Raw genomic sequence first — 86,284 nt, 5'->3', positions numbered from 1 at the left:
CTAGAGAACAAAGGAGATGGTATCTATCTCGACCACAGCCAGCGCTATCAGGTAACCAATGAGTTTTTGAGTGTCTATAACCGCCTGCTCAAAGGGGAAACAGTCGATTATCAGGGCGAACATATCCGTGTTGAAGGGGCGGAACTGCTGTTCCGTCCAGTGCAACCGGGAGGTCCACAGCTCTATTTTGGGGGGTCTTCTGAACCGGCCATCGACGTCGCCGCTGAGCATGTAGATACCTATCTGACTTGGGGCGAACCCCCAGCCCAGGTGGCGGAAAAACTGGCAGAAGTCAGAGCACGGGCACAGGCGCGCGGTCGTGAGTTAAATTTTGGTATCCGTTTTCATGTGATTGTCCGTGAAACTGAGCAAGAGGCGCGTGATGCCGCAGATAAGCTGATTTCTCATGTGACCGATGAAACCATTGCTGCGGCACAAACTATTTTTTCACGGATGGACTCAACGGGACAGGCGCGGATGCGTGAACTTAATCAGGGTTCTCGTGACAACCTCTACATTTCTCCGAACCTATGGGCCGGAGTGGGACTGGTGCGTGGCGGAGCGGGTACAGCACTGGTGGGTAGCCCAGAGCAAGTAGCTGAGCGGATCCGTGAATATCAGGCATTGGGGATTTCCCAGTTTATCTTGTCCGGTTACCCACATTTGGAAGAGTCACACCGCTTTGCGGAGTTGGTGATGCCATTGCTCAACCTAGATAAACAGTCGGACAATGGCGAGATCCGTTTTAATACCGGACCTTTCGGTGAAAGTATCGGCAATGACTACCGCCCAGGGCAGAAATCCTCTACGGCAACTGCCGAAAAAGCCTAACCCCACCCCATGATATCGCATTAAGCATTGAAAACCCTGCCTGGCCTGTCATGAGGCGGGGTCTCTCACGGGCGCTTTCTGCCGTGATTTTCCTCGAAGCGATGCTGACTTACTGTCCAATGCCACCGTCAGGTGGTTTTTGCAACCGTTGAAAACTGCTATCCTTGGCAGACATTGCCCTGATACTAAGCTAGGGCAATGGTCTGCCCGCAGGATCCGCAGAGGCCAGAAACAGGCACTTTTTGGCCGAGCCTGACCGTTTTCAGTACATCAGTAGCAGAGGAATTGTTATGCGAACACCGCGACGCCGTGTCCGGATTGCCCGTTTTCGAAAGCAGAACCGTAAAAGACATATGCGCCACCGGCAGTCGATCTTCGAATCTGAGTGGCGGCAACAGCGTCAGGTTATGGGCCGGTTACCCAAAGTCGTGGTATTGACCGGTGCCGGTATCTCCGCGGAGTCCGGGATCCGTACTTTTCGTGCCGAAGATGGGTTGTGGGAAGACCATAAGATTGAAGAGGTGGCGACCCCTGAAGGTTTCCGCCGCAATCCACAGCGAGTACAGCAATTCTATAATCAGCGACGTCAGCATCTGGCTTCAGCTGAGGTTGCGCCGAATACGGCTCACCTGGCGCTTGCCCAGCTTGAATCCAAGCTGGGGGACAACCTGCTGCTGGTCACCCAGAATGTTGATAACTTGCACGAACGTGCGGGCAGCCAGCGGGTGCTGCACATGCACGGTGAATTGCTGAAAGTCCGTTGTGAAAATAGCGGGCAGGAAATTAGCTGGAGCGGCGATGTCGGGGAGCTGGACCGCTGTACCTGCTGCCAGTTTCCTTCCCGCCTGCGACCGCATATCGTCTGGTTTGGTGAAATGCCGTTGGGCATGGAAACCATCAACGAGGCGATTGCCGACGCTAACCTGTTTATCGCCATTGGCACTTCAGGGCATGTCTATCCGGCTGCCGGATTCGTCCAAGAAGCCCGTCTTCACGGTGCTCATACCGTAGAGCTAAATCTGGCCCCTAGTGAGGTAAACAGCGAGTTTGCCGAACATCACTACGGCCTTGCCAGTGAAGTGGTCCCCGCCTTTGTCAGTGGTTTATTGGCTTCTCTGGCCCGTTAACCCATCGACCCGGCGCGAGCCGCCGGGTCTTTGCTCTGGTCACGTTTTGTTGGCCGCTGTTACCTTGCTGATTTTCCCCGCTTAATGCCTAGCGACCCCTTAGCACCCAAAAAAATGCCCCCCTAAACGCTGGCATTCAGGGGGGCTAGACTGATAGGGGCGATTACTCGCCAGCTTTCAGTTTCTGATACAGGGTCTCGTAAAGACGGCTGGCATCACCGACATCATCCTGCCACTCACCGGCCTGTAATACACTAGCGGGTGGGTAAAGGGACGGGTCATTAGCCATTGCTGGCGGTAGTAATTTACGGGCTGCTAAATTAGGGGTCGGATAACCGATGGTCTTCGCGACCTGTGCGGCAATATCTGGACGCAGCAGGAAGTTTATCAGTTTAAGGGCTCCGGCTTTGTTTTTAGCGTTGGCAGGGATCGACAGGTTATCCATCCAGAAAATACCGCCTTCCTTCGGCCAAATCATCTGTAAAGGCGTGCCTGCTTGGCGGGCAACATAGGCGGAGCCGTTCCAGATCATGCCCAGATTGACTTCCCCTTCCATAAAAGGATTACCCGGGTTATCCGAGTTAAACGCCAAGACATTCGGCATCAGTTGACGTAACTGCTGATAGGCGGCTTCAATCTGCTTCGGATCTTGAGTATTGCCGGAGTAACCCAGTTTGCGCAGGGCTATCTGGAAGACTTCTCGGGCATCATCAGTCAGTAGCAGGCTTTGTCGGTATTTCGGGTTCCACAGATCCGCCCAACTGGTCACAGTTTTTGGGTCAATGGCATCGGTATTAACCCCAATTGCCGTCGCGCCCCAGATATAAGGGATCGAATAGTCATTATTTGGGTCGAAGGGTTTATTCAGCAGCGCCGGATCAAGATTTTTGAAGTTGGGCAACTGTGACTTATCAATTTTCGCCAGCATCCCCTCTTTACGCATTTTTGCCACGTAGTAGGAAGAAGGCACCACCAGATCGTAGGCACCGTCTTTCCAGGTTTTCAGCTTGGCATACATGCTCTCATTCGACTCATAGGTTGAGTAAATGACTTTGATACCGGTCTCTTTGGTAAACTGCTCCAGCAGCCCGTCGGGCACATACTCGGTCCAGTTGTAGAAATACAGCGTTTTACTGTCATCGGCCTGGGCCGTAGAAAGGCTAAATGCTGTGGTCAGCGCCACCAGAAGTAAGGACAATTTTTTCATTACAGGCTCCGGGGATAATTATTTTTTTTCACGAGTCAGCCATTGGCTGCAGGCAACCATAACCAGCGATAAGCAGAGAAGCAATGTGGCTAAGGCATTCACTTCCGGTGAAACACCGACTTTGACCATCGAATAGATTTTCAATGGCAGGATCTCAAAAGTCGGTCCGGTGACAAACGAGGACACCACCACATCATCCATCGACAGGGTAAAGCTCAGTAGCCAGCCAGCGGCGATAGCCGGTAACGCCAGCGGCACGATGATACGCCGCAGGGTCGTCAGTTCATTGGCTCCCAGGTCTTTGGCCGCTTCTAGCATACGCAGATCGAAGCCCTGTAACCGCGAGAACACGGTGATCACCACAAATGGCAGACAGAAAGTGATGTGGGCGATCAGCAGCGTCCAGAAGCCCAGAGAAATCCCCAGCAGCATAAACAGTACTAGCATGGAAATGGCCATCACAATATCCGGCGACATCATCACCACGAACAGCATGCCATTGACTAGTGGTTTACCGCGGAAACGATAATGGTAGAGTGCGACGGCGGTGAGACTGCCGAGCAGGGTGGCACAGGTGGCGGAGATCACCCCAAGTAATAACGAATGTTGGGCGGCCTGTAGCAGGCTGTCGTTATTCAGCAGAATATGATACCAGCGGGTGGTCCAGCCCTGCCACTCAATACCAAAACGTGACTGGTTAAAGGAATTGATGACAAGAATGCCGATGGGAATGTAAAACCAGGCATAGATCACCGACATAAAGCCATTGCGTAACCAACGAATTAGCATGTCAGCGCCCCCCGTAGAAAATCAGGTGCCGGTTGACGTTGGGCGCAGTGCCCGGATAGTAAGATATTGTTGACCACTCGTGTATTTGCCTCACCTGCCTTGATACAGTGCATCTGTGGAATAAGGCCGCGCATTCTACATGATTTTAGCGCAAAGCACGAATCTGACGCGGTAAGAGCGGCCCCCCTTTGCTGGAGGCTACCGGTCGGTACGCTCACAAGCCCAAGGACAAGCGGCTGAAAACAGAATGACGCCACCGCAGCGGGTCAGGGTCACCTGCTGGAATAACCGCTTCAACTGTTCAGCAAGCTGTGCCTCGGTGGGGCAGAAAGAGCTAAAGCGCCCACGCCGTTTCTGCCTATCCAGTAGCCAGCGACCTGCAAACCGGTGATCTGCTGGGTCGGGACTGATAAGGGTACCATAGATCCCGCCGTGTGAGGTCAAGAGGCGGCTGACATCCGTTAGCAGCCTGATGACGCCCTCATGATCCGTCGGCAACTGATGCAGCACATCAAACAGTGACACGGACTCAAATCGTTGATGTAGTGCAGCCGGTAGCGGCTGACGGAGGTCATGTTCAATCAGCTGATCGATGCGCGCCGGACCAATGGAACGCCGCGCCAGTTGTAGTCGCAGTGGATCAGTATCCAGCAGACTAAGCTGACGGACAGTCATACAGTGCTTTGGATAGAAACCGTTACCGGGGCAGATATCCAGATGGCGGGGGGAGAGATGTTGGCGATAAAAGTTTAAACGGACCGGCAGCGCCGGACAGCGCCAGAAAAAGCGCTGGATAATCTGACGTTGCCACCGGTCACTCAGGCGCAGGGCTAAGGACTGGTAGTGGCTGGGATTGTGCGTGCATGGCATAGGATCACTCCCTGTGATTATGCGACGGAAAGAGGTTTCCGTCCTCCACGCTTAAGCGGGTTGTGGTCAACCCTGGCTACCACAAGCCCGCTTATATTATCAGCGTCAGCGGCCGATCCCTATTATTTTCTTATTCATCACCCGAGCCGAGCGCCAGTAGAGCAGTAGCATCAGGCCCATCAGCATGGTCATAATCACGCTGGTTGCCGCGCCAAATGGCCAGTCACGCAACGTCAGGAACTGGGTTTTGATCACATTACCGATCAGCAGATTTTTTGCACCACCCATCAAGTCAGAGACATAGAACATTCCCATGGCGGGGATAAACACCAGTAACGAACCGGCAATGATACCGGGCATGGTCAGCGGCAAAATAATCCGCATAAAGGTTTGTAAACGACCCGCTCCCAAATCCCGTGCCGCCTCCAAGCAAGGTTTATCCAGCTTTTCTAAACTGGAGTAAAGCGGCATCACCATAAAAGGCAGCAAAATATACACCAATCCGAGGATCACCGCTTGCGGGGTATACATGATCCTCAGTGGATGGTCGATAATGCCCGCCCATAATAATCCACTGTTCAGCCAGCCGCGGACACTGAGGAAGATTTTCAGCGCGTAGATGCGGATCAGCGAGTTCGTCCAGAAGGGCAGGATCAACAAAAACAGCATAATTGGCCGACATCGCGCCGGTAGGCTGCTGAGTCCCCAGGCAAACGGGTAGCCGAGCAAAAGGCAGGCGACGGTGGCAATAAACGCCATATTCAACGAATGCAGCAGCACATCGATATACAGCGGGTCTGTCAGCCGATGATAATTATTCAGGGTAAAGACCGCACGAATAAAGTGATTATCATCGCGCGTCAGAACACTGGCGGCGATGATCAGCAGGTTGGGTGCCAGCACAAATAATACCAGCCAGGCGGTGATCACTCCGACCACCAGGGTCTGGAAGCGGTTACGCATCAGCTTCATAGGGCAGTACAACCTCCCAGTGATCGACCCAGCTTACGGTCACTTTCTGATTTAGTAGATAATCGAAATCGGGATCATCCTCATTGAAGAATTCACTCACGGTAACCGTCTGACCGTCGTCCAACTCCACCACCGACTCCAAGGTACTGCCCTTGTAGTTACGTTCGCGGATGTAGCCGGTCAGCCCTTGAGCACCATCTTCACTGGCCGCTTCGTCAATACGCAAGTCTTCCGGACGGAGCAGCACATGCACGGCATCGCCGACGTTGACCGGGAACGGACACTGTACTTGGTAGTGACGACCGCGGATCATCACTTGGGTATCACCTGTTTCACCGCAGGCGGTGACTACCGCATCAAACAGGTTTATCTCGCCGATAAAGCGAGCCACAAACAGGTTAGCGGGGTCTTCGTAGATGGCCCGCGGGGAACCGTCTTGTTCGATCTTACCGTCGCGCAGTACCACGATACGGTCAGACATGGTCAGCGCTTCTTCTTGGTCGTGGGTGACAAAGATAAAGGTGATCCCCAATTTGCGTTGCAGTGCCTTCAACTCATTTTGCATTTGCTTACGCAACTTGTAGTCCAGTGCCGACAGTGATTCATCGAGCAACAATACCCGTGGACGATTAACCACCGCCCGAGCGATAGCCACCCGTTGCTGTTGCCCGCCAGACAATTGAGAAGGGCGGCGGTCAGCGAAATCCTGTAAACGCACCATCGCTAAGGCTTCATTCACCCGCGGTGTGATCTCGGCGGCTGGGGTCTTCTGCATACGAAGACCAAACGCCACGTTATCAAACACACTCATGTGCGGAAACAGCGCGTAACTCTGGAAGACAGTATTGATATGGCGTTTTTCTGCCGGCAGCTGAGTGATGTCCTCATTATCCAGGGTGAGGGTACCCTGGTCGGCGGTCTCAAGACCGGCGATTAACCGCAGAATGGTGGTTTTACCACAGCCAGAAGGGCCCAGCAGAGTAATAAACTCGCCGTTACCGATGGTCAGGTCGAAGTCAGCGATCACCGACTTACCGTCAAAAGCTTTACTGATGCCAGAAAGCGTAACCAGCGCTTGTTGCGCGCGTGTTTGCGTCATTTTAGTCACTCAGTTGAAATGAGGGCCGAATAGCAACGCCACCGCTGGCGGCGTGCTACAAGTAAGCGCGGGATGATACCTGAATTATCTCTGATTGCCAGAGAAACAGCCGTGCTTTACCGAGTCTTCCGGAATTTCTGCGGTTGCACTCACTGCCGAGTATTTCTGGGATGCTGTGCGTCTCACTGGACAGCTTTATGACCTCGAACAAGATCTGCCCTGCCAGGCAGGGCAATAATGGTCAGGTGTTGACTAAGGAGCGTCAGATGGAACCGTTAACTGAAAGATTTTTAGAGTATCTGCAGATCGGATCGCATAAACAACGGCTAGCTTGTCTCACCGAAGAATTAACGGCGTTGGGATGCACGGCCATTCTCACGGACCAATATGGCAACTTGACCGCGACCCTGAAGGCTAATAACCAAGGTGAAGCACCCATCGTCGGGCTAATTGCCGTCTTGGACAGCAGAGGTGATCGCGGTCCTACACGGCATCCACAGTTGGTAGAAAACTACCGTGGCGGCGACATTGCCCTTGGACGGGGAGAACGGGTGTTGTCGCCGGTAGAAGTGCCGGTGCTGCATCAGTTGCATGGGCATGGACTATTGACCACCGATGGTGAAGTGCCCCTTGGCGTGGATAGCAACGCTGGGCTTGCGGTACTTCTGACCGCCTTGCAGACCCTCATCTCTCGACCCCATGGCCCGTTGCGGCTGGCTTTTCTCAGCGATGTCCAAACCAGAGAAGGTGCCTTTGATCTTCAGGGGTTTGGAGCCGACCTCAGCTATCTATTGCAGGGCAGTGACCAGTGGGGTGTGATGGTCGAAAGTGTTAACGCTGCCGAGGCTCGGATTAAAATCAGCAGCCAGGCGCGGGCGGTGGGTCAAGACATTGCCAAACACAACGCCTGTGAACTGGCTTGGGAATTTCATCAAGCACTGCCGCTAAAACAGAAATCCGGCCTCCTCGATGGGCAGCAGGGGTTCTGGCATCTTCAGTCGATGAAAAGTAGTCAGACTCGTGCCGAACTGCACTATCAGTTGTGTGATGTTGATGACCAAAAATTTGTGCAGCGTCAGCATCTATTGCAACAGATTGCCGACCAGATGCAGCAGCGTTATCCGCAGCGGGTCAGCGTCAACGTCGGATTGAGACAAATCGGCCTTAATATGCGGGATCAATTGGCTGCTCAGCCACTATTGGCCGCATTGGCAGAGGAAGCTTTGCGGCAATGTGGCATCAGCCGACCTTTGGCGGCGCTAAATCCCCAGCCAGCAGAGACAATGTCTCACCTGCAGGGCTTACCTTGTCCACGCCTGTTTACCGGTGCGTTCAATGCTCCGTCTAACGAAGAATTTGTCTCACTACAAGTGATGGCGCAAAGTGTCGAGGTGGTGATTGCCCTAGCGACGTTGGCGATGGGCCAAAGTTCGGTAACCCGGGTGGTGTAAAGGTCAGCTTTAAGGCTGCGTGTGGGGCAAGTAGGGGCAGCTTATACAATGTGCCGCCCAGGTTAGTAGGCGGCAGCACGGTGAGTTACTCTTCGTCGGCGAAGTACCAGTAGCCACTGTTGACCAAACCGGTCAGTTGACTGAGGAACGCGGGGTCTTGCAGGGCATCACCAAAATCATCCGCTGACAGTTCACTGTTATTGGCTAAGGCCAATAAGGCCTGCGGCCAAGCGGAGCTAAAACTTTCGCCATTAATAAACACGGCGTCACCACACTGCAGCACCCGTAGGCCTCCGAGGCGGTTTAGCGGTGCACCTTCACGCAGTGCATCGAGGATTTCCTCCGGCTGATAAGGGGGTTCCGGCGGGGCGACATCCAGTTCGTGGCGTGATTGAGAGATAAATTCACCGAACCACTGATTAAACGATGCCGGTTCTTGGATAAGCGAAAGCATCATGCCGCGAATACGATCGGTCTCTTGGGGCAGGATCTGTGATGGCTGTTGGCGCAATGGCAGGTCCGGATCGGCATAACGATGGGTACCTAGCTCGTTGGCCAGCATATAGTCGGCAAAGCTACTAAGCAGCTCTTTACCGGATGGTGCACGGAACCCCACTGAATAGTTAAGGGTATTTTCCAACGAATATCCTTCATGCGGGAACCCTGGCGGAATATAGAGGATATCGCCAGGCTCCAGCACTTCATCAATGATCGCCTCAAACGGCTCGACCTGTAGCAGATCTGGATGCGGGCAATGCTGTTTTACCGGCAGATTGTTGCCGACCCGCCAGCGACGACGACCACTACCTTGAATAATGAATACATCATACTGATCGAGGTGCGGGCCGACACCGCCGCCCGGCACCGAGAAGGAAACCATTAGGTCATCCATACGCCAGTCTGATAGGGCACGGAATGGCTGCATCAGTGCGGCAGAGGGAGCATGCCAATGGTCAACGGCCTGCACTAGCAACGACCAGTGAGTTTCGCCAAGGTGATCAAAACTCTCGAAGGGTCCGTGGCTGACCTGCCATTTATCCTGTTGCTGACTGACCAGGCGGCTGTCGGTTTCATTCTCCATCGCCAGACCGGCCAGTTCATCCGGGGTGATCGGGTCAGTAAAGCCGAGAAAACCCTGTTTGATCACCAGCGGCTTTTTCTGCCAGTAAGTGGCCAGAAACTCCGGCCAGTTGAGGGAAAGCTGATAGTCCATAGACACCTTCGGTAGTACGCAAATGATGGCGCCAGTATATCAGTCTGTAGCGCCTCACGTCTGAGCAATTTAAAGTTGCTGCTCGCGAAAAATCACTTCCATCCGCGTCCCACCCAAATGGCTGGCACCGATAATGATTTCACCTTGATACCGATCGACGATCTCCCGTGCGACCGCCAGGCCGATCCCCTGGCCGGGGCGCAGGGTATCCGCCCGCTGACCGCGCTGGAAAATCAAATCACGTTTACTGTCGGGGATCCCAGGGCCGTCATCATCAATATACAGATGCAAGGCATGATCCGTTTGCCGCGCGGTGATCTCGATAAACTCTAGGCAATATTTACAGGCGTTATCCAGCACGTTGCCCATCACTTCCATAAAGTCATTCTGATCACCGCAGAAGGTGATCTCCGGTGAAATGTCCAGCCGTAGATCAACCCCTTTCAGGTGGTAAACTTTATTCAGTGCCGAGCAGAGGCTGTCCGACAGTGCCGGTACGGAGTGCAGATCCCGTTGCAGCGGGTTGTGATCCGCCTGCAGACTGGCGCGGTGCAGGTAGTAGCCGATCTGCTGGGAGATACGACTGATCTGCTCCAACATCACCGGTTCAGCCTCCTCAAAACGGGTGGCGGAGGCACCTCGTAATGAGCGCAAGGTACTCTGTAACACCGCCAGCGGGGTTTTCAGGCTATGGGTCAGGTCGGAGAGAGTGTTGTGCGAACGAATACCGCGCTGACGTTCATTATTCAACAACAGGTTAAGGTTTCGCACTAGACTGCGCAGCTCCTGCGGTGGCGTCGGATCGAGACTGTCACGCTGGTTGGTCTCCAACTGGTGTATTTGCGAGGCCAAGTGACCAATCGGTTTCAAGCTCCAACGGGCCGCTAGCCAGAGTAATGGGATCACCAGTAGCAGGTTGGCGGCCAGCACATAGCTAAACCACATCCACACCACATCACTGTGCTGCAATTCCTGCGGGATCGAGTCCACCACGACGATAGTCAGGGCGGGCAGGGTCGGCGTGGCATCATAGCGGCTGACGGCTACCGAGTGGGTAAAGGTATCGTCGCTGTCCAATTCCCTAATTTTACGTTGTGCTTCGCGGTTATTGCCTATCGCCTCTTGGCTGATACGGTTACTGGTGTCTATTTCATAGAAGTCATTTTTCATTAGCCAGCCGGGGCGGATGCGGGAGCGAATTTCTGGCACATCCCGCTGTTGCCACAGCAGACGACCGTGTTCATCGTAGATAAACACCAGCGTCGGGAAGTTGAGCTTGATACGCTCTGGCTCGGCAATAGTTAGTTTGTTGTCCTGCCACTGGGCGAGGGTGAAAAACAGGTTACTTTCGCCACGCAGCACGCGATAGGTGTTGTTATCGAAGCCGATAGCATAGCCGATCACCGCGACACCACCGTATGACAGCGACAGAAACAGCACCAACACCGAAGCGGCTAACAGAAAACGGCCGCGCAGTGACATCGGGCCACGTAAAAATGGGCGGCGTGAATTATCGGCAGTCAAACCGGTAACCCTGACCACGGACCGTGATAATTACTTCTGCATCATATAATTGCTGAATTTTTTTACGCAGACGTCCCATCAGTACATCGATAGTATGACTTTCTCGCAATTCGGCATCCGGATAGAGTTGCAGCATCAGCGACTCTTTACTCACCACTTTACTGGCGTTACGGATCAGGGTTTCGACAATGGTATATTCGAATACTGTCAGCCTGACCGGCTGTTGATTAACCGTTAGTTCTTTGCGCGAAAGATCGACACTGAACGGGCCAATATCGATGGTTTGCGAGGCATGGCCACTATTACGGCGCATCAATGCCTGTAAACGGGCCGCCACTTCTTCAATATGAAAAGGTTTGGTGACATAGTCATCGGCACCGGCCTCCAGCGCCTCGACCTTGGCTTGCCAGCCTTCACGGGCAGTCAGTACTAGGATTGGCTGCTTAACAGCATGGCTACGCCAGCGACGGATCAGGGCCATACCATCTTCTCCCGGTAAGCCGAGATCGATCAGGGCGACATCAGGGTCGTGTTCACTGAGAAAGTAATCGGCCTCACGGGCATCTTCGGCAGCATCAACTTGATGGCCCATATCCCGTAACTGCACCGTTAAATGGTGACGTAATAAGGCATTGTCTTCGATAACCAGCACACGCATAACCCTAACTCCACAGACAGATATTCTGCGGTCAGTATACGTGAAATCAATTCAACGGGGGATGAACACAGGCCGGGATTTCCGACCTGTGGGGAGAAAAATTACTTCAGGTCATCAACCAGTTTAGCCGCGTGGCCGATATAGTTGGCCGGGGTCATGGCTTTCAGGCGGGTTTTTTCTGCTTCAGGCAAATCCAAGCCATCGATAAACTCTTGCATCCCTTTGGCATCGACACGACGGCCACGGGTCAGCTCTTTCAGTTTCTCGTAAGGCTTCTCAATACCGTAACGGCGCATCACCGTTTGTACTGGCTCGGCCAGCACTTCCCAGTTGCGATCGAGTTCCTCCAGCAAACGGTCCGCATTTACTTCCAGCTTGGAGATACCTTTCAGGGTAGACTGATAGGCAATCACGGCATAACCGATACCTACACCTAGGTTACGCAGTACCGTCGAATCGGTCAGGTCACGCTGCCAGCGAGACACCGGCAGTTTAGCGGCCAAGTGTTGCAACACAGCATTAGACAGGCCGAGGTTGCCTTCAGAGTTTTCAAAGTCAATCGGGTTCACTTTGTGCGGCATGGTAGAGGAGCCGATTTCACCGGCAATGGTTTTCTGCTTAAAGTGGTTCAGTGCAACATAACCCCAGATATCTCGGTCAAAGTCGATAAGGATAGTATTGAAACGGGCAACACAGTCGAACAATTCAGCGATATAGTCGTGTGGCTCGATCTGCGTAGTGTACGGGTTCCACTGAATACCCAGTGAAGTCACAAAGGCTTCACTCAGCTGATGCCAATCCACTTCCGGGTAGGCCGACAGGTGAGCGTTATAGTTACCTACGGCACCGTTGATTTTACCTAACACTTCAACCTGTTCCAGTTGACGGATCTGGCGGCGCATACGGTAGGCGACGTTAGCCATCTCTTTACCCATCGTCGACGGGGAGGCTGGCTGACCGTGGGTACGAGACAGTAATGGCAGGTCGCGATACTCCGTTGCCAGGCCTTCGATAGCCTGAGTCAGCTGATTCCAGTAAGGCAGGATCACTTCACGACGTGCAGTTTCCAGCATCAAGGCGTGAGACAGGTTATTGATATCTTCGGAGGTGCAGGCAAAGTGAATAAACTCAGAGACCGCGTGCAGGGCAGGGACAGCAGCCACTTTCTCTTTTAAGAAATATTCAACTGCTTTCACATCATGGTTAGTGGTGCGCTCAATGGTTTTGATGCGTGCGGCATCTTCTTCGCTGAATTCAGCGACGATTTTATCAAGGAAAGCGTTTGCGTCGGCGTCAAATGCAGGAACTTCCTTGATTTCTGCGGTTGATGCCAGTTTTTGTAACCAGCGAACTTCAACCTGTACACGAAATTTCAGTAAACCAAACTCACTGAAAATCGCACGCAGCGGGCTGACTTTGTCCCCGTAACGTCCATCAACAGGGGAAACGGCGGTCAGTGCGGATAATTCCATCAGTGCAACTCCTGAATCATTATAAAAGCAGTAAGGCTGTCGCCGTTAAACACCGGGCGACAAACGGGATAAAATAGTTTTCGCTTCATCGACGATGCGTGAGCGACTGAACATCAGTTGCAGGCGGCTTCCACCGACCTGTTGCCACAGCACGGCCGAGCGGATACCGCATAACAGTGCCGCGCGGACTTTACTCTGCACCTGCGGGTTTTGTAGCACTGCAGAAGAGCCGGTCACTTGGATACGCGGCCCCACAGGGCTGATAACATCAACGTAAATGCCGGCTATTGCCGCGGTAATAGTTTCAGATCCCAGTCCGTAAAACTGTAACTGACGATCTAATTTGGCGATCCGATCGGTCAGTTCTGCCATCGCCTTGCGGTTTTTCGCAAGCTTACGTTCTAACATCAGCAGGCTTAGGGTATAGCGGGTAATATCGGCACCGGCCCCTTGGCGGGATGGGTTATGCAACACTGCAATCAGTGATTCTAGCCCGAAGCGCAGATTCTCTTCCTTTTGGCCAAATACCGCCAGGGTATTCGGTGGATTAAGATCAAGCAGACTGCGCAGCGACACCTCAAACACCGGTTGTGGGCAATGTCCCTGATGGGCCAGTTGTTGAGCCAAATGGGCTGCCTGGCAGACCCCGGCCAGTGCCAGGGTGATATCATAGTTATTTTTAGCCACCGTGATCCCGGTCTCTTAGGCTGTAGGTAAGGGTAGGCGCTGCTCGATCACGCCGCCACCGAGGCAAACTTCACCTTGGTAGAACACCGCTGACTGTCCTGGCGTGACCGCGGCCACTGGCTCGTCAAAGCGTACTTCGATGGTATCTGCAGACAGCGGGATGATCTGACAGGGGATATCCGTCTGGCGATAACGGGTTTTTACCGTACAGCGTAGAGGTTCGGTGATCGGCTGGCGATCCACCCAATCCAGCTGACGGGCGACCAGTCCCACTGACATCAGTCGAGGATGTTCGGCACCTTGAGCGACGATCAGACGATTATTGGCGACGTCTTTATCCACCACATACCAGGGGTTATCGTTGCTGTCTTTAAGCCCACCGATACCCAGACCTTTACGCTGGCCCAAGGTGTGATACATCAGACCCTGATGTTCACCGAGAACCTGGCCGTCAGTGCTTTCGATGATCCCTGGCTGTGCAGGCAGATAGCGGCCAAGGAAATCACGGAATTTGCGCTCACCGATAAAGCAAATACCGGTAGAATCTTTTTTACGGGCGGTGACCAAGTCCAGCTCTTTAGCGATGCGGCGCACTTCCGGTTTTTCCAACTCGCCGACCGGGAACAGACTTTGAGCTATCTGCTGGTGGCTAAGGGCGTACAAGAAATAGCTTTGATCTTTATTGCTGTCCAAGCCGCGCAGCAGCAGGCTTTTGCCGTCTTTATCTTGGCGACGGACATAGTGGCCGGTGGCAATCAGATCCGCACCCAGATCTTCAGCAGCAAATTCCAAAAAGGCTTTAAATTTAATTTCTTTGTTGCACAGAATATCCGGGTTAGGAGTGCGTCCGGCTTTGTACTCTTCGAGAAAATGCTCAAAGACATTATCCCAGTACTCGGCAGCAAAGTTAATTTTATGCAGTTTGATGCCCAGTTTGTCGCAAACGGCTTGTGCGTCAGCCAAATCTTCGGCTGCGGTGCAGTACTCTTCACCGTCATCCTCTTCCCAGTTTTTCATAAACAGGCCTTCGACCTGGTAGCCCTGCTGCATCAGCAGCCAAGCAGAAACGGAAGAATCAACGCCGCCGGACATACCGACGATTACTTTTTTTTGACTTTTGTCAGACATGACCTACTCACACAAGACACATTTAAAGAAAACCGGCGACATATCCTATCACGCTGCCTGGGTTTACGCATCCCCACTGGCGGGCCAATTGAAGGCGTTGACCAGGCTTAGCGGGTAACGCTGGCCCTGCTGCCAACAGCGGACACTTTCGGCGACCAGCGGCGAACGTAGATGGTTCGCGCCTAGCACCTCATCTGGGGATAACCAGTGACAGCCGCTAATATCAGCGTCTAGGGGAGTGGCGAGCGCACAAAAGGAGAGGTCCAGTCCGAACAGAAAGCGAATAAACGGCGTTTTATCTGGGGCTATCCACTGGTGCACTCCGAGAAAATACTCGGGTATTGCCTGAATACCGGTCTCTTCGTACAGCTCTCGTTGGGCCGCCTGAAGCAGCGTTTCTCCGGCCTCCAGATGACCGGCCGGTTGATTAAGGGTCGGTAGGCCGTTCACCCACTCCTCAACCACCAGTAATCTGCCTTCAGCCTGCACCAAGCAGGCGACAGTAATATTCGGATGAAACATAATGGCTCCTTAACGCCCCGTGGCTATGGTTTAGCGGTTGCCTGGCGGTGGCACATCTCGCCATTGACCTTGTGGTAATCCCTCTAACGAATAGTCGCCGATAGCATATCGAATAAGCCGTAGGGTGGGATAACCGATAAACGCTGTCATCCGCCGCACCTGGCGGTTACGACCTTCATACACTGTGATCTTCAGCCAGCAAGTAGGGATAGTTTTACGTTCGCGCACTGGCGGCTGACGTGGCCACAACCAATTTGGTTCTTCGACGTGCTCAACACCCGCCGGCAATGTCGGCCCATCTTTTAATGTGACGCCATCACGCAGCCGTTGCAGATCCTCATCCCTGGGTTCGCCTTCTACTTGGACAAAATAAATTTTAGGCGTGCGTTTACCCGGCTGTGTCAGCTTGGCCTGCAATTTACCGTTATTGGTGAGCAACAGTAGCCCTTCACTGTCACGATCTAAGCGACCGGCAGCATAGACGCCGGGCACAGGAATAAACGCTTTTAAGGTCTGACGCCCCCCCTCATCGGTAAACTGCGGCAACACATCGAACGGCTTATTAAACAGTATCACCCGTGCTGGCCCATTGTTGGCCGGAGAGGTCGCTGGGCGTGAAGAAGGACGTCGAGTTCGGGATCGATTATGCATAACTTTTAACTTTGATGGACTTCACAGAAGTATAACCTGAAGCGGGGCACACCAACAGCGGCCAAAGTGCCGCCTGACGGCGTTCTCTAAAATAATTGTTTACTTTACGAGCACTTACATTTCGTCATTTTATCGACTCGACTTAGCCGCACGGCTAAAATTATTCCGCACACTCCAAATAAAATGCTTATCACCGAAGGAAAATTGCGGTAATACTCTTAGCTTGTGTGTTATCCGAATCAGGCAGACTGCTCGTTTTTTTTTGCAAGCTATTGCAGGCATATTCAAGTAGTATGATCCGGCATCTTACAAATCATTAACATAAAAATCGCTCGAAGGAGAGGTTGATGGAAAGCAAAGTTGTTGTTCCGACGGAAGGTCAAAAGATCACTCTGGATCAGGGAAAACTCGTTGTCCCCAATAACCCGGTGATCCCTTATATTGAGGGTGACGGTATCGGTGTTGATGTATCGCCTGTAATGTTGAAAGTCGTTGATGCTGCCGTAGAAAAGGCCTATCAGGGCAAACGTAAAGTCTCTTGGATGGAAATTTATACCGGTGAAAAATCGGTTGAACTTTACGGGCAAGATGTCTGGTTACCTAAGGAAACCCTGGATCTGATCAAAGAGTATCGCGTCGCCATTAAAGGTCCACTGACGACCCCGGTAGGTGGTGGTATTCGTTCATTGAACGTGGCACTGCGCCAGCAACTAGATTTGTATGTATGCCTGCGTCCGGTACGCTACTACCGTGGCACGCCAAGCCCATTAAAGCGCCCTGAAGATACCGATATGGTGATCTTCCGTGAAAATTCCGAAGATATCTATGCAGGTATCGAGTGGAAAGCCGGCAGTGCCGAAGCGGACAAAGTGATTAACTTTCTGCGTGAAGAGATGGGTGTTAAGAAAATCCGTTTCCCAGAGCAGTGTGGTATCGGTGTCAAACCGTGTTCCGAAGAAGGAACTAAGCGTCTGGTCCGTGCAGCGGTAGAATACACCATTGCCAATGACCGTGACTCTCTGACCCTGGTGCATAAAGGTAACATCATGAAATTCACCGAAGGCGCTTTCAAAGACTGGGGCTATCAGTTAGTGAAAGAAGAGTTCGGTGGTGAGTTGCTGGATGGTGGCCCGTGGATGAGCTTTAAAAACCCGAACACCGGCAAACAGATTATCGTTAAAGATGTCATTGCTGATGCCTTCCTGCAACAGATCCTGCTGCGTCCTGCCGAATACGACGTTATTGCCTGTATGAACCTTAACGGTGACTATATCTCTGATGCCCTGGCAGCACAGGTGGGCGGTATCGGTATTGCTCCGGGCGCAAACATCGGTGACGAATGCGCACTGTTTGAAGCTACCCACGGTACCGCACCAAAATACGCGGGCCAAGACAAAGTCAACCCAGGCTCAGTGATCCTCTCAGCAGAAATGATGCTGCGCCACCTCGGCTGGACCGAAGCCGCTGACTTAATCATTAAGGGAATGGAAGGGGCTATCGCCGCTAAAACCGTGACCTATGACTTCGAACGTCTGATGGACGGCGCTAAACTGCTGAAATCCTCAGAATTCGGTGACGCGATCATCAGCCACATGTAATCCCCCCGCATCGTAATACTTAAGCACGGGTTCAGAGATGGACCCGTGTTTTTTTTGCCTGTCACCCCGTTCCCCAAAAATTCCCCAAAACTGTTTCACTTTATCTTTTTAACTCAATGAAATATATGGGAAATTTAGAACCGCTTTCCCCAAAATTTTTCCAAAAGTATTTAACTGTATTTAACTGTATTTCACTTATAGGGTGAGTAAGGGGCTGATTTTTAGGGGAAGGGGGGTGACACATCGGGTGGAGAGGGGGCTGTAGGAGGGCTGTGTGAGGGATGGGGTTGAGGAGTATTTTTGGGGTGGGGGGGGGCAGGTATGTGATAAGAGGGATACTGAGATTTACATACGATTATCCGCTCTATTCTAACATTAACCCTTGAGGAGAGTTTAGAACCATCATATGATGATTATTATTAATTTTGATATACCCATGGCACTTCAAGTTGCAGGAACTTGAGCCAAAAGCAACATTAAGGGTAACTTTTTTTGAGTACCACCATCCTGCACCTTAAAGTTACTTGGGTACAGTTGTATTCAATGCTAATACTTTATGAATATAAAAGATAAAATCAAAGCCCTCGCTAACTACTCGTGGTGAAGTTCGCTGGGAATACACATATTAAAACACTCTGAGCATTTAGAGGTATTTTAAATTAACTATAATGATTGAGCTGAAGATGAAATTTAAAGTGCTGCCTGCGGGAAGTGCGTCCCCGATTGACAAAGCTAACTGCGCCTATTTAATCACTGACAGTTGGGATGACTGGTTTGAATTCTCCACAATGTATACATTGGTTTATATCAACTCAAATAACGAAAAAAATGTTATCGGCTCTACTAAAATAGGCCAGTTTAATATGACCCGGGGTCAAAGCAGGCCAAGTATTCCAGAAGATTTCGAAAAGCTCGATGAGAATTTCTTCTCCGTAGGTCAAGATGACAGTTTTTATGAAGTGTTGAATGACCTTGGGGGGAATATTAGAAATGAAATATTATCATCTCTTAATGACATTGCTCTCAATGAAGATATCTATGAAAAAGCAATTAATGAACGAGTGACTAGCATTTCTCTTCTTCGAACTGTCAGTTATACATCAATCAAGGGTCAGTTCCGTCGACTTGCAAAAGGTGGTGCTCGGCTATCAAAATACTCATTTTCATATAAGTCACCGGTGATGAAGGGCACAGTCTCTGACAGAATTGATTTAAGCTTTGAAGTTGTGCCAGAAAGTAACCCTCCAACAAACATTCATGTGCTAATTGGAAGAAATGGTGTTGGGAAAACGCATTTAATGAATAATATGATCAGTTCATTGATTGATGAAACTTCTACCCCATCAAAAGTTGGTGAGTTTTCATCAAAAGATCAACTGGCTGGTGAGCTTTTCTCTAACGTAGTATCAGTTACTTTTAGTGCTTTTGATGAAACAGAACCATTACCAGAGAAAAAAAATAAATCAACTGGAATTCAGTTTTCATATGTAGGTCTTAAAAGAGTAAAAAAAGGTGATGAGAAAAACCTTCCACCCAAAAGCCCTATAATATTAAAAAATGAATTTGTAAAAAGTATGCTTTCTTGTAAGGCTGGAGGGAGGGTTGAACGCTGGAAAAGAGCAGTGGATAAACTGGAGTCGGATCCAGTATTTTCTGATGTTAATGTGGCCTCAATATTAAATAAGCAAGACGAAGATGAGTTTAAATATATAGCTGGAGAAATATTTAAAAATTTGAGTTCAGGGCATAAGATTGTATTGCTAACCATCACTAGGCTTGTTGAGACAATGGAAGAAAGAAGTTTAGTTTTTTTAGATGAACCAGAGGCGCATCTCCACCCACCATTGTTGTCAGCTTTTATAAGGTCTCTCTCTGACTTGTTAACCAATAGGAATGCAGTTTCTATAATAGCTACTCATTCTCCTGTTGTTCTTCAAGAAGTCCCTCGAAGTTGTACTTGGAAGTTATGGCGTAGTGGCTATCTTTCTAAAGTGGAGAGGTTAGAAATAGAGTCATTTGGTGAGAATGTGGGAATACTCACTAGGGAGATTTTTGGACTAGAAAATACTGACTCTGGGTTCCATAATCTTCTTAACGAGGCTGTAAATAAGCTTGATAATTATGATTCAGCAGTAGACAATTTCAAGGGACAACTCGGGGTTGAAGCCAAGGGTATTTTACGAGCTTTATTTTCAATTAAGAGAAATCAATCATGAAAAAGCTTTCAAAGCCAAATGATAGTGCGTTAGACGTATTTACAGCCTGCATTGATAGAATTCGTGATGATAATTTGAAAATGAGACTTATAGCTTGCTCTCAAGAAATACAAGATTCCGCTGTTGAATTTGACTTGAAAGCATCAAATGCACAACTACATACAATTTTCCCCAAAGACAATGTTGCTACTATGGTAACAGTTAACGAAATGAAGTCTGTGTATACAAATAGAATGGCTAAAAAATTAGCGCCGGGGCGTATCTACTATGACAGATTAATGTCACTTCCAGATCATGGTAGGTGTCCCCTTTGTTCTCAAAGAGTGGTCTCAACATTAGATCATCACTTGCCAAAAGCACATTTCCCATCCTTAGCCGTTTCTCCTTTCAATCTTATTCCCGCATGTCAAGACTGTAATAAAACTAAGAACGAAGGAATTCCGACGTGCTCTGAAGAGGAAACTTTACATCCATATTACGATGATGTAGAGCAGTTTGTCTGGGTGAAAGCAAAAATAAGGGAGTCCATTCCTGTAGCGATTGAGTTTTATGTAGATCCACCTAATACTTGCCCGCCAGTCCTTACCGAACGCATGAAGTATCACTTCAAAGCGTTTAGATTAGGTGCTCTTTATGCTTCACATGCTGCTGAAGAGCTAGCAAGCATTGAATATATTGCAAAGATAGTTCACGATAAAAGTGGAAGTGATGAGCTAAAAAATTATTTGTCAGAGACTGCAGCTGGAAAGAAATCTGTAAGCTTAAATTCTTGGCAATCTGCACTGTATAGTTGCCTCTCAGAGAATAACTGGTTCTGTGAAATAAGGTTTACATTGTAAAAAGGCTTCCAGATAATATCTGCGAATAATTACACGTTGGGATTCTAAATAGCTGCGCCGAATAGTAGATTACTTTGAGAGAACTCAGCCTGGATTCTGCGATCTGATCAATCGGCAAACTAACCCCTCAGTGTCAGCATAGTTGTCACCCCCTCTGAAAAATCAATCTGAGGGCATGGAGTGACACATGAAACGTATTTCACCGGAGCGTAAGGCTGCAACACTGGCAAAACTGTTACCGCCTTACAATATGGCCGTGGCAGCCGTTGCACAGATGGAAGGAATATCGGAAGCCACCCTGTATAACTGGCGTAATCAGGCTAAATCAGAGGGGAAACCGGTGCCCGGTGCAGAGAAAACAACAGACCAATGGTCAGCAGAAGCACGCTTTGCCGTGATAGTCGAAACCGCCACGCTTTCCGAGGCTGAAGTGGCAGAATACTGCCGTAAAAAAGGCCTGTATCCGGAACAGCTGGTTCAGTGGCGGCAGGGATTTTTACAGACGGAGAATCCCGGTGATAAAGCGGCACTGAAACAGAGCCTGAAAGAAAATAAGCAGCTGAAGAAAGAACTGCTCCGCAAAGAAAAGGCCCTGGCGGAGGCGGCAGCCATACTGGTACTGCGAAAAAAGCTTACGGATTACTACGGGGAAACCGGCGGGGAAGACTGACGCCGTACAATGAGCGGCAACAGTTTATTGTGTGGATTAATGAAGCTGTCAGCTCAGGTGCCCGGCTTGTTATTGCCTGCCGGGAAGTCAGCATCAGTCTGCGTACCTGGCGCCGCTGGCAGAAAACACCACGTGACGGCAGACCTGAAGCCCTCAGGCCGGTACCGTTTAACCGGTTATCCTCTGAGGAAGAAAGCCGGATACGGGCTGTCTGCCATCAGCCGGAATATGCCAGCCTGCCGCCGTCACAAATCGTGCCACGGCTGGCGGATAAAGGCATTTATCTGGCCAGTGAATCCACATTTTACCGTGTGCTGCGGCGGTCAGGCGAAGTGCACTGCCGGGGGCGTCAGGCACGTCAGCAAAAGGCCGCCGTCCCGACAACCTATACGGCCAGCGGGCCCTGTCAGGTCTGGTCATGGGATATCACCTGGTTACCGTCGGTGGTGCGCGGACGCTGGTATTACCTGTATATGATAACCGACCTGTACAGCCGGAAAATCACGGGTTATGAAGTGCATGAGACAGAAAGCGGTGAACAGGCTGCCGCTTTAATGCAGCGCAGTGTCATGCGTGAAGGCTACTGGCGGCATCCGCTGGTACTGCATGCAGATAACGGCGCAGCGATGAAATCACAGACGCTGCAGATGAAACTGCACGAACTGAATATCACGCCGTCTCACAGCCGTCCGCGGGTCAGTAACGATAATGCGTATGCAGAATCACTGTTCCGGACGCTGAAGTATGTGCCGCAGTGGCCGTCATCAGGGTTCAGAACACTGTCGGATGCCCGTCAGTGGGTGGAAAAATTTACCCGGTGGTATAACGAAACACACCGTCACAGCGGAATAGGCTATGTGACGCCGGCAGAACGACATCGCGGAGAAGACCACAGGCTCCTGAAACAACGGGATGAACTGTACCGTCAGGCACAGAAAATACATCCTGAACGGTGGTCAGGTAAAACGAGAAACTGGCAGCCGGAAGGTCCGGTAACGTTGAACCCGGAACGGGAAAAACAGGCAGCTTAAATTAACCGGGGGTGACAACTACCTTGACACTTACCGTGCTCAACGAAGAACTGGTCGATCACACTCAATAGGCATGTCACATTATCTAATGATTGTTAAATCATGCCTTGCGCTCAAAACGAAAAAAAACTAAGATAAAATCTGCTTAACGCAACAGGGTATCTAAATAGTATGGAAGATGTACAAAAGCAAATTGACAGTGTTCTAACTAACGCTTTTCGCAGGGAGTTCTGGCTTGATCTTCAAGAGGAAACATCTGCAATCTATCTAGCGGCACAGAATGTTGTTACTGGTGATTCTTTGAAGCTTGAGCGTCCAGAAATTGTACGTTTAAGGCCACAGGTGCGGCACTACAGTCTTAATAGTGCCTTTCGTCGAGCGGCCAGAAGTGCTGGCTATGAATGGATGGATGCTGAGACTAAACCAAAAGGTGAAAACTATGTGATCGTTAGCTCCAAGGGCGTTCGTATTAGTCGAATTGGACTTAATCATGATGAACAAAAAATTAAATCGGCTAAACATCGTTCACTGATTGCCGCATTAAATCAGGATTATGAAGGTTATACTCCTGATATTTTTGAACATAAAGAGGCAAGTAATGGCATTGACACGTTAGGAAGCTTAGGCGTATTGGTGCTGAATATTAATCCTCCCTTATCGTCTGATCAGGATAGAATGTTAGACTTAAGGGTTGTAGTCCCTTTTAGTAATTTAAATGGATACCACTATAATAAATCAATTAGTGAGATCCTCGAGTTATACGCTATTGAAAGGGAATCTGTTGTTCCAGATATTGCGATTCCGGTACTCAAGAAACGCCTTAAGGAACAAGAAGGTTAATTTGGTGATTATATGAGAGTGGGTATTTCTGGCTTCCAATCTGAGAGATTAACTCAAATTCGTGAAGCAAGAGGTCTTTCAAAAATCAACCTCGGTCGCTTGGTTGATCGATCTCCTTCGACTGTAACAAAATGGGAGAATGGGAGTCACTCTCCTGATGCTGAAGTACTAGCCTTGCTAGGACAGGTTTTAAATTGTCCAGTCAGTTGGTTTACAAAACCTGCGGGCAAAAAAGAGAATAATCCAGTGTTCTTCCGTACTCTCGCAAGTACTGCCAAAGATTTATGCTCATCTTCAGAACGTTATATGGAATGGCTACAGGAAGGGTGTTGTTTTTTGCAGGAATTTCTGGACCTGCCTACTGTAAATATTCCATTTTTGGAAATTGATGATTATCGCGCTATCGATGATGAACTGATTGAAATCATGGCTGCGAAGTGTCGCGAAATTTGGGGGTTAGGTATTTCCCCGGTGAAAGATTTGCTTCTGACAATTGAAAACTCAGGTGTTATTTGTTCTCAATTTGAACAAGGAAGCGTTGTGATGGATGGTTATTCCCAATGGAATAAAGAAGAACGCCGACCATACATAATACTAGCAACTGATAAAGGAAATTATTATAGAAGTCGTTTTGATGCAGCTCATGAACTCGGGCATATCGTACTGCATCGCTACGTCAAACGACTTGATCTCATTAATTTCAAACCTATAGAGGAACAGGCAAATAAATTTGCAGCTAGTTTTATGTTACCTGAGGAATCCTTTTCGGTTGAATTGCAACCCTATCCTACGTTGGAGAACTTCGTTTCTCTGAAAGGACGTTGGGGAATGTCTGCGCAAGCAATGATACATAGAGCTAAGTCTCTAGAGTTGATTTCTCCTCTAGAATATCAACGACTTTATAAAAGCGTTTCGGCGAGAGGCTGGAGAAAAGGTGAGCCACTTGATGATTTAAGAAAGCCTGAGACTGTTAGGTTGTTACCTCGTTGTGTGAAGTTGCTATTAGATGAGAATGTTTTCACTAAAGCGGGTTTTCTTGAAGAGTTGAGTATGTCCAGAACAGATGTAGAGGATATTTTCTCACTGCCAAAAAGCTACTTAAGTGAATCGATGGTAATGGATATGGTAACCAAGGTCAGACTTAAGAATCAACAAAATAAAAGTGATGAAAATAGTTCTGTTGATAAGGTAGTAAATATTTTTAGTTATAAGAAACAAAATGATTGATTCTTTCGGCCACATAATATCAATGTGGCCATTTTTTGATAGACTAAAAATAGTATGAAATTCACCCACCCACATGTGTCGAGATACATTTTTATAGCTGCTTATGAGGTATGCCCCAATAGTTTTAGGCAAACTCATCATCTTATACATCATTATGATATCTGCATGACAGGCCTCGAATTTCGTAGGATATTGGTGGGTTGTCTCTGGAAATCATACCGCCACTTTTCCTGTAGCCACAAATTCTTATATAAGTTCGTCGTAGGAGGAGTGAGCGGCCCCCTTAAACACAAAACTGCAAAGTAATTAAGACCACTATCGGCTGAAAGGACAATTGAGAGATTCCATCATTCGCTCATAGCGGACCTTATCAATAATAGGCAACTACCCAACCACCACCCAGTCTTTACCTCGGTCGTCATGATATTTATCGGTCATAGCCTGTGATTTATGGCCGAGCAACCTTTGGGTGTTCACGCCTTGTTCGCTGTACAGGCGTTCGGCGAGTGAACGTTGTTCGTGGAAGGTGGGAGCGGTTTTCTTTGCCCAGCTAAGGCCGCAGTTGTCTCTAGCTTGACTGAACAGCATTGTGAGGTTGCTGGTGGTAATCGGGTCTCCGGGTGAGACCTGTGATGTGTTACGGAGATAGTGAATTAGAAACTCACTTTTTACTGCGTCACGGCATTCGAGAATTACGTCTTCCAGTGACATATCGAGGGCGGAGCAGTGCAGGGAAAGGGGAATGGCGACTTTACTGGCGGTCTTTTGCTGGATGATATGCAGATAGCCATCCCAAATATCGGAGAACTTCATCTTACAGATATCCCCGATACGTTGTCCGGTCACAATGGCCAGCAGCATTCCCCGCCGCAAATAAGGCTGTAAGCTCTGCGCCTGTCGGAATATCGTTTGCCACTCCTCAAGGTTCAGACGCTGACGCTGCACTTTATGATGCGGTAGGCGGGTTACTTTGGCCGGATTAAATCCCGGGGGAACAATGCCGTTGTGTTGGGCCTCTTTAAACACATCCACCAGTACCATTCTGAAAACCTGAGCCTGCCGAACGCGTCCATCCTGTCGAGTGGCATCCATAATCTGGGTGATGTGTAGGGCGGTGATATTGTTCAGAAGCAATCCGCCAAAATGCTCCGTGAAGACTTTCAACGGATTCATCTTCTGCTTAAGGGTGGCAGGTTTCAGTTCTCCAGCTTCCATCCGTTCCTGCTGGATAACCCTGTACCGTTCCAGCCACTCACTGACAGTGGTGTCTTCGGGCAGAATAAATGCCTGAGAAAGGGAGTCATCACTGCGCAGCAACTGGCGTGCTCTCTGGTCGGCAAATATCACATTGGCCTCAGAAGCTATCTGGATAGCTTCCGTCATACAGACGCCCAAGCTATGGAAACGGCCTGTCAGTGGTTGTTTGTATTGCCAGTATATTTTCCCAGTCCGCTTATCCTGTTTGGCATAGAGGTTCGGGATCGTGGCTTTATGCGCACCGGTTCTGGCGGCCATTACCGATAATCCCTTTTAACTTTGGATGGGTGTTTCGCGGAACCACCGGCCGTGCGACCTCCCCGATAAATCGGGCGTCCTTGTCTACCATCCATCGGCGGCCCATTTTAACCGCGAGGGGGTTAATCATCCCTCTCCGGGCGTAGAGAAACAGGGTCTGAGGCTTTGGGGATTGTTTACCGAATTCCTTTTTGGCCCAGTCAGTTAGTGATATCATCCTTGGCATTTGATCTCCTAAAAATAGACTTGTGAGTATTCCTATTAACAAATGTATTTTATATCATTACGGTGGTTATGTATCAAAAGGTATTTTGTTTAAATTTACTTATGAGTATATATCCATGTTAATTATTTTTTTGGATAAAAATATCCCATCTGAATCTCAGAGCCTCTATAGAGATATCGTGATTGGTATTAATCTTTCCACCTTCTAAATGGCTATACTCACTATTTACTATCTCTGTACTTAAGTGGATGGTTTTTTTTGTTGGATGAATTGCAATGAAATCTAAGTCAAATAAACCATGAATGTCTGATCTTAACAATATACCATTACTAATTTGATTATGTGTTTCATTTCTATAAGGAAAAACATGCGCCGCCTCTAATATTTCGGTTATTTTACAACCGGAGATTGCACAATTTTGGGAGTGATTTAATAAGTTAGCACGGAACGATTTTTGTCCACGTCTCATTTTTATTATTCTGCTTAATCTCATTCTAAGATCTTCGGAATTAAATGATATATTTTTATTTTCTTCGTTAAACTTTGATGGTGGCTCTCTATCTAAAAAACCTTGAGCCCAAGGTAAATAAACTTCCTGAATTGATAGTTGCTTATTATGGCGAATAATATTTTTTTCTAACAATAAATATGGCTCTTTAATTTCTATGAAATCATCTGAATAATAAGCGATATGCTTTTTTACAGGGATGCTAACCTTTAAGGGAGTAGTGAACTCATGTCCATTACTACACCGCCACTCGGGATGCTTATTAGTTCTAGTTCTCAATTTTTTTGCATCACACTGAGGTTCTGGGCACTTGTTTATTTCTTTTAAAGATTCATATGCCTTTATATTATTTATTTTTGATACACCAATGATATAAGACCTATTATATATTAGAGCAATGTCACCCTCTCTAACTTGCTTATGATTAGCGACATAGTTATCATACGAGTAAGACGACTTAGGATCTCCTTCATATCCATTATTCCCTCGGTAAATAAGCTCATTTTTATCAATCGCCTTAAAGGCCCATGCTTTCATTTTGCTCATTAAATATCCTTATCTCTAACTATAGAAGCTTTAGTTTTGTTTCAATTGCAATACCAATTATTCGATAACTATTTTTTATTTCTAATATTGAAGGCCAAATAGGATTTAGAGCTTTAAGGTATTTTTTTCCACCATCAAAAATTATTTTTTTGAAAGTTACCACCTTATCTTTTCCTACTTGGACAGCAATGAGATTGCCATTCACAGCCGTTCTACCGGTATCAAATAAGACATAAGTACCTTCAGGTATACTTATGCCAGCAGGTGCCGTCATTGATTCATCTTCAATTCTTAACCAAAAAGCTGTTCCTATGATGGCTGCATCTGACTCTAGCCATTCACCTTGATGTTGTTGTAATGACTCTTTAGCAGAGAGTGGCCATTTGGCTGCTTGGTATGAATCTATGACTGGATATCGCTTGCTTACACTCCACGAAACACTTTTTATCTGCTCATTATTGTGATCTTGATCGTAACCATTCATCCAGCCACTAGGCAGGTTTAGTGCTCTTTCGATATCTCGTGCAGCCTTTTCTCCGATGTTACGTCTGTTAGGTTTTCCTGCTGGGTAGAGCATTCGTGATACGACAGTTGTGTCTAATCCTGCTTTCTCCGCAAAGGCACGTTGAGTTTCAAAGTCATTGACTAATTTTTGAAGACGCAGTCTTCGCGCTTCAAAAATATTGGGGATGTTATCTGTATTCATAGTCTTAGATTCTACTAGTCCTTACTTATTGGTAAATGACCTTCGAGTATTGATACAAATATACTTTTGAGTATATACTCATATTCTACTAAGGAGTTCTTATGGAAGAGCTTAGAGTTTATCTCAACTCACTACCTCCTATCGGGCAGCGTGATTACGCTGCCAAGTGCAAAACCTCGCTTTCATACCTTCGAAAAGCGATCAGCTGTAATCAGTCCCTTGGTACAGCTCTTTGCGTATTGCTGGAGTCGGAAAGCAACGGTGCGGTCAGTCGTAAGGGGCTGCATCCGGATGATTGGGAAAAGTTATGGCCAGAGTTGAGGATTGGCAACCCACAGTAAACACCAGAGGACTGTCGGTGCATTCTCAAATGGGCCTGATAAATTTCGAGACAGAAAAAAGGAGAACACTACGCTACTAGCCGATAACTGATCGGCAAAGGAGATGTCCGGATCGAGGCGTACCGGATACCAGAGAACCACTCTGAACATGGAGAGTATCGCATGAAGCCACTCACCGAACGTCAATATCTGCCGCGTCTGCGGATCACTTCAGTTTCTGATAAACCCCACTATCACTACGAACGTCGGCTACATGGGAAATGGATCCCTTGTAATCAAGGGCGGGCTATTGCTATGGCTCAGCTGTTTAACCGGAGGGGGCTGAAATGGAGAAATCACTGAAGTCTACGCCGGTACCGGCATTACCTCCTCAGACCGTTATTCACAAAGTGAAGATAAGTAGTCGCGAAATCGCCCGTCTTACCGGTAAATATCATGGTCACGTACTACGTGATATCGAAGCCATGCTGGAGCAGCTTGGAGAGGCCACGGAGGGGTATATCCATTTTTGGATACACCCCCAGAACGGGCAACTTTACAAGGAGTATGAGCTCGACCGGGAACATACCGAATGTCTGATCACAGGGTATAGCGTTTCACTGAGAATGAAGATCATCCGTCGACTGCGTGAGCTAGAATCTGGGTGCAATATTGTCCCTCAGACACTACCAGAAGCACTGCGAATGGCCGCGGATATGGCAGAGAGAAACGCACTGCTTGAACAGAGAGTACAAGACTCGGCTAAGAAGGTAGCTTTTGTTGATCACTATATGGATGCCCAAGGTGCCAAAAGCCTGAGAGAAACCGCCAAAATTCTCAATATGCCTGAGCGCACGATGATTGAAACACTGTTACGTGACAAGGTGTTATTCCGTTTGTCTGGCAATTTAATGCCCCACGCACTGCGCCAGCGGGATGGGTTATTTACTGTAAAAACGGGCTCTGCTGAGACTGGCCACAATTACGTGCAGACTAGGGTAACAGGCAAAGGCATCCAATGGATAGCTGAGCATTATGCTTCCGAATTGATGGGAGGATAGGGCGATGAGCGTAAAACTATCGGCGTATGTATGGGACGGGTGTTCGGCTGCCGGACTGAAGGGCAACAAGCTACTCATAATGTTACGGCTAGCGGACTATGCCAGTGATGAAGGGATAGCCTTTCCGGGTATAGAGACCATTTCAAGGCAGTTGGGTGCGGGAAGGAGCACTGTGATCTCTCTGATAAATGAGTTGGTGAGGGGCGGATGGCTTGAGAGGCAGGAACGGCGGCTGGGCCAGCGGAATATGAGTAACTTGTATATTCTGAATGTGCCGAAACTGCGTAAAGCGGCAGAGAAAGCCTATTGGTCACTGCACAATCCTCAGGGTCTTAAAACTGAACCGTCAGAACCCCAGGGGCCGAAATCTGGACTATCAGAGTCTGAAGGTCTGAAAACTGGACCGTCAGAACCTCAGGGGCCGAAATCTGGACTATCAGAGTCTGAAGGTCTGAAAACTGGACCGTCAGAACCTCAGGGGCTGAAATCTGGACTATCAGAGTCTGAAGGTCTGAAAACCGGACCGTCAGAACCTCAGGGGCCGAAATCTGGACGGTCAGAGTCTGAAGGTCTGAAAACTGGACCGTCAGACTCTCAGGGTCCAAAATATGAACGTCCAGAAAACCAAAAAAATACGGATCCTCACCGTCCAAAAACTGGACCCGAACCGTCAGTAAATTCAAAACAAGATCCAACAGATCTAAAACCCCTTTGTCCGGTTTCGTCGAAACCTGACGTTGAAACCGAGATCACCGAACAGGCCATTAGGGTACTGAACTACCTAAACCGTGTGACGATGGCCCGTTTTCAGAAGTCACGCTCCAGCTTAGAAAATATCCGTGCCCGGCTTAGAGAAGACCACAGTGAAGAAGACCTGATGCTGCTTGTGGATTATAAAAACGAGCACTGGCGCGACACATCGATGTACGAATATATGCGACCTAAGACTCTTTTTCGACCAGGGAAATTTGAAGCCTATCTCAGCAGTGCATACCGCTGGAAAGGCCGGGGTAGGCCTCTGCGAGAGACTTGGGACGCTATCCGCTCGGGGGCTAGGAGCGATGGATTCCAAGCCAGTTATCAGGACGTGGACTACAGCTGCCCTGAAGGTTTCAGATAAGCAATATCTGCCATGGAGGGAGTGAGTATGCGCGTGTTACTAACCCCGGATATCGCCTCATTAACCGGAACGGTGCTGTTCAGGCCAGGACGCAATCTGTTGGCATTGTTTCGTGAGCCACAGTTGCTGATTTCTACAGTACCTGAATGCCTCAAAGGCTTACCTTCGGGGCTGATACCTGACGGTGATTTCCCTAGTGAGGCAGAGTTAGCGGTGGAACCCGTTGTGACATTACAGGCTGACCCTGATAGTCCGGAGGCTTTCATGTTACGTCCAAAGCGTCACCGGTGGGAGAATACTCACTATACCCGCTGGGTGAAGCATCAGACCTGCTTAGGGTGTAATAAGCCCGCTGACGACCCGCACCACATTACCGGCCATGGACTTGGAGGTACCGCGACCCGGTCACATGACCTGTTTGTGATACCCCTATGTCGTCAATGTCATGACTATCTACACGCAAATACACCAGCCTTTGAGGCACAGAACGGCACACAGTTGGAGTTATTGTTCCGGTTCTTGGACAGGGTGATGGCCATCGGTGTTATCAAGGCGGCCGGTAAATAATTTGGGGAGGCAATACTATGATCTATCCAACAGAAGTTGCGAAGCACGATGAGGCCTGCCGCCTTACGACATTGGACCGGTTATGGGTACAGGGGCGGTTGAAAATGTGGGGACGCTGGTCGTATATCGCGAAGCACAAGCAAGGGAGTATTTTCAATCAGCTGTTATCTGGGCAAGTGATGACGAAGAAAGCACTAACCCATGCCATTGCCGAACTTAGTGCAGCAGGGACCAGTTATGAGGAACTACGTGCCTTCCTTGAAGAAATAGTAAAGGGACGGTTAAACAGCCGTCTTGCCTTTTGTTCTGATGATGAAGCGTTGGCCATAGACAGAATTATCGGTCAAGTATTTGAGGGCTCACCAGCGCTGCTCAAATTATTGCATCAGCGGTATGATGGACACGGCAAAAGTAAGCGGCAATTAGCAGGGGAATTGATGACGAGATGCCCAGAGCTGAGTTTGGCGACCTGTAGGCGTCGAATAGACTGCTGGCTTAATGTGGCAGAATTTGCACTGTACGGGCCGTTCTGTGATGAGTTCAGACGACTTTCAAGATAACACTGAGAGGTATCAAATTTTATTACAGAGTAAAAGTCTTTTGAAATACAGTTTTAGGGTTATTCCTGATAAATTATTCTATCCGTATGAGGCATGAGCCGGTGGTAGAAATGGACAGTGGTGGCGATCGTGATACGTTGCGTAATAAAAGTGGCTATCCTACAGGTAAGCTAGTCAGAGCTGTTTGGGATTGTTGTGATGATCTTTTTGTAAAATACGGAAGAGTACCTACCAGGCAGGAATTCAAGGAAGAAATTGCCAAGCGCGAGCCAGAACGTGTTGGTATCAGTACGCATTCACGTCAATATGGCGAATGGAAGAATTACCATAAGCAAACCCATGGTGATCAAAATGAAACTGAGCTGTTGCTAACCGAACTAAGCTCAGAAGTCTTTGAGGAAGGTCCTGAAAATTTCACTGACTTTCGACGGAGGGTACTCCGTGAAGTTGTTCTAAGACAAGGGCAGCCACAGTTCCGAAAACGTTTACTTAAAGCATATCGAAGACAGTGTGCCGTCACAGGCTGTACAGTAGATGTACTTCTGGAAGCAGCCCACATTGTCCCTTATGCCGGTGCGTCGCACACTAAATCCTGCCATGGGATTTTATTGAAAAGTGATATTCATACGCTCTTTGACCGTGGGTTACTGTGGATTGATGACAATTTTAAGGTACGTATTTCTGACCGATTACATAATACTGAATACAAAAGATTTGATGGCCAGAGTTTATTATTACCCGATAATGAAAATGACCGTCCGCTGAAAGAACATTTAGCAAAACACCGTGAAATGATAGAGTGATTTTGAAAACTTAGTATTTTTGTGTGTTCGAGCGCATTTTGCGCTCTTGATGTGTGAGCCACACAATGCTTTAATCAGATTAAGCTATGAGTAGTGTGCGAGAGCAAAACATCGGGTTTCTACTCGGTATGCCATAATTTTTTTGCATTACCGGTTGCTGGTGTTGAGAACGTGTTCCACTCTAACTGTATTTCTTCACGGCTTAAGTAATGCTTACCATGCTTATCAACCAAACTTCCTACCTGACTTGACCGCTTTATCCTGCAATATTTCCCTCAAGAACGCCTAAGCCTTGTTAAGCAAAGCGCCAATTCTGTTCAGCTATTTTTATATTTATCGCGTTGGTTCAAGGTAAATTCCAGCCTGTGAATTTCGCTGGCAACTGATCTGATGAATGTTAGAGAGTAAACAGAGGCAATGATTAAGCCCCCGGTGATAGCCAGAAATTGACGGTAAAAAAATGCCGGAGTCATTAAACAACCAATTGCGATCAGCAAGGCCGCTAGGCTGTAAAAAAGCAGCAGCCGCTCGATCTGAGCCTTTTTCCTCTCGATGAGAGGAGTGAGTTTTGACAGCTCGTAGGTCGTGAGTAAAGGGTGGCTGTCTGAACTCACCAGCTTCATGATGACCTGAATACAGTAATTTGCTGGAAAAAGTAGCAGGGGAATGAGGCCCAGATAAGCCGGTGACGGCAGAACAGTAACGTACTGAGATACGTAATAAATCGTAGTGGCGCCGATAATAAAGAAAACACAGAGTTTCACTATAAAATTCATGGGATTAATTCCTTTTAATCGAGAGGGCGGAGCATGTCTTATTCCATGAAAACAGGCACCCTTACAGCCATGAAGCGTCTAAATCGAATCATTATTGAGAGTGAGCTACGCGTTATCCCTGCCTGCCATCGACGGAAGATAATTCATCTCCGACATGCATCGATACCTTTAAGGCTGCCCTCATAATGAACTTTATCATTTCTGTATAACTTTACTGGATGAGGGATCACATCTGGGGGATGAAGAAGCTGCTTTGAAGGTGAGCCACCGGATGTTAAACAGCACATTCCGGCCATTTGCTCAGGGGTAGGATGATGATAAGCAAACCCAGGCTCACCGCCTTCGCGCGAAAGCAATCTGAGCCTATCAGAGTTGAGCTGGGTGATCTATGAAACGTACGTTAAATGTGAGCGGTGCCGAATTAGTGAATGCAGACTGCTTGGAAATGATGGCCGGAATGCAGGAAGGTTCAGTCGATCTGATTGTGACGGATCCACCTTATTTCAGAGTAAAGCCGGAGGGGTGGGACCGCCAGTGGCATGGGGATGAGGACTATTTGGACTGGCTGGAAAAATGTCTAGAAGCCTTTGCTCGGATACTTAAACCAGAAGGAAGTCTTTATCTCTTCTGTGGCCACAGGTTGAGTGCCGATATCGAAATAATGATGCGGAACCATTTTAATGTCCTTAACCATATCGTTTGGGCAAAGCCTTATGGGCGCTGGAATGGTTGCAGTAAACAGAGTTTGAGAAGTTATTTCCCTGCGACGGAGCGTATCTTGTTTGCGGAATCATATCCGGGACCGGTTAGAGGGGGCGGGGATCCGTATCAGAAACGATGCAGCGCTCTGAGAGCCGGGATCATGGCCCCGCTTATCCATTATTTTCGTCATGCTAGGGAGCAGGCTGGTATCAGTGTCAGTGAGATTGTCAGGAGAACGGGGAAACAATCGGCAGCACATTGGTTCAGCAAGCAGCAGTGGTATCTACCTGTTGAAGATGATTACCGAACTCTGTGTGAGTTATTTGCAGAGGCTGCTCGGGTAAACGGTAAAGCGTCACTTCTGACTCAAGACGGTGGTTTGCTGAGTAGTCGCTACAAAGAACTCTGCATTGAATATAAAGCCTGCTCCGAGAAGCTTAAGGCTTTACGGCGGTACTTCTCAGTTTCTGTAACTGTACCTTATACCGACGTTTGGACCTATCCGCCGGTTGGGTATTACGTAGGTAAACACCCTTGTGAGAAGCCTGCTGAAATGTTGCGGGACATCATTTTAGCCAGCAGTCGTCCCGGAGAGCTGGTGGCTGATTTTTTTATGGGATCCGGTTCATCCATAAAAGCCGCTTTACGTTGTGGTCGCCGAGCATTAGGGGTGGAACTGGAGTATGAACGATTTGCGATCACAGTCTCTGAAATCGAGAATATGTCGTTATTGGTCGAAAAGGGTGCTACCGCTCGCGAGTGACGGGCGGTAGTTCTTAGAGTCCTCAGCCTTTACCGGCAGCAATGATTTTGCACTTAAACAGAACGATAAATTCTTGGATATCCTCAATCAGTACCTCTGGGTGAAACAACTCTTCAAAGGCCATATTTGGGTCGTCCCGATGCTCACTGATAAACAGGTCGAACTCCTCGGTCAGTAGACCAAGAATGCCGGCAGGGCAATTTGATATGTAGTAATCCACAGCCCCTTCAATAGAGTCAGTCTCGCAGATGTAATCGAAATCCTGATTGAGATAAGCCCCCATAAGATTGTTTATTAACGGATAAGGATTTTTCATTGGGATCACCATGTCGGGAATGCAGTGAGAAGATAATACGGTTTTCCGTTATAAGGCTTGTATTCGAGTACTAAACGCAATTTTGAGGTAGAAACGAGTTCAGTGGATCCTCGCTTGATGTAACTGCCAACCTTGTATCCGGCCACATAATCTATTGTCAGCTTCAGTTCAGAGTAATGGCTCCAGCCTCGGATATTTGCAGCGTTAGCTCTTAGTGCAGCCGTAATAGCGCGTTCAGCGACATCGATATTGGTGAATGACCCTGCACCCATCCTGCTTTTTTTTGATAACAGCCTTGTTAAAAGCTGTTCACGATTTTTCCCGATATGATCCCTTATGGTATGACCACCCGGTTTAAGTCCAGTTGCTGACTCGTGGAGAGCGAGGCGGATACGTCCAGCCCGAATAGCAATAACTCTGGCCGCACCTACTGCCGCAGCGAAGCCAAGAGGAACAGCAATATCTGCAGCAAGACCCACTTTCCAAGCCGTGACATCTTCAGCACCCAATTTTTTAGCTAAGGCGACCGCGGCTCTGTAAGTTGTTGTGCGGGAATCAAGACCGGTAATTATCCGGTCAATGGCAGTCTTAATATTATCCAAGCTATGAGCGCCAACAGTGATGCAGGCTGCTTTGGTGATCCCCGTGGGTTCAGGAGCTAGACACAGAGACGCTGCACCAGCCAGTTCGATGCTGCTGATGACTAAGTCCAGACTTCCATATAAGCGGTTATTGAGGGTCTCCGATTCTGTCACCGATTTATCAGACAAGATGGCAGTAATTTGAACCGGAGTCATAGCGACCTGTAGTACGTCATCCATAACGTTTATTTCCTCTAATGATGGTTAGCTGAGGACTGAACATCCTCTCAGTGCCAATGAACAGAGTCAGTCTTGTTCCGGAATTTTTCCGAACAGAATTTCCACCCAAATAGCGAGTGCTGGCATGGTTAAAATATACACACTCGATAGGGGGGATATGGCAAAGACCCAAGGAATTTGTGCGCGCAATCACGCTTAGTAAAAGCGCTTATGCGGGTCACTAAGACTTGTTCTGCCTTCTAGGCAAACTATTTCTCAATTTGGAGGACGCTATGTCCGAGCCCATATCCGGTACTGGAGCGGCAACTGTCGCTCTGACGGGGGTAAGTCTGTACGGTCTCCTCAGCGGGGCTGATTATGGTGTTTTATTTGGTGCATTTGCCGGTGCAACCTTCTATATCGCGTCCTCTCCCGCTCCTGGTCGGTTACGCCAGATTGCCTACTTTTTGGTTTCCTGGGCCGCCGGGGTGATTGCCTCCGGGCTGGTGGGTTCAAAACTTCAGCAGTGGACCGGATACACCGAACAATCGCTGGATGCACTGGGAGCGGTGCTGGTGGCTGCGGTGGCTATCCGTTTCCTGACATCACTGAACAACGGTGACATGAGTTGGCTCATGCGCCGTTTCCGAGGAGGAGGCAGAGATGGAGGCTCATAATTGGCCGGCATTGCTGAACATGCTATTGAGCGCGGTCATAGTGACTGTGTTGATGTTTTGGAAACGGGAAGGGCACCGCTATCGGCCGTTTGTCTCATTGACCGCCTGGGTTGTGGTCGTGGTGTACGGCAGTATCCCCATTGGTTATTTTTCTGGCCACTATACGACCACCCACTGGCCGGTTGTTATGGCCAATCTTCTTATCTGTGTAGCGGTATGCCGTGCCAAGGGAAATATTGCACGGTTGCTCGATCCATTGAGATTATGACTATGGAACTTAAACAATTTCAAACGGCGACGGGTATTACGTTGCCGGTGGCCCGACGCTGGTACCTACCGGTAAGCGATGCCTTGGAAGAATTTGGTATCACAGCGCCAGAAGATAAGGCGATGTTTCTTGCTCAATCCGGACATGAATCCGCCGGCTTCAGTTCACTGGAGGAGAGTTTCAACTACCCCCCCGCAGGTTTACTCAGTACGTTCGGCTCACGTATTACCTCTCAGCAGGCTTATGCACTGGCCCGAACCCGTGGCAAGCCGGCAGATCAGAGAGCGATAGCCAATTTAGTGTATTACCGTCGATTGGGGAACCGAAGTGCAGAGGATGGTTGGAACTACCGGGGGAGAGGGTTGATGCAACTGACGGGTAGAAAAAATTACCGGTTATGTGGTGCTGCACTGAGTATCGATTTGCTCACAGAGCCTGAGTTACTCCGGGAGGCTATCCCAGCCGCTCGCTCAGCCGCTTGGTACTTTTCAGTGAGTGGTTGTATCGGGAGTGCATCAGACCTTATACGGGTCACTCGTCTGATCAGTGGGGGTAAGAAAGGACTGAGTGAACGCGCTGAGCGTCTGGAAAGAGCAAAAGCGGTACTTCTATGAGGTGAACCATGACCAGTCGTATTACCACGGGGATGTTCATCATCGTGTTATTGGCCAGCATGACTTTATTGTCGCGGAGTCTATTTAATCGCTACCAGGCAGTTGTCGACCGGGCAGAGCAGGCAGAAGAGCAGATAAGAGTGCAATCGGCAGTCATAGCACAGCAGGATGTCAGGCTTGAGACCTTAAGTCGCTTATCGGCGGAGGTGAGTCGGGCAAATAGGCTGGCCACAGTCAAATCAGAGGAGAAGGTCATTGAATACCGTACCATCCTTAAAACTCGTGAGAGCTGTGAGTTTGCTGTACCTGCTGCTATTGCTGACGGGTTGCTCAGCTATGCGTACCGTTTACGTGCCGAAGCAGTGTCCAATACTGCCGGCAACACTGACCCAACCAGTACTGGTTCCTCTGCCACCAGCCAGCTAACTTACTGCCAAGCGGTGTTATGGATAGAGCCTTTACTGACGGCTATCGCCCAAGCGAATGATCAGCTTGAGGCAATCCGGCGCCTAGAGTGATTTCGATACTCGTAGTGTTCAGCAAGTTGGACATTACCTCGAGAAAGCGTTGAAATGCTGTTGCTATAGTCTCCCTATGGATTTAAAGTCCGTACCCTGCAATATTGAGGATCCACAGAGAACATACTGGCCAGTGAAATGAAAGATATCGATGTCAGACAGGCTGTTCATGCCAAAATTCTAAAAGAACACCACAAAGATCCGGATACACTGGTCGTTGATGAGTTTGTCATGAATCTCGGTGAAAGCCGTGCAGACATTACCGTGATCAACGGAATAATGCATGGTTATGAACTCAAGAGTAAAAGCGATAATCTACTGAGGCTACCTGCACAAATCGGTTATTACTCATCAGTGATGGATAAAGTTACCTTGGTTGTTTCCGAGTGCCACCTTGATGCAGCTAAAACTCTTGTACCAAGCTGGTGGGGTATCAAAGTTGCGACTGAAGGGTCCCGAAAAGCTGTCCATATCAGAACGGAAAGAATGGGGCAGATGAACTACAACATAGATAAAATTTCATTGGCAATGCTACTTTGGAAGGATGAAATGTTGTCGATTCTGGCTTCAAAAGGCTATGAGCGTGGCCTGAAAAGTAAGCCACGCCGTATGCTTTGGAGTACTCTATCAGAACTGCTTGAGACCAACGAACTCCGTAGTGAGGTCCGAAACAGCCTTAAAGCCCGTATAAACTGGCGAGTTGATCAACGACTTTAGTGATATGGTGATCCTGCCCGATTTTTCGCCATGTTTCAGCACTTCCAAAACTCGGGTTTGGTTGGCTATTTTGTAAATGTGCGGCGTAGGTCTGTGCATAGTCATGGATCATCAAGTCAGCAGCACTAAAATGTTGTCCAGCATAGTCAGGATGGTTAACGATGTCTTGGCTGTGCTTCCCATATTGCTCAAAACCATACTGATTCGCTTTCCTACCTCTTAAGATGAGAAAGTCATCATCAACCGTATACCTGACACTGGCTGATACACTGGGGAAACGGGTAGGAAGGCGAGTGTAATCTGGGTGTTGGATTCCATAATCACTGAACAAAACAAAACGCTCAAGAGTTTTACTACGATAGAGGTCCTGCCACAGGGTCCACTCCAGACGCTGTAACCTATGGGAGCCTACTGGAATATTAGTGAGGTCTGTGGGGAATGACCCGGAAGATAATATTACTCTGCGATAATCACTAAGATGTGGCAAATTATTAATGAACCCAGAGGTCAGCGTTTGCTGCGTGCCTAAATTGATATTGTCTTCTGTTACTGTATCCCGCAAGTCAATGACGATATCTATATTCTGGAAAGGTATGCCTAGGTGTGAGATATAGTTCATTAAAAGCTGAGGGTTTGCGAGGTCAGCAATTGTCAGCCTTAAGCAGATTTCGCCTTGTATCAATGTATCTACTGCATTGCGGTAGGCCATATCGCGTGTAGGTGAGCTCACGGGGATTACGTGAACCCCAGCTGCCCGCACCTGAGTTACTGCATTTGTAATAGGATAAATATCAGCAGGTGAGATGAACTGACTTTCGATGAGAAGGCCATCCAAATAAACCATGTCAATATCATCAGTGGCTGTAGCAATTTTCTGTCCGAAATTGGCAAGAAAATCATCATATGACTTAGCGGGTAGTTCAGTATCCGGATCGATAGGGACAGGTTCTATTTCTAATAGTGGTATTATTTTTGACTTGGTAGTGGCATTTAGTTGGTTTAGCGCAGTGAATTCTGCTCTTTTAGTTTTGAGTATAGGAACGTAAGAATAAGTCATAATATTTCCTTTAGCTGTGTTGGAATATTCTGATGCCAGAGGCTATCAGAGAGGTGTTATAGATGTTATTTGAAAGGTTAATCTATTTTATTTTCTACATAATTGATATGACCCATATTTCATAAAAAAAATCTTATAACAGCATAAAGTTATAATGGTAGGGAAATCCAAGGCTGCTTAAGGAAGTTAATATATCAAATATATTGAGCCTATTACTTTTCATGTTAGGCCTTACCTCTACCACATTTAACGACTCCCCATGACTAACACCTTTATCTGTATAGGCGGTGGCCCGTCACTGACGGTGAGCGACTGCCAACGGGCACGTGCGTGCGGTACGGTGATGACGATTAACTCCAGCTGGAGAGCTGTGCCGGACTGCCAGTATCTCTATGCGGCAGATGCCGGCTGGTGGCGCCGCTACTATCATGAAATCCCACGAGGTCCTGAGTGCTGGACCAGCAGTATCTCCGCGGCACAAGGTTATAACCTGCAATATTTTCCCCACCCAGATAATGGACCGTTTAATTCCGGACTACGTGCTATCCAGTTGGCCATCAATTTGGGGGCCGCTCGCGTGCTACTCCTGGGGTATGACTGCTGTGTGGATGAAGGCACACACTGGCATGGGGATCATCCTTCAGGACTCAAAAATCCGGACCTGAACAGTACCGAACGCTGGCAGGCGCAATACCAGCGCTTTGCCGCCACAGTTAGTGGGACTGAAATACTTAACTGCTCGCGCCGTACAGCGCTGGCCTGTTTCCCGTTATCAACCATTGAGAACGCAACGGATGCCTGAAAAACGTTATTACGAGGGAATGCATGGTATTGGTGACAACATTAATCAGCGGGCATTCATCAGGGCGCTGGTGGCGCGCGGACATGAAATATGGCTAAAAACGCCACTTCCTGAGATATATGCCGGCATTCCCAGGTTACACTTTGTCCGCTCTGCGACAAGGCTGCGCACTCAACAGAAGCATGAAGCCCGCAGCAGGGTACGTTTTGAATCAATACCACATGGCATTGTGCGCCGTCGGATCTTCTATGGTAACGATCATCTGCGACACGGCAGTGTATTCGATGCGATGGAACAACAGTTTGGTGTTGCCCCCCTATTGATGGATCTACCGCATTATGAATTACCGATCATCGGTATTCCTGCCGGTAAGCCGGTTGCGCTGATAAGGCCGACCACAGAACGCACTGAATGGCATAACGCCAGTCGAGGCCCACTTAACCAATATGTGGATCAGGTCGCCCGTATGTTGGCGCACAGAGGCTGGCATGTCATCAGTGTGGCAGATACGGAACAGGGTAAAGAATGGATCACCGATAAGGAGCCGATGGCCCATCAGAAATTTCATCATGGTGAGCTCAGTATCACTGAGATGTTGGCGCTGGTGGAACGAGCAGATCTGGTCGTGACCGGAGCTTGTGTGATCTTTCACGCAGCCATTGCTTACCGGCGACCAATGGTCTGCCTGCAGGGCGGTAATGGGGGAAATAACCACCACTCTCGTATCACTGACAAGCGCTGCTGTGATCTGAGTCGGACCCTGTTTATCTACCCCGATGAATATTGCCATTGCCAGCAGATGCAACATCAATGCATTAAGACCATTTCAGATCTAGATACCCGCATCCTGCCGTTTATCAGTCAAGTTTCTGCCCGTTTTAAAACTGAGGGTGTATGAACATATTTAGACAAGAGCTGAACTCAGGGCTGGTGTGGTTGCCGGAACTGGGCATGGGTCGATTTCCTGTTCCACCACAAAGACCCTATAACCAAGACTACTTTTTACGCTACCAGCAGTTGGCAGAAACGCCAATGGGGAGGGAGCTCACGGCCGCACGGTTAGAGTTTGTCGCCCGTCACTACCAAGGAACGGTACTGGATGTGGGGATCGGGTCTGGGCAGTTTGTTAGCAGTTATCCCGGCGCACTAGGCTTTGATGTGAACCCAGCAGCAGTACGGTGGTTGCACCATCGGCATTTGTATGGGGATCTCTATAGCCAATATTGGCCTGCGTTAACGCTGTGGGACGTCCTTGAGCACATTGATGAACCGCAAAAAACGCTACAGCGGGCACAGAAGTTTGTTTTTGTGTCGCTGCCGGTGTTTGAGAGCGCAGAGCATATCCTGTCATCACGCCACTACCGAAAAGATGAGCATATCTGGTACTGGACACATGAAGGTCTGGTCAGATGGTTTAGGGCGCAAGGCTTTCGTTGTGTCGAACATAACACCATGGAAAGCCGTCTTGGGCGCGAGGGAATTAGCAGTTATGCCTTCCTCCGCCATTAAAGGAAACCCTATGGATGACCTTAGCGCGTTATCCCTTAAGCTCGGCGCTATCAGCCGGCAGATCCCCTTTGCGACGGCCAGGGCGTTAACCGACGTGGCAAGGCAAATACGTGATGCCCAGCAAACGGCTATCCAACGCACACTGTCCAATCCGACCCCTTTTACCGTTGGTTCTGTCAGGGCATCAGGGGCCAATAAACAGCGGCTGGTGGCCCGGGTCTTTGTAATGGATATCGCCGCAGCCTATCTGAGCCCTTTTGAAATGGGTGGGGTACATTACCTGAAGGGCAAGGCCCTGTTGAATCCAAAAAATATCCGACTGAATAAATATGGCAATCTACCACGGACCAAACTTAATCAGCTCAGAGGACGGCCTGATGTCTTTATTGGTAAAGCAAGCGGCGTAAGTGGGGTCTGGCAGCGGAGAAAACCCCGTAAGACAAAAGGCAGACGTCGCGGTAAAGGTGCGGCAATGACAGCGTCACCGTCTACCAGAAAGGGAAGCATGAAACTGCTGATACGCTTTGGTGATGCGCTGCCAGTGCAACCCGTACTGGGTTATAGGGACCGAGCGAATACGATGGCCCAAGCGCTATTACCAGAGGCGATCCGTAGAGCGTTGTCTGAGGCGATGCGAACAGCTCGATAAGGATAGAGGGGGGGACAGGCAGGTTTTGGGTCCTTCCTAGGGGTCTAACAGGGCGGGCATTGCGCGCGCGCGGGTTTTAACTAGCGATAAAATTTTGAAATTTGGGTAACAGGTAACACTTTGGGTAACAGAATTTCAGGCGCTGTTTGCAGGGTTCTTTGGGGATGCTGAGAATGCTCACAGGCCTTGTGTGATAAGGCTTTAGGGTGGTGTAACAGTGTCTGAAAACAGACCGAAAAGATGGACTAAACGAGTCGGTAAAAGTGTTACCCTAATGCACGAAAGAGCGCAGGGTAACAACTTAGGGTAACACTATCTGTCCACATTCAGGGTAACAGGTAACAACCAAGGTAACAGATGAATCAGGCCGGTTTTGCCAAACTGCACGGCGTTAGCCGTAAAACGATAACCGCTTGGAAAACCCGTGGCTGGTTGGTTCTGGACGGCGAGGAGATCCTCGTAGAGGCGTCTAATGCTCTCATCGCGCGCTACCGGAAAAAAGCGACCAAGAAAGTACCGCCCTCTTCGAAAAAGTCTCAAGAGCCCGGTAGGAGTAAAAAATCACGTACCCGAAAACAGGGTATTGCACCTGAAAATACGCCGGCGCAGATCGCAGAGCGAATTATCATTCGTACAGGCGCAACGATGAGCCGTGATGAAGCCCTGACGATGAAAGAGAATTACTTTGCCTTGCTCGCACAGCTTGAATACGAGGTGAAAGCAGGGCAGCTGCTGCCTTGGCAAGAGATGGTCGATGAGGTAAGTCAGGAGTATGCGCGGATACGCACCCGCCTAGTGGCACTTCCCCCAGAGCATGGCCCCCGCTTGAGAGCATTGGCTACGACTACCAGTGATACAGGGTTTGTCACGGCACTGCAGGAACTGATCAATGAGGCGCTGTATGAACTTGCCATCGACAGTAAGGACGGCCTCACAAAAACAGTTTAGCCTCGCGCTGCGAAAAGCTCGTGAGGTTATCAAGCCTCCCCCCATACTTTCCTTAAGTCAGTGGGCCAACCAATACGCCGTGCTCTCCCGAGAAACCAGTGCCCAGACCGGTAAATTTCGTTCTTATCCGTATCAGGATGGCATTATGGATGCCATCACTGACCCCAGTGTAACTCAGGTCTCAGTGATGAAATCTGCTCGAGTGGGTTATACCAAGATACTCGATCATGTGGTGGGCTATTACTTGGTACATGACCCATCTCCCATCTTGCTGGTGCAGCCGCGCGTCGAGGATGCGGAGGACTACAGCAAAACAGAGATTGCGCCTATGCTGCGTGATACGCCCGTGCTCAGAGCAATAGCGGGTCACCCTAAGGCAAAAAACAGTCATCAGACCATCCTCAGAAAGACCTTTTCAAATGGTGCAAACCTGACACTGGTCGGGGCTAACTCCCCAGGTGGATTCCGGCGTATTACCTGTCGCATTATTCTGTTCGATGAAGTCGACGGATATCCTGCTGGCGGAGCGGGCGCTGAGGGCGATCAGATTGCGCTCGGAACCAAACGCTCCGAGACCTTCTGGAACCGTAAAATTGTCCTCGGTTCGACACCGACAGTGAAGGGCATCAGCCGGATTGAAAAAGCCTATTTAGAAAGTGACCAACGCCATTTTTTTGTCCCCTGTCCCCATTGTGATGAATATCAGGTCCTAGAGTGGGGCGGCATAAAAAAGGCGTACGGCATCAAATGGGAGAAAGACAGCAGCGGGCGTCACCTCCCTGAGACCACTTTTTACCTGTGCAGATACCATGGCTGTGTCATCGTTCACAGCGAGCTGCCGCGTATGCTAGCGAGAGGGGAATGGCGGGCGACGGCCCCCTTTAACGGCCAAGCCGGGTTTCATATCTGGACTGGCTACAGCCCGCATGCAAATGCGTCATGGCCGGCGCTGGTGGCGGAATGGCTGAGTGTTAAAGATGATCCACTGATGCGTCAGACGTTCATCAATACGACTCTTGGAGAGCCTTATGAGGACGCCGGTAGCTTAGCCCTCAGTGAGCGAACACTCTTGGCCCGAGCGGAGGTTTGGCCAGCAGATGTTCCTGACGGTGGTGCCATATTGACCGCCGGCGTGGACACTCAGGATAGTCGCTTTGAGGTGACTGTGTGCGCGTGGGGCCGAAACGAGGAATGCTGGGTAGTCGCTCACGACATGATCATGGGCGACTTGGAGACTGACGAACCTTGGATAAGACTCGATGCCTACTTAAAGCAGATCTGGCGCCGAGCCGACGGACGTGGCTTTACACTCAGCGCTGTTTGTCACGACTCCGGCGGCCACCATACCAACAAAGTCTATGAATTCTCCAAAGAGCGTATAGGCCGGAAAATCTGGGCTATCAAAGGGGAGTCAGCGGTAGCGGGGAAACGAACGCCGGTCTGGCCGATACGTAAGCTCAGTCCTCGCAATAAGGCAAAATTTCGGCCAGTGATCCTCGGGGTCAATTCAGCAAAAGATGATATTCGCTATCGCCTACACCTTGACCCTCCTGAGGCTGGACAAGCATCTGCCGGCTATATCCATTTCCCTGCTTTTCTCGACCCTGGCTATTACAGCCAGTTACTGTCTGAGAGCCTGGTTACCCGAGTCTCTGCGGGGCAGAAATTCCGAGTCTGGCAATTACGTCCCGGACGAGCAAATGAAGCACTGGACTGCTTAGTGTATGCCTATGGTGCCCTGAAAGGGCTGATGCACCACGGATTACGGCTCAATCTTCTGGTCGAGAGTATTCATCAAAAGCCGGAGCGGTTATTGCCACCACCTGAAGAGCCCGAAGAGAAGACGGATTTCAGTGAACCGGGCGCCGAGATCCCAGCACCCCGTACAGCGCCCCGGCGTCGTTTATCACAGATCCTACCTTAAGGAATGCTATGTACCGATATGACCCTGCCGAAAGTATCTTTTCGGGGATGACGCGTGCGCAGAAATTACAGGCTCTCGCCAATGCGCAGCAAGCATTGCTTGACCTCATGGCAGGCGAGAAGGGGGTAACGTTCTCCTATACACAGGGAGACGGTACCCGCTCGGTTACCTACCAGCAGACCAGTATGTCAGATTTACGAATGCTGATCCGTCAACTTCAGGCCGACCTAAGTATCATCAGCCGTCCGCGCAGAGCTGCGAGGTTCAGATGGTAAAAAACATTCAGATAGTAGATAGCAACGGCCATCCATTTCCACCGTCTCGGCCTCGGATACAGTCACTCAACGGTAGTGGCCGCATACCTTACGATGCGGCAGATTCATTGAGTGATCATCTTGTGAACTGGCAGCCTGCACTTTGGTCTCCGGATAGCGAGATCAATCTCTACCGTGACCGTATTGTGTCCCGTGTCAGGGACATGGTGAGGAATGACGGCTGGGCGGCAGGCAGTGTGACCCGTATCCTCGACTCTGCGATTGGGGCCAGTTTCCGGCCACTGATGAGGGCCGATTATCGGGCACTGCGGCATATCTCAGGGCATAAATCATTTGATGCCTGTTGGGCCAAGGAGTATGGGCGTGCCATCGATGCTGCTTGGCGAACTTGGGCTGATGATCCTAATCGCTACTGCGATATTGAACGTAAAAAAACCGTCACCCAAATGCTAAGAACAGGGTTTCGCCACAAACTGATAGACGGGGATGCCCTGGCCGTCATGCACTATCGAACAGAACGGCTGGCACCCGGTAGGGCTCGCTATGCTACCGCCGTACAGCTGGTGGATCCGGACAGGCTCAGTAATCCCCGTCAGCAGTTCGATCTGCAAGATCTGCGTGGCGGTGTGGAAATCGATGAGGACGGTGTACCGATTGCTTATCACATCCGTCAGGCGCATGCCGGTGATTGGTGGAGTGGAGAGAAAACCCTGACTTGGGAGCGGGTCAATCGCGAAACGTCTTGGGGCCGAGCGATCGTTATTCATGATTTTGATGCGGATCGTGCTGGTCAACATCGAGGTAGCAGCCTGTTTGCACCCATTGTCCAGCGCCTGAAAATGTTGACCCGATATGATCAGAGCGAACTTGAGGCGGCTATCCTGAATGCAGTGTTCGGGGCCTATGTCACTTCACCCTATGATGACCAGATGGTTGATGCTGCGCTGGATGCTTCCGGAGAAACCCCGCTGGGTGCCTACCAAGAAATGCGAGTCGACTTTCACAATGATCGACGCATTTCTCTCCAGCAAGGCACCCGATTACCCATTCTTGCGCCGGGTGAGGATATCACAACCGTCAATGCTGCCCGACCCAGCAGTAATTTTGCCGCTTTTGAGAGTGCAGTGTTACGCAACTGCGCGGCGGCTATCGGTATTTCAACGCAACAGCTGACCCAGGATTGGTCAGACGTGAATTACTCTTCCGCGCGTGGGGCGATGCTCGAGGCATGGAAAACATTGGCTCGTCGCCGCGATGATTTCGCAACGGGGTTTGCCCAGCCGATCCTGATGAATTTCATTGAAGAACTGCATGCTCTTAGGGAGCTACCGTTGCCTAACGGTGCGCCTGAGTTTATCAGTGCCCGGGCTGCCTATACACGTGCTCGTTGGATGGGCCCAGGCCGGGGCTGGGTGGATCCGGTAGCTGAGAAAAAAGGGGCAATACTGGGGCTAGACGCTGGCTTGTCCACACTCGAGATGGAGTTGGCCGAAAACGCGGGTGAGGACTGGGAAGAGATATTGGATCAGCGGCAGAGTGAAATTCAGGCCTGTATTGAGCGCAATATCCCTTTGCCATCTTGGCTTCAGGCTGACAGGTTCGCCCGTGAAAACATCAAGGAGGCAGAGTCGCCATGAATTACCCCCATCTGGCCCGCCGGCTGTTCAACACTCCACTGGCGATACACCCCCGCAAAGGCGAAATCATTACCAGCGCATTGTCTGACCGATTGGGTCTGAGTGGTCCCGGAGGCTGTGACTTATCAGTGTACGACGATGAAGACCCTTTTACCCATGCACACCGCGGTGATCCCGGTTATGACAATCTTGAAGGGATTGCTGTCATTCCAGTTCAGGGCACGCTGGTAAACAAGTTGGGTACCCTGAGACCGTACAGCGGTATGACTGGCTATGACAGTGTGCGACAGGCTTTCCTTTGTGCCTTAGCTGACCCAGCAGTAAAGGGGGTATGTCTTGATATTGACTCTCCGGGTGGTGAGGTCGCCGGATGTTTCGATCTGGCCGATGAGATCTATTTCGCCAGAGGACGCAAACCGGTGCATGCGATCCTGAGCGAGTGTGCATATTCGGCGGCTTATGCCATCGCCAGTGCCGCAGATCATATTTCACTGCCGCGTACCGGGGGGATCGGCTCTATTGGAGTCATCATGATGCATGTTGATACCTCACGGCAGCTCGATAAAGAGGGGCTAAAAGTTACCCTGATCACCTTTGGTGATCGTAAGGCTGAAACCCACCCCTGTTTGCCTTTGAGTGATACCGCTCGCCAGGCATTGCAAGCGGAAGCAGATGCCGCGGGCGAGCTATTTATCTCCACGGTGGCCCGTAACCGCGGGATAAGTGAAGACGCTGTACGTGATACCCATGCGGCCTGCTTTATGGCGCCGGAGGGGATCAGACTTGGGCTGGCAGACGCCATCGCTGCGCCGGATGTCGCCTTCAATCAACTGATGGAAATTGCAGGAGTGTAAGATGCCAAAAGTTTCACGTTTTGCCCACTTGCTGGGACTTCGTGCCATGGCCGGGGACAGTTCTCTCCGTGGTGATGAGGGAGACCGGGAAGAAGAGGACGCTGTACGTAAGGCCCGAAGCCGTAAGGTTGAGGAAGAAAAACAGGAAAAAGGGGCCGAAGACGAGGAAGAGGATGATGATGACTTACAGGGTGATGAGGACGGGGAAGGTCCTCAGGAAGATGAGGACCCTGAAGGTGAAAAAGATGGAGATGATGAAAAAGACCCACCGGCTGTAAAAAAAGGACGTCAGGCTGAACGCAGGCGTTGTGCCCGTATTTTCAGTAGCCGTTTTGCCGCCGTGGATCCGGCCCTCGCTGCGGCTATAGCTTTCGACACTGGGATGAGTTCTGCACAGGCGATCACCGTGATGTCATCCTCTCGCGCAGCCAATCAGGCAACGCCCACACCGACTAGGGTCACACTGGATGAACGTATGGCCAACGTACAGAAAATCCGCCTAGGACAAGACACCACACCCGCGCCAGTCAATACCGCTCAACGCATGGCAGCGCTTTACAACCGTGTAAAAGGAGTGAATACATGATCCCTTCTCACCTTTTTGGTCAGAACACTTGGGGGCCTCTGTCTCGGCAAGATAGCTTTATTCCTGACCAGCTGATCGCTGGGCCACTGCAAGTGGTGACCGACATCGCAACTATCGCCCGAGGAGCAGTACTGGTGCGCGGCAGCGTACTCGGCCTGATGGAGTCAAGCGGCCAATACCGGCTGTCTACCCGAACGGCAGAGGATGGCAGCCAAAATCCCAGTGCCATCCTGGTCGATAATGTCGATACCCGAGACGGGGAGGTCCGGGCCGGCGTCTATCTGATGGGTGAGTTTAACAGCCACTTCATTACTGCTGACATCTCATGGTCTGCACCGACGCTGCGCAGCGAGATGCGTAAATACAGCCTGTTCCTCAAAGATGCCGTCAGCGGTGCATTAGCGGCCGAACCCTCCAGCAGCTGATTTCCCAACTGTAAAGACTGACTCTTTTCCGCCTGCATTGACAGGCTGGGACTTCTTCGCCCTGAAACGACGGGAAACCTCAAATTATGAATGAACAGAACATGAACGTTTATGACACCGCAACGCTAGTCGCAGTAGTCCCTAATCTGATGGCTTCACAAAACTGGCTGCTTGATCGCTATTTTCCGAATGTGGTCACCAGTGATACCGAGTTTGTGTCTATTGATGTGGATGTTGGTCTGCGTCGGATGGCACCGTTTTGCTCGCCGCTGGTGGAAGGGAAAATGGTAGAAAGTCGTCGCTACCAGACGAATACCTTTCGCCCAGCCTACATCAAAGACAAGCGGGTACCGGATTTACGTAAGCCCATTCGACGTCAGATTGGGGAGCGGATCGGTGGAGAATTTACCGGGGCGGAGCGTGAGATGCTTAACATCCAGTTTGAGATGGAGGATCAGATCGATAACCTGAACCGCCGGCAAGAGTGGATGGCCGCCAGCGCTCTACTGAATGGCACAGTCACTATTGAGGGGGAAGGTTACGAGACCACGCTGGTGGATTTTGGTCGCGACAGTGAACTGACGATCACTCTCAGCGGCAGTGATAAATGGCCATTATCAGTGCCAGCAGGACAGACCAATACCCGTCCAACTGATGATATCGAACGTTGGCAGACGAAGGTGTTACAGAAATCAGGCTCGGTGCCCACAGATCTGGTGTTCACCAGTCTTTCTTGGAAGGCGTTTCGGCTTGATACCACACTGCACGATACCGCAATCACATTCCCTGTCCTCAACCCTTTTGGCAATCAGGTCAACCCCGGACCGCAGATCCAGACCGGTGCCGTCTACAAAGGTCGCTGGGGAAATTACGACTTATGGCTGTACAACGACTGGTTTATTAACCCGATCAGCGGTGAGGAAGAGCCTATGTTAGCGGATGGCGCGGTGCTCATGACGGGCCCAGCATTGATGGGGACAAGGGCGTACGGGATGATTTTGGACCCAGCCTTCAACTACGGTCCGATGGCTTATGCGCCGAAAACGTGGTTACAGGAAGATCCCGCTCAGAGGCTACTGTTGATGCAGTCTGCACCAATTGTCATCCCAAGCCGTGTTAATGCGGCCCTGTGCGCCAGGGTGGTGTGATGAAAACAAATGCCGAAAACCGTTCAGTGAATGGTGAGGACAGCCCACTGGAGGTGGTGGTCAGTAAAGGCCACACTCTCTATCACAATGGCCGCTGCTATCCGCCTTCCCAGCGTTTGCAGTTACAGGCAAAAGACGCCAGTCCTTTGCTGAATCGCGGGGTCGTGGTCCGCTATCAGGATCTGCTGGCACAGGTTTTACACCATGGGGATTGACTGGGATCGCCACTTACTTATCCCCCTAGAGAAGACCTTTGCAGAGCGGGTTAACTGGCGTCCCCGTCACGGCAATGGCGCTTATGATATCTCAGGTATTTTTGACCGTGCCTATTTGCAAGATGTCATTGCGGCTGAAGGCGATGATCCGAGACTGAACACCACTCGGCCAGTGTTGGGGGTCCGTGATGCCCTGTTCAAGGTCCCGCCACAACAAGGCGACCAACTATTTTTATACCGTGATCGCAGTCTGTGGGTGGTGTCCGATGTACAGCCTGACAGCCATGGTGGGTCAAAACTTCTCCTCAATCGGGTTAGGTCATCATGAACGCATCCTTTGTCCGTTCGCTGGTGGTGTCGTCTTTGAAAGGGAATACGCTCGCAGGAGAGCGCGTCTATTCCCCCAAAGACTGGCCGACCCGTTCATCGGATTATCCGGTATTGCTGGTACAAACTCCCTATGAAGAAAAACTCTCCATGGGCCGCAATGCGCCTCAGTTCACCACGACCACCACCATACGTATCAGCGGGCGGGTAGAGACGTTTGACGGCGCGTCACCCGATGGCGCTGTACAGGCCGAAGCCTCTCTGGAGCAATTACGCGAACAGATCGACCGCTCAGTGATCAATAGCTATCAACTGACTCAGAGCCTTCAACAGTTCAGGGCAGTCCGCTCGGCGATCGAAATCAGTGCAGCAGGAGAAGGGCATACCGGCCAACTGATTTACGAGATTGATGCGGAGTACTTCCAAGGGCCGGAGGACTTCTTCCCGGTAACCCCTAACCTTATCGACGAAGCTGCTATCACTGTCAGTATGCCAGACGGTAGCGTCTCGCCGGTGGTAGTGATCCCGTTAAAGGAGTGACATGTGAAAGTGAAACTAACACCTGGGCGGGCTGTACGTGACCCGCAGACAGGTGAGCTATTACCTGCAACCCGCTCGGCAGAGGTGCCGGATACTGCTTTCTGGCGCCGCCGTTTACGGGACGGTGATGTCAGCCGTACCACTGATTTACGGAGAGAAGACTGATGGTCGCTTTTTCAACGATACCCGAAAACCTGCGTACGCCTTTATTTTTTGTGGAGCTGGATAATTCGATGGCGAATACAGCTTCTGCCGCACAGCGTACTCTGCTGATCGGACAGATGCTGGCGGATGCCTCTATCAGTTCAGACATACCCTTGCAGGTCTCCTCTGCTGAGGAAGTCGCCGGTCTGTGTGGTCGCGGCTCGCAGTTGCATCTAATGATGCAGGCTTATCTTAAGAATGACAGTTCTGGTCGCATCAGTATTTTACCGCTGGCTGACCCAGGTGAGCCGACATCATCTTCTCCATTACCTGAAATGATCACCGCCACAGGCGGCCTACGTATTACCGCAGTCCCTGATACCACTGGCATATTATCCCTGTATATCGGCGGTGTACGAGTCCAGGTAACACTGCGTGCCGGCCTGACGCTGGTGCAGATTGCTGCCGATATTGTTCAGGCTATCAACCGGACGGCATCATTGCCGGTCACTGCGATACAGTCTGCCGGTAGTGGTGAGATCCAGTTGACAGCCCGTAATGCGGGTGCCGCGGGGAACAGTATTCATTTGGGGATCAATCTGGTCGGATTACCGGCCGGAGAAGTGCTGCCTCCGGGGCTTGGCATTACTCTGACACCCTTTAGCGGTGGGATAGGCGCACCTTCACTAGAGGAAGGCTTGGCTAATCTCGGTGATACGGCTTTTGATTTTATTGTCTGCCCTTATAACGACAGCGTTTCGCTGGACTGCCTGAAAGGCTTTCTCTCAGACAGTGATGGTCGCTGGAGTTGGTCCCAGCAACTGTATGGCCATGTATTCTGCTGGGCGGGGGGAAGCTATGGCGAGCTGACCGCCCGCGGTGAACTGCGAAATAATCAGCACGAGTCTTTAGCAGGGATGGCGGGTTCCCCGACACCGGACTTTATCTGGGCGGCAGCAATTGCCGGTGCCGTTGCAACCAGCCTGCGCAATACCCCGATGCGTCCACTACAGACCCTGACTGTTAGTGGTGTCATGGCCCCAGTTGAGGCTGAACGGTTTACCCTTACTGAGCGTAATAACCTGCTGCACAGCGGCATCTCCACTCTCAACGTCGATGACGACGGTACGGTACGTATTGAAAACTTGATCACCACATACCAGACCAACCGTTATGGCGCCGAGGACGATAGCTACCTGCAAATTGAAACCCTGTTCCTTCTGATGTACATCAACCGCTATCTGAAGTCTCAGATCACGTCAAAATTTGCTCGGATGGCACTGGTCAAGGACGGTACCCGTTTTGCCACCGGCCTTGCGATCGTTACCCCGGCCGTTATCCGTGCTGAACTGATTGCCGAATACAGCGACTTGGTGTTCAACGGTTATGCCCAAGATAGTGCAGGCTTTGCCGCAGGGCTGATTGTTGAGCAGAACAGGACCAATCCAAACCGTATCGATGTGTTATGGGACGGTATCCTGCCGTCACAACTGAGGGTATTTGCGGTACTTAATCAATTCCGTCTGAAAAGTACGTCAGCCAACCTTTAAGGAGCAGTCATGAACAACCTTCTGGCAGGTACCGCGTCGGTGACGGTAGGCGGTCTGACCATCATGGTAGCCGGTAAATTCAAATACCGGCCATCAAAACTCAAGCGAACCACCTTGTCCGGAATGGATGGTGTGCATGGCTACAAAGAAGAATACGTGCCCGGACAAATTAGCTGTGATGTGCGTGACAGCGGAGGGACCACCGTGGCGGATTTTAATAGCCAAACCAACGTCAATATAGTCGCTCAGTTGGCCAACGGAAAAATCATCATCGGCAGTGGTATGTGGACGGTGGACACTCAGGATGTGAGCAGTGAGGACGCGACTTTTACTGTCACATGGGAAGGACGTGAGGTAACGGAGAACTGATATGGATAATCTACCTGAAGCAAGTCTGACGATCTCACTGGATAAGGCGATAACGACCCTCAATGGCCGAGAGTCTTGGGAAAGTATCACTCTGCATGAACCGAACTTCAGTGAAGTGGAAGCGTTTTATAAAGAAGCACGGGCCTCGAGTGAGTTCACGGCGATGGCCTGTTTGATCGCTACAGTCTCAGGGATCAACCTGATGGCCATCAAAGCATTGCCCATCCGTAAATTTCGCGATGCACAGGGATACATGCTGGATTTTTTGAATTACTTCCCGGACAAGGAGAGTGGGAAGATACCCTTGCCGACGTAACCTTTTTCTGGAAATGGGGGCCAAATGAAGCAACCCGCTTACCCTGGAGCCGCTTACAGTTCTGGTACCGGCAGGGGCTACGTATCAATCGGATGAGGGGCCATGATGGCGGATAATACCTTTGGCTTTGAACTGCGGGCAGATGATCAAGCGTCCGCGGTTCTGCGTAACATCGGGGAACAGGTCGAGGCCCTGCAACCAGAACTGTTAAAAGCACAGGAAGGCTTAGCGCTGGGAGGACGGGAAACACAGGACGGTTTATCAGTGTTTGGTTTGCAGTTTCGTGATCTCAGTCGGTTAGCCAAGGAGAATGTGCAGTTATTTGGGGATATGGTTCCTCCGTTAAAAAATGTCTCTGCGCTAGGCGGAATGTTTACAGGTAACGCGCTGAAATTCGGGGCGATCGGCGCCTTAAGTTACGGGGCAGTTAAGGGGGTTTCTGCGCTGGGGACTGCCATGAATGCCGCAGCAGGTGAGGCATATTCTCTAGAAGTTGCCGCCGGCAATGCAGGCATGTCAGTGCAAGACTTTTCACAGCTCTCTGGCGCCATGCGTCTACTCGGGACGGACAGCATGCAGGCACAGTCGGCGATTGAAGGGTTGTACCGTGTGTTCAATGACGCTGTCCAGGGTCGTAACAGCCAGGTGTTGGCAGTCATGTCACAGTTGAATGCTCCCATTGCACGGCGCGCTGATGGCACCGCTGATGTCCTTAAAACAGTCGAGTCATTGGCTAGCCGATTTACGGCACTGGCTCCGCAAAATCAGAAGACTGCTGCGGATGCTCTCGGGCTCGATGCCAGTGGACTGCAGCTACTGCGTGAAGGTGTCCGGCTTAAAACATTGCTGACCAAGGCCGAGAAGGTCGGCTTGACTGCCGATCCTCAGCTCACCGCGCAACTCAGTGATTTTAGTCGAGCCACCACGGAGGCTGGGGCCGCATGGGAGGGGCTGAAACAGCGACTTTCACAGGGGCTGTACAGTTTTTTACTCTCCGATGGCTCAGTCAGCGATATGATTAAAGGGGCCACTGATGTGATGGCGAATGGGCCGGATAATATTGCTCTGATGCACTTATCTGGCCTGAGCCCAGGGGATGATGCTGAGCAGTTGCGCGAAGGCTATTCTGAACCAGAGTTTATGGACTCTCTGAGTTTGAAGGATAAGGTCATGCAAGATTTTGGCCTGATGAGTGACGGCTACCGACAAAAATATCGCCGTTATTTTGGGCTCAAGCGTCAGGCAATGATGCTGAGTGATGATCTCTCCACGGTCGTTGAGCAGACCGCCAGTGATCCTGCCACAAAGACTGAGAAACCTTCCGAGCAGGCACGCTCAGTGCGTAACAATAACCCTTGGAATCTTCGCTATGCTGGTCAGCGTGGTGCCCGCCAAGCGGACGATAATTTCGCTGCATTCTCCACCCCTGAAGCGGGACTGCTGGCCGCCGACCGACAGTTGCAACTTTACGCCAGCGGTCAGTCCAAGGCCGCAGGAGGTATCCCCCTAACCAGTTTGCGCAGCATTATCTCCGTGGCTTCTCCGCCAGAAGAAAATAATACTGAGCAGATGGTACGAGATGCCAGTCGTGAGCTGCAGGTCTTACCGGATCAACGACTCAACTTATCAGATCCCGCGGAGCGGTCGCGGGTTCTGAATGCGCTGTTCGACCGAGAGGGCAATAATCCTTGGTCCCCTGAACAGATCGAGCAACTTATTACGCCCAGTAGGGCATCTTCCTCGCTGATCACCCCTTCACAATCTTCAGACAATGTACCGGCGCAACAGATGACCGAGCAGTTGGCCACTGCGTTGAGAGAGACGGGGGTAAAGGTAGAGCTGACATTAATTAATGATCAGACCGGCGAGCGGCGGACGCTCACTGGAAGCGGCAGTCGCGTGACCACCGCCATGACATTTCCGTAAGCAGGAGACAATATGAGCATAACGGGAGATGCCCTGTTTGCACTGACACAGAGCACGGATCAGGCGCAGAGTGTGTATCCCGCCTCATTCCGTGGTGTTCCATTTGCCGTCACCGCCAGTGAAAGCCAGTTTGGCCGACGCCAAGCGATTCATGAGTATCCAATGCGGGATAGGGTATGGGTGGAAGATTTGGGGCGGGGTACCCGCCGGATCACTCTGCAAGGTTTTATCATACGTAACAGTCGGATCTACAACGCTCCTGACCTTTTCACCCAGCGTGACATGCTGGTGGCTGCCTGTGAGGCTCAAGGCAGTGGCACATTAATTCATCCTACCCTCAATGCCTTAACGGTCAGTATTCCAGCCGGTGGACTTAAGTTACGCGAAGGGGCCGATCAGGGCGGTTGCATCAGCTTTACGCTGACCTGTGTGGAGGAGGGGCGAAAATCCTTTGCCCTCACCGGAGCTGAGCCCGCAGACAGTACTCTTGAACAGAGCTGGCTGTCGACAGTGACGACCGCGGCAGCCTCGGTCATTGCTGAGGTCAAAGGTGAAGCCCTAACCGTCAAACAGGCGGCAACCACACTTTCCAATACTCTGGCTTTTTGGACAGAATTCATCTCTGGCGCCGCGCGCGAGGCCACAACGCTGTCCGGATCACTGACCTCGACGTTTGGTAATTTACGTTTTGGCCGCGACTGTAATGGTGATGTCGGCGGCAGTATCTCCGGACTTACCGGTAAAGTCATACCTTCACCGCAGCCATTCAACTATGCACGCATTGTAGCGGATAAGAGTGCTCAGATTGTCCGTGCAAGAACTCGTATCGAGACATCATTATCCGAATTAGCCAAAGCACGTGATATCACTGCGGTACCCGAGGCGGTCACTTCTCTGATCGTCACACTCCTTGATGCTGTACCTTCCCAGCAGGACCACTTGGAATTATTGGAAAACATGATGTCTGGGCAGGCTTTCGACAATACCTATTACAACGATGTCTCAGCTCGACGCATGGCCGCAGCAGTAAAGGCATACCTAAAGATTATCAGTGCGGCTGCTTTTACACGTGAAGCGGTTAATGTCGCGCAATCTGGTCTAGTGGTCACTCAGCAAGTTTTTCAGCGCGGCATTGCTGCATTGGATACCGCCAGTGTGCTGGCCAGTGAGCATGGACAAGATCGTTTATGGGAGTGCCTTGAGATTTTTCGGGAAAACTTCACTCAGGTCATGCTCTCGCACGGCCTCGAGGCGAGGCATTTCAACAGGGTATTTACCTCATCATTACCGGCACTGGTGATGGCTGATCGGATCTGGCATGACGCAGACCGCACTGGTGCGCTGGTGCTTTCTGAGGACCCCATTCACCCAGCGTTTATGCCAATAGCGGTGGAGGTCAATAATGGCTGACGCTAATGACGAATTGGTCCTTGAGACCGGCGGGCGGGCGATCCAAGGATGGGACAGAGTCTCCGTCACTCGGGGCGTTGAGCGCTTACCGTCTTCATTCAGCCTCAGCCTGCTGGACCTATACCCTGGCAGCGATGAGATACAACGTGTCCAAGCTGGCGAGGCATGTCGGGTTTTGTTAGATGATGACTTGGTGCTCACAGGCTATATCGATCGTTGGGCGCCAGCACTTACTTCTGGACGGCATGAGATCCGTGCCAGCGGCAGGGGGAAATGCCAAGATTTGGTGGACTGCAGTGCCGAGTGGCCATCGAATGTTATCAGCCAGGCGGATGCTTTGGGGATTGCCTCACGACTGGCCGCACCCTATGGCATCACTGTCACGACAGACATTAGCGACCGGCGCCAGGTACCTCAGTTCACATTAAATTGGGGGGAGTCTGCTCAGGAGGTCATTGATAGAGTGTCACGATGGGAAGGACTCCTGTATTACGACCTGCCGGACGGTAACTTGTTCTTGACCCGGGCTGCAGACACTAGGATGGCGAGTGGGATCCAGGAAGGTATCAATGTCGAGCGTGCTTGGTATGAAGAATCCATGGATCAGCGCTTTTCTGATTATACCGGCATCTCGATGAACTTTACGCCGATCGGAGAGGCGGGGAGTGCAGGTTATGATGCCGTCACGCAGGCCACTGCTCGGGATCCACAAGCGGCATCGATGCGCTATCGGAACCGTATTGTGCTGGTGGAAAGTACGCTGGTGGCCCGTGATATGGCGACTGAGTGCATCCAGTGGGAAATGAACCGACGTTACGGCCGTTCACGCAGCCTGCGGGTCGTGACCGACAGTTGGCGTGACAGCACGGGTCGCTTATGGCAGCCAAATACCCTGATCCCGGTCAGTTTGCCCACTCTGGGGGTGGCCGAGCAGGATCTGCTGTTGGGCGAAGTAACTTATCTGCGTGATAACAGTGGAACACATGCAGAAATGACCCTTCTCCCCCCGGCAGCCTTCTCTGTTCAACCTTATGCCTTTTATTCCAACCTCATGGAGCTTACATGAATGATGCACTAATACGGTTATACCGTCGGATTAGCATGCTGGTGGGGATAGGGCGTAGTACCGGTGTGGCAGACGACAGTGGTAGGGCACAGACATTGCAATACACGACGCCTTTGGATGTCAGGGGGGATACGCTGCGTATGACTGAATTTGGCTTTTCCTCAGGCCTGCCTGTGGGGAGTGATGTGCTAGTTTTGAGTCTTGGCGGGGACCGTTCAAGCCAAGTGGTTATTGCCAGCCATCATGGAACGACACGTTTTACCCAGTTAGCAGCAGGTGAAACGGTTATTTACGACGCACAGGGGAAGTCAGTTCTGCTCGGGAAAGACCAGCTTACGGTGAACTGTGCCGGACAGGATATCCAGGTAATGGCAGCGCGCACGGCTACGGTCACTGCCAGTGAACGGGTGCGGCTAGAAACCCCTCGACTGGAATGTTCGGGAGATATTGTCGATCACTGCGACACAAATGCGGTGACGCTGAAAATGCTGCGGGACGCCTACAATGTCCATGGGCATGATGTCCGAAATGTTCAGTCCGGAGACGGCACTGTTACCAGCGACAGCACCAATCAGGAGGTCTGATGCCGGATATTCGTACTGTCTGGTTGACCGACAGCGGTTTTACTGGCTGGCAAGAGGCTGGGCATGATCTGAGCGCGGGGGACGATATCGAAACATCGGTACTGTTGAGTCTATTCAGTGACCGTAGAGCAGCCCCTGATGATGTCACGGATGATGGCGAACGCCGCGGGTGGTGGGGGGATACGGGTAGCGAGATTTCTCTGGGCTCGCGGCTGTGGATGCTAAGGCGCAGCGTATTATCTGCAGCGGTTGCCGCCAACGCTGAATTTTACGCGAAGGAGTCACTGATGTGGCTGGTGGACGATGGTGTGCTATCGGATGTCAGCGTCACTGCGGTGATCCGTTGGCCAGACCGTCTGATACTGAACGTCAACTTATTCTGGCCAAATGACAATCGGCAGGAATACAGCTTCAGATGGCTGTGGGGAGAAAACAATGCCTTACCAGAGACCAACACTCAGTGAGCTACGAAGCCGGAACCGTAATTTTATCCGTTCAGAGCTTGAAAACACCGGCGAACTGCTGAGGTTTTCTAATCTCGGGATCTTGGCGGATATGGATGCAGGGATGAGCCATTTACATTTTGCGTATCTTGATTGGATTGCACGACAGAGTAATCCTTTCACTGCTGAGGATGAATGGCTTGCCGCCTGGGGGGCCCTGAAAAATATCTACCGTAAAGATGCCAGTGCTGCGCAGGGGGACGGTGTGCTTTTCAACGGCACCACTGGAAGTACTGTCGCTACAGGCAGTCTTCTTAACCGGAGCAATGGGATGCAGTACAGGCTTGATGCAGCAGTTACGCTTGATACTGATGGCATAGGTCTTGGCGACGTAACGGCCTTGTTCCCGCCCAATGACAGTACTCTCACACCAGTAGACGGTAATGCTGCGGCCGGTACGCAGCTGGTGCTCGACCAAGCCGTTCCCGGAATAGACAGCAGCGCTACGGTGACACAGCCACTTACCGGTGGGGCTGACATGGAAAAGGAACAAGACTTTCGTCGTCGTGTGCTGCGAGCCTTCCAGACTGAGGCCGAAGGCGGCAGTGAAAGTGATTATCGCCGCTGGGCATTAAGCGTCCCCGGGGTGACACGTGCTTGGGTCAGCCCACGTCTGCTTGGCGCGGGTAGTGTTGGTCTGTACATCATGTGCGACGGTGATGATCGGGCTAATCAGGGTTTCCCCGAAGGCACTGATGGTGTGGCTACTCAGGAAACCTATCTTTATGCCAAAGCTACGGGCGATCAGCGTCGTGTTGCCGACAGCGTATTTATCCTCAGGCCGGTGACAACACTTGTTTGGGTCTGCTCCCCATTAAAAAAAATCATTGATTTTGATATTGGCGGTATTCCTCAGGCAGATGCTGACACCGTTGCGGCCATCAACGATACCATCGATCAGGTCTTTTTTGAAAATGGAGAGCCTGGCGGAAAAATCTATCTCTCAGATCTTAATCAGGCATTAGGCAGTCTCCCCGGTGCGCGAGGGTTGGTACTCAATTCACCTTCCGGAACCATCATCTCGTTAAGTCCCGGGGAGCTTCCGCTGCGTGGGAACGTGATTTTTTCAGGAGACCGCAAATGAGCCGCTACAGCCGTCAGGAATATACACGGGCATTGGGGCTGTTATTACCGCCGGGAAAGGCATGGTGTCATCCCACCGGCTCTGTGCGGGCACGCGTATTGGCTGGTATGGCGAAAGCCTTTGAAGCCAGTGATCGGGCTGCACTGGCATTGTTGCGTAATGCGTTTCCAGCAACCGCTGGCTCCTTACTGACTGACTGGGAACAGGCCCTAGGGCTTCCGGATGATTGTGCTATCGGTGAAATGAACACCATCGCATTGCGACGTATCGCAGTGGTCATAAAACTTACCAGTAACGGGAGTTTGTCCGCCGCTGCACTTATAAGACTTCTGCTGTGGTCCGGGTACCGCATCACTGTGACTGAGTTTCGTCGTGCGAGATGTGGGTTATCTGCCTGTGGAGATCCCCTAAATGGCGATGATTGGCCACAGGTCATACAAATAAATGTGCCGGAGACCACTGTTCGTTGGGCGGTGTGTGGACAGGCACACTGCGGTGATCCGCTGCGCACTTGGGGTAACAGGACACTGGAGTGCATCCTTAAACGTCTGATGCGCCCGGACTGTATTCTGCGCATTAATTACCTCCCTGCGTAAACTCCCACTCATTTAACTCGGAGAAGACAGCATGCATAAAATCGGTGATCTGACAGACACTGCGGACGCAAACGGAGAGTTCACTGACGGCAATGTGGCGGGTAATGTACAGCCAACGGAACTAATGGGACAGTGGTTCACTACTGTGCAGCGCGAGCTGCTTGCTGTGATGGCTGCGGCCAATATAGAAACCGATCTGAATGACGATGCACAGATAGTCACCGCCATTAAGCAGATGATCACCAGCGCCAGTACCTCCGTTAATTCCATTTATCCTGTCGGTATCGTAATGTTCTTCGCCCAGAGTCGAAATCCGAATGAGCTCTTCCCTGGAACGAACTGGGAATATATCGGTGAGAATAAGACTATTCGGCTGGGACTACAGGACGGCACCGATGTCATGACAACTGGTGGCCGCGACCAGCTTGTTCTTTCTAGAGGCAACCTGCCGGCAGAGAGTCTCGCCTTTGGGGGGAGTACTGAGGTTACAGAGCTGGGTAACCGTACTACCGATGAGCAAGGAGAACATACTCACGGCTGGGGGCGGGGTATGCAGAAATCAGGTGGTTCAGATCAACCAGTGGCCTTCAATGAGGGGAGCGATTTTGGGACCACCTCGCCGGCGGGGGATCACCGCCACAATATTGAATTGGGTGGTCATGCGCACGACTTCTCCGGGCGAACAGAAAATCTGGGTAATAATGACGCTGTAGATATCACGAATACCTTCATACGGCTTTTGGGATGGTATCGGACCGCCTAAAAATCTTCATAAACCGGTTTAGCACCAGCGTTGAGCCGGCTTCTACTCACTCCTCAGTAAAATCTTCGATCGACCCCTCGTCACAACACACACTAAAAGGTTGAACCTGTAGGTCCAACCTCCTTCCTAAGACATAAACTCTACCAACTCCACCTCTGATACATCCTATTTCACCAGAACAAGCTTCTCTCTACTAAACTGACAGCCCCATGCGAGACAGAGAAGGGCAACAGATCAGTCTTGGGTCAACGGCTTCGTCAATAAGTCCCCTTTTTAAGCTTTTCAAGACAATTTCCCCCTCTCTGGCACAACCAGTCATTTCTCTGCATAATCATTCAACGATGCTAAACTAATCAGGTCCTATTGAGTGGCTTTGGGCAGAGGAAACGTTAAGATTTTACTGCTAAATCTTGCATTGAGTGACGTAACGGATTTTCCGGTGCGCGCAAGATTGCATTATGTTAAGTCATTAACTTTTTTAGCTTCCTACTCAGGCCTGTCTCATTAGCAATATCCATCGCTTTAGCGTCAGTCATTGCTTTCCTTCTTATTGCTGAAAGTAATGGCCCGAAAGCATGTTTATTATCTTTTATGTTTAGTGGAAGGGATGTGCTAGATATCAGGTGTTCTTCTAAAATCCATGGCTCACTATGTGGTATCCAGCAAACCTTTGCGTTGTTTCCCATCCACTCATCCAGCCACTGCTCACCTGGATGAGTAAAGGTCGTCCTGTTTCCTGATCCCACCCGGCGCAGAGGATAGTTACTTTCTGTAGATAGCAGGACGCCAAGGGTTCGACGTAGTGTCGATCCTTCAGCGTTTCCACTGTAATGCGTTTTTATACGGGTTCTTAGATTCGCTCGACTGTTAGGTTTGCCCTTTTTATCCGGAGATATACCGACATACAGCAGTGTGTAACCATCCATCGTAACGCAACCATCTAACGGAACCCCTGATGGTATGTTTTCGAACCACCAAAAATAGACACCACTAACAGCGGGTACAGGACAAGGTGAGCACATGACTTCATCACGGCTCCATAGCTTTGATGGATAAAAATCAAACATGTTATTCCCTGCGTTTAAGAAGACGTTATGGCAAATACGGGCGATACTCATACTACAGAGGAGAATCTAGATTCTCTGTTTTTTTTACTGTCCGTTTTCCAAGGTTTTGATAAAAACGAAGTAGGTATCCATCCGGATCTGCAACGATGAACTGACGATTACCGCTTTCTTCAGCACCCACACGATACCAGCGGTCCTCCACGGGAAGGTAAAGGCTAATTCCATGCAGAGACAGTGATTCTAAGAGGGGGGCAACCGAAGGTACCCGTATCTGAACATTGAGTCCTTTTCCAAATGGGTAGCTGCCGGGCTGATGTCCTTTATCAAACGTCCGTCCTTGCCCTATCTGGTCGATCATCAGTTCTGCTTCACCCAACTTTAGGTAACAGAATCCTTCGTCAGTGCGTTCGTAGAGGCATTCAAAGCCAAGAACATTGCAGTAAAACTTTTTTGAAGTACGCCAGTCAGAGACGGCAAATTCTGGCACGAGAGCACTGCTCATGATGATAACTCCGTTTCTATCTTAGTTGTTGCTCAACTAGTACAGTATACAGCGCGTGCGTTGAATTTCTAAGCCCGGGGATTCGATGCGTTGTTCGGTGGCACCTAGAGAATAAGGTCAGGAAATGCTGACAGGTCTGAATCATATAATCATCGCTGTTAGTGATGTACCAAACAGCTTCAATTTTTAGGTAAATACGCTTGGCGTCTCACCTAGATAAGATGGCGTCGTGGGGCTTATCTTTCTCTAGGCGAGCTTTGGCTATGCCTTTCTGCTGATATACCCATGCCCGTGCAGGAATAGACAGATTACGCATACAGCATCCCTTCCCATAAATTTGATTAATTTCCGGAATTGGAGTTACACGCAGGTATTGGAGTGACGCATGGAAAGGCCACAGTGCATCCGTAAAAATCCGGAAGCACTGCTTACTCTGAAAGGGTTTATTGTAACGACCCGTCTCGGTTCACTAACGACTTGGACTTAGACAATTCCTGACTGTCGGTGCTGGTGTGAGGTTATTTTTTATGATATTTAATTCCGATTGCAATCACTGCTAGCAGTACTATAATTGCTAGAGTACAAGATAAAAAAGCGGCACCTGGCATATGAATTTTTACAATTAATTTTTCACCATAAGCACTATTAGAGAATTTAGAGATAGGGTCAATGATGGAAATTACAAGGGCACAAGTTGCCAAGGCGAAATTCCATGTCCTTTCGTCTTCCTCGCTATCACAAATGGGTTTTACTCTACTTCTTAATAGTAATATAAGAGCTGTCAAGGTGAAAATTATATTGCCAATGAATTTATACGATTCATAATCACCGATCGACCAATAGAAATACAGTGCTGTATATAAAACTGATACTATGCTAACAATAATAGGCATTCTAGCCATTTAATTACCCTTTGTTATTACATGAGAATCAATTGTACAACTATGAAATAATTTCATCTATAAAAATTTCTTCAATACCCGTTGCTGCCTGAATCATGGCTCTGTAAAGACGCACCAATCGTCAGAATGGGCAGCCAGCTTCAATCCACTGAAGACCAGCCGAATCTGGAGCCTGACGACGATGACGAGGTTGAAGGCATGACGGCGACAATCCTCCATCAAGAAGATGATAAAGAGAATATTAAATTTATCGATCCGAATAACTGGCGTGAGCTGACTATAGGGCATGTTCAGAAAGGCCATCAAGCGCCTGTAGATAGTCAAATCTATGCTGCGTCACCTCGGCTGGACCGAAGCGGCTGACTTAATCATTAAAGGAATGGAAGGGGCTATCGCCGCCAAAACCGTGACCTACGATTTCGAACGTCTGATGGACGGCGCTAAGCTGCTGAAATCCTCAGAATTCGGTGACGCGATTATCAGCCACATGTAATCCCCCTGCATCATCATACTTAATCACGGGTTCAGAAATGGACCCGTGTTTTTTGTGCCTGTCACCCCATTCCCCAAAAATTCCCCAAAACTGTTTCACTTTATCTTTTTAAGCCCATGAATTGTATGCGAAATTCAGGGCTGCTTTCCCCAAAATTTTCCCAAAAGTATTTAACTGTATTTAACTGTGTTTCACTTATAGGGAGGTTAAGGGGCTGATTTAAAAGGGAGAGGGGGATACTTACAGGTGAGGGAACGGCGACAATCAGTGTTACTGGCGATATTTCAGGTAAAAGTGCCAGTCGGGTTGTGAAAGTCACTGCCGCACCGGTGGTGTCTGATTATCTGGCAATCAAAAATAACATGTCTGAAATCGCCGAGGTGGGTGCAGAGGCACAGGTTGAATCTCAGAAGAATCTGGGGCTGGGCGAACTGGCGACGAAGGATTCGCTAACGGCGAAGGAAACCGGTGCTGTGCCTGTGGCTGACAAAACGCTACCCGCAGGCACCGATCTGAATGGCATAACCGCATCTGGTCAGTATTTCCAGAATGTGACCAGTAACGCGACTTTGTTGCTTAACTATCCAGAACCTGTGGCCGGTGTACTGGTTGTCTACAGTTCCGGGGTCGATATTGGTGGGTGCAGGCAGGTTTACATGCCTTATAATTCGACAGTCGAATATCGGCGGTATGCATTTGTTGATCCGCTGGTGTATTCTGCATGGAAAGCGTATTGATGAAGTGCCGGGTAGCCCCGGGCATTGTTAATCGTATAGCCAGCGACCCGCTTTAGCTGATTCGATCAGCATACCGAGTGTTAAAGGTTTGGCTGATACTTCAGGGACCTTTTGTGATTTTGGACGGAGCCAGTTAGGCAGTATGCCTTTTTCGTAAGGCCAGTATGTAATAAAGTTGAATCCAGTACTATCAACAGTAAATCGCTGAAAATAGCTCTGCATAATTTCGTGGCCTGTCTCCCTTGCCCAAGGATACCTGCCTGTATTTATGCTAGTTTCCGGTGTCAATATCGGGGTCGTTTTGGCAAACAGTGGCTTGGTATTGTAGGCCGTTTCATACCATCGAAGGACGGCTGTTTCGATATCTATCACCATATACGGTCATCCTTTCTTGCAATCCGATTATATGCACTGACGGTGCGAAATCCTATTTGCAAGACGTCATTCATCACAAAGGCAATCCCAAGAATTGGTATCCAACGCCCTGTAAAAGCGCCTAAGTTATTCACATAACTAAACCGTAAGTTCTTAATGCTTTCATTTGTCAAAGTGGGCCAACGATTAACCCGAAACTTTAACCAACGCCTAAGATTCTCACTAAGGATCGATGTTCCCAGTGTTGCTCCTACGGGCTTCCCTCTTGTACTTTGGGTGGGTTGACCCAGGATGATAAGAGCTAATGCCATAATATCACTTGCACCTAGCCGCTTCTGTGCTTCTTCAAGAAATATGAAGAAAAATAGTTCACCGGGTGTCAGATTAGTTAATCCCTTGTAGAAGTATGTACCGTTTAGCTCTTCAACTGTATCCATATATCCATCCTTGATTACATGAGTCGAGTACAAAGTCTAAACAGATTCCTGACCAGGCACAAACATGAGACGAGTTTTTCAGATAACAGATCGCTTCCCCAAAACTAAAGCTAACTATTTGTAATTTCGACTGTAACTTTATGTGTGCTAGTGTTGTTTTGCGGTGTGCTTTTGCGATAAAAGCAGTATTGAATCAGTCTGTTAACGCAATTTCTCAAATGTGATGCTGCGTCACCTCGGCTGGACCGAAGCCGCAGACTTAATCATTAAGGGAATGGAAGGAGCTATCGCCGCCAAAACTGTGACCTATGACTTCGGACGTCTGATGGACGGCGCTAAACTGCTGAAATCCTCAGAATTCGGTGACGCGATCATCAGCCACATGTAATACCCCCCCATCATCATACTTAAGCACGGGTCCAGAAATGGACCCGTGTTTTTTGTGCCTGTCACACCGTTCCCCAAAAATTCCCCAAAACTGTTTCACTTTATCTTTTTAAGTCCATGAACTGTATACGAAATTCAGGACCGCTTTTCCCAAAACTTTTCCAAAAGTATTTCACTGTATTTAACTGTATTTCACTTATAGAGAGGGTAAGGGACTGATTTTTGGGGGAAGGGGGGTGACACTTCGGGTGGAGAGGGAGAGGTAGTTTAGAAGAGTTATTTGTGGGATGGGTTTGGGGGTATTTTTTGATTGGGGGAGGGGGTATATGCAAATCGCGGAATCTGGAGTGCTAGAGGTTCTCTAAAAATTGATGGGTCGTTTTGCAGGGATGCTTACATTGGATAGTTTCTCAGTTAATCCCAAAAGCACCCACTTGAATCTGTACGTTTCCTTCAATCAGAGCTAGGTCTCAACGAGGGGGCCTTCATAGGAAATTGTTATGTTTCACATTTTTTTAAAAAAGTGCTTAAAAGATAAATCACACATGGTATACGATATACTCTACGGTGAGTGTTGATTTTTATATGCAGTATGTATGCGTTATACACTGAGGCGGATTATGACTACGAATACAATTTTTGATTACATTGTTGTGGGGGCGGGTTCAGCTGGTTGTGTGGTTGCAAATCGCCTCAGCGAAAACGGGAAGTTCACAGTACTCCTACTGGAAGCAGGAAAAAGCCACAAAAGTATTATTTTGGATATGCCGGCGGCGTTGGGCTTGCCTTTGGAAAGCACCAAATTTAACTGGGGATTTAAGAGCCAGCCTGATGCCGGAGTAAACGGTAATATCAGTGACCAGCATCGTGGTCGAGTACTAGGGGGTTCTTCTTCCATTAATGGAATGGTATTTGTTCGAGGAAATCCTCGCGACTTTGATCGCTGGGCTGAAGCTGGCCTGCCAGACTGGAGCTATAAGCACTGCCTGCCGTATTTTAAAAAAATGGAAACTTACGAGGGTGGGGGCGATGAGTTCCGCGGCGGAGAGGGACCGATGCAGGTTCATAAATGTAACGCCGACAATCCTCTTTACGAAGCCTTCTTGGGCGCCGGGCAGGATTACGGTCTGGTGTTCAATAAGGATCAGAATGGTAAAAGCCAAGAGGGTGTGAACATCGCCCAGTCCAGTACCTTCAAGGGGAATCGGTGGAGTACTGCCCGTGGATATCTGGATCCTGCACGTAACCGTAAAAATCTAACGATTCACTCTTCTGCGCATGTCAGACAGATTAAAATAGTGGGTAAGCGTGCAACAGGTGTGGAATATCTGCATGAGGGTAAACCAGTTTCAGCGGAAGCACGTAACGAAGTGATCCTGAGTGCTGGTGCGTTCGGTACACCTCAGCTCCTGATGATTGCTGGGATCGGGGACGAAGCAGAACTTAAGTCTCACGATATTAAGGTTGTTCATCATCTGCCAGGGGTTGGTCGCAATCTGCAGGATCACGCGGCGGTTCCTATCCAGTACAGCACGACGCGCAATGTGTCACCGACATTCCAGCTATCAAGCAAAATTGGCAGAGGGTACGTGGGGGCTCGCTGGTTACTAGCAAAATCCGGTTTGGGTACGTCAAACTACTTTGAAGTAGGGGCGTTCTTTAAGGGTAACGAACAAGTTGAATATGCAAACCTGCAGCATGAGTTTTTCCCAATGATCGGTGAGTTTTACAGAGGTGAAGCTCGAATAAATCCAGGCTTTCAGTATTTCACTAGCGTTATGCGTCCTGAGAGCCGGGGACATGTTACCCTGAAATCTAAAAATCCTCTTGACGCTCCCGTTATCAAACTGAATTTCTTAGATAAGATTGGTGATCTTGAGCAATTGCGTGAAGGTATTCGTACTACACGCGAGATGATTGCTCAGAAGTCTTGGAACGCGTTGAGGGGTGTTGAAGTAAGCCCAGGTATTGATATTCAGAGTGATAAAGAGTTAGAAGGTTGGATCCGAGCAAATGCAGGCACTGGATATCATGCCGTTTCGACCTGTCGCATGGGTTATGATGAAATGGCTGTAACGGACAATGAAGGCCGTGTACATGGTGTTCAGGGCTTACGTATCATCGATGCGTCACTGATGCCTTATCTGACAACGGGTAATACTAACGCACCTACAATCATGATGGCCGAAAAATTAGCTGATAAGGTTCTGGGAAAGGCTTTACCCCCAGCTCTAATTGAGTGATAGACAATAAACTCAAGTAATATAATCTCATATCCAAGCGGCACATTGTTGCCGCTTTTTCTTTTTAAATTATATTGTAAGCATCCCTGCCAAAGAAACTATCCACCTTTAGAGATCTTCCGACATACTAAATAGGTTCCCTGAAGGAGATCGCTATGCGTAAAGTTCGACTTGCTTATCGCCGTTTTGAAGTCTGTTGACGCTGGTCGAACGGTGCAAAGTATCTGCTGCGAGGCCGAAATTTCAGAAGTTAGCTGTTACAGTGGGAAAGCTAAATACAGCGGAATGGAAGCCTCTGATATCTGGAATATCAAAGACCTGTAAGATAAGCGCCAGCGTCTCGAACAGATGTTCGCTGATCTTAACCTTGAGGATCTTGCGCTGAGAGACGTTATCGAATCAAGCGTTAAAACCAGTCACAAAGCGTGAGTTCACTCATTATCTGATATCGCAGTTTATGTAAGTGTACAGGACATTATCACTGAGCAGGACGGCATTTTTCTACAAATTGGAGACACGGTGGAAGTCCTGACAGATCGAGATGAACGCTATCCGCGATGCGTTTTTAATAAGATTTTTCGGGTCATTCACCGTCGAGATCACATATGGAATTATAAGCGGGTTGCTAAAGCTGAGGATGGATAACGGGCCGGAATTTATTTCATTGACCTTGGCTTAATGGGCTGAAGATAAAGATATACAGTTGGATTTTGTTGTGCCGGTAAAACCCACTCAGAATGCTTTTACTGAACGTTTTAGGCGAACATACAGGACTGAAATACTGGCTTTTTATCTGTGCAGAACACTGAATTAAGTACGGAGAATCAAAGAACGCTGGCTGACGGAATATAACAGCGACTAGCCTTATGGGCCCTTTAATAATCTGACGCCTGTAGAATACCGGCTTATGGCTGAAAAAAAACCGAGGCCTGAAAAGTGTCTGGGACTATAGCCGTTCTACTTACAATATGGTCACAGTTAAGTGTGATATCTAAATGATATTTCGGCTATAGCCCACTATATACTTGTCATCAAAATTACTGATGGAGAAAAAATGGAAACTAACCGCCTGTTAATGGACGGTCAGTCTCCTTATAGTTCCAAATTTAGAAACGTATACTCTCAGCTGGGGCAACCATCAATTATAATACGTATTGAATAAGCATAGCTCCGCTTAAACCGACAAGTGATGCGATCATTGTTGCTGCAGAGATGCTTTTAATGGCCCCGGCAAGTGAGAGCCCCAGATACTCTTTACCTAACCATATGAGACTATCTGTAAACTGCACAAAACCTAATCCGCCGCTGCCAATGGCAATAGTCAATGCTACAGGGCTGAGTGCAGCATTGCTTTGGAGGAGTGGTAGTACTATTGCCGAAGAACTCAGCATTGCAACAGTAGCAGAACCCACGGCAAGATGAATTAACCCGGTTAACAGCCAAGCAAGAAGAATAGGGCTCACAGGCAGATTACCAATTATCACACTGAGAGTATGGCTAATCCCACTGGCGGTGATGACGCCGTTGAATGCACCTCCGGCTGCAATGATTAACATCACATTTGCAATCTGCTTGTAGCTTTCACCGGTTAAAAAACCCAACTTGTTTAGGGAGGAGCCTTTTGACAGTCCCAGACTCCAGTAGGCAAAGAGAACCGATATTAGCAAGGCTGTAAACGGATTCCCGATAAACTCAACTGTCGACCGTAATACATTGTCTGCTGGTAAAACAGCTTCAAAGATTGTTTTGCTCATCATCAGCAGCAATGGAAGAAGGATAGTAAATAATGTTATCCCAAATCCAGGTAGCTCTCGAACTTCTGTCATTGGTTGCTGTGTTACAGAGATTGACTTTACTTTGCCCTGGCTTTCTTTTCGGGTAATAAATACCACATAACTTGTCGCGATCAGTGTACAAGTAAGTGCGATCGGCAAACCAAACAGGATCACCTTGCCGATATCAGCGTGAAGAATTTCAGTGACCGCAGTTGCCGCAGGGTGTGGAGGCAGAATGCAATGGATAGCATGAAGTGAGATGAGGAGTGGTACGCCAACACGCATTCGTGACATACCAGCATTTTTTGCAACTACTGCGGCAAGGGGAGCCATCAATATAAAACCAACGTCAGAAAAGATTGGAATCCCCACCACAGATCCAAGCACGGCCATCACCCATGGTGCATTGTGTTTACCGGCTCTGTTCAAGAGTGTACGAGCAATTTGCTCCGCGCCACCGGAATCATCCAGCATCTTCCCTAATATGCCACCAAAAGCCATTATCAGAGCCAGAAAGGAAAGTGTGCTTCCAATACCGTCTTCAAGCGTGGACACGAGTTTATCCAGGGGGATTCGAGTTACCGTTCCCAGAAATATGGCTGATAGAATCAACGCTATACTTGCATGTATTTTTAGTCGAGCAATGAACATGACAAGAAGAAAGATTGACAATAATAAAAAACCAATAACTGTTGAAGAAGATTCCATTTTTAATTCCTAACTAATACAGTTCAAATAACTAGATCATGATTTGAAATGTGAAACTCATCCGATATAAGCGATGAGAGCGATGTTGGTTTGTTAAATGTTTCTATTTATTAATCAGAGATCAATTGATGGTTTTACTACATAATTTAAAAAGCAACGTCACTTGCTTTTTAAATAAGTGCATTCAGACTACCACAGAATTAATTAATAGGTTAGAGGTGTTTTGGATAAAAGTATGGATTGTTCCATCTTATTTTCTTATGGATGATGTGTTGTATTAGTCGATGCGTTGATCTTTTTTGGGGGATGGTTAGGTAAGAGTTAATTATATTCGAGAGATTTTTTAATATAGAGTGGATTATTTTAAAAGCGGATTTTTCTATGAGCAGGAAGGTTAATCTAGAGGGAGGTTAATAATAGCTAATAAGAGGTGGATGATTTTACTCACCACCTCTAAAAGTATGTTTGATATTACTGAGGTTTATATTCTCTCACGGTTCCTGACTGATTGCTCCAGGATGCATACCATGTATCAAACAGTGACAGCTGAGCTTCAACGTAGCCGCGCTGACTGTCAGTCAGTGCATCGCTTGAGTTAAAGTGCAGGGTATATTCTTTGTGGCCTTTTAAGACCATCATATGTTTGAAGTACAATACTAGATCTGGGCCTGTATCAAAGGAAGATAGTACCGCCAGGCTGCTTTCTAATTCCAGGGCCAGAGTACGAGCTTCAACATTACCTTTTGCCGCGGCTTTAGAAAGGTTGCACAGGTGCAGAACCTCTTTTGGCAATACATTACCGATACCAGTGATCGCACCGGTTGCGCCACAGTTAATGAATCCGTGAACCACTTCGGTATCAACACCAATCATCAGGGTTACGTCATCTTCACGGCTAGTAATGTTTTCTGCTGCATAGCGCATATCTTCTGCGCCACCGAATTCTTTGAATCCGATCAGGTTAGGATGTTCTGCACGCAGCGCGAAGAACAGGTCGGCGCGGGTCGCAAAGCCATAGTAAGGGCTGTTGTAAATAACAGCGGGTAAATCCGGAGCAGCTGAAAGGACCGCTTTGAAGTGCTCTTTCTGAGCTGAGATAACTGAAGCGCGAGATAAAACGCGAGGGATAACCATCAGACCTTTTGCACCTACACGTTGAGCGTGCGCCGCGTGAGCTGCTGCTGATGCTGTGTTCACAGCTCCGGTACCGACAATTACTGGAATACCGGCTTCAGCCAAACGAGCAACGCCTTCCATACGCTGTTCATCTGTCAGCAATGGCCAGTCACCCATTGATCCACAATAGACAACAGCAGACATACCCGCAGCAATCAGTTCTTTACCTTTACGAACCAATGCATCGTAATCGGGAGTTCTGTCCGGATTGCATGGTGTCATCAGAGCCGGGATCACACCCGAAAAAATATTGGTTTTCATATAAATCTCCAGTCGTAAGAAGAAGTATCGCTCCGGTTCAGCATGCCCCCCTATCTGAAAGAAAGTAGGTTGTGCAATAACTTCAAGCGATCTATGTAATACAACAATCATCGTCGATTGTCAGAATTTGAAAATTGAACACCGCTAACTAGTATATCGTATACGGTATAATATGTTACATAACGCCTTAGTATGTCAATGGAGTTTAATCATTATCGAGAGATATAACATAATATTATATTTCGACATAATAATTGGTCACGTGGCATGATTTTAGTGCCTCGTTATTAATCATTATATAAAAGTATGTGATCCCAATCTTATTTAGGAAAACATAAATCTGTCGCTCAAAAGCGTTATAAACCTTCCTGACAGTTGGAACTAATTAAGTTTTCATCCCTGACTTCCTTGTCAGGACTCAGCGGCCTCCCTGGCGAATTAAATGGTCTTAATTGGTATACTTGCCATTCAAAAGATGAGGCGATTTCGAAAGTTGCTCATCTTTCAATACATCAGGTAAAAGAGACTGAGGGTAGTTTTGGAAGCAGACCGGGCGCATAAATCGGTTAATCGCCAAACTACCCACTGATGTACCCCGAGAATCGGATGTCGCAGGCCATGGGCCTCCGTGTACCATAGCGTGACTCACCTCAACCCCGGTTGGATAGTTGTTCACAATCAAGCGTCCTGCTTTTTCTTCAAGCGTCGCCACCAGATCGGCAGCGCTTGCCAGCTCCTCCTCCTCCCCGAATATAGTTGCGGTCAGCTGTCCACCCAAAGTATCCAGAGCTTCTAGAAGTTGCTCTTTAGTCTCCACGCTCACGATAATCGCTGCTGGTCCGAAAATTTCTTCCTGAACCAGCGTGTTGTTAGCGATCAGACTTTGGATATCGGTTCTGTAAAGACAAGCCCCGGCAGATAAGCTGTCATCCTGGCCTTGTGCAAGCAATTCAAGGGAGCTGAATGCATCGAACTCTTGGCGGCGATGATCGTAGGATTTCAGCGTTGACGGATTGAGCATCACCATAGGTGAAAGTGCGCTGACTTTGTGTTTCAACTCAGTTACGAAATTTTCGAACGCGTCGGTTTGTACGCCAAGAATTAAACCTGGTTTAGTGCAGAACTGACCTGTTCCCATAGTGAAGGAGGCTACAAGATCTCCTGCTACCTTTGAGGCCTGATTCGTCAGCAACCCGTTAAGTACAACCATCGGGTTTATGCTAGACATTTCAGCAAATACAGGTATCGGCTCTGGTCGGGCATTTGCGATTTCAATCAGTGCTTTTCCGCCACCGAGAGATCCAGTAAAGCCGACGGCTTTAATTTTAGGGTGGCGAACTAGATCAGCACCCACACGGGAGCCGAAAATCATATTAAAGACGCCAGCCGGCATGTCGGACTTAATACGAGCACGCTCAATCGCTTCCGCAGTGAGTTCGGATGTTTTCATATGACCTGAATGCGCCTTCACGACTACCGTACAGCCAGCGGCGAGCGCCGCAGCGGTGTCACCACCCGCAGTAGAAAAGGCTAGGGGAAAGTTACTTGCACCAAATACCGCGATTGGACCAACACCGACGTTGTATTGACGGAGTACAGGCTTACCCTGGCCTTCGAAAGTATCTACACGGATACCAAGAAATCCTCGTGCTCGGATATATTCTGCAAACATACGCATCTGGTTTGAAGTACGGGCACGTTCACCTTTAATACGTGCCTCTGGCAGACCTGTTTCTTCCATCACAATGTTAACAAAATCGTCATCGAGGCTGTCTATTTCATCAGCGATCGACTCAAGAAAAGCTGCCCGCCGTTCAAGAGGCTGCTTTTGATAGCTCCTAAATACTGATGCGGCGGCATTTGCTGCGCTATCAGCTTCGGCCATAGTGGCCTGACAGAACAGATACGATAAAGGCTGGCCTGTTCTGGCGTTAATACTGTTCAGTGCCGGTGAACCTGAGCCAACACGCTGGCCAGCAATAAATTGCTTACCATTATTCGCGGTCATAAATCGTTCTCCATTAGTTAATAATGATGCAGGAATTGCCAGTTCATCTGGTCAATTCGCGTCATCAAGACAATCCCTGCAAGGGATTATCGGGAATGTTGTTGAAGCCAGGTGGGATGCTCTTCTTTTAAGGGCAGCCCACAACCTACTAGGCATTAAGCGCCTGCTGGCGTATATCGTATACCAACCTAACTGCGGTGGCGTTCAGTTTATGGCCCGGTAACAAAATCGGGCCATATCGCTTAGACCAGTTGGATCCAGATTGTTTTCAACTCTGAGTACTGATCGAAGATATGGATGGATTTTTCACGGCCACCAAATCCTGATTGTTTGAATCCACCAAATGGAACAGACTGATCGCCTTCTGAGAAGCAATTAACAGACACGGTACCGGCACGAATAGCGCGTGCTACTTGGTGTGCGGTTGTCAGATCATTTGTATGAAGCGAAGAAGCCAACCCGTAAATGGTATCGTTCGCAATCGAAATAGCTTCTTCAACGGTATCGAAGGTAATCACGCTTAGCACAGGCCCGAAAATCTCTTCCTGGGCAATGGTCATGTCGTTAGTCACATCATCAAATACGGTTGGTCCGATAAAATACCCGCCGGTTTCACTTAACAGACGCTCACCGCCCATAATCAGGCGAGCGCCTTCCGCTTTACCTTTCTCGATGTAGCTCAGAATGCGCTGCATGTGTTTCTCTTCAATCAGAGCACCAATGCGGGTATCATCACTGAAAGGTTCGCCCACAGTCCATTTAGCAAACTCTTCGAGCAGTGCTTTCATGAAACGTTCTTTAATACCACGCTGGATGAGGAGACGGGAACCGGCGCTGCAGTTTTCACCCTGGCCAAATAAAATACCCGCGGCGACCTGCTCAACAGCATGCTGGATATCTTTGACATCATTCATCACGATAGCAGGGCTTTTACCCCCTAACTCAAGCATGACTTTTTTAAGGTTTGAGTCGGCAGAATAGCGCAGGAAATAGCGGCCTACTTCAGTAGAGCCAGTAAAGCTGAGGCATTCTACATCGGGATGGACACCCAAAGCTTTGCCAGTAGTTTCACCAAAGCCGGTAACGATGTTCACCACGCCAGCAGGGATCCCAGCTTTGTCACACAAAGCGGCGAAATGCAGAGCGGATAGTGAGGTTTGTTCCGCAGGTTTAATGACTACGCTGTTACCCGTGGCAAGGATTGGCCCCAGTTTCATGGCCAGAATCGGCAGCGGGAAGTTCCACGGGATAACAACGCCCACCACGCCAATGGGTTCGCGGACAATCATGGAGACGATGTCGCTAGCTGTTGGTGAGGTGAGGTCATAAACCTTATCAATGGCTTCTGCACTCCAGCGTAGGGTCTCGATCGCGTCTGGTAAGTCAGCGTAAATTGCATCCGCAACAGGTTTACCGTTGTCCATACTCTCAATAATGCCTAGTTCTTCAGCATTTTCTTCGACGAGATCAGCCAGTTTTAACATGGCGTACTTACGCTCTTTAGGCGCAAGCTTGCTCCATACACCTTCCTCAAAAGTGCGTTTAGCAGCGGCCACCGCTACATCGACGTCTTCTTTATCGCATTCAGCAATGTTAGCCAGAACTTTTCCGGTTGCCGGATTGATTGTTTCAAACGTTTTGCCACTTAAGGCATCGACGAACTTACCATCAATGTATGCTTTGGTAATGAATTCAATTGCCTGTGACTTCTTCTTGAGTTCCGCCGTCATTATGCTCTCCATAACAGTATCTACTATATAGGTGAATAAGTGATTCGGTAGCAGTGATAATACAAGTGTATATCGTATACTATAATGCTTGTCAAATATCCAAATTAAAACTGTAATCCACATCAAATCGATGAACAGATGGGTGGCACCGAATCTAGAGTTGTGGGTCAGAATGAATAAATGATTTTGTACCACTTGTTGCGAGTTTTTTTTGAAGATCCGCACAGACACCAACAACATGATCGTGAATAAGACACGCTGCTACCTCAGCTTTACCCGCTTTACACGCAGCAAATATCTCACGATGTTCTTTATCAGCCTGGGCTATAGCATCGGGGGCAGCGAGCTGAACACGCATGTAGCGTTCAACCTTATCGTAAACAGTGCGGATCATTTTTAGCATATGTGGCCTGTCTGCTGCCACATAGATACAGGCATGGAGCTCCCAATTGAGTTCCGCCCAGCGGACTGGGTTTTCCTCAAGAATAAAAGCGTCACAAGCCATCATCAGTTTGTCAAAGTGCTCACGGCTCATTTTGGGTACCGCTATACGAGTTATTGTTGATTCCAGTACTGCACGAATCTCAAATAACTGTAACAATTCCTGTTCTGAGATCCCTGCCACGACAGCACCACGGTTGCGGTTAAATTTTACGAAGCCTTCAGCCTCAAGTGTCTTGAGTGCCTCCCTGACCGGGATTTTGCTGACGTTGAAAATTTGAGCAATCTGATCCTGACGTATTGGCTGGTTATCCATCAGCGTCCCGGACACAATCGCCTCCTTCAGGTATTGTGCGATTATGATTGAGGCAGAGGGTGAAGAGCTAATATCAGGTACAGATTTCAATTTAAGTATCATGATGTTGAGTTATCTCCTCCCTCCCGGGTTTTATCTGTTAAGCCAGTAGTGACTGTAATTCTTCATATAAGGATTGCGGGATCTCTACCCCCTCCTGCTCACTCTTAAGCCTTGCGGCATAACGGCGCTCTGAAGGCAGACGGCCGCCGTGAGCTTTTAACTTGGTGAAGAGCTCTTCAGCACGTGCCATATGGGATTCTTTCTCGGAGCCAAGTAGTGACTCTGGCGAAATCGCGATAATCAGTTCTCCATGGAAAGGTGAGGCTTTCGCATCATTATCATGTGCCATTGATTCATAGCTCATGAGGTCGCCAATCAGCGGACCGGCCATTAACTCGATCATGGTGGCTAGGGCGGAGCCTTTATGTCCGCCAAAGGTGAGCATTGCTCCTTCCATTGCTTCTGACGTCGATGTAGTCACATTCCCATGTTTATCGATAGCACAGCCCTCAGGTAAGGGGTCACCGCGTAAATGATGGAGTTCAATATCTCCGCGAGCTATGGCACTGGTTGCGAAATCAAATACATAGGGATGGCTATCTTTTCTTGGCCAGCCAAAAGCAAATGGATTAGTCCCCAGTAAAGGCTCTTTGCTTCCATGAGGCGCAACCCATGAGTGGCTTGGATTACATGCCATAACAACAAGTCCTTGCTGAGTTAGCTGCTCAATTTCCACCCACAGCGCTGAAAAGTGCACGCAGTTATTGATTGCCATGAGCGCGATGCCGTTTGTGATAGCTTTTTGGCACAGGTAAGGGAGGCCGCGTTCAAATGCTAGCTGAGAAAACCCACCTTCGGCATCCACTTTCACCACCCCCGGAGCTGTGTCGATAATTTGTGGCATGGCTTGAGGGTTTACTTTTCCTGCCTTCAAAGTATGGATACATACTAGTAAACGATAGATACCGTGTGTTGCGCATCCGTCTCTTTCGCCTGAGAGCATTGTGTGGGTAAGAGCGCTTGCATGGTCGCGGCTGAAGCCATGCTTCTCCAGCACAGCAAGAGACAGTTTTTCAATTTCAGAAAGGGCGAGCCTAGTCATTCTGACCTCAATTTGTCAGGTAACATACAAGATGTAACCTTAATATTTTAAATGGTATACGATAAACTATTTTTTTACGGCGCCTTAGTCAACAAAGTATTCAAATAATCACTGATATTTGATTTTTCTATGATGGTTCCGGCGAATGGATGGGAAATCTTTAAAAAGAGTTTGCGATTTCATTTAGATAAGCAGTAAGGTATACGATATACGCTTATTGATCGAGGCGATACGATACCTTTGGGAGATTCAGTAATTTCTTGTTTCATCCAAACCTTCGACTGCGTTATACGCGTCCAGATGGGTGTGGTTTGCCCGATAAGATCATGAACATGGCTTTGGACGTTTATTCTCAACTATCAGATGATTACTGATGACCCATTGTGGGTTAGTCATTTTTAATTCAGGCAGGGCAATCTATGAAAATTACTGAAATTGAAGTGTTCAGCTATCAGGTAGGTTATGCACACGGCACATATGTTATGTCCGGCGACAGGTCAGCGAGTACTGAAGATGGTACGGTTGTCAGAATCAAAACTGATGAAGGAATCGAAGGGTGGGGTGAAATCACTACGCTCGGGAAAGTGTATCTTCCTACTTTCCCGGAAGGTATAAGAACGGCATTGAATGACCTCAGCAGGGCTATATTGGGTCAGGATCCGCGCAATATTCTGAATATTAATAGGATCATGAATGCCACCCTTATGGGACAGGAGTTCGCAAAAAGCCCGCTAGATATCGCGTGCTGGGACATTTTTGGTAAATCAGTTGGTAAACCAATTAGTGCACTTCTGGGGGGCGTGATAAATGAACGTTTCCCTATTTATGAAGCTGTTCCTCTGGGGTCACCAGAATCAATGGCTGAATATATTCAGGAACGTCGTGCAGACGGTATTAACCGTTTTCAGCTTAAAGTGGGCAATAATCCTTTAGAGGATGTTGCGAGAACTCGCGCCAGTGTTGAGGCCGGAGATGAAGATACCGTAATCGTCGCTGATTCTAACGGTGGATGGTCTCTGGCAAGCGCCAAGCTAGCAATTCAGGGGCTGGCGGGGCTACCGGTTTATGTAGAACAACCATGCCGTACCACTGCTGATTGTATTCTTGCGCACCGCGGATCTGCGCTTCCCCTGGTTCTTGATGAATCAATTATCAGTCAGGATGAAGTATTTCGTGCAAAATACGAAGCAAACGCAGTGTCTATCAACCTTAAGTTCGGGAAATTGGGTGGACTGACAAATGTGGTCAGAGCTCGAGATTTACTGCAGGATCTTAATCTGGCTGTTTCAGTAGAGGATATGTGGGGGGGGGATATTATCACTGCCGCTACAAGCCACATTGCTGCAACAACACGCCCAGACTCTTTACTTATGACACCATTCTTCAACGACTGGACAGACGGTCACTTGGCGGGCTATACACCGCGCTCTCAGAAAGGTTTTGGTTCAGCACCTACTGCACCCGGATTGGGTATTGAAGTGGATATCAATCGTTTAGGTAAACCTCTAATGACCATTCGATAACGCATCATGTTGCGAAAGGGGAGATTACTCCCCTTTCAAAAAGACTATGAAAAACGTAGTTTCATACTACCGACCAAGACTAAAAGTAATGCGGCAGACACACAAAGGAAGGCAACCGATAGGCTGAAAGTATGTGCAATGAAGCCTAGTAAGGCTGGTCCAAGCAGGATCCCTAAATATCCCACAGTAGACACAAATGCGACAGACATGTTCGGTGGCATACTTTTTTCCATTCCGGCCAATGTTGTCAAAACAGGCGCGACGTTCGCAGCTCCAATGCCAATCAGTACGAATCCAGCCAGAGATGCTTCCCATCCAGGAACGAATACGGCAGTTGCAAAACCACTCATGGCAAAGAACCCACTCAAGAAAAGCAGTTTTTTACGACCAAGCAGATTCACTATACGGTCACCAGAGAGCCTCATTACCGCCATAGCAAAACCGAATGAGGCGTACCCCCAGCCTGCATGTTCAATTCCCATCCCGCGTTCCGATGTTAACCAGACGCCGCTCCAGTCAAGCATTGAACCTTCGGCCAGGAAACACACCAAGCACATAGCAGCCATCATAATAAGAGTGAGACTTGGGTTGAATGAAGATTTCTGGTCTTCTTCATGCGACGCAAATGGTAGAAGGTGTTTTCCTGCATAAAGAAGAATGAGTATAACAACGGCATCAGCACAAAGTGCTGTCATCAGGGGGGAAAGCCCCGCACTCAAAACCAGACTTCCACAGGCAGAACCCACAATGCCACCAACGCTGAACAGACCATGGAAACCCGACATGAGTGGTACTTCAGAATGTTGCTCAACCAGAGCGCCCTGAATATTCACGGTAACATCCGCTAACCCCACACCTGCACCAAATATTAACAGGCTGACAATCATCAACGGTGTAGAATTTACTTCAGCCAGCAGAGGTAGGGACAGGCACAACATAATAGCGCCCGTGATGATCATGGCCTTGCATCCAAATCGTCCTGCAAGTTTGCCGGAAAATAACATGGTAACTAAAGAGCCACTTCCCAGGCAAAGTAAAAGCATACCCAATGTGGCTGCATCAAGATTTAATCTATGCTGTGCATATGGCACTAATGGAGCCCATGCACCCATACCAAAACCCGCAATGAAGAATGCGGCTCTTGTCGACATCCTCCTTTGTGCGGTATTTACTGCTAAACGAACAGCTACCTCAGCCATTAATCCCCCGGATTTTAGAAAATGGGATATAGTATACGCTTTTCTGGTAATCTCAATATCACCCTGTTGAAAAAATCAGATTCTCAAACTGTAGTAGGTCAGAGAGGAATTGATAACAGCTCGATGTGCAATTCACTGGACGCAAACGATTAAGCCAGCCTGACGCTGGAACTTGAGCAATTTCACTTCCAAAAACGAAAGTTTATGTCTTATATAGTAATTTTCGCCTCTATTGGAAAATAAAAAGTCAAAGGGTATAATGTATACAAATACATCGCGTAATAGTAACGGGTGTACCATTAAATTTGCATTTGTAGCAATCATTCCGGAGGTTTATTTGAGCTTAAAATCTAAGGTGCCAGATATTGGTGCTACCCCTTCAGCATCGATCATCATCTCAAGGTATCTTCGTGAGGCAATCGTATCAGGGGACCTTCCGGAAAATGAACCTGTCCGGCAAGAACAAATTGCACAGATGTTCAACGTCAGCAAAATCCCAGTTAGAGAAGCCTTAAAAACATTGGAAGCTGAGGGCCTCGTTGTTTTTTATCGTAACCGTGGTGCAGTCGTTGCTTCAATCTCTGAACCTGAGCTGGCGCAAATGTTTGAGGTCAGGATATTACTGGAATCCTCAATTATGCGTTTATCAGTTCCCAACATGACGGCACAGAATTTCAAAAAAATCGCAGCCGCTTGCGATAGGTTCATTATGGAAGATGATGCCAGTCGTTGGGCTGAGCTAAACTGGGAGTTGCACCTGGCCATGTATGAGTCAGCAAACCGACCATTTATGATCAATATGATCAAGTCGATTCATGACAAACTAGAACGCTATCTCCGGGTCCAGTTAACTGTTGCAGATGGCTTAATTCAGGCTGATAAAGAGCATCGTAAGATTCTGGAAGCGTGCAAGAATGGTGATACTGAAGGTGCTGCAGAACTGATAACGAATCATATCGCTGGGGTGTGTCAGGATCTTTACTCTCATTTGCCTGGATTTGGAAATTTTGAACTGCCAAACGCAAAAACTGAAGGACGCCAATAAGCATCCTTCAGGGGGAAATCAATCAACAGCAAGCTCCGAGATACGCTGATAGTTTTCCGGTGAAAACTTGTGAAGCCATGCGCTATACAGCAGGCCGAACAAGAAGAAAGCGATGATGATTGCTACAAAAATCGCGCTTCCCAAGCTTCCAATACCAAGCAGCATTTGAGTACTCATCACCGTCAGATAGAAAAATACACTTAAACCTACGATGGCCAGTAGAGGGGCAACTTTAGTATGCCACACCCGCTGGTCGCTTTTATGCTTGCGGAAATAGGCAAATATTGCAACGGCACTTACAACCTGCGCAAGCACGATAGCGATGGTTCCTGCACCGGTCATCCAGGCGAAAAGCGTTGCATACGGGTCCATTTTTGCCACAGCAAAAGTTAAAACAATCACAGCTGCAATTGCTGTCTGAACGAATGATGCAATGTAAGGTGTCTGTTTTTTCTTACGAGTGTAACCAAGCGCTTTCCAGAATAACTTCTGACGGCCCAGTGAATAAAAATAGCGGGCAATATTATTATGGAAGGTGACAATAGCTGCGAATAACGACGTCACGATGAATACGTTAAATGCCATTGTGGTCCAGCCACCAAGGGCTTTGGAAGCAATAAAGAAGATCAGGTTGCCGGATTGTTCTTTGGCAATTTGAACTGCATGATCAGAACCGAGGAAACCTGTAATGAGCCATGCAACACCAAAGTAGACCATCGCCATAAAAATAACGGACGTGTAGGTTGCACGAGAAATTGTTTTCTCGGGATCTTTTGCTTCTTCACTGTAAATCGCACCGCCTTCAAAGCCGATAAATGTTGCACAGGCAAACATGATCCCAGTCCCTAATCCAGGTGAGAAAATTTCACCTACAGTCGGGAACTGGAGTATGTGTTGTCCCACTTCAAGAGAGGAATGCATGATTATGCCTGTGGCCAGAATTAGGAGCATCGCAGTTTCGAGTGTTAAAAGAAATCCTAAAACCATAGCTCCAGAATGAACGCCATGCAGGGCGAGCCACAGACACAACCCCATTGCAATTAAAGCGTATACCCACCAGTCAACGTTGATACCCATAATCGTGGGGATCAGTGAATGAGCATAGTAACCAAAACCTCCGTATAAACCCGCCTGAATGGCCGTGTAGGCGAAGATAGTCAGCGTGGCGGTTCCGAGTCCGAATGACCGACCCAGTCCTGCAGTGACGAAGGAATATAAAGCACCGGCATTGGTTATCTTTTTGCTCATGGCGATGTAACCAACGGCAAAAATCAGTAGAACTGAAGCTGCCAAAAGGAAATCCCAGGCTGCTGCGTTGCCATTACCATCAGAAATCATAATGGGAACGATTGCGATGACACCCGTAAGTGGTGACGCAGCCGCGATAATGAAAAAGATTATGCTCATCGCAGTCAGCGTATTTTTACGTAGACCATGGTTAGAGCCCTTTCCATTATGATGCTCAGCACTTCTGTTTGAGAAGGATTGATATTCAACCCAGGACTTGCTCTCTATGCTCATAGCTGTCCAACCCTAGTAAGATTACCGTTGCCTCGCTGGATCATATTCCTATAGAAGAATAGTTTTTTAACCCAGTCTCTGAATACGCCCTATCGAAAGTTACGATAATTCACTTTGTCTATTGTTTATCGTATACGATATTGGGTCTGTGATCCCCTTTGCATTTTTTACAAAGCAGTAACATTCCTTCAGGCGCTGTGAGATATCTAAAGCAATTCATATGCCAGAGGTTAATTTTTAGCTATTTAAAAAGCAGGTTGAAATGATGGGTTATTTCTTATCTTATTGAATTAATTAAATTTAAATTTACATGAGATTGTGATAATTGTATCTAATATCCAATCGTAGGTTTTCAAAAAAAACATCGGATGTTGAAATCAGTGATACTATTTCGCCCAAAAATAGTGCGTTATCTAACCAAAATGATGCACCCGAGATAAGCTTAGATAGGCCTCTATTTGTAAATAACAGGGCTTTACAAAAGTAGCCGGTCGTTACTTTAAGAATGAGCCAAGCTGTATGGTGTGAAAGATGAGGCCTGATATCATTAATAAGATTGAGGAATTTAAATAAATTCTCACAGACGTTGGAATTTGACTTAAGATAAGTTCATTATTTCATAGGTATTGATGATAGTTATCAAACTTTTGTTATATATTTGCGAGCCTAAGATAGCCATAGCACAGGATCCTTATATTATCCATGCAATTACTCGGGTAATCTTGTCTCTAATTTTGACTTAGCGGAACAAATGTAATTAAGTCCATTAATCAGTTGTGAAGTGGCTTTGTTGAATAAATCGAACTTTTGCCTAATGGAAGGATCAGATCTTCCATCATGCTGATAACGCAGGCAGTACAGTGGCATAGTAGAAATTCAGAATCACTAACTGGAAGACCTACAACAAAGCCCTAATCGAGGGTGGTTCCCTCTGTTTTTGGCTTGATGAAGAGGTTGTTCAGGCATGGTATGAGCCGACAAAGCCCACATCGCGTGGACGACCTCCGCGCTATTCTGACTTCGCCATCACCACCGTCTCGGTAATTAAACGCGTATTCCGCCTGACCCTGTGGGCCGCTCAGGGATTTATTGATTCCATTTTTGCCCTGATGAACGTTCCGTTGCGTTATCCGGATCACACCTGAGTCAGTAAACGGTCAAAGTCGGTTAATATCAGCTTTCCCCTGGGTGAAATATCTCATCTGGTGATGGATTCCACAGGGCTTAACGTCTTCGGTCAAGGCGAATGGAAAGTCAAAAAACACGGTAAAGGGCACCGCCGTATCTGGCGTAAGCTGCATTTGGCTGTGGATGCCAAAACACATGAAATTATCTGTGCTGACCTGTCGCTGAACAACGTTACAGACTCAGAGGCCTTCCTCGGACTCATCCGGCAAAGCCACCGGAAAATCAGGTGCGCCGCTGCAGACGGCACTTACGATACCCGGTTATGTCACGATGAACTGCGGCGTAAAAATATCCGCGAACTCATCCCTCCCCCGAAGGGTGCGGGTTACTGGCCTGTTGGATATGCAGACCGGGATCGTGCTGTTGCGGATCAGCGCCTGAGTGGGAGCAATATACGATGGAAATGGACAACGGAATATCACCGTCGGCCAATAGCGGAAACAGCGATGTACCGGGTAAAGCAGTTGTTGGGTTGTTCACTGCCCCTGCGTACCTACGACGCTCAGGTAGCAGAGGCTATGGCCATGGTGCGGGCGCTGAACAAAATGACAAAGGCCGGAATGCCTGAAAGCGTGCGCATTGCATGAAAATACAACCTGCTGCGGGGAAGCTCAGCCAAAATCTGGTTTATTCAACAAAGTCATTACAGATATCACCAATACGCTGTCCGGTCATAACTCTCACTAAAAGGTTGAACCTGAAGGCCCAACCTCCTTCCAAAGATATTAATTCTACCAACTCTACATCTGACACATCCTATTTCACCAGAACAAACTTCTCTCTACTTAACTGACCGCCTGTTTCAAGAGGAAGAAGGGTACAGGTTAGTCTTGGGGCTAATGGTCTCTTAGATAAGTCCACTTTTCAGCCAGTTCAACTGAATTTCCCCTTTTCTGGTAAAAGATGTCATTTTGCTGCATAATCATTCAATGATGATAAATTAATCAAGTCCTATTTAGTGAGTTTAAGCTGAGGGAAAGTTAATATTTCACCGCTCAATCTGGCATTGAGTGACGCAACGAATTTTCTGGTGCGCGTGAAATGGTCTTATGCTAAATATCATTTTTAAAAGTAGACACGGAGTAGTAGATGGAGATTAAAATACGAGCAGTCGAGTTGAAAGATGCAGAGCAACTTAAAAATATATATAGCCAAAAAAATGTCCAAGAAAACACGTTGCAACTGCCGGTGCCA

At 48.8% G+C, this 86,284-nt stretch carries 86 protein-coding genes and 5 pseudogenes (1 of these 91 only partly in view); 57 read left to right on the top strand and 34 right to left on the bottom strand.

All coding sequences use genetic code 11. From position 1 onward, the window contains the following. On the top strand, positions 1 to 831 hold an 831-nt coding region (locus tag DW47_RS0109600; protein WP_029686224.1), incomplete at its 5' end, for an LLM class flavin-dependent oxidoreductase. A 290-nt stretch (positions 832 to 1,121) separates the two neighbouring features. After that, a complete protein-coding gene (cobB, locus tag DW47_RS0109595; protein WP_029686223.1) occupies positions 1,122 to 1,958 on the top strand; it encodes a Sir2 family NAD+-dependent deacetylase in 837 nt (278 codons plus the stop codon). A 163-nt stretch (positions 1,959 to 2,121) separates the two neighbouring features. On the opposite strand, the gene potD is transcribed toward cobB, so the two are convergent. The 5 genes from potD to potA all read right to left on the bottom strand — a co-directional run bounded on the left by potD (position 2,122) and on the right by potA (position 6,895). Beyond that, the gene (potD, locus tag DW47_RS0109590) at positions 2,122 to 3,165 is read right to left on the bottom strand and encodes a spermidine/putrescine ABC transporter substrate-binding protein PotD (protein ID WP_029686221.1); all 1,044 of its coding nucleotides are present in this window, start codon (positions 3,163 to 3,165) and stop codon (positions 2,122 to 2,124) included. A gap of 18 nt (positions 3,166 to 3,183) precedes the next feature. After that, complete coding sequence (gene potC / locus DW47_RS0109585; protein ID WP_029686220.1) at positions 3,184 to 3,954, bottom strand: spermidine/putrescine ABC transporter permease PotC; 771 nt, start codon at positions 3,952 to 3,954, stop codon at positions 3,184 to 3,186. A 198-nt stretch (positions 3,955 to 4,152) separates the two neighbouring features. Beyond that, positions 4,153 to 4,824 (bottom strand): hypothetical protein, encoded by a 672-nt coding sequence (locus tag DW47_RS16635; RefSeq protein ID WP_051150891.1) that lies wholly within the window; start codon positions 4,822 to 4,824, stop codon positions 4,153 to 4,155. Between the two features lie 105 nt (positions 4,825 to 4,929). Then, positions 4,930 to 5,796: a spermidine/putrescine ABC transporter permease PotB gene (potB, locus tag DW47_RS0109575; RefSeq protein ID WP_029686218.1), complete on the bottom strand. Its 867-nt coding sequence runs from the start codon at positions 5,794 to 5,796 to the stop codon at positions 4,930 to 4,932. After that, entirely contained in the window at positions 5,780 to 6,895 is a 1,116-nt protein-coding gene (gene potA / locus DW47_RS0109570) for a spermidine/putrescine ABC transporter ATP-binding protein PotA (RefSeq protein WP_029686217.1), read from the bottom strand. The genes potB and potA overlap by 17 nt, the downstream gene beginning before the upstream one ends. A gap of 266 nt (positions 6,896 to 7,161) precedes the next feature. On the opposite strand from potA, the gene pepT reads away from it, so the two are divergent. Continuing rightward, entirely contained in the window at positions 7,162 to 8,346 is a 1,185-nt protein-coding gene (pepT, locus tag DW47_RS0109565) for a tripeptide aminopeptidase PepT (RefSeq protein ID WP_029686216.1), read from the top strand. An 85-nt stretch (positions 8,347 to 8,431) separates the two neighbouring features. Here pepT and DW47_RS0109560 read toward each other — a convergent pair whose 3' ends face one another. From DW47_RS0109560 to rluE, 8 genes are all read right to left on the bottom strand, one after another. Beyond that, entirely contained in the window at positions 8,432 to 9,559 is a 1,128-nt protein-coding gene (locus DW47_RS0109560; protein WP_029686214.1) for a ribosomal protein uL16 3-hydroxylase, read from the bottom strand. 69 nt (positions 9,560 to 9,628) lie between these two features. Continuing rightward, positions 9,629 to 11,041 carry a two-component system sensor histidine kinase PhoQ gene (phoQ, locus tag DW47_RS0109555; protein ID WP_029686212.1) on the bottom strand — a complete coding sequence of 471 codons (1,413 nt, stop codon included), beginning with the start codon at positions 11,039 to 11,041 and terminating at the stop codon, positions 9,629 to 9,631. A gap of 28 nt (positions 11,042 to 11,069) precedes the next feature. Beyond that, entirely contained in the window at positions 11,070 to 11,741 is a 672-nt protein-coding gene (gene phoP / locus DW47_RS0109550; protein WP_029686210.1) for a two-component system response regulator PhoP, read from the bottom strand. Positions 11,742 to 11,842: 101 nt separating this feature from the next. After that, a complete protein-coding gene (purB, locus tag DW47_RS0109545) occupies positions 11,843 to 13,213 on the bottom strand; it encodes an adenylosuccinate lyase (RefSeq protein WP_029686208.1) in 1,371 nt (456 codons plus the stop codon). 45 nt (positions 13,214 to 13,258) lie between these two features. Then, positions 13,259 to 13,900: a high frequency lysogenization protein HflD gene (hflD, locus tag DW47_RS0109540; RefSeq protein ID WP_029686207.1), complete on the bottom strand. Its 642-nt coding sequence runs from the start codon at positions 13,898 to 13,900 to the stop codon at positions 13,259 to 13,261. Positions 13,901 to 13,915: 15 nt separating this feature from the next. Continuing rightward, complete coding sequence (mnmA, locus tag DW47_RS0109535; protein ID WP_029686206.1) at positions 13,916 to 15,028, bottom strand: tRNA 2-thiouridine(34) synthase MnmA; 1,113 nt, start codon at positions 15,026 to 15,028, stop codon at positions 13,916 to 13,918. A gap of 63 nt (positions 15,029 to 15,091) precedes the next feature. Beyond that, on the bottom strand, positions 15,092 to 15,550 hold the full coding sequence (locus tag DW47_RS0109530) for an NUDIX domain-containing protein (protein WP_029686205.1): 459 nt from the start codon (positions 15,548 to 15,550) through the stop codon (positions 15,092 to 15,094). Positions 15,551 to 15,580: 30 nt separating this feature from the next. After that, entirely contained in the window at positions 15,581 to 16,201 is a 621-nt protein-coding gene (rluE, locus tag DW47_RS0109525; protein ID WP_051150889.1) for a 23S rRNA pseudouridine(2457) synthase RluE, read from the bottom strand. Between the two features lie 347 nt (positions 16,202 to 16,548). Between rluE and icd the strand changes: the two genes are divergently transcribed. From icd to DW47_RS0109490, 6 genes are all read left to right on the top strand, one after another. Further along, positions 16,549 to 17,799 (top strand): NADP-dependent isocitrate dehydrogenase, encoded by a 1,251-nt coding sequence (gene icd, locus DW47_RS0109520; RefSeq protein WP_029686203.1) that lies wholly within the window; start codon positions 16,549 to 16,551, stop codon positions 17,797 to 17,799. Between the two features lie 683 nt (positions 17,800 to 18,482). After that, positions 18,483 to 20,015 carry an AAA family ATPase gene (locus DW47_RS0109515; RefSeq protein WP_029686202.1) on the top strand — a complete coding sequence of 511 codons (1,533 nt, stop codon included), beginning with the start codon at positions 18,483 to 18,485 and terminating at the stop codon, positions 20,013 to 20,015. Beyond that, positions 20,012 to 20,854, top strand: coding sequence for an HNH endonuclease (locus DW47_RS0109510; RefSeq protein ID WP_029686201.1), 843 nt, complete (start codon positions 20,012 to 20,014; stop codon positions 20,852 to 20,854). The genes DW47_RS0109515 and DW47_RS0109510 overlap by 4 nt, the downstream gene beginning before the upstream one ends. Before the next feature lie 187 nt (positions 20,855 to 21,041). Next, positions 21,042 to 22,555 (top strand): IS3 family transposase gene (locus DW47_RS17260; RefSeq protein WP_479650931.1). Its coding sequence is split into 2 segments (ribosomal slippage): positions 21,042 to 21,477 and positions 21,477 to 22,555, totalling 1,515 coding nucleotides; the frame shifts between segments, so codons are not numbered across the junction. A gap of 171 nt (positions 22,556 to 22,726) precedes the next feature. After that, positions 22,727 to 23,395 (top strand): hypothetical protein, encoded by a 669-nt coding sequence (locus DW47_RS0109495; protein WP_029686197.1) that lies wholly within the window; start codon positions 22,727 to 22,729, stop codon positions 23,393 to 23,395. Positions 23,396 to 23,407: 12 nt separating this feature from the next. Continuing rightward, positions 23,408 to 24,622 (top strand): helix-turn-helix domain-containing protein, encoded by a 1,215-nt coding sequence (locus DW47_RS0109490; RefSeq protein ID WP_029686196.1) that lies wholly within the window; start codon positions 23,408 to 23,410, stop codon positions 24,620 to 24,622. A gap of 384 nt (positions 24,623 to 25,006) precedes the next feature. Here DW47_RS0109490 and DW47_RS0109485 read toward each other — a convergent pair whose 3' ends face one another. The 4 genes from DW47_RS0109485 to DW47_RS0109470 all read right to left on the bottom strand — a co-directional run bounded on the left by DW47_RS0109485 (position 25,007) and on the right by DW47_RS0109470 (position 28,123). Next, positions 25,007 to 26,137, bottom strand: a complete 1,131-nt coding sequence (locus DW47_RS0109485; RefSeq protein WP_029686195.1) for a phage integrase Arm DNA-binding domain-containing protein — start codon at positions 26,135 to 26,137, stop codon at positions 25,007 to 25,009. After that, complete coding sequence (locus DW47_RS0109480) at positions 26,112 to 26,354, bottom strand: excisionase (RefSeq protein WP_338151556.1); 243 nt, start codon at positions 26,352 to 26,354, stop codon at positions 26,112 to 26,114. Before DW47_RS0109480 ends, DW47_RS0109485 begins: the two co-directional genes overlap by 26 nt. A 127-nt stretch (positions 26,355 to 26,481) precedes the next feature. Then, positions 26,482 to 27,417 carry an HNH endonuclease gene (locus tag DW47_RS0109475; protein ID WP_051150888.1) on the bottom strand — a complete coding sequence of 312 codons (936 nt, stop codon included), beginning with the start codon at positions 27,415 to 27,417 and terminating at the stop codon, positions 26,482 to 26,484. A 19-nt stretch (positions 27,418 to 27,436) separates the two neighbouring features. After that, positions 27,437 to 28,123 (bottom strand): LexA family protein, encoded by a 687-nt coding sequence (locus DW47_RS0109470; protein ID WP_029686191.1) that lies wholly within the window; start codon positions 28,121 to 28,123, stop codon positions 27,437 to 27,439. 101 nt (positions 28,124 to 28,224) lie between these two features. Here DW47_RS0109470 and DW47_RS0109465 point away from each other — a divergent pair, with 101 nt between their 5' ends. The 6 genes and pseudogenes from DW47_RS0109465 to DW47_RS17255 all read left to right on the top strand — a co-directional run bounded on the left by DW47_RS0109465 (position 28,225) and on the right by DW47_RS17255 (position 32,554). Then, positions 28,225 to 28,464 (top strand): hypothetical protein, encoded by a 240-nt coding sequence (locus DW47_RS0109465; protein ID WP_029686190.1) that lies wholly within the window; start codon positions 28,225 to 28,227, stop codon positions 28,462 to 28,464. A gap of 326 nt (positions 28,465 to 28,790) precedes the next feature. Next, complete coding sequence (locus tag DW47_RS0109460) at positions 28,791 to 29,504, top strand: phage antirepressor KilAC domain-containing protein (RefSeq protein ID WP_084689055.1); 714 nt, start codon at positions 28,791 to 28,793, stop codon at positions 29,502 to 29,504. A 4-nt stretch (positions 29,505 to 29,508) separates the two neighbouring features. Further along, complete coding sequence (locus DW47_RS16365; protein WP_071846634.1) at positions 29,509 to 30,624, top strand: conserved phage C-terminal domain-containing protein; 1,116 nt, start codon at positions 29,509 to 29,511, stop codon at positions 30,622 to 30,624. A gap of 222 nt (positions 30,625 to 30,846) precedes the next feature. Continuing rightward, positions 30,847 to 31,191 (top strand): annotated as a pseudogene (locus tag DW47_RS0109450) (DUF968 domain-containing protein); the annotation flags it as partial. Positions 31,192 to 31,208: 17 nt separating this feature from the next. Next, positions 31,209 to 31,751, top strand: a complete 543-nt coding sequence (locus DW47_RS0109445) for a DUF1133 family protein (protein WP_029686185.1) — start codon at positions 31,209 to 31,211, stop codon at positions 31,749 to 31,751. Between the two features lie 110 nt (positions 31,752 to 31,861). Beyond that, positions 31,862 to 32,554 carry an HNH endonuclease gene (locus DW47_RS17255; RefSeq protein ID WP_173391608.1) on the top strand — a complete coding sequence of 231 codons (693 nt, stop codon included), beginning with the start codon at positions 31,862 to 31,864 and terminating at the stop codon, positions 32,552 to 32,554. A 317-nt stretch (positions 32,555 to 32,871) separates the two neighbouring features. Here the strand turns inward: DW47_RS17255 and DW47_RS0109430 are convergent, their stop codons facing one another. After that, on the bottom strand, positions 32,872 to 33,330 hold the full coding sequence (locus DW47_RS0109430; RefSeq protein ID WP_029686183.1) for a hypothetical protein: 459 nt from the start codon (positions 33,328 to 33,330) through the stop codon (positions 32,872 to 32,874). A gap of 388 nt (positions 33,331 to 33,718) precedes the next feature. On the opposite strand from DW47_RS0109430, the gene DW47_RS0109425 reads away from it, so the two are divergent. Next, entirely contained in the window at positions 33,719 to 34,795 is a 1,077-nt protein-coding gene (locus DW47_RS0109425) for a DNA-methyltransferase (RefSeq protein ID WP_029686182.1), read from the top strand. A gap of 22 nt (positions 34,796 to 34,817) precedes the next feature. Here DW47_RS0109425 and DW47_RS0109420 read toward each other — a convergent pair whose 3' ends face one another. Together DW47_RS0109420 and DW47_RS0109415 are read right to left on the bottom strand one after the other, a co-directional pair. Then, complete coding sequence (locus DW47_RS0109420; protein ID WP_029686181.1) at positions 34,818 to 35,111, bottom strand: contact-dependent growth inhibition system immunity protein; 294 nt, start codon at positions 35,109 to 35,111, stop codon at positions 34,818 to 34,820. Between the two features lie 5 nt (positions 35,112 to 35,116). Beyond that, complete coding sequence (locus tag DW47_RS0109415) at positions 35,117 to 35,932, bottom strand: RNase A-like domain-containing protein (protein ID WP_029686180.1); 816 nt, start codon at positions 35,930 to 35,932, stop codon at positions 35,117 to 35,119. A 272-nt stretch (positions 35,933 to 36,204) separates the two neighbouring features. On the opposite strand from DW47_RS0109415, the gene DW47_RS0109410 reads away from it, so the two are divergent. The 5 genes from DW47_RS0109410 (at position 36,205) to DW47_RS0109390 (ending at position 38,705) form a co-directional block, all read left to right on the top strand. Further along, positions 36,205 to 36,588 (top strand): phage holin family protein, encoded by a 384-nt coding sequence (locus DW47_RS0109410; RefSeq protein WP_029686179.1) that lies wholly within the window; start codon positions 36,205 to 36,207, stop codon positions 36,586 to 36,588. Beyond that, positions 36,575 to 36,856, top strand: a complete 282-nt coding sequence (locus DW47_RS0109405) for a phage holin family protein (protein WP_029686178.1) — start codon at positions 36,575 to 36,577, stop codon at positions 36,854 to 36,856. The genes DW47_RS0109410 and DW47_RS0109405 overlap by 14 nt, the downstream gene beginning before the upstream one ends. A 2-nt stretch (positions 36,857 to 36,858) precedes the next feature. Beyond that, positions 36,859 to 37,470: a glycoside hydrolase family 19 protein gene (locus DW47_RS0109400; RefSeq protein WP_029686177.1), complete on the top strand. Its 612-nt coding sequence runs from the start codon at positions 36,859 to 36,861 to the stop codon at positions 37,468 to 37,470. A gap of 8 nt (positions 37,471 to 37,478) precedes the next feature. Then, the gene (locus tag DW47_RS0109395; protein WP_029686175.1) at positions 37,479 to 37,988 is read left to right on the top strand and encodes a hypothetical protein; all 510 of its coding nucleotides are present in this window, start codon (positions 37,479 to 37,481) and stop codon (positions 37,986 to 37,988) included. A 138-nt stretch (positions 37,989 to 38,126) separates the two neighbouring features. Continuing rightward, positions 38,127 to 38,705: a sce7726 family protein gene (locus DW47_RS0109390; protein WP_029686174.1), complete on the top strand. Its 579-nt coding sequence runs from the start codon at positions 38,127 to 38,129 to the stop codon at positions 38,703 to 38,705. Here DW47_RS0109390 and DW47_RS0109385 read toward each other — a convergent pair. Next, entirely contained in the window at positions 38,665 to 39,762 is a 1,098-nt protein-coding gene (locus DW47_RS0109385; RefSeq protein WP_029686173.1) for a beta family protein, read from the bottom strand. The genes DW47_RS0109390 and DW47_RS0109385 overlap by 41 nt on opposite strands. Before the next feature lie 259 nt (positions 39,763 to 40,021). Here DW47_RS0109385 and DW47_RS0109380 point away from each other — a divergent pair, with 259 nt between their 5' ends. The 27 genes from DW47_RS0109380 (at position 40,022) to DW47_RS16355 (ending at position 61,912) form a co-directional block, all read left to right on the top strand. Further along, positions 40,022 to 40,564 (top strand): hypothetical protein, encoded by a 543-nt coding sequence (locus DW47_RS0109380; RefSeq protein ID WP_029686172.1) that lies wholly within the window; start codon positions 40,022 to 40,024, stop codon positions 40,562 to 40,564. After that, on the top strand, positions 40,557 to 41,462 hold the full coding sequence (locus DW47_RS0109375; RefSeq protein WP_051150886.1) for a glycosyltransferase family 9 protein: 906 nt from the start codon (positions 40,557 to 40,559) through the stop codon (positions 41,460 to 41,462). Before DW47_RS0109380 ends, DW47_RS0109375 begins: the two co-directional genes overlap by 8 nt. Further along, entirely contained in the window at positions 41,459 to 42,073 is a 615-nt protein-coding gene (locus tag DW47_RS0109370) for a methyltransferase domain-containing protein (RefSeq protein ID WP_029686169.1), read from the top strand. Before DW47_RS0109375 ends, DW47_RS0109370 begins: the two co-directional genes overlap by 4 nt. A 10-nt stretch (positions 42,074 to 42,083) precedes the next feature. Further along, entirely contained in the window at positions 42,084 to 42,722 is a 639-nt protein-coding gene (locus DW47_RS0109365; RefSeq protein ID WP_029686167.1) for a hypothetical protein, read from the top strand. Positions 42,723 to 43,079: 357 nt separating this feature from the next. Next, positions 43,080 to 43,670, top strand: coding sequence for a hypothetical protein (locus DW47_RS0109360; RefSeq protein ID WP_029686166.1), 591 nt, complete (start codon positions 43,080 to 43,082; stop codon positions 43,668 to 43,670). Then, positions 43,624 to 45,594 (top strand): phage terminase large subunit family protein, encoded by a 1,971-nt coding sequence (locus DW47_RS0109355; RefSeq protein WP_038027451.1) that lies wholly within the window; start codon positions 43,624 to 43,626, stop codon positions 45,592 to 45,594. Before DW47_RS0109360 ends, DW47_RS0109355 begins: the two co-directional genes overlap by 47 nt. Before the next feature lie 8 nt (positions 45,595 to 45,602). Then, the gene (gene gpW, locus DW47_RS0109350) at positions 45,603 to 45,869 is read left to right on the top strand and encodes a gpW family head-tail joining protein (protein ID WP_029686164.1); all 267 of its coding nucleotides are present in this window, start codon (positions 45,603 to 45,605) and stop codon (positions 45,867 to 45,869) included. After that, positions 45,863 to 47,506, top strand: a complete 1,644-nt coding sequence (locus tag DW47_RS0109345; RefSeq protein WP_029686162.1) for a phage portal protein — start codon at positions 45,863 to 45,865, stop codon at positions 47,504 to 47,506. The genes gpW and DW47_RS0109345 overlap by 7 nt, the downstream gene beginning before the upstream one ends. Beyond that, entirely contained in the window at positions 47,503 to 48,360 is an 858-nt protein-coding gene (locus tag DW47_RS0109340) for a S49 family peptidase (protein WP_029686161.1), read from the top strand. The genes DW47_RS0109345 and DW47_RS0109340 overlap by 4 nt, the downstream gene beginning before the upstream one ends. Before the next feature lies 1 nt (position 48,361). Continuing rightward, positions 48,362 to 48,946 (top strand): hypothetical protein, encoded by a 585-nt coding sequence (locus DW47_RS0109335; protein WP_029686160.1) that lies wholly within the window; start codon positions 48,362 to 48,364, stop codon positions 48,944 to 48,946. Next, positions 48,943 to 49,371: a head decoration protein gene (locus tag DW47_RS0109330; protein ID WP_038027449.1), complete on the top strand. Its 429-nt coding sequence runs from the start codon at positions 48,943 to 48,945 to the stop codon at positions 49,369 to 49,371. Before DW47_RS0109335 ends, DW47_RS0109330 begins: the two co-directional genes overlap by 4 nt. A gap of 101 nt (positions 49,372 to 49,472) precedes the next feature. Continuing rightward, positions 49,473 to 50,519, top strand: a complete 1,047-nt coding sequence (locus DW47_RS0109325) for a major capsid protein (RefSeq protein ID WP_029686156.1) — start codon at positions 49,473 to 49,475, stop codon at positions 50,517 to 50,519. After that, on the top strand, positions 50,519 to 50,734 hold the full coding sequence (locus DW47_RS0109320; RefSeq protein ID WP_029686155.1) for a hypothetical protein: 216 nt from the start codon (positions 50,519 to 50,521) through the stop codon (positions 50,732 to 50,734). Before DW47_RS0109325 ends, DW47_RS0109320 begins: the two co-directional genes overlap by 1 nt. Further along, entirely contained in the window at positions 50,724 to 51,062 is a 339-nt protein-coding gene (locus tag DW47_RS0109315; RefSeq protein ID WP_029686154.1) for a head-tail joining protein, read from the top strand. The genes DW47_RS0109320 and DW47_RS0109315 overlap by 11 nt, the downstream gene beginning before the upstream one ends. Next, a complete protein-coding gene (locus DW47_RS0109310; protein ID WP_029686153.1) occupies positions 51,059 to 51,601 on the top strand; it encodes a hypothetical protein in 543 nt (180 codons plus the stop codon). Before DW47_RS0109315 ends, DW47_RS0109310 begins: the two co-directional genes overlap by 4 nt. 3 nt (positions 51,602 to 51,604) lie before the next feature. Beyond that, positions 51,605 to 51,766 carry a DUF2635 domain-containing protein gene (locus DW47_RS16990; protein ID WP_038027446.1) on the top strand — a complete coding sequence of 54 codons (162 nt, stop codon included), beginning with the start codon at positions 51,605 to 51,607 and terminating at the stop codon, positions 51,764 to 51,766. Further along, positions 51,763 to 53,295 (top strand): phage tail sheath subtilisin-like domain-containing protein, encoded by a 1,533-nt coding sequence (locus tag DW47_RS0109300; RefSeq protein WP_029686152.1) that lies wholly within the window; start codon positions 51,763 to 51,765, stop codon positions 53,293 to 53,295. Before DW47_RS16990 ends, DW47_RS0109300 begins: the two co-directional genes overlap by 4 nt. A gap of 9 nt (positions 53,296 to 53,304) precedes the next feature. Beyond that, on the top strand, positions 53,305 to 53,664 hold the full coding sequence (locus DW47_RS0109295; protein ID WP_029686151.1) for a phage tail tube protein: 360 nt from the start codon (positions 53,305 to 53,307) through the stop codon (positions 53,662 to 53,664). Between the two features lies 1 nt (position 53,665). Continuing rightward, entirely contained in the window at positions 53,666 to 53,980 is a 315-nt protein-coding gene (locus DW47_RS0109290) for a phage tail assembly protein (protein WP_029686150.1), read from the top strand. Positions 53,981 to 54,082: 102 nt separating this feature from the next. Further along, positions 54,083 to 55,906, top strand: coding sequence for a hypothetical protein (locus DW47_RS0109285; protein WP_152473155.1), 1,824 nt, complete (start codon positions 54,083 to 54,085; stop codon positions 55,904 to 55,906). Between the two features lie 12 nt (positions 55,907 to 55,918). Then, positions 55,919 to 57,316 (top strand): DNA circularization N-terminal domain-containing protein, encoded by a 1,398-nt coding sequence (locus DW47_RS0109280; protein ID WP_029686147.1) that lies wholly within the window; start codon positions 55,919 to 55,921, stop codon positions 57,314 to 57,316. Continuing rightward, the gene (locus tag DW47_RS0109275) at positions 57,309 to 58,382 is read left to right on the top strand and encodes a phage baseplate assembly protein (protein ID WP_029686146.1); all 1,074 of its coding nucleotides are present in this window, start codon (positions 57,309 to 57,311) and stop codon (positions 58,380 to 58,382) included. Before DW47_RS0109280 ends, DW47_RS0109275 begins: the two co-directional genes overlap by 8 nt. Further along, positions 58,379 to 58,966: a phage baseplate assembly protein domain-containing protein gene (locus tag DW47_RS0109270; protein WP_029686145.1), complete on the top strand. Its 588-nt coding sequence runs from the start codon at positions 58,379 to 58,381 to the stop codon at positions 58,964 to 58,966. The genes DW47_RS0109275 and DW47_RS0109270 overlap by 4 nt, the downstream gene beginning before the upstream one ends. Continuing rightward, positions 58,966 to 59,430 (top strand): phage GP46 family protein, encoded by a 465-nt coding sequence (locus DW47_RS0109265; protein WP_029686144.1) that lies wholly within the window; start codon positions 58,966 to 58,968, stop codon positions 59,428 to 59,430. Before DW47_RS0109270 ends, DW47_RS0109265 begins: the two co-directional genes overlap by 1 nt. Beyond that, a complete protein-coding gene (locus DW47_RS0109260; RefSeq protein ID WP_029686143.1) occupies positions 59,402 to 60,553 on the top strand; it encodes a baseplate J/gp47 family protein in 1,152 nt (383 codons plus the stop codon). The genes DW47_RS0109265 and DW47_RS0109260 overlap by 29 nt, the downstream gene beginning before the upstream one ends. Further along, the gene (locus DW47_RS0109255; protein ID WP_029686142.1) at positions 60,550 to 61,149 is read left to right on the top strand and encodes a YmfQ family protein; all 600 of its coding nucleotides are present in this window, start codon (positions 60,550 to 60,552) and stop codon (positions 61,147 to 61,149) included. The genes DW47_RS0109260 and DW47_RS0109255 overlap by 4 nt, the downstream gene beginning before the upstream one ends. A 31-nt stretch (positions 61,150 to 61,180) precedes the next feature. Beyond that, complete coding sequence (locus DW47_RS16355; RefSeq protein ID WP_051150885.1) at positions 61,181 to 61,912, top strand: phage baseplate protein; 732 nt, start codon at positions 61,181 to 61,183, stop codon at positions 61,910 to 61,912. Between the two features lie 461 nt (positions 61,913 to 62,373). Here the strand turns inward: DW47_RS16355 and DW47_RS17675 are convergent, their stop codons facing one another. From DW47_RS17675 to DW47_RS0109235, 3 genes are all read right to left on the bottom strand, one after another. Next, entirely contained in the window at positions 62,374 to 62,979 is a 606-nt protein-coding gene (locus DW47_RS17675) for a GIY-YIG nuclease family protein (RefSeq protein ID WP_029686140.1), read from the bottom strand. Between the two features lie 52 nt (positions 62,980 to 63,031). Next, positions 63,032 to 63,481, bottom strand: a complete 450-nt coding sequence (locus DW47_RS0109240; protein WP_038027443.1) for a bleomycin resistance protein — start codon at positions 63,479 to 63,481, stop codon at positions 63,032 to 63,034. A gap of 518 nt (positions 63,482 to 63,999) precedes the next feature. Further along, complete coding sequence (locus tag DW47_RS0109235; protein ID WP_029686137.1) at positions 64,000 to 64,383, bottom strand: hypothetical protein; 384 nt, start codon at positions 64,381 to 64,383, stop codon at positions 64,000 to 64,002. A 328-nt stretch (positions 64,384 to 64,711) separates the two neighbouring features. On the opposite strand from DW47_RS0109235, the pseudogene DW47_RS16985 reads away from it, so the two are divergent. Both DW47_RS16985 and DW47_RS0109220 read left to right on the top strand, forming a co-directional pair. After that, positions 64,712 to 64,876: pseudogene (locus tag DW47_RS16985) on the top strand (NADP-dependent isocitrate dehydrogenase); the annotation flags it as partial. Positions 64,877 to 65,184: 308 nt separating this feature from the next. Continuing rightward, entirely contained in the window at positions 65,185 to 65,613 is a 429-nt protein-coding gene (locus tag DW47_RS0109220) for a pyocin knob domain-containing protein (RefSeq protein WP_029686135.1), read from the top strand. A gap of 27 nt (positions 65,614 to 65,640) precedes the next feature. Here the strand turns inward: DW47_RS0109220 and DW47_RS0109215 are convergent, their stop codons facing one another. Together DW47_RS0109215 and DW47_RS0109210 are read right to left on the bottom strand one after the other, a co-directional pair. Next, a complete protein-coding gene (locus DW47_RS0109215; protein ID WP_029686134.1) occupies positions 65,641 to 65,988 on the bottom strand; it encodes a DUF1493 family protein in 348 nt (115 codons plus the stop codon). Then, positions 65,982 to 66,425: an STM2901 family protein gene (locus DW47_RS0109210; protein WP_029686133.1), complete on the bottom strand. Its 444-nt coding sequence runs from the start codon at positions 66,423 to 66,425 to the stop codon at positions 65,982 to 65,984. Before DW47_RS0109210 ends, DW47_RS0109215 begins: the two co-directional genes overlap by 7 nt. A gap of 214 nt (positions 66,426 to 66,639) precedes the next feature. On the opposite strand from DW47_RS0109210, the pseudogene DW47_RS16980 reads away from it, so the two are divergent. From DW47_RS16980 to DW47_RS17670, 3 genes and pseudogenes are all read left to right on the top strand, one after another. Further along, positions 66,640 to 66,813 (top strand): annotated as a pseudogene (locus tag DW47_RS16980) (isocitrate/isopropylmalate family dehydrogenase); the annotation flags it as partial. 619 nt (positions 66,814 to 67,432) lie between these two features. Beyond that, positions 67,433 to 69,055, top strand: a complete 1,623-nt coding sequence (locus DW47_RS0109200; protein WP_029686132.1) for a choline dehydrogenase — start codon at positions 67,433 to 67,435, stop codon at positions 69,053 to 69,055. Between the two features lie 171 nt (positions 69,056 to 69,226). Next, positions 69,227 to 69,914 (top strand): annotated as a pseudogene (locus DW47_RS17670) (integrase core domain-containing protein); the annotation flags it as partial. A gap of 283 nt (positions 69,915 to 70,197) precedes the next feature. On the opposite strand, the gene DW47_RS0109195 reads toward DW47_RS17670, so the two are convergent. The 6 genes from DW47_RS0109195 to DW47_RS0109170 all read right to left on the bottom strand — a co-directional run bounded on the left by DW47_RS0109195 (position 70,198) and on the right by DW47_RS0109170 (position 78,614). Then, the gene (locus tag DW47_RS0109195) at positions 70,198 to 71,538 is read right to left on the bottom strand and encodes a GntT/GntP/DsdX family permease (RefSeq protein WP_029686131.1); all 1,341 of its coding nucleotides are present in this window, start codon (positions 71,536 to 71,538) and stop codon (positions 70,198 to 70,200) included. A gap of 471 nt (positions 71,539 to 72,009) precedes the next feature. Then, the gene (locus DW47_RS0109190) at positions 72,010 to 73,086 is read right to left on the bottom strand and encodes a dihydrodipicolinate synthase family protein (RefSeq protein ID WP_241430717.1); all 1,077 of its coding nucleotides are present in this window, start codon (positions 73,084 to 73,086) and stop codon (positions 72,010 to 72,012) included. A 337-nt stretch (positions 73,087 to 73,423) separates the two neighbouring features. Then, a complete protein-coding gene (locus DW47_RS0109185; RefSeq protein ID WP_029686129.1) occupies positions 73,424 to 74,983 on the bottom strand; it encodes an aldehyde dehydrogenase (NADP(+)) in 1,560 nt (519 codons plus the stop codon). 242 nt (positions 74,984 to 75,225) lie between these two features. Then, positions 75,226 to 76,713, bottom strand: a complete 1,488-nt coding sequence (locus DW47_RS0109180) for an aldehyde dehydrogenase (protein WP_152473154.1) — start codon at positions 76,711 to 76,713, stop codon at positions 75,226 to 75,228. Between the two features lie 154 nt (positions 76,714 to 76,867). Beyond that, a complete protein-coding gene (locus tag DW47_RS0109175; RefSeq protein WP_051150884.1) occupies positions 76,868 to 77,572 on the bottom strand; it encodes a GntR family transcriptional regulator in 705 nt (234 codons plus the stop codon). Positions 77,573 to 77,609: 37 nt separating this feature from the next. Beyond that, positions 77,610 to 78,614, bottom strand: a complete 1,005-nt coding sequence (locus DW47_RS0109170; RefSeq protein WP_029686125.1) for an Ldh family oxidoreductase — start codon at positions 78,612 to 78,614, stop codon at positions 77,610 to 77,612. Positions 78,615 to 79,033: 419 nt separating this feature from the next. Here DW47_RS0109170 and DW47_RS0109165 point away from each other — a divergent pair, with 419 nt between their 5' ends. Next, positions 79,034 to 80,137, top strand: coding sequence for a mandelate racemase/muconate lactonizing enzyme family protein (locus DW47_RS0109165; protein ID WP_029686123.1), 1,104 nt, complete (start codon positions 79,034 to 79,036; stop codon positions 80,135 to 80,137). 44 nt (positions 80,138 to 80,181) lie between these two features. Here the strand turns inward: DW47_RS0109165 and DW47_RS0109160 are convergent, their stop codons facing one another. Further along, complete coding sequence (locus DW47_RS0109160) at positions 80,182 to 81,336, bottom strand: MFS transporter (RefSeq protein ID WP_029686122.1); 1,155 nt, start codon at positions 81,334 to 81,336, stop codon at positions 80,182 to 80,184. A gap of 337 nt (positions 81,337 to 81,673) precedes the next feature. On the opposite strand from DW47_RS0109160, the gene DW47_RS0109155 reads away from it, so the two are divergent. Then, positions 81,674 to 82,381: a GntR family transcriptional regulator gene (locus DW47_RS0109155; protein WP_051150883.1), complete on the top strand. Its 708-nt coding sequence runs from the start codon at positions 81,674 to 81,676 to the stop codon at positions 82,379 to 82,381. A gap of 18 nt (positions 82,382 to 82,399) precedes the next feature. Here DW47_RS0109155 and DW47_RS0109150 read toward each other — a convergent pair whose 3' ends face one another. Next, complete coding sequence (locus DW47_RS0109150) at positions 82,400 to 83,902, bottom strand: APC family permease (protein ID WP_029686120.1); 1,503 nt, start codon at positions 83,900 to 83,902, stop codon at positions 82,400 to 82,402. Between the two features lie 881 nt (positions 83,903 to 84,783). Here DW47_RS0109150 and DW47_RS16965 point away from each other — a divergent pair. After that, positions 84,784 to 85,677: pseudogene (locus DW47_RS16965) on the top strand (IS5 family transposase). A gap of 502 nt (positions 85,678 to 86,179) precedes the next feature. Further along, positions 86,180 to 86,284, top strand: the 5' end (the start) of a protein-coding gene (locus DW47_RS0109140; protein ID WP_029686118.1) for a GNAT family N-acetyltransferase. Its footprint extends 390 nt past the window's final position; the window shows 105 of its 495 coding nt (coding positions 1-105); the start codon lies at positions 86,180 to 86,182; its stop codon lies beyond the right edge, outside the window.

The organism is Tatumella saanichensis (assembly GCF_000439375.1).
GTDB lineage: Bacteria > Pseudomonadota > Gammaproteobacteria > Enterobacterales > Enterobacteriaceae > Tatumella > Tatumella saanichensis.
The sequence above is the reverse complement of the archived record's forward strand: the minus strand, read 5'-3'. Positions and strand labels throughout refer to the sequence as shown.

Excerpts from the sequence above, each read along its gene's own strand:
- cobB (WP_029686223.1), top strand. The coding sequence starts at position 1,122 with ATGCGAACACCGCGACGCCGTGTCCGGATTGCCCGTTTTCGAAAGCAG.
- potD (WP_029686221.1), bottom strand. The coding sequence starts at position 3,165 with ATGAAAAAATTGTCCTTACTTCTGGTGGCGCTGACCACAGCATTTAGC.
- potC (WP_029686220.1), bottom strand. The coding sequence starts at position 3,954 with ATGCTAATTCGTTGGTTACGCAATGGCTTTATGTCGGTGATCTATGCC.
- DW47_RS16635 (WP_051150891.1), bottom strand. The coding sequence starts at position 4,824 with ATGCCATGCACGCACAATCCCAGCCACTACCAGTCCTTAGCCCTGCGC.
- potB (WP_029686218.1), bottom strand. The coding sequence starts at position 5,796 with ATGAAGCTGATGCGTAACCGCTTCCAGACCCTGGTGGTCGGAGTGATC.
- potA (WP_029686217.1), bottom strand. The coding sequence starts at position 6,895 with ATGACGCAAACACGCGCGCAACAAGCGCTGGTTACGCTTTCTGGCATC.
- pepT (WP_029686216.1), top strand. The coding sequence starts at position 7,162 with ATGGAACCGTTAACTGAAAGATTTTTAGAGTATCTGCAGATCGGATCG.
- DW47_RS0109560 (WP_029686214.1), bottom strand. The coding sequence starts at position 9,559 with ATGGACTATCAGCTTTCCCTCAACTGGCCGGAGTTTCTGGCCACTTAC.
- phoQ (WP_029686212.1), bottom strand. The coding sequence starts at position 11,041 with ATGTCACTGCGCGGCCGTTTTCTGTTAGCCGCTTCGGTGTTGGTGCTG.
- phoP (WP_029686210.1), bottom strand. The coding sequence starts at position 11,741 with ATGCGTGTGCTGGTTATCGAAGACAATGCCTTATTACGTCACCATTTA.
- purB (WP_029686208.1), bottom strand. The coding sequence starts at position 13,213 with ATGGAATTATCCGCACTGACCGCCGTTTCCCCTGTTGATGGACGTTAC.
- mnmA (WP_029686206.1), bottom strand. The coding sequence starts at position 15,028 with ATGTCTGACAAAAGTCAAAAAAAAGTAATCGTCGGTATGTCCGGCGGC.
- DW47_RS0109530 (WP_029686205.1), bottom strand. The coding sequence starts at position 15,550 with ATGTTTCATCCGAATATTACTGTCGCCTGCTTGGTGCAGGCTGAAGGC.
- rluE (WP_051150889.1), bottom strand. The coding sequence starts at position 16,201 with ATGCATAATCGATCCCGAACTCGACGTCCTTCTTCACGCCCAGCGACC.
- icd (WP_029686203.1), top strand. The coding sequence starts at position 16,549 with ATGGAAAGCAAAGTTGTTGTTCCGACGGAAGGTCAAAAGATCACTCTG.
- DW47_RS0109515 (WP_029686202.1), top strand. The coding sequence starts at position 18,483 with ATGAAATTTAAAGTGCTGCCTGCGGGAAGTGCGTCCCCGATTGACAAA.
- DW47_RS0109510 (WP_029686201.1), top strand. The coding sequence starts at position 20,012 with ATGAAAAAGCTTTCAAAGCCAAATGATAGTGCGTTAGACGTATTTACA.
- DW47_RS0109495 (WP_029686197.1), top strand. The coding sequence starts at position 22,727 with ATGGAAGATGTACAAAAGCAAATTGACAGTGTTCTAACTAACGCTTTT.
- DW47_RS0109490 (WP_029686196.1), top strand. The coding sequence starts at position 23,408 with ATGAGAGTGGGTATTTCTGGCTTCCAATCTGAGAGATTAACTCAAATT.
- DW47_RS0109485 (WP_029686195.1), bottom strand. The coding sequence starts at position 26,137 with ATGGCCGCCAGAACCGGTGCGCATAAAGCCACGATCCCGAACCTCTAT.
- DW47_RS0109480 (WP_338151556.1), bottom strand. The coding sequence starts at position 26,354 with ATGATATCACTAACTGACTGGGCCAAAAAGGAATTCGGTAAACAATCC.
- DW47_RS0109475 (WP_051150888.1), bottom strand. The coding sequence starts at position 27,417 with ATGAGCAAAATGAAAGCATGGGCCTTTAAGGCGATTGATAAAAATGAG.
- DW47_RS0109470 (WP_029686191.1), bottom strand. The coding sequence starts at position 28,123 with ATGAATACAGATAACATCCCCAATATTTTTGAAGCGCGAAGACTGCGT.
- DW47_RS0109465 (WP_029686190.1), top strand. The coding sequence starts at position 28,225 with ATGGAAGAGCTTAGAGTTTATCTCAACTCACTACCTCCTATCGGGCAG.
- DW47_RS0109460 (WP_084689055.1), top strand. The coding sequence starts at position 28,791 with ATGGAGAAATCACTGAAGTCTACGCCGGTACCGGCATTACCTCCTCAG.
- DW47_RS16365 (WP_071846634.1), top strand. The coding sequence starts at position 29,509 with ATGAGCGTAAAACTATCGGCGTATGTATGGGACGGGTGTTCGGCTGCC.
- DW47_RS0109445 (WP_029686185.1), top strand. The coding sequence starts at position 31,209 with ATGATCTATCCAACAGAAGTTGCGAAGCACGATGAGGCCTGCCGCCTT.
- DW47_RS17255 (WP_173391608.1), top strand. The coding sequence starts at position 31,862 with ATGGACAGTGGTGGCGATCGTGATACGTTGCGTAATAAAAGTGGCTAT.
- DW47_RS0109430 (WP_029686183.1), bottom strand. The coding sequence starts at position 33,330 with ATGAATTTTATAGTGAAACTCTGTGTTTTCTTTATTATCGGCGCCACT.
- DW47_RS0109425 (WP_029686182.1), top strand. The coding sequence starts at position 33,719 with ATGAAACGTACGTTAAATGTGAGCGGTGCCGAATTAGTGAATGCAGAC.
- DW47_RS0109420 (WP_029686181.1), bottom strand. The coding sequence starts at position 35,111 with ATGAAAAATCCTTATCCGTTAATAAACAATCTTATGGGGGCTTATCTC.
- DW47_RS0109415 (WP_029686180.1), bottom strand. The coding sequence starts at position 35,932 with ATGGATGACGTACTACAGGTCGCTATGACTCCGGTTCAAATTACTGCC.
- DW47_RS0109410 (WP_029686179.1), top strand. The coding sequence starts at position 36,205 with ATGTCCGAGCCCATATCCGGTACTGGAGCGGCAACTGTCGCTCTGACG.
- DW47_RS0109405 (WP_029686178.1), top strand. The coding sequence starts at position 36,575 with ATGGAGGCTCATAATTGGCCGGCATTGCTGAACATGCTATTGAGCGCG.
- DW47_RS0109400 (WP_029686177.1), top strand. The coding sequence starts at position 36,859 with ATGGAACTTAAACAATTTCAAACGGCGACGGGTATTACGTTGCCGGTG.
- DW47_RS0109395 (WP_029686175.1), top strand. The coding sequence starts at position 37,479 with ATGACCAGTCGTATTACCACGGGGATGTTCATCATCGTGTTATTGGCC.
- DW47_RS0109390 (WP_029686174.1), top strand. The coding sequence starts at position 38,127 with ATGAAAGATATCGATGTCAGACAGGCTGTTCATGCCAAAATTCTAAAA.
- DW47_RS0109385 (WP_029686173.1), bottom strand. The coding sequence starts at position 39,762 with ATGACTTATTCTTACGTTCCTATACTCAAAACTAAAAGAGCAGAATTC.
- DW47_RS0109380 (WP_029686172.1), top strand. The coding sequence starts at position 40,022 with ATGACTAACACCTTTATCTGTATAGGCGGTGGCCCGTCACTGACGGTG.
- DW47_RS0109375 (WP_051150886.1), top strand. The coding sequence starts at position 40,557 with ATGCCTGAAAAACGTTATTACGAGGGAATGCATGGTATTGGTGACAAC.
- DW47_RS0109370 (WP_029686169.1), top strand. The coding sequence starts at position 41,459 with ATGAACATATTTAGACAAGAGCTGAACTCAGGGCTGGTGTGGTTGCCG.
- DW47_RS0109365 (WP_029686167.1), top strand. The coding sequence starts at position 42,084 with ATGGATGACCTTAGCGCGTTATCCCTTAAGCTCGGCGCTATCAGCCGG.
- DW47_RS0109360 (WP_029686166.1), top strand. The coding sequence starts at position 43,080 with ATGAATCAGGCCGGTTTTGCCAAACTGCACGGCGTTAGCCGTAAAACG.
- DW47_RS0109355 (WP_038027451.1), top strand. The coding sequence starts at position 43,624 with ATGAACTTGCCATCGACAGTAAGGACGGCCTCACAAAAACAGTTTAGC.
- gpW (WP_029686164.1), top strand. The coding sequence starts at position 45,603 with ATGTACCGATATGACCCTGCCGAAAGTATCTTTTCGGGGATGACGCGT.
- DW47_RS0109345 (WP_029686162.1), top strand. The coding sequence starts at position 45,863 with ATGGTAAAAAACATTCAGATAGTAGATAGCAACGGCCATCCATTTCCA.
- DW47_RS0109340 (WP_029686161.1), top strand. The coding sequence starts at position 47,503 with ATGAATTACCCCCATCTGGCCCGCCGGCTGTTCAACACTCCACTGGCG.
- DW47_RS0109335 (WP_029686160.1), top strand. The coding sequence starts at position 48,362 with ATGCCAAAAGTTTCACGTTTTGCCCACTTGCTGGGACTTCGTGCCATG.
- DW47_RS0109330 (WP_038027449.1), top strand. The coding sequence starts at position 48,943 with ATGATCCCTTCTCACCTTTTTGGTCAGAACACTTGGGGGCCTCTGTCT.
- DW47_RS0109325 (WP_029686156.1), top strand. The coding sequence starts at position 49,473 with ATGAACGTTTATGACACCGCAACGCTAGTCGCAGTAGTCCCTAATCTG.
- DW47_RS0109320 (WP_029686155.1), top strand. The coding sequence starts at position 50,519 with ATGAAAACAAATGCCGAAAACCGTTCAGTGAATGGTGAGGACAGCCCA.
- DW47_RS0109315 (WP_029686154.1), top strand. The coding sequence starts at position 50,724 with ATGGGGATTGACTGGGATCGCCACTTACTTATCCCCCTAGAGAAGACC.
- DW47_RS0109310 (WP_029686153.1), top strand. The coding sequence starts at position 51,059 with ATGAACGCATCCTTTGTCCGTTCGCTGGTGGTGTCGTCTTTGAAAGGG.
- DW47_RS0109295 (WP_029686151.1), top strand. The coding sequence starts at position 53,305 with ATGAACAACCTTCTGGCAGGTACCGCGTCGGTGACGGTAGGCGGTCTG.
- DW47_RS0109290 (WP_029686150.1), top strand. The coding sequence starts at position 53,666 with ATGGATAATCTACCTGAAGCAAGTCTGACGATCTCACTGGATAAGGCG.
- DW47_RS0109285 (WP_152473155.1), top strand. The coding sequence starts at position 54,083 with ATGATGGCGGATAATACCTTTGGCTTTGAACTGCGGGCAGATGATCAA.
- DW47_RS0109280 (WP_029686147.1), top strand. The coding sequence starts at position 55,919 with ATGAGCATAACGGGAGATGCCCTGTTTGCACTGACACAGAGCACGGAT.
- DW47_RS0109275 (WP_029686146.1), top strand. The coding sequence starts at position 57,309 with ATGGCTGACGCTAATGACGAATTGGTCCTTGAGACCGGCGGGCGGGCG.
- DW47_RS0109270 (WP_029686145.1), top strand. The coding sequence starts at position 58,379 with ATGAATGATGCACTAATACGGTTATACCGTCGGATTAGCATGCTGGTG.
- DW47_RS0109265 (WP_029686144.1), top strand. The coding sequence starts at position 58,966 with ATGCCGGATATTCGTACTGTCTGGTTGACCGACAGCGGTTTTACTGGC.
- DW47_RS0109260 (WP_029686143.1), top strand. The coding sequence starts at position 59,402 with ATGCCTTACCAGAGACCAACACTCAGTGAGCTACGAAGCCGGAACCGT.
- DW47_RS0109255 (WP_029686142.1), top strand. The coding sequence starts at position 60,550 with ATGAGCCGCTACAGCCGTCAGGAATATACACGGGCATTGGGGCTGTTA.
- DW47_RS16355 (WP_051150885.1), top strand. The coding sequence starts at position 61,181 with ATGCATAAAATCGGTGATCTGACAGACACTGCGGACGCAAACGGAGAG.
- DW47_RS17675 (WP_029686140.1), bottom strand. The coding sequence starts at position 62,979 with ATGTTTGATTTTTATCCATCAAAGCTATGGAGCCGTGATGAAGTCATG.
- DW47_RS0109240 (WP_038027443.1), bottom strand. The coding sequence starts at position 63,481 with ATGAGCAGTGCTCTCGTGCCAGAATTTGCCGTCTCTGACTGGCGTACT.
- DW47_RS0109235 (WP_029686137.1), bottom strand. The coding sequence starts at position 64,383 with ATGGCTAGAATGCCTATTATTGTTAGCATAGTATCAGTTTTATATACA.
- DW47_RS0109215 (WP_029686134.1), bottom strand. The coding sequence starts at position 65,988 with ATGGTGATAGATATCGAAACAGCCGTCCTTCGATGGTATGAAACGGCC.
- DW47_RS0109210 (WP_029686133.1), bottom strand. The coding sequence starts at position 66,425 with ATGGATACAGTTGAAGAGCTAAACGGTACATACTTCTACAAGGGATTA.
- DW47_RS0109200 (WP_029686132.1), top strand. The coding sequence starts at position 67,433 with ATGACTACGAATACAATTTTTGATTACATTGTTGTGGGGGCGGGTTCA.
- DW47_RS0109195 (WP_029686131.1), bottom strand. The coding sequence starts at position 71,538 with ATGGAATCTTCTTCAACAGTTATTGGTTTTTTATTATTGTCAATCTTT.
- DW47_RS0109190 (WP_241430717.1), bottom strand. The coding sequence starts at position 73,086 with ATGATTGTTGTATTACATAGATCGCTTGAAGTTATTGCACAACCTACT.
- DW47_RS0109185 (WP_029686129.1), bottom strand. The coding sequence starts at position 74,983 with ATGACCGCGAATAATGGTAAGCAATTTATTGCTGGCCAGCGTGTTGGC.
- DW47_RS0109180 (WP_152473154.1), bottom strand. The coding sequence starts at position 76,713 with ATGACGGCGGAACTCAAGAAGAAGTCACAGGCAATTGAATTCATTACC.
- DW47_RS0109175 (WP_051150884.1), bottom strand. The coding sequence starts at position 77,572 with ATGATACTTAAATTGAAATCTGTACCTGATATTAGCTCTTCACCCTCT.
- DW47_RS0109170 (WP_029686125.1), bottom strand. The coding sequence starts at position 78,614 with ATGACTAGGCTCGCCCTTTCTGAAATTGAAAAACTGTCTCTTGCTGTG.
- DW47_RS0109165 (WP_029686123.1), top strand. The coding sequence starts at position 79,034 with ATGAAAATTACTGAAATTGAAGTGTTCAGCTATCAGGTAGGTTATGCA.
- DW47_RS0109160 (WP_029686122.1), bottom strand. The coding sequence starts at position 81,336 with ATGGCTGAGGTAGCTGTTCGTTTAGCAGTAAATACCGCACAAAGGAGG.
- DW47_RS0109150 (WP_029686120.1), bottom strand. The coding sequence starts at position 83,902 with ATGAGCATAGAGAGCAAGTCCTGGGTTGAATATCAATCCTTCTCAAAC.